At 42.9% G+C, this 115,343-nt stretch carries 104 protein-coding genes, 4 tRNA genes and 1 other RNA gene (2 of these 109 cut by a window edge); 59 read left to right on the top strand and 50 right to left on the bottom strand.

Annotated features, from left to right (window positions below; translation table 11 throughout):
- Positions 1–651 carry the beginning of a tetratricopeptide repeat protein gene (locus FOC32_RS15670; protein WP_034170204.1) on the bottom strand. Its footprint begins 1,053 nt before the window's first position, so only the first 651 of its 1,704 coding nucleotides appear in the window; the start codon lies at positions 649–651; the stop codon falls past the left edge of the window.
- Positions 652–729: 78 nt separating this feature from the next.
- On the opposite strand from FOC32_RS15670, the gene hemA reads away from it, so the two are divergent.
- Entirely contained in the window at positions 730–2,013 is a 1,284-nt protein-coding gene (hemA, locus tag FOC32_RS15665) for a glutamyl-tRNA reductase (RefSeq protein WP_004784832.1), read from the top strand.
- 70 nt (positions 2,014–2,083) lie between these two features.
- Here the strand turns inward: hemA and FOC32_RS15660 are convergent, their stop codons facing one another.
- Together FOC32_RS15660 and FOC32_RS15655 are read right to left on the bottom strand one after the other, a co-directional pair.
- The gene (locus FOC32_RS15660) at positions 2,084–3,988 is read right to left on the bottom strand and encodes a DNA primase (protein ID WP_004784830.1); all 1,905 of its coding nucleotides are present in this window, start codon (positions 3,986–3,988) and stop codon (positions 2,084–2,086) included.
- A gap of 196 nt (positions 3,989–4,184) precedes the next feature.
- The gene (locus tag FOC32_RS15655; protein WP_104425871.1) at positions 4,185–5,177 is read right to left on the bottom strand and encodes an outer membrane protein assembly factor BamD; all 993 of its coding nucleotides are present in this window, start codon (positions 5,175–5,177) and stop codon (positions 4,185–4,187) included.
- A gap of 71 nt (positions 5,178–5,248) precedes the next feature.
- On the opposite strand from FOC32_RS15655, the gene rluD reads away from it, so the two are divergent.
- The 3 genes from rluD to FOC32_RS15640 are packed head-to-tail and all read left to right on the top strand — an operon-like array spanning position 5,249 to position 7,681.
- Positions 5,249–6,301 (top strand): 23S rRNA pseudouridine(1911/1915/1917) synthase RluD, encoded by a 1,053-nt coding sequence (gene rluD, locus FOC32_RS15650; protein WP_004784827.1) that lies wholly within the window; start codon positions 5,249–5,251, stop codon positions 6,299–6,301.
- Between the two features lie 38 nt (positions 6,302–6,339).
- Positions 6,340–7,080, top strand: a complete 741-nt coding sequence (gene pgeF, locus FOC32_RS15645) for a peptidoglycan editing factor PgeF (protein WP_004784825.1) — start codon at positions 6,340–6,342, stop codon at positions 7,078–7,080.
- Positions 7,081–7,120: 40 nt separating this feature from the next.
- Positions 7,121–7,681, top strand: coding sequence for a flavodoxin family protein (locus tag FOC32_RS15640; protein WP_004784824.1), 561 nt, complete (start codon positions 7,121–7,123; stop codon positions 7,679–7,681).
- A 51-nt stretch (positions 7,682–7,732) separates the two neighbouring features.
- Here the strand turns inward: FOC32_RS15640 and smpB are convergent, their stop codons facing one another.
- Entirely contained in the window at positions 7,733–8,209 is a 477-nt protein-coding gene (gene smpB, locus FOC32_RS15635; protein WP_004784822.1) for an SsrA-binding protein SmpB, read from the bottom strand.
- A gap of 138 nt (positions 8,210–8,347) precedes the next feature.
- Between smpB and coaD the strand changes: the two genes are divergently transcribed.
- The 5 genes from coaD to FOC32_RS17080 all read left to right on the top strand — a co-directional run bounded on the left by coaD (position 8,348) and on the right by FOC32_RS17080 (position 10,577).
- Positions 8,348–8,839, top strand: coding sequence for a pantetheine-phosphate adenylyltransferase (gene coaD / locus FOC32_RS15630; protein WP_004784820.1), 492 nt, complete (start codon positions 8,348–8,350; stop codon positions 8,837–8,839).
- Position 8,840: 1 nt separating this feature from the next.
- The gene (locus tag FOC32_RS15625) at positions 8,841–9,104 is read left to right on the top strand and encodes a YfhL family 4Fe-4S dicluster ferredoxin (RefSeq protein ID WP_034590121.1); all 264 of its coding nucleotides are present in this window, start codon (positions 8,841–8,843) and stop codon (positions 9,102–9,104) included.
- Positions 9,105–9,130: 26 nt separating this feature from the next.
- An RNA gene (gene rnpB / locus FOC32_RS15620) (RNase P RNA component class A) lies at positions 9,131–9,508 on the top strand.
- A 72-nt stretch (positions 9,509–9,580) separates the two neighbouring features.
- Positions 9,581–9,657, top strand: a tRNA-Met gene (locus FOC32_RS15615).
- A 104-nt stretch (positions 9,658–9,761) separates the two neighbouring features.
- Positions 9,762–10,577: a hypothetical protein gene (locus tag FOC32_RS17080; protein ID WP_004784817.1), complete on the top strand. Its 816-nt coding sequence runs from the start codon at positions 9,762–9,764 to the stop codon at positions 10,575–10,577.
- Between the two features lie 19 nt (positions 10,578–10,596).
- On the opposite strand, the gene FOC32_RS15605 is transcribed toward FOC32_RS17080, so the two are convergent.
- Both FOC32_RS15605 and FOC32_RS15600 read right to left on the bottom strand, forming a co-directional pair.
- A complete protein-coding gene (locus FOC32_RS15605) occupies positions 10,597–11,211 on the bottom strand; it encodes a CatB-related O-acetyltransferase (RefSeq protein ID WP_004784815.1) in 615 nt (204 codons plus the stop codon).
- 106 nt (positions 11,212–11,317) lie between these two features.
- On the bottom strand, positions 11,318–11,722 hold the full coding sequence (locus FOC32_RS15600; RefSeq protein ID WP_175968002.1) for a RidA family protein: 405 nt from the start codon (positions 11,720–11,722) through the stop codon (positions 11,318–11,320).
- A gap of 138 nt (positions 11,723–11,860) precedes the next feature.
- Between FOC32_RS15600 and FOC32_RS15595 the strand changes: the two genes are divergently transcribed.
- Positions 11,861–12,442, top strand: coding sequence for a TetR/AcrR family transcriptional regulator (locus FOC32_RS15595; RefSeq protein ID WP_175968000.1), 582 nt, complete (start codon positions 11,861–11,863; stop codon positions 12,440–12,442).
- Positions 12,443–12,518: 76 nt separating this feature from the next.
- On the opposite strand, the gene greA is transcribed toward FOC32_RS15595, so the two are convergent.
- The 3 genes from greA to carA all read right to left on the bottom strand — a co-directional run bounded on the left by greA (position 12,519) and on the right by carA (position 17,464).
- On the bottom strand, positions 12,519–12,995 hold the full coding sequence (greA, locus tag FOC32_RS15590) for a transcription elongation factor GreA (protein WP_005236827.1): 477 nt from the start codon (positions 12,993–12,995) through the stop codon (positions 12,519–12,521).
- Between the two features lie 85 nt (positions 12,996–13,080).
- Complete coding sequence (gene carB / locus FOC32_RS15585) at positions 13,081–16,311, bottom strand: carbamoyl-phosphate synthase large subunit (RefSeq protein WP_034170174.1); 3,231 nt, start codon at positions 16,309–16,311, stop codon at positions 13,081–13,083.
- Between the two features lie 13 nt (positions 16,312–16,324).
- The gene (gene carA / locus FOC32_RS15580; RefSeq protein WP_005236823.1) at positions 16,325–17,464 is read right to left on the bottom strand and encodes a glutamine-hydrolyzing carbamoyl-phosphate synthase small subunit; all 1,140 of its coding nucleotides are present in this window, start codon (positions 17,462–17,464) and stop codon (positions 16,325–16,327) included.
- Positions 17,465–17,774: 310 nt separating this feature from the next.
- Between carA and FOC32_RS15575 the strand changes: the two genes are divergently transcribed.
- Together FOC32_RS15575 and FOC32_RS15570 are read left to right on the top strand one after the other, a co-directional pair.
- Positions 17,775–18,263, top strand: a complete 489-nt coding sequence (locus FOC32_RS15575) for a hypothetical protein (RefSeq protein WP_175967998.1) — start codon at positions 17,775–17,777, stop codon at positions 18,261–18,263.
- A gap of 101 nt (positions 18,264–18,364) precedes the next feature.
- Entirely contained in the window at positions 18,365–18,589 is a 225-nt protein-coding gene (locus tag FOC32_RS15570; protein WP_175967996.1) for a hypothetical protein, read from the top strand.
- A 280-nt stretch (positions 18,590–18,869) separates the two neighbouring features.
- Here FOC32_RS15570 and FOC32_RS15565 read toward each other — a convergent pair whose 3' ends face one another.
- Both FOC32_RS15565 and yhbY read right to left on the bottom strand, forming a co-directional pair.
- Positions 18,870–19,409 (bottom strand): DOMON-like domain-containing protein, encoded by a 540-nt coding sequence (locus tag FOC32_RS15565; protein ID WP_034170177.1) that lies wholly within the window; start codon positions 19,407–19,409, stop codon positions 18,870–18,872.
- An 11-nt stretch (positions 19,410–19,420) separates the two neighbouring features.
- Positions 19,421–19,744, bottom strand: coding sequence for a ribosome assembly RNA-binding protein YhbY (yhbY, locus tag FOC32_RS15560; protein WP_004784797.1), 324 nt, complete (start codon positions 19,742–19,744; stop codon positions 19,421–19,423).
- A gap of 196 nt (positions 19,745–19,940) precedes the next feature.
- On the opposite strand from yhbY, the gene rlmE reads away from it, so the two are divergent.
- From rlmE to FOC32_RS15535, 5 genes are all read left to right on the top strand, one after another.
- Entirely contained in the window at positions 19,941–20,591 is a 651-nt protein-coding gene (rlmE, locus tag FOC32_RS15555; RefSeq protein ID WP_004784794.1) for a 23S rRNA (uridine(2552)-2'-O)-methyltransferase RlmE, read from the top strand.
- A 133-nt stretch (positions 20,592–20,724) separates the two neighbouring features.
- Entirely contained in the window at positions 20,725–22,614 is a 1,890-nt protein-coding gene (gene ftsH / locus FOC32_RS15550; RefSeq protein WP_034170205.1) for an ATP-dependent zinc metalloprotease FtsH, read from the top strand.
- A 106-nt stretch (positions 22,615–22,720) separates the two neighbouring features.
- Entirely contained in the window at positions 22,721–23,335 is a 615-nt protein-coding gene (locus FOC32_RS15545; protein WP_175967995.1) for a GNAT family N-acetyltransferase, read from the top strand.
- Between the two features lie 78 nt (positions 23,336–23,413).
- Positions 23,414–24,265: a dihydropteroate synthase gene (gene folP, locus FOC32_RS15540; protein ID WP_175967994.1), complete on the top strand. Its 852-nt coding sequence runs from the start codon at positions 23,414–23,416 to the stop codon at positions 24,263–24,265.
- Positions 24,266–24,371: 106 nt separating this feature from the next.
- Positions 24,372–24,686 carry a DUF5713 family protein gene (locus FOC32_RS15535; protein ID WP_175967993.1) on the top strand — a complete coding sequence of 105 codons (315 nt, stop codon included), beginning with the start codon at positions 24,372–24,374 and terminating at the stop codon, positions 24,684–24,686.
- A gap of 27 nt (positions 24,687–24,713) precedes the next feature.
- Here the strand turns inward: FOC32_RS15535 and FOC32_RS15530 are convergent, their stop codons facing one another.
- The 3 genes from FOC32_RS15530 to FOC32_RS15520 form a co-directional block, all read right to left on the bottom strand.
- Positions 24,714–25,403 (bottom strand): hypothetical protein, encoded by a 690-nt coding sequence (locus FOC32_RS15530; protein WP_175967992.1) that lies wholly within the window; start codon positions 25,401–25,403, stop codon positions 24,714–24,716.
- A 93-nt stretch (positions 25,404–25,496) separates the two neighbouring features.
- A tRNA-Leu gene (locus FOC32_RS15525) sits at positions 25,497–25,582 on the bottom strand.
- 171 nt (positions 25,583–25,753) lie between these two features.
- A complete protein-coding gene (locus FOC32_RS15520) occupies positions 25,754–26,482 on the bottom strand; it encodes a hypothetical protein (RefSeq protein WP_034170183.1) in 729 nt (242 codons plus the stop codon).
- Positions 26,483–26,651: 169 nt separating this feature from the next.
- On the opposite strand from FOC32_RS15520, the gene FOC32_RS15515 reads away from it, so the two are divergent.
- Positions 26,652–27,158, top strand: coding sequence for a hypothetical protein (locus FOC32_RS15515; protein ID WP_004784781.1), 507 nt, complete (start codon positions 26,652–26,654; stop codon positions 27,156–27,158).
- 38 nt (positions 27,159–27,196) lie between these two features.
- Here FOC32_RS15515 and FOC32_RS15510 read toward each other — a convergent pair whose 3' ends face one another.
- The 3 genes from FOC32_RS15510 to FOC32_RS15500 all read right to left on the bottom strand — a co-directional run bounded on the left by FOC32_RS15510 (position 27,197) and on the right by FOC32_RS15500 (position 29,974).
- Complete coding sequence (locus FOC32_RS15510; protein WP_175967991.1) at positions 27,197–27,475, bottom strand: hypothetical protein; 279 nt, start codon at positions 27,473–27,475, stop codon at positions 27,197–27,199.
- A gap of 55 nt (positions 27,476–27,530) precedes the next feature.
- Positions 27,531–28,853, bottom strand: coding sequence for a hemolysin family protein (locus FOC32_RS15505; RefSeq protein WP_004784777.1), 1,323 nt, complete (start codon positions 28,851–28,853; stop codon positions 27,531–27,533).
- Between the two features lie 131 nt (positions 28,854–28,984).
- Positions 28,985–29,974, bottom strand: coding sequence for a LysR family transcriptional regulator (locus FOC32_RS15500; RefSeq protein ID WP_004784775.1), 990 nt, complete (start codon positions 29,972–29,974; stop codon positions 28,985–28,987).
- Between the two features lie 682 nt (positions 29,975–30,656).
- Here FOC32_RS15500 and FOC32_RS15490 point away from each other — a divergent pair.
- From FOC32_RS15490 to FOC32_RS15470, 5 genes are all read left to right on the top strand, one after another.
- Positions 30,657–32,258, top strand: coding sequence for an isocitrate lyase (locus tag FOC32_RS15490; protein WP_004784773.1), 1,602 nt, complete (start codon positions 30,657–30,659; stop codon positions 32,256–32,258).
- A 256-nt stretch (positions 32,259–32,514) separates the two neighbouring features.
- Positions 32,515–35,610 (top strand): multidrug efflux RND transporter permease subunit, encoded by a 3,096-nt coding sequence (locus FOC32_RS15485; protein WP_175967990.1) that lies wholly within the window; start codon positions 32,515–32,517, stop codon positions 35,608–35,610.
- Between the two features lie 172 nt (positions 35,611–35,782).
- On the top strand, positions 35,783–38,908 hold the full coding sequence (locus tag FOC32_RS15480) for an efflux RND transporter permease subunit (RefSeq protein WP_175967989.1): 3,126 nt from the start codon (positions 35,783–35,785) through the stop codon (positions 38,906–38,908).
- Positions 38,909–38,949: 41 nt separating this feature from the next.
- Entirely contained in the window at positions 38,950–40,284 is a 1,335-nt protein-coding gene (mgtE, locus tag FOC32_RS15475; protein ID WP_034170188.1) for a magnesium transporter, read from the top strand.
- Between the two features lie 75 nt (positions 40,285–40,359).
- On the top strand, positions 40,360–40,941 hold the full coding sequence (locus FOC32_RS15470) for a DUF4112 domain-containing protein (RefSeq protein WP_175967988.1): 582 nt from the start codon (positions 40,360–40,362) through the stop codon (positions 40,939–40,941).
- 74 nt (positions 40,942–41,015) lie between these two features.
- On the opposite strand, the gene htpX is transcribed toward FOC32_RS15470, so the two are convergent.
- Both htpX and FOC32_RS15460 read right to left on the bottom strand, forming a co-directional pair.
- Complete coding sequence (gene htpX / locus FOC32_RS15465) at positions 41,016–41,921, bottom strand: protease HtpX (RefSeq protein ID WP_034170190.1); 906 nt, start codon at positions 41,919–41,921, stop codon at positions 41,016–41,018.
- Positions 41,922–42,097: 176 nt separating this feature from the next.
- Positions 42,098–42,970: a lytic transglycosylase domain-containing protein gene (locus tag FOC32_RS15460; protein WP_034170191.1), complete on the bottom strand. Its 873-nt coding sequence runs from the start codon at positions 42,968–42,970 to the stop codon at positions 42,098–42,100.
- 501 nt (positions 42,971–43,471) lie between these two features.
- Between FOC32_RS15460 and ttcA the strand changes: the two genes are divergently transcribed.
- Together ttcA and FOC32_RS15450 are read left to right on the top strand one after the other, a co-directional pair.
- A complete protein-coding gene (gene ttcA, locus FOC32_RS15455) occupies positions 43,472–44,398 on the top strand; it encodes a tRNA 2-thiocytidine(32) synthetase TtcA (RefSeq protein WP_005236792.1) in 927 nt (308 codons plus the stop codon).
- A gap of 218 nt (positions 44,399–44,616) precedes the next feature.
- Positions 44,617–45,003, top strand: coding sequence for an SCP2 sterol-binding domain-containing protein (locus tag FOC32_RS15450; protein WP_004784757.1), 387 nt, complete (start codon positions 44,617–44,619; stop codon positions 45,001–45,003).
- A 92-nt stretch (positions 45,004–45,095) separates the two neighbouring features.
- Here FOC32_RS15450 and FOC32_RS15445 read toward each other — a convergent pair whose 3' ends face one another.
- Positions 45,096–46,211, bottom strand: coding sequence for a transglycosylase SLT domain-containing protein (locus tag FOC32_RS15445; RefSeq protein ID WP_175967987.1), 1,116 nt, complete (start codon positions 46,209–46,211; stop codon positions 45,096–45,098).
- Positions 46,212–46,574: 363 nt separating this feature from the next.
- Between FOC32_RS15445 and greB the strand changes: the two genes are divergently transcribed.
- The 4 genes from greB (at position 46,575) to FOC32_RS15425 (ending at position 48,473) form a co-directional block, all read left to right on the top strand.
- Positions 46,575–47,069: a transcription elongation factor GreB gene (greB, locus tag FOC32_RS15440; protein ID WP_175967986.1), complete on the top strand. Its 495-nt coding sequence runs from the start codon at positions 46,575–46,577 to the stop codon at positions 47,067–47,069.
- Positions 47,070–47,157: 88 nt separating this feature from the next.
- A tRNA-Ser gene (locus FOC32_RS15435) sits at positions 47,158–47,248 on the top strand.
- A 61-nt stretch (positions 47,249–47,309) separates the two neighbouring features.
- Positions 47,310–48,123 (top strand): IS5 family transposase gene (locus FOC32_RS15430; RefSeq protein WP_104426291.1). Its coding sequence is split into 2 segments (ribosomal slippage): positions 47,310–47,696 and positions 47,698–48,123, totalling 813 coding nucleotides; the frame shifts between segments, so codons are not numbered across the junction.
- Between the two features lie 259 nt (positions 48,124–48,382).
- Positions 48,383–48,473 (top strand) — tRNA-Ser (locus tag FOC32_RS15425).
- A gap of 55 nt (positions 48,474–48,528) precedes the next feature.
- On the opposite strand, the gene FOC32_RS15420 is transcribed toward FOC32_RS15425, so the two are convergent.
- Positions 48,529–49,482 carry a LysR substrate-binding domain-containing protein gene (locus FOC32_RS15420; protein ID WP_175967985.1) on the bottom strand — a complete coding sequence of 318 codons (954 nt, stop codon included), beginning with the start codon at positions 49,480–49,482 and terminating at the stop codon, positions 48,529–48,531.
- Between the two features lie 254 nt (positions 49,483–49,736).
- Here FOC32_RS15420 and FOC32_RS15415 point away from each other — a divergent pair, with 254 nt between their 5' ends.
- The 3 genes from FOC32_RS15415 to epmA all read left to right on the top strand — a co-directional run bounded on the left by FOC32_RS15415 (position 49,737) and on the right by epmA (position 53,216).
- On the top strand, positions 49,737–50,960 hold the full coding sequence (locus tag FOC32_RS15415) for an acyl-CoA dehydrogenase (protein ID WP_175967984.1): 1,224 nt from the start codon (positions 49,737–49,739) through the stop codon (positions 50,958–50,960).
- Positions 50,961–51,171: 211 nt separating this feature from the next.
- Entirely contained in the window at positions 51,172–52,239 is a 1,068-nt protein-coding gene (locus FOC32_RS15410; RefSeq protein WP_175967983.1) for a 4-phosphoerythronate dehydrogenase, read from the top strand.
- Positions 52,236–53,216, top strand: coding sequence for an EF-P lysine aminoacylase EpmA (gene epmA / locus FOC32_RS15405; protein ID WP_175967982.1), 981 nt, complete (start codon positions 52,236–52,238; stop codon positions 53,214–53,216). The genes FOC32_RS15410 and epmA overlap by 4 nt, the downstream gene beginning before the upstream one ends.
- Before the next feature lie 25 nt (positions 53,217–53,241).
- On the opposite strand, the gene FOC32_RS15400 is transcribed toward epmA, so the two are convergent.
- From FOC32_RS15400 to radA, 10 genes are all read right to left on the bottom strand, one after another.
- A complete protein-coding gene (locus FOC32_RS15400) occupies positions 53,242–53,694 on the bottom strand; it encodes a GNAT family N-acetyltransferase (protein WP_175967980.1) in 453 nt (150 codons plus the stop codon).
- Positions 53,695–53,855: 161 nt separating this feature from the next.
- Positions 53,856–55,088, bottom strand: coding sequence for a multifunctional CCA addition/repair protein (locus FOC32_RS15395; protein ID WP_175967979.1), 1,233 nt, complete (start codon positions 55,086–55,088; stop codon positions 53,856–53,858).
- 83 nt (positions 55,089–55,171) lie between these two features.
- Entirely contained in the window at positions 55,172–57,451 is a 2,280-nt protein-coding gene (locus FOC32_RS15390) for an NADP-dependent malic enzyme (RefSeq protein ID WP_175967977.1), read from the bottom strand.
- Positions 57,452–57,592: 141 nt separating this feature from the next.
- Positions 57,593–60,469, bottom strand: coding sequence for a putative bifunctional diguanylate cyclase/phosphodiesterase (locus FOC32_RS15385; RefSeq protein WP_175967976.1), 2,877 nt, complete (start codon positions 60,467–60,469; stop codon positions 57,593–57,595).
- A 177-nt stretch (positions 60,470–60,646) separates the two neighbouring features.
- The gene (locus FOC32_RS15380) at positions 60,647–61,357 is read right to left on the bottom strand and encodes a 16S rRNA (uracil(1498)-N(3))-methyltransferase (RefSeq protein WP_175967975.1); all 711 of its coding nucleotides are present in this window, start codon (positions 61,355–61,357) and stop codon (positions 60,647–60,649) included.
- Between the two features lie 31 nt (positions 61,358–61,388).
- Entirely contained in the window at positions 61,389–62,225 is an 837-nt protein-coding gene (gene metF / locus FOC32_RS15375) for a methylenetetrahydrofolate reductase [NAD(P)H] (protein WP_175967974.1), read from the bottom strand.
- Positions 62,226–62,408: 183 nt separating this feature from the next.
- Positions 62,409–63,791 (bottom strand): adenosylhomocysteinase, encoded by a 1,383-nt coding sequence (gene ahcY / locus FOC32_RS15370; RefSeq protein WP_175967973.1) that lies wholly within the window; start codon positions 63,789–63,791, stop codon positions 62,409–62,411.
- A 305-nt stretch (positions 63,792–64,096) separates the two neighbouring features.
- Positions 64,097–64,621 (bottom strand): tetratricopeptide repeat protein, encoded by a 525-nt coding sequence (locus tag FOC32_RS15365; RefSeq protein WP_175967972.1) that lies wholly within the window; start codon positions 64,619–64,621, stop codon positions 64,097–64,099.
- A gap of 249 nt (positions 64,622–64,870) precedes the next feature.
- The gene (locus FOC32_RS15360) at positions 64,871–65,875 is read right to left on the bottom strand and encodes a Tim44 domain-containing protein (protein ID WP_175967971.1); all 1,005 of its coding nucleotides are present in this window, start codon (positions 65,873–65,875) and stop codon (positions 64,871–64,873) included.
- Between the two features lie 117 nt (positions 65,876–65,992).
- Positions 65,993–67,381, bottom strand: coding sequence for a DNA repair protein RadA (radA, locus tag FOC32_RS15355; RefSeq protein WP_175967970.1), 1,389 nt, complete (start codon positions 67,379–67,381; stop codon positions 65,993–65,995).
- A gap of 188 nt (positions 67,382–67,569) precedes the next feature.
- Between radA and FOC32_RS15350 the strand changes: the two genes are divergently transcribed.
- Positions 67,570–67,992, top strand: a complete 423-nt coding sequence (locus FOC32_RS15350; protein WP_175967969.1) for a hypothetical protein — start codon at positions 67,570–67,572, stop codon at positions 67,990–67,992.
- A gap of 73 nt (positions 67,993–68,065) precedes the next feature.
- Here FOC32_RS15350 and FOC32_RS15345 read toward each other — a convergent pair whose 3' ends face one another.
- Positions 68,066–69,412, bottom strand: a complete 1,347-nt coding sequence (locus tag FOC32_RS15345; protein ID WP_175967968.1) for an alanine/glycine:cation symporter family protein — start codon at positions 69,410–69,412, stop codon at positions 68,066–68,068.
- Positions 69,413–69,733: 321 nt separating this feature from the next.
- Here FOC32_RS15345 and FOC32_RS15340 point away from each other — a divergent pair, with 321 nt between their 5' ends.
- The 7 genes from FOC32_RS15340 (at position 69,734) to FOC32_RS15310 (ending at position 75,845) form a co-directional block, all read left to right on the top strand.
- Entirely contained in the window at positions 69,734–71,137 is a 1,404-nt protein-coding gene (locus FOC32_RS15340) for an amino acid permease (RefSeq protein WP_034170961.1), read from the top strand.
- A 131-nt stretch (positions 71,138–71,268) separates the two neighbouring features.
- Entirely contained in the window at positions 71,269–71,502 is a 234-nt protein-coding gene (gene lptM / locus FOC32_RS15335; protein ID WP_005236736.1) for an LPS translocon maturation chaperone LptM, read from the top strand.
- A gap of 24 nt (positions 71,503–71,526) precedes the next feature.
- Complete coding sequence (gene lysA / locus FOC32_RS15330; RefSeq protein WP_175967966.1) at positions 71,527–72,771, top strand: diaminopimelate decarboxylase; 1,245 nt, start codon at positions 71,527–71,529, stop codon at positions 72,769–72,771.
- A 12-nt stretch (positions 72,772–72,783) separates the two neighbouring features.
- A complete protein-coding gene (gene dapF, locus FOC32_RS15325; RefSeq protein ID WP_004784684.1) occupies positions 72,784–73,629 on the top strand; it encodes a diaminopimelate epimerase in 846 nt (281 codons plus the stop codon).
- A gap of 96 nt (positions 73,630–73,725) precedes the next feature.
- Positions 73,726–74,343: an alpha/beta fold hydrolase gene (locus FOC32_RS15320; RefSeq protein WP_175967964.1), complete on the top strand. Its 618-nt coding sequence runs from the start codon at positions 73,726–73,728 to the stop codon at positions 74,341–74,343.
- A gap of 29 nt (positions 74,344–74,372) precedes the next feature.
- A complete protein-coding gene (gene xerA / locus FOC32_RS15315; protein WP_175968222.1) occupies positions 74,373–75,263 on the top strand; it encodes a site-specific tyrosine recombinase/integron integrase in 891 nt (296 codons plus the stop codon).
- 207 nt (positions 75,264–75,470) lie between these two features.
- Positions 75,471–75,845, top strand: a complete 375-nt coding sequence (locus FOC32_RS15310; RefSeq protein WP_175967962.1) for a hypothetical protein — start codon at positions 75,471–75,473, stop codon at positions 75,843–75,845.
- Positions 75,846–75,893: 48 nt separating this feature from the next.
- Here FOC32_RS15310 and FOC32_RS15305 read toward each other — a convergent pair whose 3' ends face one another.
- Positions 75,894–76,388 (bottom strand): Lrp/AsnC family transcriptional regulator, encoded by a 495-nt coding sequence (locus FOC32_RS15305; protein WP_004784677.1) that lies wholly within the window; start codon positions 76,386–76,388, stop codon positions 75,894–75,896.
- 112 nt (positions 76,389–76,500) lie between these two features.
- On the opposite strand from FOC32_RS15305, the gene FOC32_RS15300 reads away from it, so the two are divergent.
- Entirely contained in the window at positions 76,501–77,106 is a 606-nt protein-coding gene (locus tag FOC32_RS15300) for a LysE family translocator (RefSeq protein WP_004784676.1), read from the top strand.
- A 51-nt stretch (positions 77,107–77,157) separates the two neighbouring features.
- Here FOC32_RS15300 and FOC32_RS15295 read toward each other — a convergent pair.
- A protein-coding gene (locus FOC32_RS15295) for an IS3 family transposase (RefSeq protein WP_175966018.1) occupies positions 77,158–78,380 on the bottom strand; the annotation gives its coding sequence in 2 pieces (ribosomal slippage) (positions 77,158–78,044 and positions 78,044–78,380; 1,224 coding nt in all).
- A gap of 553 nt (positions 78,381–78,933) precedes the next feature.
- On the opposite strand from FOC32_RS15295, the gene FOC32_RS15290 reads away from it, so the two are divergent.
- The 5 genes from FOC32_RS15290 to FOC32_RS15270 all read left to right on the top strand — a co-directional run bounded on the left by FOC32_RS15290 (position 78,934) and on the right by FOC32_RS15270 (position 85,181).
- The gene (locus FOC32_RS15290) at positions 78,934–79,686 is read left to right on the top strand and encodes an electron transfer flavoprotein subunit beta/FixA family protein (RefSeq protein ID WP_004784673.1); all 753 of its coding nucleotides are present in this window, start codon (positions 78,934–78,936) and stop codon (positions 79,684–79,686) included.
- Positions 79,687–79,704: 18 nt separating this feature from the next.
- Positions 79,705–80,637 carry an electron transfer flavoprotein subunit alpha/FixB family protein gene (locus tag FOC32_RS15285; protein WP_175967961.1) on the top strand — a complete coding sequence of 311 codons (933 nt, stop codon included), beginning with the start codon at positions 79,705–79,707 and terminating at the stop codon, positions 80,635–80,637.
- 169 nt (positions 80,638–80,806) lie between these two features.
- On the top strand, positions 80,807–81,472 hold the full coding sequence (locus FOC32_RS15280; protein WP_004784669.1) for a hypothetical protein: 666 nt from the start codon (positions 80,807–80,809) through the stop codon (positions 81,470–81,472).
- Between the two features lie 256 nt (positions 81,473–81,728).
- Positions 81,729–84,692 (top strand): DNA gyrase subunit A, encoded by a 2,964-nt coding sequence (gyrA, locus tag FOC32_RS15275; protein WP_004784667.1) that lies wholly within the window; start codon positions 81,729–81,731, stop codon positions 84,690–84,692.
- Positions 84,693–84,761: 69 nt separating this feature from the next.
- The gene (locus FOC32_RS15270) at positions 84,762–85,181 is read left to right on the top strand and encodes a hypothetical protein (protein ID WP_004784665.1); all 420 of its coding nucleotides are present in this window, start codon (positions 84,762–84,764) and stop codon (positions 85,179–85,181) included.
- A gap of 33 nt (positions 85,182–85,214) precedes the next feature.
- Here the strand turns inward: FOC32_RS15270 and FOC32_RS15265 are convergent, their stop codons facing one another.
- Genes FOC32_RS15265 through FOC32_RS15250 form a run of 4 tightly spaced genes read right to left on the bottom strand, consistent with a single transcriptional unit; the run spans position 85,215 to position 90,018 of the window.
- A complete protein-coding gene (locus FOC32_RS15265; protein WP_004784662.1) occupies positions 85,215–86,306 on the bottom strand; it encodes an ABC transporter permease in 1,092 nt (363 codons plus the stop codon).
- Positions 86,303–87,445: an ABC transporter permease gene (locus FOC32_RS15260; RefSeq protein ID WP_175967959.1), complete on the bottom strand. Its 1,143-nt coding sequence runs from the start codon at positions 87,443–87,445 to the stop codon at positions 86,303–86,305. The genes FOC32_RS15265 and FOC32_RS15260 overlap by 4 nt, the downstream gene beginning before the upstream one ends.
- Positions 87,446–88,525: an HlyD family secretion protein gene (locus tag FOC32_RS15255; RefSeq protein WP_004784656.1), complete on the bottom strand. Its 1,080-nt coding sequence runs from the start codon at positions 88,523–88,525 to the stop codon at positions 87,446–87,448.
- Between the two features lie 11 nt (positions 88,526–88,536).
- Positions 88,537–90,018 (bottom strand): TolC family protein, encoded by a 1,482-nt coding sequence (locus FOC32_RS15250; RefSeq protein ID WP_175967957.1) that lies wholly within the window; start codon positions 90,016–90,018, stop codon positions 88,537–88,539.
- Positions 90,019–90,376: 358 nt separating this feature from the next.
- Between FOC32_RS15250 and serC the strand changes: the two genes are divergently transcribed.
- Complete coding sequence (gene serC / locus FOC32_RS15245) at positions 90,377–91,459, top strand: 3-phosphoserine/phosphohydroxythreonine transaminase (protein ID WP_175967955.1); 1,083 nt, start codon at positions 90,377–90,379, stop codon at positions 91,457–91,459.
- A 599-nt stretch (positions 91,460–92,058) separates the two neighbouring features.
- Here the strand turns inward: serC and FOC32_RS15240 are convergent.
- On the bottom strand, positions 92,059–92,991 hold the full coding sequence (locus FOC32_RS15240) for a hypothetical protein (protein WP_004784650.1): 933 nt from the start codon (positions 92,989–92,991) through the stop codon (positions 92,059–92,061).
- 248 nt (positions 92,992–93,239) lie between these two features.
- On the opposite strand from FOC32_RS15240, the gene FOC32_RS15235 reads away from it, so the two are divergent.
- Positions 93,240–93,725: a YaiI/YqxD family protein gene (locus FOC32_RS15235; RefSeq protein WP_005236716.1), complete on the top strand. Its 486-nt coding sequence runs from the start codon at positions 93,240–93,242 to the stop codon at positions 93,723–93,725.
- Positions 93,726–93,740: 15 nt separating this feature from the next.
- On the top strand, positions 93,741–94,634 hold the full coding sequence (locus FOC32_RS15230; protein ID WP_004784646.1) for a DMT family transporter: 894 nt from the start codon (positions 93,741–93,743) through the stop codon (positions 94,632–94,634).
- Positions 94,635–94,654: 20 nt separating this feature from the next.
- Here FOC32_RS15230 and FOC32_RS15225 read toward each other — a convergent pair whose 3' ends face one another.
- The gene (locus FOC32_RS15225) at positions 94,655–95,218 is read right to left on the bottom strand and encodes a PilZ domain-containing protein (RefSeq protein WP_175967953.1); all 564 of its coding nucleotides are present in this window, start codon (positions 95,216–95,218) and stop codon (positions 94,655–94,657) included.
- A gap of 26 nt (positions 95,219–95,244) precedes the next feature.
- Between FOC32_RS15225 and FOC32_RS15220 the strand changes: the two genes are divergently transcribed.
- The 3 genes from FOC32_RS15220 to FOC32_RS15210 all read left to right on the top strand — a co-directional run bounded on the left by FOC32_RS15220 (position 95,245) and on the right by FOC32_RS15210 (position 99,703).
- Positions 95,245–96,480: a lipoprotein-releasing ABC transporter permease subunit gene (locus FOC32_RS15220; protein ID WP_034170943.1), complete on the top strand. Its 1,236-nt coding sequence runs from the start codon at positions 95,245–95,247 to the stop codon at positions 96,478–96,480.
- Positions 96,473–97,156, top strand: a complete 684-nt coding sequence (lolD, locus tag FOC32_RS15215; RefSeq protein ID WP_034170942.1) for a lipoprotein-releasing ABC transporter ATP-binding protein LolD — start codon at positions 96,473–96,475, stop codon at positions 97,154–97,156. Before FOC32_RS15220 ends, lolD begins: the two co-directional genes overlap by 8 nt.
- Positions 97,157–97,240: 84 nt before the next feature.
- Positions 97,241–99,703 carry a DNA internalization-related competence protein ComEC/Rec2 gene (locus FOC32_RS15210; RefSeq protein WP_175967951.1) on the top strand — a complete coding sequence of 821 codons (2,463 nt, stop codon included), beginning with the start codon at positions 97,241–97,243 and terminating at the stop codon, positions 99,701–99,703.
- On the opposite strand, the gene FOC32_RS15205 is transcribed toward FOC32_RS15210, so the two are convergent.
- Positions 99,692–100,666: a lysophospholipid acyltransferase family protein gene (locus FOC32_RS15205; protein WP_175967949.1), complete on the bottom strand. Its 975-nt coding sequence runs from the start codon at positions 100,664–100,666 to the stop codon at positions 99,692–99,694. The two genes, FOC32_RS15210 and FOC32_RS15205, sit on opposite strands and share 12 nt — an antisense overlap.
- 127 nt (positions 100,667–100,793) lie before the next feature.
- On the opposite strand from FOC32_RS15205, the gene sppA reads away from it, so the two are divergent.
- Together sppA and FOC32_RS15195 are read left to right on the top strand one after the other, a co-directional pair.
- Complete coding sequence (sppA, locus tag FOC32_RS15200; RefSeq protein ID WP_005236706.1) at positions 100,794–101,816, top strand: signal peptide peptidase SppA; 1,023 nt, start codon at positions 100,794–100,796, stop codon at positions 101,814–101,816.
- Complete coding sequence (locus FOC32_RS15195) at positions 101,813–102,616, top strand: alpha/beta fold hydrolase (protein WP_005236704.1); 804 nt, start codon at positions 101,813–101,815, stop codon at positions 102,614–102,616. The genes sppA and FOC32_RS15195 overlap by 4 nt, the downstream gene beginning before the upstream one ends.
- A gap of 64 nt (positions 102,617–102,680) precedes the next feature.
- Here FOC32_RS15195 and purN read toward each other — a convergent pair whose 3' ends face one another.
- Together purN and purM are read right to left on the bottom strand one after the other, a co-directional pair.
- Positions 102,681–103,310 carry a phosphoribosylglycinamide formyltransferase gene (gene purN / locus FOC32_RS15190; protein ID WP_005236703.1) on the bottom strand — a complete coding sequence of 210 codons (630 nt, stop codon included), beginning with the start codon at positions 103,308–103,310 and terminating at the stop codon, positions 102,681–102,683.
- A gap of 6 nt (positions 103,311–103,316) precedes the next feature.
- Positions 103,317–104,387, bottom strand: coding sequence for a phosphoribosylformylglycinamidine cyclo-ligase (purM, locus tag FOC32_RS15185; protein WP_175967947.1), 1,071 nt, complete (start codon positions 104,385–104,387; stop codon positions 103,317–103,319).
- Positions 104,388–104,521: 134 nt separating this feature from the next.
- Between purM and cxpE the strand changes: the two genes are divergently transcribed.
- From cxpE to FOC32_RS15165, 4 genes are all read left to right on the top strand, one after another.
- A complete protein-coding gene (cxpE, locus tag FOC32_RS15180) occupies positions 104,522–105,742 on the top strand; it encodes a chloramphenicol efflux transporter CxpE (protein WP_175967945.1) in 1,221 nt (406 codons plus the stop codon).
- Between the two features lie 15 nt (positions 105,743–105,757).
- Complete coding sequence (hda, locus tag FOC32_RS15175) at positions 105,758–106,462, top strand: DnaA regulatory inactivator Hda (protein ID WP_159124042.1); 705 nt, start codon at positions 105,758–105,760, stop codon at positions 106,460–106,462.
- 121 nt (positions 106,463–106,583) lie between these two features.
- Positions 106,584–108,383: a rhombotarget A gene (gene rbtA / locus FOC32_RS15170; RefSeq protein ID WP_004784622.1), complete on the top strand. Its 1,800-nt coding sequence runs from the start codon at positions 106,584–106,586 to the stop codon at positions 108,381–108,383.
- A 9-nt stretch (positions 108,384–108,392) separates the two neighbouring features.
- The gene (locus tag FOC32_RS15165; protein WP_175967943.1) at positions 108,393–110,804 is read left to right on the top strand and encodes a CSLREA domain-containing protein; all 2,412 of its coding nucleotides are present in this window, start codon (positions 108,393–108,395) and stop codon (positions 110,802–110,804) included.
- A gap of 51 nt (positions 110,805–110,855) precedes the next feature.
- On the opposite strand, the gene FOC32_RS15160 is transcribed toward FOC32_RS15165, so the two are convergent.
- The 5 genes from FOC32_RS15160 to FOC32_RS15140 form a co-directional block, all read right to left on the bottom strand.
- Positions 110,856–111,263: a DUF3106 domain-containing protein gene (locus FOC32_RS15160; RefSeq protein WP_175967941.1), complete on the bottom strand. Its 408-nt coding sequence runs from the start codon at positions 111,261–111,263 to the stop codon at positions 110,856–110,858.
- Positions 111,253–111,570, bottom strand: coding sequence for a hypothetical protein (locus FOC32_RS15155; RefSeq protein WP_034702803.1), 318 nt, complete (start codon positions 111,568–111,570; stop codon positions 111,253–111,255). The genes FOC32_RS15160 and FOC32_RS15155 overlap by 11 nt, the downstream gene beginning before the upstream one ends.
- Positions 111,567–112,181: an RNA polymerase sigma factor gene (locus tag FOC32_RS15150; RefSeq protein WP_034170930.1), complete on the bottom strand. Its 615-nt coding sequence runs from the start codon at positions 112,179–112,181 to the stop codon at positions 111,567–111,569. The genes FOC32_RS15155 and FOC32_RS15150 overlap by 4 nt, the downstream gene beginning before the upstream one ends.
- A 167-nt stretch (positions 112,182–112,348) precedes the next feature.
- On the bottom strand, positions 112,349–113,125 hold the full coding sequence (locus tag FOC32_RS15145) for a TrmH family RNA methyltransferase (RefSeq protein WP_034170929.1): 777 nt from the start codon (positions 113,123–113,125) through the stop codon (positions 112,349–112,351).
- Positions 113,126–113,174: 49 nt separating this feature from the next.
- On the bottom strand, positions 113,175–114,149 hold the full coding sequence (locus FOC32_RS15140; RefSeq protein ID WP_175967939.1) for a class 1 fructose-bisphosphatase: 975 nt from the start codon (positions 114,147–114,149) through the stop codon (positions 113,175–113,177).
- Positions 114,150–114,331: 182 nt separating this feature from the next.
- Here FOC32_RS15140 and FOC32_RS15135 point away from each other — a divergent pair, with 182 nt between their 5' ends.
- Positions 114,332–114,517, top strand: a complete 186-nt coding sequence (locus tag FOC32_RS15135) for an NF038105 family protein (RefSeq protein ID WP_004784609.1) — start codon at positions 114,332–114,334, stop codon at positions 114,515–114,517.
- Positions 114,518–114,607: 90 nt separating this feature from the next.
- Here the strand turns inward: FOC32_RS15135 and pal are convergent, their stop codons facing one another.
- Positions 114,608–115,180, bottom strand: coding sequence for a peptidoglycan-associated lipoprotein Pal (gene pal, locus FOC32_RS15130; RefSeq protein ID WP_034702801.1), 573 nt, complete (start codon positions 115,178–115,180; stop codon positions 114,608–114,610).
- Between the two features lie 55 nt (positions 115,181–115,235).
- A protein-coding gene (tolB, locus tag FOC32_RS15125) for a Tol-Pal system beta propeller repeat protein TolB (RefSeq protein ID WP_175968221.1) crosses the window boundary here: on the bottom strand, positions 115,236–115,343 show its final stretch. Its footprint extends 1,176 nt past the window's final position; only the last 108 of its 1,284 coding nucleotides appear in the window; its start codon lies beyond the right edge, outside the window; it ends in the stop codon at positions 115,236–115,238.

Here is a 115,343-nt window from a genome sequence, read left to right as displayed (position 1 = left end):
GATATAGCCAGTCGACTTTGGACGTTTTTTTAAGGCGCGGTTGATGGTATTGAGAGCCTGTTCTAGCTGACCTTTTTGTGCTTCCAGACCGGCGACCAGCACCAGAATCGAAGGATTGTCTTTGGCTTTGCTAGTACTTAGAGCCTGAATTAAATATTCACGGTCATCTGGCTCATCCGGGGCAATCCCGGCCAGAATTTCTTCCAGATCGGCGTTATCATCAATTTTCAGGATCTTCTCTAGCGTTTCTGCCGCCAGTTCGTACTCATGCGCTTTTAAAGCAATATGTGCCAGATAGAATAATGCCGGAACATCTTGCGGTTCTTGGACGACCCAGTGGGTAGAAATATCCAGCGCTGCATTCAGGTCTTCATGTTCGAGGGCGATATTGAGTGCGCGCTGTTTAACCGCGGTGGAATTGCTTTTAATGGCCAGCACAGTATAGTTGTGTAAAGCGTTTGGAATATCGCGATAGGCGAGTGCGAACTCGGCTATCATACTTTGTTTTATCGCATCATAATTTTGATTTGCATGGTAAACTGCTTCTGCTGCATAAAGATGAGCAGTTGAAGCCATGCTAACCACCAGCAAGAATGTGGTAGAATATTGCTTAATGGTAGGGCCGTTTATACGGCTAGTTGTTAGACGCAATTTTTCTTTATCCAAGTAATGCTTTTTATGACACCGATGTTGCACAATAGCATAAATTTAGTGAAATGATGACCTGATATGTCTTTCTTTGCATTGGGTGTCAACCATCAAACTGCCTCTGTAGAGCTGCGCGAAAAGATTGCTTTTAACCCTGAAAAGTTAAGCATTTTACTTGCCGAGCAAAGCCAGCACCCTGTACTGAATGATATGGTGGTGGTGTCTACATGTAACCGGACTGAAGTTTACGCTATGTCGGACAATGTCGACATGGTGCTGAACTGGCTCGCCCAGACCAATGGTATTGATTCCAAGCAATTGCAGAATCACGTTTATCGCTATGAGAATGCGCAAGCCGTCACTCATCTGATGCGTGTCGCCAGTGGTCTCGACTCCCTGATGCTTGGTGAACCGCAGATTCTGGGACAGGTCAAAACTGCACTTTCCCTTGCCAAAGAATCCAAGACCGTTTCGCAAAACCTGAATCGTATCTTTGAATATGCCTTTTATGCGGCCAAGCGTGTGCGCTCGGAAACAGCGGTCGGTAGTCATGCAGTATCAATGGGTTATGCAGTCGCACAATTAGCATTGCAAGTATTTAGCCGACCTGAGCAATTGACTGTGATGGTGGTAGCCGCCGGGGAAATGAACACTCTGGTGGCCAAACATCTGGCAGAAATGGGCGTCGGAAAAATCATTATCTGTAACCGCACTCGTGCTCGTGCAGAGAATTTGGCGCAGGAAATTGCGCATCGTGCAGATGTAGAAATTATTGATTTTGATCAGCTGGCAGCAAACCTGCATCGTGCAGATGTGATTTCTAGTTGTACCGGCAGTTTGCATCAAGTTATTCACTATCCGGATGTTAAAGCCGCTTTAAAGAAGCGCCGTTACCAGCAAATGCTGTTGGTCGATCTGGCTGTCCCACGTGATATTGATCCAAAAGTTGAAAAGCTGGATGGAGTTTATCTCTACGGCGTAGACGATCTGCAAAGCGTGATCGATGAAAACCTGGCGCAGCGTCGTCAGGCAGCGGTCGAAGCGGAAGTCATGGTTAATCAACTGGCGACCGAGTTGATCACTCAGCAGAAGCTGCGTAAGGCGGGTAGTACGATTCATGCTTATCGGGATTATGGGGAAAGCCTGTGTCAGGAAGAACTGGCAACTGCTATGCAACGTATTGCCAAAGGTGAAAGTGCTGAAACAGTATTGGCCGAATTTTCGCATCGTTTGACCCAAAAACTTCTGCATCCCACCTCAATCATGCTGCGTGAAGCTGCCAAAGCTGAAGATCCAAGCTATTTTGAAATGCTACAGAATAGTTTACAGGACGTGGTACAGCATCGCCGTAAGGTTAAACATTAAGATGATATTGAGTTAACTTCCCGATATTTAAAGGGCGTTTAAAATAAACGCCTTTTTTATTTCTTGGTTTTTAATCTTCGAGCAAGGTCATGGAACGTTTTTTATCAATTTCATAAATCCGCATCTTGAGATTTTTCATCTCCGCAATACTACTAAACTTTTTCGATTTTAATTTGTGTTGTAGACACTGATATTGCAGCTTGATCGAGAAGTCTGCCGCCAGTTTGTCTGCCTGCTCAGGAGAAGAGGTGTAATCGCTGACATTGGCGTGTTGCAAGATATGCTGTAACTCATGATGATGTGCAGCACAGGCACCGAGTACATAATAGGTCGACAGTTCCGGATCATCCGGCAATTCATCGAAAATCACATTAAATATATTCAGGATCTTGAATAGCAATTGATCTTCACTGACTAATGCGCGTAATGGTTCAAAATGGATATACAGATATGGATGATTCAACAGAATTGCAATGACATATTCTTCGGCATCAATTTTAGTACTGAAGCTTAGAGATGCATCATTATTAACTTTGGGTTGCCATTTGCGGCTAAAACCGAGTTTTTCCCGAAAGAACTGTTGCAGCAGATAACGGAATGAGCCAGCTTTGGGTAACAATTCGGTTAGCTGACGTAGTTCTCCCATCACCTGACTTTTACCTTCAGGCGTTGCAATATCATGATTCTGAGTGAGATGGGCAAAGACAAAGTCAGAGAGTAGCGGTGCCTGATCCAGCAGGCGGCGGAAATTTTCAATGCCTTCACGACGAATCAGGGAGTCTGGGTCATGGTCATTCGGCAAGACAAAGAATTTTAGCTCACGCCCATCATTGAGCAGGGGTAGGGCAATTTCCAGAGTACGGCGTGCCGCTTTTTGTCCAGCCGCATCACCATCAAAAGCAATGGTAATCCGGTTATTCTGCTTGAACAGAATATTTAGGTGATCAGTATTACTTGCTGTTCCCAAAGTAGCTACTGCACCATGAATGCCATATTGCTGCAAGGCAATGACATCCATATAGCCTTCTACCATTAACCAGTCTTGGGCTTTCTGCTTGCGACCTTCATACAGGCCATACAATAACTGGTTTTTATGGAAAACTTCTGAATCGGGTGAGTTGATATATTTCGGTTTGATCTCGTCATTCAGCGCACGACCACCAAAACCAACCACGCGACCTTTGCTATCACGAATCGGGAAGATGACCCGATCACGGAGCAGGTCAAAATCCCGGCCACTATCGCTAGTACGAATCAGACCTAAAAGTTTGAGACCTTCAATATCCTGCGGAAAGGCTTTTTCCAGATGTTGCCAGTCTTCCGGTGCATACCCGAGTCGCCAGTAGGCAATCGTTTCTGCGGTCAGACCACGCTGTTTAAAATACTGCTGGGCACTTGGACTATTGGGTAATTGGCGCTCATAAAACTGCGCGATATTCTCCAGCAGGTCGTATAAGTTGCCATCTGCTTGTGCTTCTGCTGCAGGCATTTGCTCAAAAGCAGCAAAAGGGTCATCTGTATAAAATTCAGCTTCAGGTGCCTGAATTTCAGCAAATGGATCAAAATAAGCAGACTGTTCAGGCGCTGGATTTGTAGATGTATCCGCAGTTTTTGCTGGTGGTGCTGCAATCGGTTTCGGTTTGGCTTCGCGTTTGTATTTTAAGCGGTTGGAATCTTTATTATCTTTAGGCAGTTCAATCCCGGTCTGGCTAGACAGGTCTTTCATCACTTCAATGAAATTACGGCTGCCAATATCCATTAAAAAACGGATGGCATTACCATTGGCCTGACAGCCAAAGCAGTGGAAATACTGCTTATCACGATACACGTGGAAAGAAGGCGATTTTTCCTGATGGAAAGGGCAACAGCCGGAATAAGTACGGCCAGTTTTTTTTAGTTTCACGTATTGACCAATCACATCGACAATATCGGTGCGATCGAGAATCTGATCAATCGTATGTTGAGGAATGGCCATGGTTTGCTAAGCTTCTCGTGCTGCGTTATTTAGGTGTTAAATCATTGAAAATTAAGAGTAGGATGATTCATCCAACGCTATAGATGAATTAATTGGTATAACCTGTTTGTACAATTTGTTCAAGCATTGCTCAGAAAATGCAAAAGGGCAAGTATGATAACTTGCCCTTCGCAAAAATGCACCTGTAACAGTTGGCTTATTCAGCAGTCGGTTCAGGTAGCTCAGTTTCATTAGTTTTAGGACGATCGAGTAGGCCAAACGTCATACGATTGGTCAGACTGCGTTTTTCTGCCTGGACTTCAGACGACTGGCTAGACGTATCGGTCACGGTTTTGGCTTCTTTACCGAAAATACCCAAAGTCGCACGGTTGAAGAAACTGCCTTCACTACGTGCTGCACGCAGGTTCACAGTACCATCAGCATTCACCAGACCTGGATAGTTCAGTTTCAGTACTTCGATATATTGCTGTGCTGTGGCTTTGTCACCTACCTTGTCATAGCCGTAAGCAACGGTTGCCAGCGCTTCTGGAATCTGTGGAGTTTGTGGATAGTGTTCAATTACCCATAAACCACGTTCAACAGCAGCCAGATATGCTTTACGCTTAATATTGAAACGGGCTGCATTCATTTCGCTTTCTGCCAGTTCCTGACCGATAAACTTCATGCGCTGTGCAGCGTCTACAGCATAGGTACTTGATGGATAGCGACGAATGAAATCGACAAAATTCTGGTAAGCCACTTTCAGGTAGCTCACATCAAGGTGCGACTGTTTTAGTGAGGTATAACGCAGCAGGCCATTATAGTTCTGCTCCATATTCGCTACACCACGAACATAGTAAGCATAGTCGACATTTGGATGTTGCGGATTCAGACGGATAAAGCGTTCTGCCAGTGCGACTGCACCTTCATAATCTTTTTGTTGGAATTTGACATAGAGCAGTTCCAGTTGCGCCTGCGGTGCATACTGGCTGGTTGGATAATAGGTTTCCAGTGCTTCGAGCTGTTTTGCTGCATCAGTATATTGTTTGCGATCTAGCGCGTTCTGCGCTTTTTGGATATAAACCTGTTCGCTAGATTCTGGACCTTTGTCCACGACTTCTTTTTTTGGATTACTGCTACAGCCTACCATTGCCGATGCAATGCCTAACGTCACAGCAAGCATTGTCATTTTATAATGTGGTAGCGACATAAAAATTCCTCTGTTAATACGGGCAATGAGCTACAATTGCACTATTAAACCACTTTTGTCTGAATGAGCAAATGAGTCAAGCACAATCTTCCAATTCTAATATCCCTGATACTGATTTCAATTTACTTGAAGATTCTGAGGATGCAGATAACCATACTTCAGACGCAACTGCAACACGTTTATCGTTGCAATTTCAATTGGATGAAAGTTATATCGGGCAACGTATCGACCAGATTGCAGCCATGGTCTGGAGCGATTTTTCTCGAGAAAAGCTCAAGCAATGGATCAAAGACGGCAATTTATTAGTGAATGGTCAACCAGTTAAGCCAAAATTTAAAAGTGACGGTTTTGAAACCCTGACTTTAAACGTTGAACTGGAGGCACAAACCCGTAGTCTGCCTGAAGATATTCCACTGGATATCGTCTATGAAGATGATGACATCATTGTCATTAACAAACCAGTAGGCATGGTGGTGCATCCGGGTGCAGGTAATATGACTGGTACACTGGTCAATGCTTTGCTGCATCATTATCCGAAATCTTCTGAACTGGCGCGTGCAGGTTTAGTGCACCGGATCGATAAAGACACTAGTGGCCTATTGGTTGTCGCAAAAAATCTGGAAGCGCAGTTTGCGCTTAGTAAGCAGCTTGAGAAAAAGACCGTTTACCGTGTGTATGACCTGATTGTCTATGGCAACATCATTGCCGGCGGTACCATTGATGAACCGATTAAACGTCATCCGGTTGATCGTGTGAAAATGGCAGTCCTGCCAGGCGGTAAGGAAGCGGTGACGCACTACAATGTGAAAGAACGCTTCCAGCATTTCACCCGTATTCAGGCACGTCTGGAAACCGGTCGTACGCACCAGATTCGTGTGCACTTTAGCTACCTGGGCTATGGTCTGGTGGGTGATCAGGTCTATATGCCACGTGTGCGTATGCCAGCCGGTGCTTCGCAATTGCTAGATGACACCTTGCGTGGTTTTAAACGTCAGGCACTGCATGCAGCGACTCTAGGTCTGAAGCATCCACGCACTAAAGAAGAAATGACCTTTAATGCGCCATGGCCAGAAGACTTCGCCAATCTGGTTGAAGTGCTGCGTAGCGAAAACAAGGCCTATTAATTTTTCATTCTATTAGCAGTCATTAAAAGGGAAGCGACATGCAATTTGTACAAGGTTTGCCTCAAGGCGTTTATGTGGGTCAGACCCGTGTTCATCATGAACAGGTACAGCCTTCAGCCCAGCCAGAACTGGCCGGCTTTAACCTGGCTTTGCATGTCAAGGACGATCCGGTGCGAGTGCAGAAGCACCGCATCCAGCTGTTGAAAGACTTCCAGCCTTTTGGTGTGGACAAAATTACCTGGATGACACAGACGCATAGCACCATTTGTCATACCATCAATGAGCAGATGCCTTTCGATGCGCTGATCGGTGATGGTCTGGTCACACAGCGCAAGGCCCATGCCTTGATGATGATGACGGCAGACTGCTTGCCAGTGGTGCTGGGTAATACCGAAGGCACTGAAGTGGCCAATCTGCATGCGGGTTGGCGTGGGCTGGCAGGCGGTATCGTTGAAAACACTATTGCCGCGATGCAAACCAAGCCTACCTGGGCGTGGCTTGGTGCGGCCATCAGCCAGCCTTGTTTTGAAATTGGCGCAGAAGTAAGAGAAGCTTTCTGTTCCAAATATCCTGAACTGGACAGTGCATTTCAGGCAGGGGAACAGGCCGGAAAATACTATGCGGATCTGTATGCGATAGCGCGTTACATCTTGCAGCAGCAGGGCGTTGAGACTGTTTTAGGTGGCGATCAGTGTTCATATCGTCAGGCGAATGAATACTTTTCTTATCGCCGTGAAGCCAAAACCGGACGTATGGCAACATTCGTGTTTATAGCATGAAAATGTTAAACTTGATTGAAATTCTTGGTTTTTGATTGTTATGTCCCTATCTTCCCAATCTGTTGCGATTGTTTATCACAGTCCTTATGGACACACGGCTAAAGTGGCAAACTTCATTGCCGAAGGCGCACAAAAAACTGGTGTCCAGGTGTATATGATGAATGTGGAACAGGTGGATTGGGAGGTGCTGGACGCTGCCGATGCGATTGTATTTGGCTGTCCAACCTATATGGGTAGTCTAACCTCTGCCATGAAGTTGTTTATGGAGCAGTCTTCCAAGCGCTGGCTGGCACGTAGCTGGCAAGGCAAGCTGGCAGCAGCCTTCACCAATGGTGGTGGTTTAAGTGGGGACAAGCTGGCTGTCTTGCAGCAGATTAATCTGTTTGCGATGCAACATGGCATGTTGTGGTCAGGTCTACCGTTAATGCCGACAGGTCGTTCCACTACCGATCTGAATCGTATGTCGAGCTTTCTGGGCCTTATGACCCAATCTGACAATGCACCTGTTGAAGTAACACCACCGGAAGGGGATTTACAAACCGCGATCTGGTTTGGTGAATATATTGCCTTGACACTAGCTCGTCTGAATCTAAAAGCCTAATTCGATCTGTAAAAAAAACCTCCATTCATTGGAGGTTTTTTATTGCTGGCATTATTTATGGAAAATACGCGCTTTATCACGTTGCCAGTCACGGTCTTTTTCAGATGCACGCTTGTCGTGTAACTGTTTACCTTTTACCAACGCAATTTCCAGCTTGGCATGCGGGCCTTTCCAGTAACAGGCCAGTGGTACACAGGAATAACCTTTCTGGTTGATCGCGCCCATGAGTTTTTCAATTTCACGGCGTTTCAGCAGCAGTTTACGGGTACGCGTCGCTTCAGGGACAACATGGGTAGATGCACTCAGTAAAGGCTGAATCTGTGCGCCGAACAGGAAGGCTTCACCATTTTTAAAGGTGATATAGCTCTCCACAATACTCATACGACCGGCACGCAGGGATTTTACTTCCCAGCCTTGCAAGGAAAGTCCAGCTTCAAATTTTTCTTCAATAAAATAATCGTGACGGGCACGTTTGTTCAGAGCAATCGTTCCGCCGTTATTTTTTTTAACTACAGTTGCTTTCGCCATAATCAGACACTTCCAAAGTTACAGCTATTGTACCGTAACTTTTATTGAGTTGAAGTGTTTAAATTGATGGAGTTTCTTCACTAAAAAATGAAGATTTTGTTAAAATGGAAACTTACACAATAAACAGAGTACAAATGGATGACTAAAACTCGTGTAATTTATCCGGGAACTTTTGATCCGATCACCAATGGCCATATTGATTTGGTGACCCGCGCAGCAAAGATGTTTGATGAAGTTGTAGTTGCGATTGCCATCGGACATCACAAAAACCCGGTATTTAGTCTGGAAGAACGAGTTGAACTGGCCCAAACGTCATTAAGCCATTTGAACAATGTTGAATTTGTAGGATTTGATGGCCTGCTGGTGAACTTCTTCCGCGAGCAGAATGCGACAGCGGTGTTGCGTGGTTTACGTGCAGTGTCCGATTTTGAGTATGAATTCCAGCTGGCCAACATGAACCGTCAACTGGATTCTCATTTTGAAGCGGTATTTTTAACCCCTTCAGAGCAATATTCTTTTATTTCATCCACATTGGTGCGTGAAATTGCTCGTTTAAGAGGTGATGTGACCAAGTTTGTTCCGCCAAACGTGGTTGAAGCCTTCGAGCGTAAACTTCAACAAGGTTGGTAGAGTGTCTTTATATATCACCGATGAATGTATCAATTGTGATGTCTGTGAACCTGTCTGTCCGAATGAGGCAATTTTCATGGGTGACGTCATCTATGAAATTAACCCAAACCTGTGTACAGAATGCGTCGGACATCACGACAAACCACAGTGCCAGTTATTTTGTCCTGTGGACTGTATCCCGCTTGATCCGAACCATGCCGAGACCCGTGAGGAGCTTCAGGCCAAGTATGAAAAACTGACTGCTCAAAAAACATCAAGCAATTAGTCGCCAGATTTGGTACTATGCGGCTCGAAGTGAGCCAGACGATCGCTGCTGTGGAGATCTCCGTGATTGAAGCAGGGGAGGAAAGTCCGGGCTTCATAGGGCAAGGTGCCAGGTAACGCCTGGGCGGCGTGAGCCGACGGAAAGTGCAGCAGAGAGTAGACCGCCTTCATTATGGTTTCGAGCAATCGGAATCGGAGGTAAGGGTGAAAGGGTGCGGTAAGAGCGCACCGCATGACTGGTAACAGTTCATGGCATGGTAAACCCCACCGGAAGCAAGACCAAATAGGGATCCTTTAGGCATGGCCCATGCTGGATCCGGGTAGGTCGCTTGAGCGTATGAGTGATTGTACGCCTAGAGGAATGATCGTTCTCGACAGAACCCGGCTTATCGGCTCACTTCACCAAATTTTGATCAATCAGCACAATATGGGCTTGACGTTCTAAACAGAAAAACCCATAATGCGCCCACAGTTTAAGGCTATGTAGCTCAGTTGGTTAGAGCACCGCACTCATAATGCGGGGGTCACAAGTTCAAGTCTCGTCATAGCCACCATATTCTGAAAAACCCACTCCGATTGAGTGGGTTTTTTTATGCCTGTTAAATTATTAAGCTAATAGATATACTTTTTAGATTGATAAAAGATTTATAAATTTCATATGGATAAAATTTTCTCTAAAAATATTGTTGGTAGTATTTCTATTTTATGGATCGTATTTATTTTTTGCCTATTGATCATAAAAAGAGGAACTTTAACGGGTCTTGAGCTAAATGCGATAGGGGATTTTATTGCTGGAACATTTGCACCACTTGGATTTTTTTGGCTTGTCGCAGGTTTTTACCAACAAGGCGAAGGTTTAAGGCAAAATTCTGAAGCTTTAAAAATGCAAGCGAAAGAATTAAATACTAGTAGTAAAGCATTGCTAGCTCAAGTAAAGGAAATGCAAGCTTCTGTAGAGCAACAAACACGTCTAGCTGCAGTATATGAAGAAGAGTTGAAACAAAAGCATTTTGAGGTTCAACCATATTTTGAATATGATTTTAATATGTCTAACAACTATGAAGTTGATGAACCTATTTATGATGAAAATGATAATATTATCGATACTTACATAGATAAAAGAATAGAGTTTCAATTAAAAATTACTAATTTGGGAGAACTTGCTAGGAATTTGATAGTTAGATCACGAAAAGGACAACCCGATATTCAAAAAAGACTTTATAAGTTTGAAAACTCACAGACATGCAATATTACTTTTGAAATTGATGGTCAGTGCGCATATGAGTTTTTAGAAGGGAAATTCGATTTTTCGAGACTTTTTAAAGTCGTATATCAAGATATATACGGTAGGTCATATGAGCAATATATATCTTGTAATGTTTATAGCAATATTGACTGTGAAACAGAGCAAGTATATATAGATACAAAATGTGAAATCATCAATAAAGAAGAAGCTTTAGCTCGTAAAGTTTAATAAATACGATTATTTGCATTTAAAAAAAACTGACAATTTTATTCACATCATCCGTCTGCAACTGCTCACGCATTTTTAAAAACTGCTTTTCATCAATATCGTAGATTTTAAGGGAAAGCAGTTTTTCAATATCTTCTTGTGGGAAGCGGTATTTAATAATTTTTGCAGGTACACCACCTACAACAGCATAAGGCGGTACGTCTTTAGTGACTACTGCACCTGTAGCGACTACAGCACCTTCACCAAGCTTCACCCCTTGCATAATCATGGCACGAGAGCCAATCCAACACCCATCACCAATGACTGTGTCCCCAGCAGGCACAAAACTACGTGTATCGAACGGAAATGCTGAAATCCAATCGGTACGGTGTAACTGGTTGCCACCCATCATAATCACACATTCTGCGCCGAAACAGACGAAATTGCCGATATAGAGCTGATCAATCGGCTTCTCAGGCGTTGCAGGCTTATCATGTAAATAACGCACTACACAACGCTCAAAACCCTGATCCCAATAAGCTGAATAGTAGGAATAATTCCCTTTGATATGAATATTTGGGTTCTTCACCGTTTTAGAAATGAACTCGAATTCACACCAATGATTTACCGGAGAATTAATTAACTTTTCAGCCATAAGGGGGATACAAAAAATAGTGAATAAGAAATTATACCTAATCGGTGTTTAAACTTGCTGAATAATATCTAAAAGACGCTCAAGCGACTGCGAATAACGCAAATGATTAGACTGGTGGGGATGCTGTAGGAATACGAGCAATCACTTTAATTTCAAAATCAAAACCTGCTAACCACGTGACACCTACTGCTGTCCAGTTAGGATAAGGCTTCTCTGTAAATATCCGACTTTTCACTTTCATGATGCTTTCGAACTGCCGTTCCGGATCAGTATGAAAAGTTGTGACATCGACAATATCATCGAAAGTACAGCCAGCTGCATCTAATGTAGCAGCCAAGTTTTCAAAGGCTCGTTCTACCTGTTTCTCAAAGTCAGGTTCGGGGCTGCCATCTTCACGGCTACCAACCTGACCGGATACAAATAATAAATCTTCTGATTTGATGGCAGCAGAATAACCATGCTGTTCATACAAAGCATGGCGATCTTGGGGAAATATTGCAGTTCTAGTCATGATAATTCTCGCTCAATTTTAATTTATACGTATTTTAGAAAGCTGTTTAGATCTTCACATACGTATCGTATGTAAACATAATTGACATACGAGACGTATGTCAATTAAAATTTTTCACAATGCTGATGGAAACAACATATGTCTGTACGTGAACAAAAAATGGCGGAAACCCGCAAAAAACTCATAGAAGTCGCACGTCGTGCATTTGCTGAATATGGTTATGCGGATACTTCAATGGATAAGCTCACGGCAGAAGCAGGGCTGACCCGGGGTGCGCTATACCATCATTTTGGAGATAAAAAAGGCTTGTTTGCCGCCGTGGTCGATCAGATTGATTCAGAAATGGCTGAATATGCCGGGCAACATCTGGAGCAGCCTGATGATCTATGGGAAGGATTGATGTTGGAAGGGCGTACTTATATTGAAAATGCTTTGAATGCTGAGTTTCAACAGATTGTGCTACGTGATGGTCCGGCAGTATTAGGAGATCCCGCACATTGGCCAAGTCAAAGTAAATGCCTGCAGTCGACACGTGAATGCGTAGAACAGTTACTGGCTGAAGATAGATTGAAACCAGTCGATGCACTTGCTGCGGCAGTCTTGCTAAATGGTGCAGCAATGAATGCAGCACTGTGGGTTGCTTCTAGTGAGGAACCTGCACAGGTCTTACCTCAGGCTTTACAGGCATTTGAAGCATTGGCGTCTGGATTTTTAAAATAAAGCCGATAGAAATTTCTAGGTTCAATAAAAAACCCCTCATCTGAGGGGTCTTACAGCCTAAAATATCTATTTAAAATTAGATATATTCAACGCTTACGATTTCGTATTCAACTTCACCTTGTGGAGTTACGATTTTCACATCGTCGCCTTCGTTTTTACCCAGCAGACCACGCGCAATCGGAGAGTTTACAGAGATCTTGTTGATCTTAAAGTCTGCTTCGTCATCGCCTACGATTTTGTAAGTTTTGCGTTCTTCAGTGTCCAGATTCTCAATAGTCACAGTGACGCCAAAAACTACACGACCGTTTTGCTCCAGTTCTTTAACATCAATGACTTGGCAAGCACCCAGTTTACCTTCGATGTCCTGAATGCGGCCTTCACAGAAACCTTGCTGCTCACGTGCTGCATGATATTCTGCGTTTTCTTTTAAATCCCCATGCTCACGTGCCTCTGCAATCGCTGCAGTAATACGTGGACGATCCACAGTTTTCAGTTGGTGTAATTCTTTCTCTAAGGCAAGCTTGCCTTCGGGAGTCATAGGATAACGTTGCATAGTTGTCCCTCAGTAATAAAAATGAAAGTCTATAAATGAAAAAAAGCCCGCCACCGAGAAGGTGACGGGACTTCTCAGTAACGAATTAACCTACTGTTAAATCTTGCAAACGATATACATCCATTGGCAATTTAATTGCTAAAGCTTGGCATACAGCATCAGCACCATTCAAGGTAGTTGTGTTATACACTTTACCTTGTAGCGCTGAACGACGGATCGAGAATGAATCTTCCTGCGCTTTTTTACCTTCAGTCGTATTGATTACAAGGTGGATTTCGCCGTTTTTAATACGGTCCACAATATTTGGACGACCTTCAGTTACTTTGTTTACGCGTTCACATTCAAGACCAGCTTCGCTAATCACTTTAAATGTACCATCAGTTGCAAGAATCTTGAAGCCTAGGTCAATCAATTGTTTCGCAATGCCTGCTGCACGAGGTTTATCTGAGTCACGTACAGAAATGAATGCGTGTTTCACTTCACCTTCTGTCGGAAGACCAGGTAGACGTTCGTTCGCACCTAGAACAGCTTTATAAAATGCTTCACCGAATGTTTTACCAACACCCATCACTTCGCCAGTCGATTTCATCTCAGGGCCAAGGATCGGATCAACACCAGGGAATTTGTTGAATGGGAACACTGCTTCTTTTACAGAGAAGTGTTCAGGGATAATCTCTGAAGTGAATCCTTGAGATTCTAGAGATTGACCCGCCATACAACGTGCAGCCACTTTCGCTAAAGATTCGCCGATACACTTAGAAACGAACGGCACAGTACGTGATGCACGTGGGTTCACTTCCAGGATGTAAACGTCTTTGCCTTTAACCGCAAACTGAACGTTCATCAAACCGATTACGCCAAGTTCTTTTGCCATTGCAATTGTCTGACGACGCATTTCGTCCTGAATCTCTTTAGACAAAGAATAAGGAGGAATCGAACATGCTGAGTCACCTGAGTGAATACCTGCTTGTTCAATGTGCTGCATGATGCCGCCAATTACTACGTCTTTACCGTCAGATACGCAGTCTACGTCAACTTCAATTGCATCATCCAGGAAGCGGTCAAGCAGAACAGGTGCTTCGTTTGATGCTTGAACCGCATCACGTAAGTAACGTTTGAGTTCTTCGTCGTTGTACACGATTTCCATCGCACGACCACCAAGGACGTAAGAAGGACGTACAACAAGTGGATAGCCTACTTTAGATGCTTCAGCCATACCTTCTTCAGCAGATTTTACGATGCTGTTATTTGGTTGACGAAGTTGCAGACGTTGAATCATTTGCTGGAAACGTTCACGGTCTTCTGCGCGGTCAATCGCATCAGGAGATGTACCAATGATCGGCGCACCCGCTTCTTCTAAAGCACGAGCCAGTTTCAAAGGTGTTTGACCACCGTACTGCACGATAATGCCTTTTGGCTTCTCGATACGTACGATTTCAAGCACATCTTCAAGTGTAATTGGTTCGAAGTACAAACGGTCAGATGTGTCGTAATCCGTAGAAACAGTTTCAGGGTTACAGTTCACCATGATGGTTTCATAGCCGTCTTCACGCATTGCAAGGGCAGCGTGTACACAGCAGTAATCGAATTCGATCCCTTGACCGATACGGTTAGGGCCGCCACCAATCACCATGATCTTGTCGCGGTTAGATGGATTAGATTCACACTCTTCATCATAAGTTGAGTACATATAAGCAGTATCAGATTCGAATTCTGCAGCACATGTATCCACACGTTTGTAAACTGGAGTGACGCCCAGGTTCCAACGGTGTTTACGGAATTGTTTTTGTGAAATGCCCATCAAGTCCGCAATGCGAAGATCTGATAAACCTTTACGTTTGAATGCACGGATGTTGTCTGCGTTCAAGTCGCCAAAACCTAAAGTTTTGATCTGGTTTTCAGTTTTGATGATGTCTTCGATTTGAATCAAGAACCAGCGGTCAATGTTCGTTGCAGCGAATACTTCGTCTAAAGTAAAGCCGTGACGGAATGCGTCGCCCACGTACCAAATACGCTCAGGACCTGGCACTTTAAGCTCTTGCAAGATTTTGTCGCGCGCGCCTTCAGCACCCACTTCAATTTTTTCGTCAAAACCAGAAGCGCCCACTTCAAGACCACGAAGCGCTTTTTGCATAGACTCCTGGAAGTTACGACCAATGGCCATCACTTCACCCACAGATTTCATCTGTGTTGTCAAAGTTGCATCAGCTTGTGGGAATTTTTCAAAGTTGAAACGAGGAATTTTGGTTACAACGTAGTCGATTGCAGGTTCGAATGATGCAGGTGTTGTACCGCCAGTGATGTCGTTTTTCAACTCATCAAGCGTATAACCCACAGCCAGTTTCGCTGCGATTTTCGCAATCGGGAAACCTGTTGCTTTAGATGCAAGAGCAGATGAACGAGAAACACGCGGGTTCATCTCGATCACAACCATACGGCCGTCTTTCGGGTTAATACCGAACTGAACGTTAGAACCACCTGTTTCTACGCCAATTTCACGAAGTACAGCTAGAGAAGCGTTACGTAGTAACTGGAATTCTTTATCTGTAAGCGTTTGCGCAGGCGCAACAGTGATCGAGTCACCTGTGTGCACGCCCATTGGGTCGAAGTTTTCAATGGTACATACAATGATACAGTTGTCGTTTTTGTCACGAACAACTTCCATCTCGTACTCTTTCCAGCCAATCAGTGATTCATCGATCAATAACTGGTGAGTAGGAGAGAGGTCGAAACCACGTTCACAGATTTCCAGGAATTCTTCACGGTTGTAAGCAATACCACCGCCTGAACCACCCATAGTGAATGATGGACGGATAATCACAGGGAAGCCGAAGCGCGCTTGAATCTCAAGTGCTTCTTCCATAGATTCAGCAATTGCAGCTTTTGGACACTCGAGACCAATTTTACGCATTGCTTCGTCAAACAGTTTACGGTCTTCTGCTTTTTCGATCGCTTCTTTGGTCGCGCCAATCAGTTCAACGTTGTATTTTTCAAGAATACCATTGGCATCCAGTGCAAGGGCACAGTTCAGTGCAGTCTGGCCACCCATCGTTGGAAGGACAGCATCTGGACGCTCTTTTTCAATGATTGCTGCAACAGTCTGCCAGGTAATCGGTTCGATATACGTCGCATCTGCCATTGCAGGGTCGGTCATAATGGTCGCTGGGTTAGAGTTCACCAGAATAACGCGGTAGCCTTCTTCACGAAGCGCTTTACATGCTTGAGCACCTGAGTAGTCAAACTCACATGCTTGACCGATGACGATCGGACCAGCACCAATGATCAAGATGCTTTTAATGTCAGTACGTTTAGCCATGATGCTTCCTTAATTACTTCTTAGATGCTTCGATAAGTTCGATGAAATGATCGAACAATGGTGCGCAGTCATGTGGACCAGGGCTTGCTTCAGGGTGACCCTGGAAGCTGAACGCAGGTTTGTCTGTACGATGGATACCTTGGTTTGTACCATCAAACAGTGAGCGATGAGTCACACGCAATACCGCAGGCAAGGTGCTTTCATCCACTGCGAAGCCGTGGTTTTGAGAAGTAATCATCACTGTACCAGTTTCGATGTTCTGTACAGGATGGTTAGCGCCATGGTGACCGTGCGGCATTTTTACCGTTTTAGCACCCGATGCAAGAGCAAGAATCTGGTGACCCAAGCAGATACCAAATACTGGAATTTCAGTTGTTTCAACAATTGTTTTTACAGCTTCAATTGCGTAGTCACATGCAGCTGGATCGCCAGGACCATTTGACAGGAATACGCCATCTGGATTTAACGCAAGTACTTTTTCAGCAGGAGTTTGTGCAGGCACCACAGTCAATTTACAGCCGCGGTCTGCGAGCATACGCAAGATGTTGGTTTTGACACCGTAGTCGTATGCAACTACATGGAATTTAAGTTCAGGTTGAGTAAAGCCTTTGCCAAGTGCCCATGAGCCTTCAGTCCATTCGAAACCGGTCGGATCACAGCATTCTTTCGCAAGGTCTAAACCACTTAAACCACCGAATGCACGTGCTTTTTCGACTGCTTCTTCTTCAGTGATGTTTTCACCCGCAAGGATACAACCGTTTTGTGCACCTTTATCACGCAAAATTCGAGTTAATCGTCGCGTGTCGATGTCAGCAATGGCAACTACATTGTGCTGTTTTAAATAATCACCAAGTGATTGATTCGCACGGAAGTTACTATGTAGTAAAGGAAGGTCACGGATAATTAAACCGTTTGCCCATACTTTATGAATACGACCTGATTCAGCGTCTTCTTCGTTGCAACCTGTGTTACCGATATGTGGGTAAGTCAGCGTTACAAGCTGCTGTGCATAACTAGGATCAGTCAAAATTTCTTGATAGCCAGTCATGGCAGTGTTGAAAACGACTTCACCAGTCGTACAACCCGATGCGCCAATTGAAGTACCTTTAAAGATAGTTCCGTCGGCAAGGGCTAAAATTGCTGGGGTGCTCAAACCAAAGCTCCTGAAATTTAGGCTGTAAAAAAGCGAGTAGACGAAAAAAAAGGAAGGTTAATTTTTAAACCTACCCTCCTATGTCTGCTCGCTTGAACTTAACACGGCATTATACGCAGAACCACCCCCCAAGTCCAATAGCTTTACAGCAAAAGTATGAGATAAATGGCTTGCTTTTTGCTTGAAAGTCTGTTTTACGAACAACGTAAAAAAATGTAAGCAATTAAGAATTGTCTAACAAATCAAATCTTAATTTTTATCAAAACTACTAATATGAATGAGTCGTAATATAACTATAGGAATAAGACACATGACTACAGCAGCGAAATCTTCCCAATCCAAGAAAAAGATCAATACCGTGGTTTCAGAAACGACTGAACAGCTTGAAAAAGTAGCAGCTGAAGCCAAAGAACAGGTGGTAGAAACTATCGAAGAAAGCAAAGAGAAACTTGAAGTCGAAGCGAAACAGCTGGGTGATACTGTGCAGGAACAGTTACGCCAGTTAAAACAGGATCTGTTACAACGGATAGATACTCTGAAAGAGCAGTTATTTGGTTCGCAAAAAGAACTGACTGAATTAACCAGTTTTATCAAAACCGAATTTACCGCAGTGATTGAAGACTTATCCAATATGGGTAAAGAACTGAAAGAAGATGTCAGCCAGATCTCGACCAAACATAAAGAGCATCTGACTGGTACATTCAAGCGCTCAAAAGACAGCACCATTGAGGTCCTGAAAAAGGTCAAACCCATGGTAAAAGCTGAAAGTTCAGAAAAAAGCCCTGAGCTGAAGAATTAAGGGAATACGCTGACTTAAATTGCATGAAAGGAGAACTGGATACGTTCTCCTTTGTCTTTTTGAGGCAAACGGACTCACAATAATAATGAAAGGGGGTCACGATGCAGCAGCATTATTTTGCAGGTGTACTTGGTTTACTGACGCTGATTATGATGCTTAATCTGGAAAGTTGGTTGATGCGTGCACTTTATCTGGGTGTGATGATGTTATGCTTGGGATTCTTTGGACTAACTTTTGGAACGATTATTCTGATCATCTTCACGTTAACTGTAATTTTTTATGCCGCGGTAAAATCAGTGCAGGACAATCACCGCTTACATCACTAAAATGTCGAAAACAATTAAAACGAACTCTTAGTCTATCAGCTTAAATATCATTTAAATTATTATTAAAGTAGCCAGCCCTAAGTATAGAGAGCAGGCTAGTTGTATCAATTTAATGCTAATTGACCTGAATCCATGTAATGAAAATACAGGTAAATATTTTCCTCAAGCTATAACAGCCAGCTTTGAACGCATGAACTGGAAAAGCCCATAAAAAAACGTGAGACTTTAATGCTCACGTTTTTTAATATCTTTTTTATCCAGCAAATGCTTTTAATCTGCATTAAAAGACATGCAGCCAATCCCGTTTATTGTGGAAGTCTGCTTCTGGACTGCTGTGCTGCATTGCAAAGTATTGATCACCTTGTGAGGTTTTTAATACTGCTGTCAGACCAATAAACAGGTCTGCCCATTTAAGTTTGTGCTCAACCATAAACTCGGTCAGATCCAGACTGACATTCAGACCATAATGGGTGCGTTTAAGCTGATTCAGTTCGATATCGTATGCAGCAGGTGGCGGCATATCTTCCGGATAGCGATATTCCTCAAACTGATAGGCTTGCCAGGCCTGAGAAGGGGAGAGATTGATTTCGCGATAATAATCTTCACCCTGAACCCCGATAAAGATTTCAAAGCAGGTCTGTTCCCACAAAAAATCACGACGGGGATGTGCAGTAACCATTTCTGGCCACAGCACGTACTGGTTGGGATCGCGCAACCAAAATCCGACATTCAAGCTGCATGGATTTTGCTGTTCGATGGCACCGACCAATGAGATTGCCTGAAAACGGCGATCAAATGCGCTGAGTTCGTAACTGGCCATAAATCCTGTACTTAGTTAGAAAGATGGGCAAAACGGACAAGATTGGATAACTTCTGGTTTTGCTTTGGAGCTTTCTTGTAAAGCAGCGCAATTTTACCAATAGTTTGTACCACTTCAGCACCTGTAGTTTCTGAAAGTTCAGCAATGAGTGCTGCACGTGCTTCACGGTCTTCAGCCACCACTTTTACTTTAATGAGTTCGTGATCATTAAGGGCACGATTTAGCTCTTCAACTACAGATTCAGTTAAGCCTTTGTCACCAAGCATTACAACCGGGTTTAATGCATGTCCAATTTGACGTAAACGCTTACGTTCCTGAATAGATAAAGACGCCATGAGAGATAACCTGATTTTTAAAACGGCTTAGTATAGCAAAAGCGAAAAATAAACGCTGTAAATTCTCAGGAAATAATCACTTGTAAATAATCGCAAATCACACCGGAATACTCAGATTTAGATACACATGTATACTGCAAAAAATGTGTTTTTCACGTACAATGAATCATTAGAAGTTTTTTTTATTTAGAGAGTTATGGCAACACGCATTACCAACCAAAAGTTATCTAAAAGTAGTCGTGCGTGGATGAGAGAGCATCTTGATGACTTTTATGTGAAAAAAGCACAAAAAGAAGGTTATCGTGCCCGTGCTGCGTACAAGTTGCTAGAAATTCAGGAAAAATACGGCATTATTAAACCCGGCATGACTGTAGTGGACTTGGGTGCTGCCCCAGGAAGCTGGTCCCAGATTGCCGGAAAACTGGTCGGTGACAAAGGTCTGGTGATTGCATCAGACATCTTGGAAATGGATGCGCTACCTGATGTGACTTTCTTGCAGGGCGATTTCCGTGAACAAGAAGTATTCGATAAATTGTTAAATATTTTAAACGGACGCACAGTAGACGTTGTAATTTCAGATATGGCCCCCAATACATCAGGTAATAGAGCTGTAGATCAACCACGTCAGATTTATTTATGTGAACTTGCTCTGGATTTTGCCAACAAGGTACTCGGTCCGAAAGGACAGTTTGTAGTGAAAGTATTCCAGGGTTCAGGTTTTGATGAATTTCGTAAAGAAGTCGTTAACAGTTTTGATGTATTGAAGACGATTAAACCTGCTGCATCACGTGCCCGTTCGAAAGAAGTGTTTTTGGTCGGACAGGGACGCAAGAAGGCTTTGAAATAAAGTTTACTTGCCAACACGTTAAAAATTGTGCATTTTGTAGGTTTTTACATTATTGCAAATTGATTTGCAGCTTATTGATTAAGGTCACCCTTCGAGGGCATGATCAAATTAGATTGGAATGGGAAATAAAGCTTTGAGCGATCTTTTTAAGAATGCCGTATTGTGGCTCGTGATACTGGGTGTGCTGGTGTTAATCTTCAGCAACGTCAGTGACCGCAATCAACCGACTACAATGAACTATTCGGAGTTTGTTGCCGCGGTCAATGCTGGCCAAATTAAACAAGTTACAATTGATGGCGAAAGAATTCGCGGTGAAAAATCAAACGGTTCAGAGTTTGAAAGCATTCGCCCGGCAGTTCAAGACCCAGAACTGATGCCAAGCCTGATTAAAAATAATGTAGTCGTTGAAGGTGAAGCGCCTCAACGTCAAGGCTTGCTCATGCAATTGCTGATTGCAAGTTTTCCTGTGCTTCTAATCATTTTGTTATTCATGTTCTTTATGCGCAACATGGGTGGCGGTGCAGGCGGCAAGAATGGCCCAATGAGCTTTGGTAAATCTAAAGCGAAAATGCTATCTGAAGACCAGATCAAAGTAACATTTACTGATGTGGCGGGTTGTGATGAAGCAAAACAGGAAGTGGTCGAAATCGTTGACTTCCTGAAAGATCCTGCAAAATTCAAACGTCTGGGTGCGACTATTCCTAAAGGCGTCCTGATGGTGGGTCCTCCAGGTACAGGTAAAACCCTGCTGGCTAAAGCCATTGCGGGTGAAGCAAAAGTTCCATTCTTTAGTATCTCAGGTTCTGACTTCGTTGAAATGTTTGTCGGTGTCGGTGCATCTCGTGTACGTGACATGTTCGAACAGGCAAAACGCCATGCACCATGTATCATCTTCATTGATGAGATTGATGCAGTCGGTCGTCATCGTGGTTCAGGTACAGGTGGCGGTCATGATGAACGTGAACAGACTCTGAACCAGATGCTGGTAGAGATGGACGGTTTTGAAGGCAATGAAGGCATTATCGTGATCGCTGCAACTAACCGTGCTGATGTACTGGATAAAGCTTTACTTCGTCCAGGCCGTTTCGACCGTCAAGTCATGGTAGGTCTGCCAGATATTAAAGGTCGTGAGCAAATCCTGAATGTACATTTGAAGAAATTGCCTTCTACTACGGGTGTAGATGTCAAAGTGCTTGCTCGTGGTACACCAGGCTTCTCAGGTGCACAGTTGGCGAACCTTGTAAACGAAGCGGCATTATTTGCTGCACGCCGTAACAAGAACACCGTCGATATGCATGACTTTGAAGATGCGAAAGACAAACTGTACATGGGCCCTGAACGTAAATCGATGGTACTTCGTGAAGAAGAGCGTCGTGCTACGGCTTACCATGAAGCAGGTCATGCGATTGTGGCAGAAATGCTTCCAGGTACAGATCCTGTGCATAAAGTCACCATCATGCCGCGTGGCTGGGCATTGGGTGTCACCTGGCAGTTGCCTGAGTTTGACCAGACTAGCCATTATAAAGACAAGATGTTGAATGAACTTTCAATCCTGTTTGGTGGTCGTATCGCAGAAGAAGTATTTATTAACCAGATGTCGACTGGTGCTTCGAATGACTTTGAACGTGCAACTAAAATGGCACGTGCGATGGTGACCAAATATGGTATGTCGGACAAGTTAGGCGTCATGGTCTATGAAGATGACTCTCAACAGTCATTTATGGGTAGCATTGGTACCCGTACGATTTCTGAGGCCACCCAACAACAGGTAGATGCGGAAGTTCGTCGTATCATCGATGAGCAATACAAGGTTGCACGCGATATCCTTGAAAATAATAAAGATATTGCCCATGCCATGGTGAAAGCGCTACTTGAGTGGGAAACAATTGATCGTGAACAGATTCGTGACATTATGGAAGGTCGTGAGCCAAAACCACCTAAAGTTTATGTTTCAGACAATCCAGTGATTGATGTAACACCGACTGATGGTCCAATGACTCCTCCGCCATTACCAGCGAACTAAGTTAACAATTAAAACCACCTTCGGGTGGTTTTTTTATGGCTATTATTTTGTCATATCTAGTTGAATGCTATAGTCAACTCATAAAAATCAATGAGTAAAAATAAGAATGAATTTACCTGTTCTGGAATCCGATATTTATCAGCTACGTTTGGAGCCACTGAGCTGGGAACATTTTGCAGACTTAGAAACTGCATGTGCCGAAGGGGACTTAGGGGAAGTGTTATATAACTCGGTGCCTTACCTACATAAACTTAAACACTACTTTATCCAAGCTTTTGAACAGCAGTCCAAAGGTGAAAGAATGGCTTTTGCCGTGATTGATTTGAATTCGGGCCGCGCCATTGGCACCACCAGTTATCATGATATCAAGCCAGAAATTCCACGCGTTGAAATTGGCTTTACCTGGTATGCCAAACCTTATCAACGAACCTATGTAAACCGGGTCTGTAAATATCTTTTGTTGCAGCATGCATTTGAAGAGCTGAATGCTCAAGTGGTAGGCTTTCGGACTGATCATCTGAATCTCAAAAGTCAAAAAGCTATTGAAGCTCTGGGTGCCAAACAGGATGGCATCATTAGATGTCATATGCTGCTTAAAGATGGCGTGACACTCAGAGATAGTTATATCTATAGTATTTTAAAAAGCGAATGGGTTGATGTAAAAGCGTTACTGCAAGCCAAGCTGATGCAATATTCCAATAAGAACCACTTTGAAATCTAAGCCTTGATTAGATTGAGCTTTGCTTTATTGACCTTTCCATAAGACAATACCGGGGTTATTGTGAACTAGGAGTGAACCATGCAGCTGAAGCCATTACGACCACAGATCTGGACTTTCGGTCATTTGAAACTGGATTTGTCTCAGCCGCATGTGATGGGAATTTTAAATGTGACTCCGGATTCCTTTAGCGATGGAGGGCTACACAATCAGAAAGATCAGGCAGTAGTAAAAGCCGTAGAAATGATGGCTGATGGCGCTACTGTAATTGATGTCGGTGGTGAATCTACACGTCCGGGTGCATCAGCCGTGGAAGTTGAAGAAGAAATTCGTCGTGTTGTGCCTGTAGTTGAAGAACTGGCCAAGTATGATGTGATCATCTCGATTGATACTTCACAGCCAGAAGTGATTAAAGCAGCCGTGAAAGCGGGTGCACATATCTGGAATGATGTACGCGCGCTCACTCGTCCACAAGCGTTAGAGACGGCAGCAGAACTGAATATTCCTGTGATCATCATGCATATGCGTGGTGAGCCGACTACGATGAATAATCTGGATCAGTATGATGATGTGACTCAGGATGTGATTCGGGAACTGTCACAACGGGTTCAAGATGCTCTAGATGTGGGTGTTAAAGCTGAACATATCATGATTGATCCTGGTTTTGGATTTGCAAAAAATGCCCAGCAAAATCTCAAGTTGCTTCAGGAATTTTATAAACTGACTGAAATGGGCTATCCAGTTCTTTCTGCCTTATCCCGCAAACGTTTTATTGGGACTGCTCTGGATGGTGCAGAACCTCAAGCACGTGCAGTAGGTTCGGCTGCGGCGCATTTGCTGAGCATTCAGCAAGGTGCCTGTATGGTTCGTGCACATGATGTCAAGGCAACAGCAGACGCCATAAAAATCTGGAAAGCTATGCAAAATGCCTAAATCTGGGCTGAAAAACATATAGGGGGCACAAGCTGTTTGGCTTTTAAACAGCAATGTGCTATACAGGCACGCTTAAGTTAGATTGTCATCATTTAGAGTGCCTGTAATGTTTGCAGATTTACTTCTCCCCATGTTCGATGATGAATATTATCCCGATATTCTGGTTGCGGAAATCAAGCAACACATCGAACGCTTTGCTTCAAATGTATCTAAATCCGATCTGTCAGATCAGGACGTGTACCAGCTAGCGCATGAGACTGTGGTAGACATCAATGCTATGAAACCGCAGTTTGAAGATCTGGACTCTTCTCTGGATGATACTGCCGCAGACTATATTGCCGAGGCCATGATGATGGTCGTGCAAGAACAGGGTCTGTTTGATATTGAAATGGAAGAACTGGTCGTTAATCGCGAATGGTAAAAAAAGCCCTGTTAAACAGGGCTTTTTTTAATGATCTGAAAATACGTCTTTTAAATTTTTATAATGAATTTCTTCCAGTAATTTCTGCTCTTCCCGCATGCAGCTGTGATGCAAATCCAGATAATACTGCTTTAAATCTTTTTGATAAGGCACTGGTTCCGGCTCTTTGCTTTGCGACTGCTGATAAGACCAGTAAGCCAGTTGACGGATTTTCTGCAAACGTACCAGAAGGGTGCTGCGAGTCGAAACTCTAAAACAAGGCTCGACTAAAACCGGTACAAGGCTACTGAAAGCAAGCAGGGCCAAGCAAGGCAAGGTAATAAATGCTGAGTGAAAATACTGATAATTTATAAATGACAGAATCGCAATCAGGGTTTGCATATACAGGCAGAGTTGTAAACGTTTGGCATAGCGAGCAGAACTGTATTTCGCCTGAAACTGGGCGCGCCAGATATAAGGATAGAGCATGCCGATCATGACAACGGTACCAGCACTGAGCGCCTGATATTTTGAAGTGACAAAATCAGGATAAAACGGCAGCGAAAAGCACAGGCAGCAAAAACCTGTGATCATGATCAGAATACCGATACGTAAATACAGATATAGATCAGTGGTCTGGTTCAAATATTTATAACGGCCATAGCTGAGGCTGCAAAAGAATGCATCAGGATGGCGTAATTGCAATCTGGCTAGATCAAAAGAACGGGATGCAGACATGGGGAGGGCACATTCTATTGGTGATAATCACGCATAAAAAAACCAGCTGAATGCTGGAGATTTTTCATTGCACCATTCTAATCAGAATTAAAATGGTGCCCGAGGCCAGACTCGAACTGGCACGCTTTGTGGGCGGGGGATTTTAAATCCCCTGTGTCTACCGATTTCACCACTCGGGCATGTGCGCAATAATAGAGGACGAAATAAAGCTTGGCAAGTAAATTTCAATACGTTTGCTTTATTTTCAAGCAATTCAGTAGCTTAAATTTAGAAATTAATTCTATAGTGCTGGATGATAAGCGTGAGAAGTCATGTAATTTTCTATTTCAGGACGTGTTTAAAAAAACTTTTTACAGGTGCTCATCCAGATAAGTATCGATATCGATGTATTTAATCTTCTTGCACTGCTCATGTTCCAGTTTAAACAAACGGGTATGCAAATCCGCATAGTGCTGAAGCTGATTTTTCAATTCTTCATTTGGGGAGGTCGGCTTGGAATGAAAAAATAATTTCAGACGCAGTTTCCAAGTTTGTTGATAAGCCCAGAAACAGATGCGGCGTAACTGCTGCAGTTGATATTGTTCAGTTGTATTGGTAGTAGGGCGGAACATATTTTCTTTATAGAACCGTACAAAACCAAAACTGATCCCGAAAAAGAATAGAATCCACATGACCGTACTGCTTTGTAGAAAAACCAGATTCAGCGCTTCCAGCACAATGACTACAGTGAGTTTAATCGGTGTATGTCTTAAAAACTGATAGAGGGAATGGGAAGAATGCCGGATCTGCTTGATCACCAGTGGAACTACCAGCATCAGAAATAACAGAATAGTCAGAATCGCATAACTTTGCGCCTGAAAGTTTTGGGCAGTTGACAGCTTAGAGGAATAAACATCTTTGAGAGCCAGGCTAATCGGTACAAAGATCATGGCAGCCAGCACCCAGGGAATCAGTTCCTTGAGATCACTTAAAATACCTTTAGTCTTGATCTGACCATAAAACAGATAATTTCTTTTAAAGGCAGCTGGATAAAGCAGTTTAAGTTGCTGCAATAAAAGATCAATCTGTTTGGTTTGCATAATAAAAAAGTAAATCAGAAACTTGCCGCCTACTATAGCCAATTTACGCCAGAATGATAGAGATGATCCGGATTTTGCAATTATTAGAGTTGAAGCTAAAGATTTTAATTTTTTAGTAAGGATTTATGCGAAAATAGTCCATTGCATATTTATTTTTTAGGGACAGTTTATGACTGATCAATCTCCTGCGACGCTAAGCGACATCGAAATTTTAGACATCCTTCAAACCATGAAGAATGATGAGCTAGATACAGAAGCAAAAGAAGTCATTCGTCAGGGTGGTAAAGCGGGTCGTCAGGAAGCGCATAAGCAGGCGTTGGTTGTATTGAATCAGTCATTTGAAGAAAAATTTGTTGAAGCGGTTTCTCTGGCCCTGAATTTGAATGAAGCACAAATCAAAAAAATCCGCTATAAGAAAGACCGTATCCGTATTTTAAAAGCGCGTGGTATTGATTACCTGGCAATTGATGGCGCGGAAACTGCCTTTGTACTGGCGCAGATTGCACAGGCGATTCTGCGTGAAGATGCGGTCGTCACTCATGACCTCCACAATATTTTCCCATTCTGGAAAGAAGGCTGGCCAATGGTGCAATTTGATAATGCCTACAAAATTTTGCAGGAAGATATCCAGATCCATTATCAGGCAGTCCTTGAAGCACTTTTATCAAAAATCTAAATCGAATTGAATGTAAAAAAGCACCTTCGGGTGCTTTTTTAATGAGAATAAAATAGGGAAAGCAGCCAACGCACAGGAAAGATAAACAGCCGCCACCAGGTGATGAGTGGATAATAAAAATATTCGCCTATTCTTAAAGTCGAATCAAATCCTTGCCGACGCCGCTCATAAGGATAGGGAGTCAGCCAGATTGAAAGTAAAATGAGTACAATTGCTAGAATCAGAAATATAGGCTGTTGATCTTGCATAAAGAAGAAATAGATTAAATATAAGGCCGAATAAAAACTTAGACAGGCGAGTAGCGCAGTAATATTCATAAAAGCCTCATTATTATTGTTTTTGGAATTTTAAAAAAATTGAAGAAGAACCAGATTATTCTGATTCTTCTGTCGGTGGCTTTTTCACTTCTAGCATACGTGTAACCAGTAACTGGTCAATCTTGAAATGATCAACATCGACAACTTCAAACTTATAACCCGCATGTAGCACAATATCTGCTGGACGTGGAATTTTACGCAGCTTGAACATCATAAAACCAGCCAGAGTTTCATAATTCTCTTCATCTGGCATTTCATCAATTTCCAGCGCATGTTTAATGTCTTCAATAGGCGTACTGCCATCAATCAGCCATGAATTGCTGTCACGCTTAATGATCTGCTGGTCTTCTTCCAAGGGAGTAACCCAGTCGCCCATCACGGTAATCATGATGTCGGAAAGGGTAATGACACCTACGACCAAGGCATATTCATTAATAACGACTGCAAACTTTTCCTTGGTTGAACGGAAGCGATCCAGTAATTCAGATAGAGTCAGTGTATCTGGAATGGTCAGAACCGTACGGATGGTATTTTCATTCAACTGAAGTAAAGACTGATTATTCAGAATACGAACCAGAATATCTTTGGAGTCGACATATCCAATCACATCATCGATATTTTCATTACAGACCAGGAACTTGGAGTAAGGAAATTCAGCCAATTTCTGGCGAATACTGGCTTCAGATTCTTTCAAGGTAAAGAACACCACATTTTCACGAGTCGTCATACTGGAAGGAACATTACGTTCTTCAAGCTCAAACACGTTCTCAATAAAGTGATGTTCCTGTTTCTGTAACACTCCTGCCTGAGCACCCGCATCCATTACCGCAGAAATATCAGCAAAGGTAATATTGTCATCTCGAATGGTATTCACTTTAAATAAACGGAATAACAGGTTCGCAATGGCATTGATGAACCAGGCCAATGGTTTACAGATTTTGATAAATACCTGAATCGGATTAATCACCGAGACAGAAATTTTTTCTGGAGCGATCATGGCCAGACGTTTTGGCATCAAGTCCGCAAACAGAATAAATAATGAAGTAACTGCAGTGAAGGACAAGCTGAACGCAATCGTTTCAGTCCAGGGACCTTGATAAAATCTGGAAAGTAAATTGATGATATAAGGGCGGAAGGCGCCTTCACCTAAAATACCGCCTAAAATGGCAACGGCGTTTAAGCCGATTTGGGAAGCTGCAAAAAAGTCAGCAGAGTTTTCTTGTAAATCTAAAACTTTTTGAGCGCGAATATCTCCCGATTCGGCCAAAATTTTTAATTTGACCTTACGAGCACCTGCAAGCGCGATTTCTGTTAATGATAAAAAACCGGCCCCCGCGATGAGTAATAAGATAATCACGATGTTTTGAAAGAGGCTCACGAATCCACCTGTGGATTAATATGATCTAGCTAAAAATATTTTTAACACAAAAAAAGACTTGAGGTACAAATAAAGCAACTCAAGTCTCTAGAGTATAAGCTTAAAAATGAGCAATTTAGCTAATATTCAATTTAATAATGAGAAAATTGCGAATTATTCATTAAAAATTCACGATTTTCTTCTTCGATCATCTGACGCGCTACATATAGAATCAGCTGACGTAACCAGCGATGGGCGGGATGATGATGCAATAAAGGACACCACGCCATCTTCAATTCAAACTCAGGAATATAAAATGGTGGGTCTTTAATGAGTAAGTTCTGGTTTTTGGCTTGCAGACGTGCAATACGGGTCGGTAATGTTGCTACAAGATCTACATTGGCCGCCAAAAGACCGGGCATTTGATAGTGACGGGTAAATACCGAAATCTTACGTTTTTGGCCAATACGTTCAAGAGCCTGATCAATCCAGCCGAGACCCGCTTGTTTCTCAGGATTTACCCCAAAGCCGACGCCCATGCCAGTTTTTGATACCCAGATATGCTGTGCATCCAGATAACTTTTCAGATTCAGGTTACCTGCAGCCGGATGCTTGTTATTTAACAGGCAAGAAAAGCTGTCACGCCAAACCAGTACCTGATGGAAGCTTTGTGGAATTTCATTAAAACGGTTAATTGCCAGATCAACTTTACCTTGTTCCATGTCACGATAGGACACATCACTTGGCGTTAAGAAGTCGAGAACCACATTCGGTGCTTCTGAACGTAATGCTTTTACCAAGCGTGGTACCAGTGTGGCTTCAGCATAATCTGAAGTCATGATACGGAAGACACGATTTGAGGTATAAGGACGGAACTCGGTACGCGGTTCCAGAATCATGGAAAGATCCGCTAAGGCGTCGCGGATACGAGGTTGGAGTTCTAGCGCACGTTCTGTTGGGGTCATACCTTCAGAAGAGCGAATCAGGAGGGGATCATTAAATAAATTTCGTAAGCGACGTAAAATGTTACTCATCGCAGGTTGGGTTACCCCAAGTTGTTCTGCTGCACGCGTGACATTTTTTTCACGTAAAAGTACGTCAAGATAAATGAGGAGATTAAGATCGACCCGCTCCAGATTCATAAAAAAAATACCGAAAATAAAATTATGAAATTATATGGATTATGCCATAACTACTATAGCTTGTGTACGCACCTGATGAAAAAAAAGCCCAGCTGATTGTACTGAAATACCTTTTTAGAGTCTCTTTCACTGTAGATTTTGCCAGCCTGAACCCTTTTCTATTTTTAAGAGCAGAAAGCAAATCTGGCTGCATCCAAAAACGAAAGAAAGGTATTTCTGAAAAACAGAGGGAATTAGCAAATAATGTGTCAGATTTGACTAAAAATATTTCCACAAATAAATGAAAAATAATTCCTTTGAAATAAGTGTTCCAAGTTTTAAGGCTTAGAAAATAGACAAAAATTGCTGAAATTAAGCGCTGCTAAAGTCCTGCAAGACTTAAGTCTAATGAATATTTTTTACCCATATTGCTGATATTTAAGACAAAATATAATTTTAAAAATTCAAAAATAAAATATTAAATACAATAACTTATAAAAAATTGATCAATATATAATTAGACTTTCATCTACATATTTTTTAAATAAATAATGATAATTCTTGCAGAATATTGGATTAATTTTTCGAAGCCCACTAATCTTTAGTTATCCCAACGGATCGTCGAAAATCTGAACAAGTCATTGAGGGTGTGATTTGAGCGGTTCGTTGCAGAAAAATCCTAATATTAATACAGGAATATATCATGACTACATACCAAACAGCGATTGATGCAATCCGCGAATTAAAAGCGAAATTCGGTAACACTTGGGCAGACATCAGTCCTGAAGATGCTGCGCGTATGCAAATGCAAAACCGTTTCAAAACTGGTTTAGACATTGCTAAATATACAGCGGCGATTATGCGTCGTGATATGGCTGCTTATGATGCAGACTCTAGCAAATACACTCAATCACTAGGCTGCTGGCACGGTTTCATCGCTCAGCAAAAAATGATTGCGAACAAAAAATACTTCGGTACAACTGAACGTCGCTATATCTACCTTTCTGGCTGGATGGTTGCTGCACTTCGTTCAGAATTCGGTCCTCTTCCTGACCAATCTATGCACGAAAAAACTTCTGTTCCTGCATTGATCGAAGAAATCTACACATTCTTACGTCAAGCTGATGCGAAAGAACTGAACGACCTGTTCCGCGCACTTAAAAAAGCTCAAGACGCTGGTGATACAGCTAAAGCTGCTGAAATCACTTCACAAATCGACAACTTCCAAACTCACGTTGTGCCAATCATTGCGGACATCGACGCTGGTTTCGGTAACGAAGAAGCAACTTACTTATTAGCTAAGAAAATGATCGAAGCGGGTGCTTGTGCACTTCAAATCGAAAACCAGGTTTCTGACGCGAAACAATGTGGTCACCAAGCTGGTAAAGTAACAGTTCCACACGAAGACTTCATCGCGAAAATCCATGCTCTTCGCTATGCATTCCTTGAAATGGGTCTTGACGACGGTATTATCGTTGCACGTACTGACTCTGAAGGCGCTGACTTGACTCAAAAAATCCCAGTGGTTAAAGAGCCAGGCGACATCGCTTCTCAATACATCAGCTACTTAGACACTCAAGAAATTGACATCTCTGAAGCACAAGAAGATGAAATTCTGATCAAACGTGATGGTAAACTTCACCGTCCTAAACGTCTTGCTTCTGGTCTATACCAGTTCCGTGAAGGCACGCAAATCGACCGCGTTGTACTTGACTGCGTAACTAGCTTACAAAACGGTGCTGACCTACTTTGGATCGAAACTGCGACTCCAAACGTTGCTGAAATCGCTCACATGGTTAACCGTGTACGTGAAGTTGTGCCAAATGCGAAACTTGTTTACAACAACTCTCCATCATTCAACTGGACACTGAACTTCCGTCAACAAGCGTACGACCGTTGGGTTGCTGAAGGTAAAGACGTATCTGCATACGACCGCGCTAAATTGATGAGCGCTGAGTACGACGATTCTGAATTGGCTGCTGAAGCTGACGAAAAAGTACGTACATTCCAAGCAGACGCTTCTCGTGAAGCAGGCGTGTTCCACCACTTGATCACTCTGCCTACTTACCACACAGCTGCTCTTTCTACTCACGAGCTTGCTCAAGGTTACTTCGGTTCTGAAGGTATGTTGGCTTATGTTGCTGGCGTACAACGTAAAGAAATCCGCGGTGGTATCGCTTGTGTGAAACACCAAGCAATGGCTGGTTCTGACATCGGTGACGACCACAAAGAAATCTTCGCTGGTGACAACGCGCTTAAAGCGGGTGACGATGCGAAAAACACAATGAACCAATTCTCTGCTTAATCAGCTCTGAATCGATTCTAAAAAAACCCTGCGCAAGCAGGGTTTTTTTATACCTAACATAAAATGAATAACCCTATAAATTGTTGAAACAGCTAGATGAAAGGCAAAATCTTCATATTTTCTTCATGATTCAATTTTATACATATTTTTCTGTGATCAAGCCTTGCATTCCCTAGGCCACTGCCTGAATATCCTTAAGCTGACTCAATAATGCAACGCTTTCCATAATTCATTAAATTCAAAGTGATTCAGACTTATGCTGTCTAAGTTTTTCATTCATCGTCCTATTTTTGCAGGTGTACTGGCCATTGTGGTCATGGCCATTGGACTTTTTGCGGTGATGAATTTACCTGTCGAACGTTATCCGGATATTGCACCGCCTCGCATTACCGTGGCAACAACCTATACCGGGGCATCGGCAGAAACAGTAGAAGAGAGCGTGACCCAGGTGCTGGAACAGCAAATTAAAGGTATCGACCGCTTGCTGTATTTCAGCTCCAGCAGTGATTCTTCAGGTCGAAGCCGGATTAGCATCAGTTTTGAAAATGGTACCGATCCAGATACAGCACAAGTACAGGTTCAAAATGCGATTAACGGGGTTCTCAATCGTTTGCCTGACGATGTCCAGCGACAGGGCGTGAATGTCTTCAAATCTCTTGGCGATACCCATATGGTCATCGGTCTGTATGATGAATCACGGCGTAGTAGCAATATTGAACTATCTGATTATTTGACCACGCATCTGGAACAGGATATTTCCCGAATTGATGGCATTGGGGAAGTGGATGTTTTTGGTTCACAGTTCGCGATGCGCATCTGGCTGAATCCAGCAAAATTAAAACAATATAACCTAATGCCAAGTGATGTGCGGGCAGCGATTGAATCCCAGAATACTCAGGTGGCAGCCGGCGCAATTGGGGACTTGCCGACAGTCGATGATCAGTATCTGAATGCCAAAGTCACATCAGGCAGCCGTTTAAAAACAGTCGAAGAATTTGAAAATATTATTGTGAAGTCTGCCCGGGACGGGAGCTTTATCTATTTAAAAGATGTTGCACGGGTAGAATTGGGTGCGGAAAATTATCAGTCATATAGCACTACCAATGGCTATCCTTCTGCCGGTCTGGGCATTTCACTGGCCTCCGGTGCCAATGCAATTGCGACGTCGAGTCTGATCAAGGCTGAAATCGAGAGACTTTCCCAGCAGTTGCCGGAAGGCTATAAAATTGCTTATCCGCGTGACAATACTCCGTTTGTCAAAGAATCGATTAAAGAAGTCGTTAAAACTTTATTCGAGGCGGTCATTCTGGTCGTCATCGTGATGTTTATCTTCCTGCAAAACTGGCGTGCGACCTTAATTCCGACTGTAACTGTGCCTGTAGTTTTACTCGGAACCATGGCGGTACTTTATGTTTTGGGACTGAGTATTAATACGCTGACTTTGTTTGCCTTAGTACTGGCGATTGGCTTGCTAGTTGATGATGCTATTGTGGTGGTAGAGAACGTTGAACGTCTGATGCATGAGCAGCAACTTACAGCCAAAGAAGCAGCACTGGAATCCATGCAGGAAATCAGCGGAGCACTGATCGGGATTACCCTGGTTTTAACCGCGGTCTTTATTCCCATGGCGTTCTTTGGTGGCTCAACCGGGGTGATATATCGTCAGTTCTCGATTACGCTCGTGGCAGCGATGTCTCTGTCGCTGATGGTCGCACTGATTCTGACACCTGCACTTTGTGCACTGATTTTGAAACCGAATCCAAAACCTGCCAAGTGGGCGAGTTGGTTTAACCAGAAACTGGATGGTTTGAAGCATCGTTATCTGAAAGTTTCTAATGTCACTCTACAACATAAAGCCATTAGTCTGGTGCTTTTTGCCGGGTTGATCTGTGTATTTGCTTTATTCTACCGTGCCTTACCTACCAGCTTCTTGCCGAGCGAAGATCAGGGTATTCTGAATCTGCAGATCCGGCTACAGGAAGGTGCTCCAATGAAAAACACCATTCAGGTCGGTGAACAGATTCGTCAGTATTTTCTGGAAGAAGAAAAGGACAATATCGACTTGGTCATGTTACGTTATGGCCGTAACTTCTCAGGTACCGGTCAGAACCTGGCGACCGGTTTTGTAGCCTTGAAGCATTGGGATGACCGTTCAGGAGAAGAAAATACTGCGCAGGCGATTCGTGAACGTGCCATGAAGCATTTCCGTAGTAACCGCGATGCCCAAGTCAATATCAGTATGCCGGCTTCAGTGAATGGTTTAGGTCAAACCGACGGCCTGGATTTCTGGATTCGTGATATTAACGGTAATGGCCGTGAGTATCTGGAAGAACAGTTCCAGAATATGCAGGCTGGCGCAGCTCAATATAGTAGCTTTGAAAATCTGAATAAGCGCTCTAATCCGGAAAAAGCCGAACTGAAAGTCAATATTGACCAGAAACAGGCCATGGCCAATGGTCTGAGTCAATCCGCAATTAACAGTACGCTTTCAGCGGCTTGGGGCGGTAATTATATTAATGACTTTATTGATCGTGGCCGGATTAAACGGGTGATTATGCAGGGTGATGCAGAATTCCGTTCCAAACCTGAAGATCTGACACAATGGCATGTACGTAATGACCTGAACGAGATGGTGCCTTTTAGTAATTTCGCTCAGGTGGACTGGAGTGGTGGTCCCGAGGTAGTCAACCGTTTTATGGGCTATACCTCGCTACAAATGCAAGCGGATATGGTCAAAGGTTCCAGTTCTGGTGAAGCGATGCAAGATGTTGAAAATCTGGTGGCAGAACAGGATGGCATTGACGTGGTCTGGAGCGGTTTATCCTTTGAGGAAAAACAATCCAGTAATCAGGCAATCTGGCTTTATCTGGTGTCGATCGGTTTTATTTTCCTGTGTTTGGCTGCTTTATATGAAAGCTGGACGATTCCGACTGCGGTCATGTCCGCTATTCCTCTAGGGATTGGTGGGAATATCATTTTCAGTTTTCTGGCAGATTTTCCGAATGATATTTACTTCCAGATTGCTTTGCTGACCACGATTGGTCTGTCCTGTAAGAATGCAATTTTAATTGTAGAGTTTGCGGCATTGGCTCAGGAAAAAGGTAAATCGGTAGTTGAAGCTGCACTTGAGGGTGCGTCATTACGCTTGCGTCCAATCTTAATGACCTCTCTGGCCTTTGGTGCTGGTATTTTGCCACTGGTCTTTGCTTTTGGTGCAGGTGCAGCCAGTCGTCGTGAGATTGGAATCAGTGTTTTTGGTGGAGTGATCTTCGGAACGATACTGGTACTGTTTTTTATTCCATTTATGTACGTTTTAATTCGCCAAATGATGACGAAGAAATCAAGTACCTAATATCAATACAAAATATTGAGCTCAAAAATCCCCGTTATGACGGGGATTTTTTTGTCGAAATTAAAGAGCTAAAGATTGGCTTATATTTAAGCATGGTGTAAAAATTGCTATAGAAATCATCTATTCATGGCGTGTGCATTCTAAAGATGCATTTGATGGGGATTTCTAATTTATGTTGTCGCGCTTTTTTATTTACCGTCCCAAGTTTGCAGCAGTCATTACAATTTTAATAATGGCCCTTGGGGTATTTGCACTTCAAAAAATTCCCATTGAACATATGCCAAATATGGATACGCCAGCTTTAGGTGTTTCCGCTGGTTATCGTGGTGCATCGGCTGAAACAGTTGAGCAATCGGTAACCCAGATTCTGGAACAGGCGGTAAAAGGCATTGAAGGTCTGGAAACCTTTCATTCCAGCAGTTCGGTTGGACGGGCCCAACTTACACTGCAATTTGAGCAAGGGGCCGATCTTGATCAAGCTCAGTTACAGGTTCAAAACACCGTGAATGGCGTATTGAGCCGCTTACCTGAAGAGACGCAACAAGGCGGAGTCAATGTTTATAAATCAGGGTATGACCAGTTTGCACTGTTAAGCTTATATGATGAGAGTGGGCAAAGTAGCGTCACCGAACTTTCAGATTATTTAATGGTGCATGTCGAACCGCGTTTGTCACGTATTGAAGGTGTAGGGGAAATTGACCTGTACGGTGCAGGTTATGCCATGCGGATCTGGCTAAATCCGCATAAGTTGCATCAGTTTAACCTGATGCCAAATGATATTCGTAATGCTATTGAAACCCAGAACGCACCATTGGCTTCAGGCGCAATTGGCGGTTTGCCAACCATGCAGGATCAATATCTCAATGCCAAAGTCAGTGCGGGTTCACGTTTAAGCAGCGTGAAAGAATTTGAGAATATTATTGTTAAAACTACGGATTCTGGTTCATTGCTGTACTTAAAAGATGTGGCACGGGTAGAACTAGGTGCAGAAAGTTATAACCACATTAACTATACCAACGGACAGCTCTCTTCAGCTTTATCGATTACTTTGGCACCACGTAGTAATGCCATTGCAGTTTCCAAACAGATTCAAGACGTATTAAAAAACGCTCAGGCCAATTTGCCACCGCACTATCAGTTGCAAATGACCATGGACAAAACTCCATTTATCACCAGCTCAATTGAACAGGTAGCTAAAACTCTAGTTGAAGCCATTATTCTGGTCATTGTGGTGATGTTTATCTTCCTGCAAAACTGGCGTGCCACGATTATTCCGGCCGTTACGATTCCGATTGTGGTTTTGGCAACCTTTGCGGTGCTGTATGTCTTGGGTATGACTCTGAATAGCTTTACCTTGTTTGCCCTGATCTTAGCCATCGGTCTGCTAGTCGATGATGCCATTGTAGTGGTGGAAAACATTGAACGCCTGATGCAGGACGAACATCTGGATGCCAAAGCGGCTGCCTTAAAATCTATGCAGGAAATGAGCGGGGCACTGGTCGGTATTACGCTGGTACTTACTGCAGTATTTATCCCGATGGCTTTCTTTGGCAGTATCACTGGAGTGATTTATCGTCAATTTTCTATCACTTTGGTAGTGGCCATGTTGCTGTCTTTATTCGTGGCTTTGGTAATTACCCCGACATTTGCGGCACAGTTATTGAAACGCAAACATCATCAGGCTCGCTGGGCACAGCGCTTTAACCATGGCATGGATCAGCTCAATGCCAGTTACCAAAAAGTTTCAGCTCGAAGCATGCAATTGAAATTCACGATGTTGGCACTGTTTGGTGTGTGCATAATGGGCTTCGGCTGGGTATATAAGTATTTGCCGGAAGGATTGATGCCCACTGAAGACATGGGCTTTGTTATGGGGCAGATTGTCATGCCTGGCAATGCACCGCGTACAGAAGTCGAAAAAGTCGGGCGTGAAGTACAAGATTATTTGATGAAACATGAATCGGGACGCATTCAGAGTGTAGGTGTTTGGTATAGTGGCAACAACGTCGGTGTAGGTCCGTATCGTGGGCAGCTTTTTGTAGTATTAAAAGACTGGGCTGAGCGCAAAAATCCTGAAGATTCGGTCTTTGCTATTGTCGATCGAGCACAGAAACATTTTGCCAATCATGCCAATGCCCAAATTTTCTTTATGGCACCTTCCATGTCAAGTAATGGTCGTGTAGTCGATTTCTGGTTGCAAGACTTGGATTATAAAGGGGCTGAATTTTTACAGGAGGCATTTGGCCAGATTGAAGCGCGTGCCCAAGGCAAATCATCGATTGAATTTTTACAACTGGATCAACCTAAAGAAAGTGCTGAGCTGAATATCAAACTTGATGCAGAGCGTGTGTTGAAGCATTCCATTCCTCAGCAAAATGTAAACAGTACTTTGGCTGCAGCGTGGGGTGGAACTTACATCAATGACTTTATTGATCGCGGGCAGATTAAACGTGTGATTATGCAGGGTGAAGCAGAATACCGTTCCAAACCTGAAGATCTGGCCTTCTGGCATGTACGCAATCAAAAAGGTGAAATGCTGTCATTTAACCAGTTCAGCAGTCTGAATTGGCAGGGCGGACCGAACAGTATTAACCGTTATATGGGCTATAACGCTGTTCCAGTCTATGCAGGGATTCCGAAGGACAAGTTTTCCAGCCAGACCATGCAGGATGTTGAAGCATTGGTAGATGCCCAGGAAGGTGTGAATCTGGCTTGGAGCGGAGCCGCACTGGAAGAAAAGCGCAGCAGCGGTCAGGCGATTTTTCTTTATGTGATTTCGATTGCCTTTATTTTCCTGTGCTTAACCGCTTTATATGAAAGTTGGACCATTCCTGCGGCCGTGATCAGTGCCATTCCATTGGGGGTAGGCGGCAGTATCTTATTTTGCTGGGTCTTTGGTTTCGCCAATGATATCTTTTTTCATATTGCCTTGCTGACGACGATTGGTCTGTCCTGTAAAAATGCCATTCTGATTGTGGAGTTTGCTGCACAGGCAGAGAAAGCAGGAAAAACAGCTATAGCTGCAGCTTTAGAGGGAGCAAGTTTACGCTTGCGGCCTATTCTCATGACTTCTATTGCTTTTGCTGCGGGAGTAATCCCTTTGATTTTCGCTTCTGGGGTCAGTGCGATCAGCCGTCAGGAAATTGGTGCCAGCGTTTTGGGCGGGGTCATTTTTGCGACTATTCTGGTGTTATTCTTTATCCCGTTTATGTATGTGTTAATCCGAAACCTGTTTCGTGTCAAAGCAACAAATAAAGTTATACAAATCAATCAGGAAAATGAGGAATACTCACTCTAGGGCGGGTATGTTTCATACCTGCATGGAATGATGGTAGGGAAATGCAGCACCAAGAAAAAATACAGCAACTACATGAGACTCTGCTGACAGGGGAAAATAATATTCATCAGCTTCTGCAAAAGTTGAATATTGCCGATCAGGCCAGAATTTTGTCTGAGCTTGGACCAGCAGAACGCTGTCACTATTTCAAGCAGCTGGAACGTCAGGCAGAAGTACTGGAGTACTTGCCACTGGCCATGCAAATCCAGCTGGCCTATCAATTTCCTCTGGAGCAACTGGCCAGTCTGATGGATGCCATGCATTCCGATGACTTCATTGATTTATACAAGCAGATGCCCTGTGAAGTGCAGCAGCAGTTACTTGGCAAATTATCCACGCAGTCGCTACAAACCTTGCGAGAGCTGCATGCTTATCCGGAAGAAACAGCCGGTGCATTAATGAGTTCGGACTTCGTCACACTTGCTCCCGAGCTTAGCATGACTGAGGCGATTGAAACGCTACGTGATATTGCGGGGAATCATGACACTTTATATCTGATCTATATCGTGGATGAGAAACAGCATCTGCTCGGTGTGATTTCCTTGCGACAAATTATTCAGGCACGGCCGGATGCCACTATTAATGAGGTCATGACCACAGATGTAGTCTATGCCACGGTGGATGAGGATCAGGAGCAGGTCGCCCGTACCTTGGCCTATTATGATTTTATCGCCTTGCCTGTGGTCGACGCGACCCAGAAGCTGGTCGGGATTATTACCTATGATGATGCCATGGATATTGCTGAGGCAGAAAGCACCGAGGATATTTTAAAATCCGGTGCAGTGACACCTTTGAATGAATTGAGTCTGAAAACTGCACCGATTCTCAGACTATATCAGAAACGGGTATTCTGGCTGGTCATCCTGGTGTTTGGCAGTCTGCTCTCCGGAATTGGGATTGCCCATTTTGAAGATATTATTTCCACCCATATTGTGCTGGTATTTTTCTTGCCATTATTGGTGGGTAGTGGCGGGAATGCTGGTTCACAATCTGCCACCTTGATGGTGCGTGCCTTGGCAACAGGTGATGTACAGTTTAAGGACTGGTTCAGCCTGCTGGGTCGTGAGTCCCTGGTTGCTTTATGTCTGGGTGGAACGATGGCCATTGCAGTATCAATTCTGGGTTATATACGAGGCGACTGGATGGTCGCCGTTGTACTCGCTTTAAGTATGTTAGGTATTGTGCTGATGGGATGTCTGATTGGCATGAGTTTACCTTTTATTCTCAACAAGCTGAAAATGGACCCAGCCAGTGCATCAGCACCTCTGGTGACTTCAATTTGTGATGCCACAGGGGTGATTATTTACTTATTTATTGCCTCTCAATTATTGTTTTAAATACTTAGCAATTACAGCTTAAATAGAAAAAATACTTTATGCTCAATTACATCAGCCTCATTTCTGGAAGAACCCATGCCTGATCCCGGACAAAAAAATAAACTGAGCCAACAGGATGTCATCCGGCTGGAGCGGGATCTGGCCAAGTTCGCCAATATGATGGATTCGGTGGTACGTATTCCATTTACCAAGCAGGGCGTTGGGGCAGATGCCGCCTTAAGTACCATTCCGGTAGCAGGAGATATCGCAGGTTTTGTATTGACCAGTTATGCAATTTATAAAGCCCGTCAGATCGGGGTATCGAATGAAAAATTAAAGCCAGTGCTGAAAATGGCCCTCATGGATGCTGTGGTCGGCTTTATTCCTGTAGCGGGAACAATATTTGATATTTTTATTCGTCCTAGCCGTAAGGCACTGGATATTGTGCATCAGCATATCCAGGACGAATACCAGATTCGTACCGATCATCATGTGGTGCATCCATTTCTGCATGAAAGTCTGGAACGCAGACAACAGCAATCCGCTTTCTGGCGTAATCCTGTGGTGGCCTGGATCTGGATTCATCTGCCAGATCTTTTAGGAACTTTCTTTTTGATTCTGTTAATTATGGCTATTGGCTGGGGCACAATGCAGCTCTTTCAATGGTTTAAAGCCTGAAGGTTTATCAATATAAACTTAATAAAAAAGCCTGCATTCGCAGGCTTTTTTCTATCAAGCAATTAATATATTGTTTAAGGGCAATCGAGTTGTTGCAAAGCAGCAACACGTTGTTCAATCGTTGGGTGAGTCTGGAACAGAGCCGCCAGACTAAAACCTTGTTCCTGACCAGCCGAAATCGCAAAGGCTTTCATTTCTTTCGGCATAGCATCCGGCATTTCTGATTCAGCCTGTAAACGTAATAACGCTGAAATCATGGCCTGTTTGCCTGCCAAACGTGCACCTGCCTCATCAGCACGGTATTCACGGTAGCGTGAGAACCACATCACGATCGCTGAAGCCATAATACCAAATACGATATCCAGCACAATGGTAATCACAAAATAGCCAATACCCGGTGCTTCACCTTCTTCACGGCCGAAGATCGTACGGTCTACGAAGTCACCAACTACACGGGCAAAGAACATGACAAATGCGTTGACTACACCTTGAATCAAGGCCAGTGTCACCATATCGCCATTGGCAACGTGACCGATCTCGTGTGCCAGTACCGCGCGAAGTTCGTCTTTGTTCATGCGTTCAAGCAGACCCGTGGACACAGACACGAGCGCATCGTTCTTGTTCCAGCCTGTTGCAAAGGCATTTGACTGATAAGATGGGAAAATACCCACTTCCGGCATTTTAATGCCAGCGCGCTGAGAAAGTTGCGCAACTTCTTGTAATAACCATGCTTCTGCCTGGTTACGAGGGGCATTTGGGTCAATCAGTTCAGTACCGGTTGTTTTTTTCGCCATCCATTTAGACATGAACAGGGAAATCAGTGATCCCACCATACCGAACACAAAACAGATCACCAACAGGTTGCCTAGATTCAAGCCACCCGCGCCATGGTAACTACCGACACCGAAGAGTGACAGGATAATGCCAGCTACAACCAGTACCGCGAGGTTGGTTAGCAAGAACAAACCAATCCGCATCATTGAGAAATCCTCTTATTATAAAAAATAATCTGATTAGCAAATGAAAATCATTGAAATCAATATGGGGTGAAATGACTAAAAATTCAAGAAAAAAATGGCCCTAGATCACAAAACACAGCTTTATTTTTTGCTACATTTTCGCTAAGGCCATTCAGAATCAAATGATTTTGATTTTTTTATTCACTTAAATAAATTTTAGCTGCTGCTGTTGCATTCGCCGTTGCATAAGAACCCATCGGTGCATCGGTATAACTGCCATCAGCATTCATAATAATCTGACGCTGATACTTGGCTGCCTGGATGTGCGAAGTGCTGCTGCTATCATTGGAGTAATTTGCTGAACTGGCAATGATGCGGCCTTCACTGGATGGTGTGTTAGACGTGGTTGTACTTGCACTCAGGCCATGAGTATACAGGTTTTGAAAACGGCTGGTCACACGGCGCACATAATCTTGGGTTTCCCGGAAAGGCGGGATTCCACCGTATTTGCTGACATTACCTTCACCGGCATTGTAGCCCGCCAGTGCCAGGCTGGTATTGCCATTAAAACGCTTTAATAACCAGGCCAGATATTTAGCACCCGCCATAATATTCTGATGCGGATCATAAGCATTACTGACATTAAAGCGACGTGCTGTGGCTGGCATCAGCTGCATCAAACCTTGTGCACCCACAGGGGAGCGGGCATGGGTATTAAAACCGGATTCAGTATGCATGACTGCTTTAATTAAACCTTCAGACACACCATAAGTCTGGGCGGCCTGACGAATGATCGAATCAAAAGCATTCTTATTCTTGCTATAGCTAGGCAAAACCGACGACTCGCTGCTGCCCCAGTTACTATAGCTATGAATGTTGCTATCCGGATAATAAGTCTTCTTTTCGACCTGAAGATGATTATAACGGCTCTTCTTATTGGTCAATAAGGTACTGCCGTTTTTATCACGCAACTGATAGATGGTTTCACCGGCATACACCAAATGACTACAGCTCAGCATAACCAAGCTACCCATCAGTTGACACCCCAAGAAATACGTCTTTATTTTCATTGTTTATATTTGATAAATAATAAGCTAGAAAAATTCATGGATGAGTTTAACAAAAAATTACGTAATGCACAGCCTTATACGCTGCATTTATAAACGAGTATGTAAACGGGAACGGCTGTCAATATTTTGAACACTAAAATATTTTTTTTATTTAATTTAAAACCTTAGGGTTGACAGGTTTAAGCCATTGATTTTAATAATAAAATAAATTGATCAAAAAATGATCAATTTAAAGAAAAGCCTTAAATTTTGAGGTGAACAAGTTGTCAAGTCCATTTCAATCCACAAAGTTATCCACAGCTTTTGTGGACAACTGTGGAAAAGTCCAAAAGATAAGCATCTCGCCTAAAAATTGAACTAAATCGTTCAATATATCAATCAAAATAAAACATGAAAATGAAACTAATATGGCATTTGTATGAAAATAAATTCTTTTGATGCGATACGGAACCGAATCAGCTAAAATTGCGCGGTATTTTTATTTATGGGTTATTCTCGTCTATGTACTCGCCAGTTGAATCCGAGCAAGGATTTAATTTCAAACCTGAACTGCCAACAAGCTCTGCCTACTACCGTTTGTTGAAGAAGCTTCGCCGCCAGGTCGGACATGCCATTCGCGACTTCAAGATGATTGAAGATGGCGACAAGGTCATGGTGTGTATTTCTGGTGGTAAAGACAGTTATACCTTGCTTGATATCCTGCTTCAGTTTAAACGCATTGCACCGATCAATTTTGATGTAGTGGCAGTTAACCTGGACCAGAAACAGCCCGGTTTCCCGGAAGATGTATTACCGCGTTATTTAGAAGAAAATAACATTCCGTATTACATCTTGGAAAAAGATACCTACAGCATTACTAAAAAACTGACACCAGAAGGTAAGACTTACTGTGCAGTATGTTCACGTCTGCGCCGTGGTTCTTTGTACGGTTTTGCTCAGGAAATTGGGGCGACTAAAGTGGCACTGGGTCATCACCGTGATGATATTCTGGCAACATTCTTTCTGAACCTATTCCATGGGGGCAGCCTGAAAGCCATGCCGCCAAAACTGCTGTCTTCTGACAAAAAGAACATTCTGATTCGTCCATTGGCCTATGTGGAAGAAAAAGACATCATCAAATATGCACAGATGCGTCAATTTCCAATTATTCCATGTAATCTATGTGGCTCTCAGGAAAATCTTCAACGTGCTATTATCAATGACATGTTACGTGAATGGGACAATGCGCATCCAAAACGTCTGCACAGCATCTTTGGTGCCTTGCAAAATGTTTCACCATCTCAGTTAGTTGACCGCGAATTATTTGACTTTGAAATTCTGGATAGCCAGCGCGAATTCGATTTCAAAGGCAGCTGTTCAACTGAAGAGGCGGTAGAAGGCGAGAACCGCCGTATCAATATGGTCAATCTGGGCTTTGCAGCAGACTAATTGACCTATATAAAGTTAAGCCGATACAGGCATGGGCTACGGCCGATGCCTGAATCAAAAATAACGCATGATAAGAACTACAAAAATTGAACGGTGCGTACAAAATTCGTTAGCCTTTGCCATAATGATCATGTTATAACAAGTCACAAGCATAATAGCTTCAACCTGATGTCGTCTGGATAGTCGACACAAATGAATAAATAAATTGAGGAAAGATCATGCCTGCTTTTTTAACTGATGATTGGTTTTCGACTGTAGACACGCTCACTGCACAAGCTGGTGATTTGGATTTGCCACCTGCTTTGGCAAATCTAGCAATTAATTTGGTCGTTGCAGACACTACAGGTAATACAGAATTATCTTTGGAAGGTGGCGCGATTAAAAAAGGTTTGTCTCCAAATGCAAAAACAACATTGAACATGGATGGCGAAACCTTACGTAAAGTTTTCCTTGAGTTTGATATGGCGGCTGCAATGCAAGCTTTCATGACAGGTAAGATCAAGGTGCAAGGTGATATGTCTCAATTGATGGCATTGCAAACAGCGAAGCCAAGCCAAGCTCAAAAAGACCTATTCAAGAAAGTTCTTGAAAATACCACAGCTTAATAGTTTTAATCTAAAAAGCTGTAGTAACAAAAAAGCTTACCCTGAGGTAAGCTTTTTTTATGGCTGAATAACTAGATTTAAATTGATCAGGCTTAAATATTCACCAGCTGTGGAGTAGTCTTGATGTGTTCCAGATAGGCACGGATACGGGTCACGTATTGAAGTGCCTGACGATAACGACCATTGTTAGCTTTATTCTGTTCTAGATAAGCATACAGGTTTACCCAGTTGTTCGGATTCTTGCCTTGGGCCTGAATACGTTTTTGCAGCTGATTCACAGCACCTGGACCCATGTTATAAGCAACCAGAGCAAACCAGTTACGATCCGGATAAGGGATATGTTCATAACGGCTCAGCATCTGGTCATAGTATTTGGCACCCCCATCAATACTTTCGCCTGGATCTGTCCGGTTACTAACCCCCATCGCTTTTGCGGTAGAGCTTGTGAGCATCATCAGACCGCGGACACCGGTGGGAGATACGGAGTTTGGCTTTAGATAGGATTCCTGGTAACCGATCGCGGCGAGCAGGTGCCAGTCCAGATCGTACTGCTGAGCAGATTTCTGAAAGCTCGCCTTGTATGTGGGGAGGCGCTGGTTAAGGTCCTGTTGAATTTCATCCCAAGAATGCTCTTCTACTACATTCTGATTGTAGAAGGAAGCAAGTTGCTTGATCGCACCGCTTTGTTTGCCTTGACAAACAAAAGCACTGGCGGTTTGACTCAAGGGATCACTAGCTGATTTAAATACCAGATTCAGATTGACATTCAGTCCATTACTGGCCAGTGAAGACTCATCACCACAAGTGGCAGAAAAAGCCGTTAAACGCTGTTGTTCAATCGTACCCAGATCAGTGGTGGTCATGGCCAGATTGGCTTTGCCCTGCGCTACCCATTTCAGGGCCGTGGCATTATCCGGAACAGTTTTAAAATCCAGCTTAACATTCAGGCTGTTGGCATAGTTGCGAACCAGGTCGTAACCAAAACCATGCTGATGTTGTCCATCCTGAAACACAGTCGTTGGACTTTGAACTGCGACGACGGTGAGTTTGTTGCTATTGACCACATGATCATATTGAAGTGTGGTTTTAGTGGCATTGATACTATGAAAGGGGATAAGTGCCGTACTCAGTACCAGTGCTTTTACAGGGAGAGAAGAGATAAAAGAGCTAAGGCAAAGCCTCGACCCAGTGGTTGAACTACTGTGCATGTTGTCTCCGCTACAAGTAATTTATGCCCTAAAAATCACAGCCAATACTAGCCAGAAACTTTTAAAAGTTTGATAAATTCAATAAGTGTTGGGCAGTCATGACGTCATTCAAAAATGACTAAATTGATCGGGAAATATGTAGAAAAACTACATAGATTAAAAAATAAGCGATTTCAAAAGTAGGGTGCATATTAAAGATCAAAAAATTAATTGTCAAATTTTGTATATAATTTATTTTTTAAATGTAATTTAAGTTGTTAAATTTATTGAAGAAAAAATTGCATATTCTGGCTTGTCGTAAAACTCCGAATAAAATAAGCTCTTAATGTCTAAAAACTGGTTCAAAATTGGCAATTAAAACACATGAAATCTAACCTGATTACCCGTGGTGGACACGACAAATTGGTGGCAGAACTTAAAAATCTCTGGCATGAAGAACGTCCTGAAATTACCAAAAAAGTGAACTGGGCAGCCAGTCTAGGCGACCGTTCGGAAAACGCAGATTACCAGTATAACAAACAGCTTTTACGTAAAATTGATCGTCGGGTTCGTTATCTGGGCAAGCGGCTGGAAGAGCTGAGAATTGTTGATTTTTCTCCTGAACAGGAAGGTAAAGTTTATTTTGGTGCCTGGGTTGAAATTGAAAATGAACAGGGTGAGCAGAAGAGCCTTCGGATCGTAGGCGTCGATGAAATTTATGATCATTATCTGCAGCATATTTCGATTGATTCCCCAATGGCGCGTGCCCTGTTAGGCAAGTCAGTGGATGATGAAGCTGAGGTGATAACACCATCCGGCAAGAAACTCTGGTTTATCAATTCAATTCGCTATGAAAAGCCAGAAAATTCAGAAGATTAATGAAATTGATTTTATTTTGTGCAGTTGATGTAGAGAAATTGGAAAAATATTTGCCAAGCGCAATTTTTATTTATATGATGGCGGCCATGGAAGCGTGGCAGAGCGGTTTAATGCACCGGTCTTGAAAACCGACGAGGGCTTATACCCCTCCGTGAGTTCGAATCTCACCGCTTCCGCCAGATACGAAAACCCTGATCATTAGACCTCTTGCGAAAGTAAAAAAACGTTTATACTCGTCCCATGAAATATGAAAATTTGACTAAATTTAATGATGGGGAATTTAAACGGCTTGTTGGAGTCCCTCGCCCATTATTCTTAAAAATGGTATCAGTGTTACAACACGCTGAGCTTGCCAAGAAAAAATCTGGAAGACCTCATTCGTTGTGTTTAGAGGATCAATTGTTGTTAACTTTAAATTACTTACGCTGTTATAGAACCCAAATTGAGTTATCCGCCGACTATAACCTAGCTGAAAGTAATGTGAATCGTACGATTCAGAAAGTTGAAAATGCTCTGATTCAATCACGGATTTTCGCATTGCCGAAAAGGAATCAAAAGTTTAATGAGAAGGATGATGTAATCGTTGATGTTACTGAGTCACAGATTGAGCGTCCCAAAAAAACAAAGAAAATTCTATAGCGGTAAAAAGAAGAAACATACCTTTAAAACACAGGTGATTTTTAATCCAAAGTTAAATCAGATCGTGAGTATCCAGGTAAGAAGTGGAAGGGTTCATGATCTAAGCATTGCCCGTAAATATGCTAAAGAATTTGCTAATTTTACATGTGTCATGGCAGATTTAGCATATAAAGGCTTTAAAGAAATTAAGAGTAAGCTACTCATACCAATAAAGAAACCTAAAAATATGAAATTATCCAAAGAAGCCAAGCGGATCAATAAGGAGATAAGTCGTCGTAGGATTCCAATTGAGCATATTAATTCAAAACTCAAAGCATTTCGTATTCTAGGGGAGCGTTATAGAAATAGGCGTAAACGATTTGGTTTAAGAATGAATTTAATAGCGGGAATGGTGAATTGGATGCTCATAAATTAACTTTCGCAAGAGATCTATTGATCGGGGTTTTTATTTTTAAATTATTAAAATGATTTTAAATTTTCATTGTTCAAAATGGTGTGAATATTAAGGCTAAACTTCATTCTGAAAATAAAAATATCAGTATCGAAAGCCTGTGTATAAAATTTTATCTACTCTAAAATTTTCGTCTGATTTTTGACTGAATGGACTGATTTTTACAGAAGTTTTGCGAAAATTTATTGCCAAGAAACAGAAATATTTATATGATGGCGGCCATGGAAGCGTGGCAGAGCGGTTTAATGCACCGGTCTTGAAAACCGACGAGGGCTTATACCCCTCCGTGAGTTCGAATCTCACCGCTTCCGCCAGATACGAAAAACCCCGATCATTGATCGGGGTTTTTTATTGTCTATTCATTGAGGTTTATAGCGCAGACTCAGATGGAAGGCTACCTTGAATTTCCTGTTGTATCCAGGCAACAAATTTTTCAATCAGCGGTGAGCTTTCCTGACTGGAATGAACCAGATAATAGCCTCGTTTCCTTTCTAAGGTCTTGCTGGACACCAGTACCAATTCCTGTCGCTTTAATTCTTTTTCAATCAGCATTTGTGGGATCAAGGCCATTCCCATGCCATGACTAGCCACTACAGCGAGCATGAAAAAAAGTTCATGTCGTTGCCCCTGAAAAGGATTCGGATGCTGGATCTGATGCAGCTTGAACCAGTCTTCCCAGATGTGCGGCCGGGTAGTTTGCTGTAATAAAGGGAGTTGAACCAGTTGTTCAGCACTTAAGTCATAGCTGTAGTCATTAATCTTCTGTGCATCGGGAAAATACTGTTGAATCAGGTTAGGCGCACAGACAGCAACTACATCTTCATGCATTAGAAAATGGCTATGCGTACCAGGCCATTGTTCGACCTGTTGAGGTGTTCCTGCATAAATAGCAGCATCGAAAATCTGTTCCTGAAACAGAAAAGGGCGGGTGCTGGTTTCCAGATGTACCGTAATTTCAGGATAGAGTCGATTAAAGCTCTGGAGTTTAGGTAATAGCCAGCGAGTCGCAAACGTAGGCACTACGCCCAGTTTTAAAGTACCGCCGCGCCCTTGATGCGTAATGACGTCTAGGGTTGACTGTTCCAGTCCTTTGAGATGCGGAGTGATACTCTTTAAATATTGTTGTCCAGCATGATTGAGTTCTACACCATACCGCGTACGAGTAAATAAAGCTGTACCTAAATACTCTTCCAGTTGCTGGATCTGACGTGAAACTGCACTTTGGGTTAAAAACAGTTCCTGCGCAGCATAGGTGTAACTGGCATGACGTGCAGCAGATTCGAAACAGATCAGCGCTTGCAGGGAGGGTATTTTTCTACGCACCTGTTCATCCTTGAACTTAAAATGGTCAGATATCAATAAATGGTATATCACTCTTATACTACTATACAACTTTGGTATAAAAAACAGGCAAATTAGCTAAGAAGATAATTTCTAAAAATACCAACTTATATAAGGTATGCGTAAATTGCATAGCTGCATGCAAATTTATTGTTTGAACAAGTCATGATTCATGCCTAGAGTCAATCTGAAGGATAAAACAACATCTAATAGAAAAAGGATTGGCAGGGAATACTATGAATCAAATGGTCGATACGAAAAAAACCAGCAAAGTCTATTTTAACTGGCAGGATCCGTTCTTACTGGAGCAACAGCTGACTGAAGAAGAACGCATGATCATGGAATCTGCGCGTGTATATTGTCAGGGGCAATTACAGCCGCGTGTATTAGAGCAGTTCCGTCATGAGAAAACAGATCCAACCATTTTCCGTGAAATGGGTGAACTCGGTCTGCTGGGTCCAACCATTCCTGAGCAATACGGCGGTGCCGGCTTAAATTATGTCAGCTATGGTCTGATTGCCCGTGAAGTAGAACGTGTGGATTCAGGTTATCGTTCTATGGCCAGTGTGCAAAGCTCGCTGGTGATGGTGCCAATCAATGAATTTGGTTCTGAAGAACAGAAACAGAAATATTTGCCAAAACTGGCGACCGGTGAATACATCGGTTGTTTCGGTCTGACTGAACCAGATCATGGTTCAGATCCAGGCAGCATGATTACCCGTGCCAAAAAAGTCGATGGTGGTTACCGTTTGACTGGCGCCAAAATGTGGATTACCAACAGTCCGATTGCTGATGTCTTTGTGGTTTGGGCAAAAGAAGTGTCTCCTGAAGGCAATGTGGGTGACATTCGCGGCTTTATCTTAGAAAAAGGCTGGGAAGGGCTTTCTGCACCAGCGATTCACGGTAAAGTTGGCCTGCGTGCTTCGATCACTGGTGAAATCGTGATGGACAATGTTTTTGTTCCAGAAGAAAACGCATTCCCGGAAATTCGTGGTCTAAAAGGTCCGTTTACGTGTCTGAACAGTGCCCGCTATGGCATTGCCTGGGGTGCAATGGGTGCAGCTGAATTCTGCTGGCACACGGCTCATCAGTACACCATGGACCGTAAACAGTTCGGTCGTCCATTGGCTGCCAATCAGTTAATTCAGAAAAAACTGGCAGACATGCAAACTGAAATTGCGCTGGGTCTGCAAGTGGCATTACGTTTTGGCCGTATGAAAGATGAAGGCATTGCTTCAGTAGAAGGTACTTCACTGATCAAACGTAATAACTGTGGTAAAGCTCTAGACATTGCCCGCTTAGCGCGTGACATGATGGGCGGAAACGGGATCTCTGATGAATTCGGTGTAGCACGTCATCTGGTGAACCTAGAAGTGGTGAACACTTATGAAGGTACGCACGATGTACATGCCTTGATTCTAGGTCGTGCTCAAACGGGTATTGCTGCATTCTCTAATTAAAAGAGGAAACTTTTTAGTGCAGGGTATGGCTTTCAATAGCCTAACCCTGCGTCATTTTCTTACTCCAATTACACTCCTTTGCCGAAGTGATGTTTGACTTCGGCATTTTTTATATCTCTATGTTTGCAAGAATTCATCTAAAGCTTGAGTGAAAATAGTCACATCCCGGTTGACGCGGTATGATAGACAGATTCAGTCATTGGAACAGATTATGAAAATTGTCGCAGATGAAAATCTGGCATTTACCGATTATTTCTTTGCAGAATTTGGCGATATTCAGCATCGTGCAGGAAGAACTCTCACTGCGGAAGATGTAAAAGATGCAGAGGCTTTATTGGTCCGTTCCGTGACCAAAGTCAATGCAGCACTTGTACAGGGCAGTCAGATTAAATTTGTCGGCAGTGCTACCATTGGTACAGATCATTTGGACATTGCTGCACTAGAACAACAGAACATCCGCTGGAGCAATGCACCTGGCTGTAATGCACAGGCGGTGGCTGAATATGTGATTACAGCTTTATTATATTTACAACCCCAATTGATCAATGCAAATAAAGAATTCACCTTGGGTATTGTGGGTTTAGGAAATGTCGGTTCACGTTTGGCAACAATGGCCAAATTGCTGGGTTGGAATGTGATTGTCTACGATCCCTTTGTGCAGCGTGATCAAGTTCATCAGGTTGAATTTGAAGAACTGCTAAAAGCAGCAGATGCCATTTCCATTCATGTGCCTTTAACCAAAACAGGTCAGCATCCGACTTATCATTTAATTAATGCTAATGCTCTTGGACAAATGAAACCAGAAGCCATTTTAATTAATTCAGCGCGTGGGCCAGTTATTGAAGAAGCGGCACTAATTGCCGATATTCAGGTAACTCAACGTCAGGTTGTACTGGATGTCTTTGAGCATGAACCGGAAATTTCTGAACAGCTGCTGAATCTGATTACTTTGGTGACGCCGCATATTGCAGGTTATAGTCTGGAAGGTAAGGCACGCGGTACTCAAATGATTTACGAGGCATTTTGCCAGACTTTTGGCTTTGAGATTAATAAGCTGTTTGAAAGCCAATTGCCTGTCTGTGAGCAGCTTTTCCAGAATCAGGATTTAAAACTGGCGCTACAACAGCATTTAAACCAGATCTATGATATCGCCCGTGATGATGCCAATCTGCGTGCTTGTTTAAAAGATGGCAAAGTCGATCAGAAAGCATTTGATCATTTACGCAAGACTTATCCTTTACGCCGTGAATGGGCCGCTCATGGAGGGCCAAAGGCATGAGTCAAACAGTATCTTATCAACCGACCTGCGACTTAAAAGCCATTAAAGCACGTGCCCACATGTATGCCCAGCTCCGTCAATTTTTTGCTGAACGTGACGTGCTGGAAGTGGAAACCCCGATTTTATCTCAGGCTGGTGTGACCGATGTGCATCTGGCTTCGATTCAGGCCCAGCGTCATGTCATGGGTAAGCTCAGCACACATTATCTACAGACCTCACCTGAATTTGCCATGAAACGTTTATTGGCCAGTGGCAGTGGGCCGATTTACCAGATATGTAAAGTATTTCGGGATGATGAACACGGCCGCAAGCACAATAGTGAATTCAGCATGCTGGAATGGTATCGACCAGGCTTTAGTCTGAAAGATCTGATGTTTGAAGTGACGGATCTGTTAAATGTGACACTTAAGGCCCGTTTTGGGGAAATCCGTCCCACTGTGCTCAGCTATAAACATGCCTTTATGGATCGCCTGGATCTCAATCCTTTACAGGCCACTTTGCAGCAACTCAAAGATTGCTGTCGCCGGGTAGGTCTCAATCTGGACTTGGGTGATGACCGTTTAGGGTATATCGACCTGTTATTTTCGCATATGGTCGAGCCAAGCCTGGGGTTCGATACGGCTGTATTTCTGACAGATTTTCCACCGGAACTGGCATCATTGGCTAAAACCAGAATCGATGAAGATGGGGAGCTGGTTGCAGCCCGTTTTGAGCTGTATATCGAAGGGCTGGAACTGGCCAATGCTTATGATGAGCTGATTGATGCAGAAGTTTTACGTTCCCGCTTTGAAGCAGATAATGCAGAACGGGCAGCGCTTGGCTTGCATGTCATGCCGATTGATGAGTATTTGCTGGCGGCATTGCCACAAATGCCGGAATGTTCAGGTATTGCCCTAGGTCTTGATCGCTTGCTGATGATTGCAACCAATCAGATGAAATTGGAAAAAGTGATTACTTTCCCTGCTGAAATTTCATAAATTAAATCCACGATTGATCAGCTGGTCACATGACTGGCTGATCCAGATGCTTACGAAATCCAATACTATAACTGTCAAATCCCAGTCCTTGATAAAAGGCATGCGCAGGATGGCGTTCTTCGCGTTTTCCGCTGTTGAGCTGAATCATCTTGAAGCCTTGCTCTTTTGCAATCTGTTCAATAGCAGCCATCAGTTGCTTGCCAATACCTTTTCCACGATGGGCCTGATCAATTACAAAAGCCTGAATCCTTAAATATCCACCGTCAAATTCCCAAGTGTATTCCTGAATAAAATCGGCATAGCCGATCACATGTGAATTCTGTTCTACAACCAGTGTCTGATAATGGCTGTCTTGATGGAGATACTCCCAACGCTGTTTGATTTTTTCCAGCGTAGAGGGATAGCCAAGCTGAATCGTGAGTTGATGAACGTCATGCAGGTCTTTTTCAAGATCCAGTTGACCAATGTGATAAGTCATTAGAGATGTTCTTAGCTAAGAATAATATCAATCATAATCAATATTTACTTTGCTTAAATGTTGAAAATACAGGGTAACTTCAAAGAATTATTGCTATCTATATAGAAAATCGAGATGAGTGCGATTCGAGATATTAAAAGGCTCCCGAAGGAGCCTGATGTTTAAAGTATGGCACTATGCTGTTCTTTCAGTTCTGCCAGAGCGGCAATCCGTCGTTCAATTAGCATCTCACCAATATCCGGACCTTGAATTTCTGGTGGCAAATCTTGAGCTTTAATACTGCGAACCACCTGCATGGCATCCAGCACGTATTGAGCCTGAGGATAAGCACGATTTTCCAACCCCAAGCGGCCGCGAGAGTCACATTCACAGGCCTGTACAAAATCTTCAACACGTTCAGGACGACGCAATACATCTAGACGCTGTAATAAACGCCATAAAGTGCCAGGTTTTAAGTTAAAAGCCTGATGGCATTTTAAGTGTTCTTTACAAACTGCCAATGCCAGTTGTTTGGTATGAGTCGGAACTCTTAAACGTTCACACAGCTCATTTACCGGTTTAATCCCACGTTCTTCATGCATGATATGGCGTGGCAATTCTTCCACAGGGGTTAATGCCTTACCCAGGTCATGAACCAGAACCGCAAAACGCACCTCTAAGCTATAATTTTGACGACAGGCTTGCTGTAAAGACATCATGGTATGAATACCACAGTCAATTTCCGGATGATATTCAGGACGTTGCGGAATGCCGTATAAGGCATCCAGTTCCGGGAACAGTACTTTTAAAGCACCACAACTACGTAATACTTCAAAATACACATCTGCATCTTGTTCCATCAGTGCGCGTGTGGTTTCTTTCCAGACCCGCTCAGGTGTCAATGCATTAAGCTCGCCCGATTCCGCCAGCTGCTTCATCAGCACCAACGTTTCTTCTGCAATGCTAAAACCCTGATGTTGATAACGCGCAGCAAAGCGGGCAATCCTTAAAACACGTAAAGGATCTTCGACAAAAGCTTCTGATACATGACGCAGTACACGATCAGCCAGATCTTTTTGACCGCCATAAGGATCATAAATCTTGCCTGAATCATCCATGGCCATGGCGTTGATGGTCAGGTCACGGCGGATCAGATCCTCTTCCAAGGTAACATTAATATCGGTATAAAATTCGAAACCATGATAACCATAGCCAGACTTGCGTTCGGTACGTGCCAGAGCATATTCGTCTTTGGTTTCAGGGTGAAGAAAAACAGGGAAGTCCTTGCCAACAGGTTGAAAACCTTCAGCAAGCAATTGTTCCGGCGTCGCGCCGACAACCACATAATCTTTTTCGTGATAGGGGTGTCCAAGTAAATGATCCCGAACTGCACCGCCTACTAAATAAACTTGCATGAAAAAACCTCTATTCTTACAAGCATCATGCTACAGAATAGAGGTTTTCTCAAGTCAAGAAGTTACGCTAATGCGTACATTCCTTAGAGCGCGTTTTTTTCTGCTTCCTGAATTTCAGCGACAGTTAACGCAGTCATATTCACTACGCGACGAGTCGTTGCAGTTGGTGTCAAGATATGAACAGGTTTCGCAGCACCAAGCAGGATAGGACCAATGGTCACGTTGTTACCTGAAGTTGCTTTTAACAGGTTAAACGAAATATTGGCTGCATCCAGATTTGGCATGATCAGCAAGTTTGCAGAACCTTTGAAACGAGAGTTCGGGAATGCAAACTGACGGATATTTTCGTCCAGTGCTGCATCACCATGCATTTCACCTTCAACTTCAAGCTCAGGTGCAGTTTCAGAAAGGATTTCATATACACGGCGCATTTTTTGTGCGCTGGCATCGTGCTGGTCTGAACCGAAGCTAGAGTGAGAAAGTAGGGCAACACGCGGTGTAATACCGAAACGACGTACTTCTTCAGCAGCCAGAATCGTCATCTCAGCAAGCTGTTCAGCCGTTGGATTACGGTTGATGTAGGTATCCGCGATGAACAGGTTACGCTCTTCCAGCATTAATGCGTTTAAGGTGAAGAAGGTATTATGGCCATCCTGTTTGCCGATGACATTGCTGACAAAGTCCAGATGGATGTCGTAGCTTGAGTACGTACCACATAACATACCGTCCGCCATGCCATGACGTACCAGCATCGCAGCGATCAGGGTAGAACGGCGACGCGCTTCACGGTGTGCATATTCAGGCGTTACACCTTTACGTTGCATCAGGTTATAATAGTCGTCTGCAAATTTTTCGTAATCCGGGTTCTTTTCCTGATCCACGATGGTGATGTTGACACCATCTTCAAGACGTAAGCCCAATTTCTTGATATTGGCTTCGATGACTGCTGGACGACCCACCAGAATCGGTTTTGCCAAGCCTTCATCCACTGCAATTTGTGCAGCACGAAGTACGCGCAGGTCTTCACCTTCTGCATAAGCGATACGTTTAGGATCTGTTTTAGCTTGTGCAAAGATTGGTTTCATCATGAAGGCTGAGTTATACACAAACTCAGACAAACGTTGACGATATGCCGAGAAATCCTGAATCGGACGAGTCGCCACGCCAGAATCCATTGCAGCTTGTGCAACTGCAGGCGCAATTTCCAGAATCAGGCGTTGATCCAGTGGACCAGGAATCAGGTAATCACGGCCGAAAGAAGCTGATTTTTCACCATAAGATGCAGCATCTGCTTCTACGTGTGCCATACGTGCAATCGCGTGTACGCAGGCAATTTTCATCTCTTCATTAATGGTGGTTGCACCAACGTCTAATGCACCACGGAAGATATAAGGGAAGCACAGTGCATTGTTTACCTGGTTTGGATAGTCAGAACGGCCAGTTGCCATGATCACGTCATCACGAACTTCGTGTGCATGTTCAGGCAGAATTTCTGGATCTGGGTTCGCCAAGGCAAAGATAATTGGATCTTTGGCCATCAGTTTCACCATTTCTTTGGTGAGAATACCGGCTGCAGAAAGACCCAGGAACATATCTGCACCTGCAATCACGTCACCGATCTGAGAGGCATCAATGTCTTGTACATATGCTTTTTTAGATTCGTCCAGACCTTCACGTTTAGTTGTCAATAAACCACGTGAGTCAGCAACGATGATATTTTCTTTTTTCACGCCAAGGGCACAAAGCAAGTTCAAGCAAGACAGGGCAGCAGCACCGGCACCTGAAGCAATGATCTTGATTTCATTAATTTTTTTGCCGTTTAATTGCAAAGCATTAAGAAGAGCAGAACCTACAATGATTGAAGTACCATGTTGGTCATCGTGGAACACAGGAATTTTCATGCGTTCACGAAGTTTCTGTTCAATGTAGAAACATTCTGGAGCCTTGATATCTTCCAGGTTGATCCCGCCAAAAGTGGGTTCTAGAGAAGCGACAATATCAACAATCTTGTCTGGATCATTTTCAGCAATTTCGATATCGAATACATCAACACCCGCAAATTTTTTGAACAGTACGCCTTTACCTTCCATGACCGGTTTAGACGCCAGTGGGCCAATATTACCCAAACCAAGAACTGCTGTACCGTTACTGACCACTGCAACCAGATTACCGCGTGCGGTATACAGTGCAGCTGTTGAAGGATCGCGTTCAATCTCAAGACATGGTGCGGCAACGCCAGGCGAGTAAGCAAGGGCTAAGTCACGTTGGTTGACCAATTGTTTGCTTGGTGTAACGCTGATTTTTCCTGGAGTAGGGAATTCGTGATAGTAAAGAGCCTGCTGCTTTAAAGATTGTTCGTCCATCTGTATCTCTATCGTTGTAAAGATTACCCAGAAAGCGGGTAAAAAATTGCATTTATACCTCTGAATATAACATTTGTTAAGCACTTAGCCCAGTCAAAGTCGACCATTTTTGCGACAATCTTATTCGAGGTAGATATAGACTTAGACTTGATATATATAAGTTTCAGCGACGCGATTCTGTTCTAAATATGCAGTTGCTTCCAGTTCAGGCAATGGTTTGGAGAAGAAGTAACCTTGGGCAATATCACAATCTAAATCACGTAGATATTGCAGCTGTTCTTCAGTTTCAATACCTTCAGCGACGACAGTCATGCCCATAGCTTTACCCATCGCGACCATGGCACTGACAATCGCTTCCTGTTTATGTTCGCCAATTTTAGAGACAAAACTGCGGTCAATTTTGAGAATGTCAATAGGAAAATCGGCAAGATAGGATAAAGAAGAATAACCAGTTCCGAAGTCATCTAGCGAGATATTAATCTGGCGCTGCTTGATCTGGTTCAGCAGATTTTTGACAGATTCAGAGTTTTCAATCAGTGAAGATTCAGTAATTTCCAGTTCCAGACTGGTGCCAGAAATCTGGTTTTCGGTAATGGCCTGATCCAGATCATCAAGTAACTGACCACGACGCAGTTGCTGCGCCACGATATTCACAGAGACACAGATATTATGAAAGCCAAGATCATTCCATTCACGAATCTGTTTAGCAGTTTGCTGAATCACCAAACGACCGATCTCGGAAATCAGGCTGGTCTGTTCCGCTAAAGGAATAAACAGGTCAGGTGGGATAATACCTTTCTCTGGATGTTTCCAGCGCACTAAAGCTTCAAAGCCATAAATGTGCTGGTCATTGAAATTAATTTTTGGTTGATAGTAGACTACCAGTTCACCATTCTGGATGGCTTTACGCAGATCGCGTTCAATGAAAATTCCTTGCTCTAGCAAAGCTGTATTTTCATTGGAGTAGAAATGGATAGTATTCCCGCCGAGATTTTTGGCTTCACTCAGCGCCTGTTCAGCACAGTTATTCAAATAATCTAGCTGACGGCCATGATCCGGATAGAAAGCCACGCCCATCGATAGGGTAATCACATAATCTTGTCCAAAAATATGGAAAGGAGCTTGGAAGGCTTCAGCAATTCGTTGACAGTGTTCCTGTACAGACGTGCGAATATGCGAGATTTCATACAGAATCGCAAAATCGTCACCATTTAGATGGGCCACAAACAGGGCTTCAGCATTGGTCAGACGTAAGCGTTGTGCCACCTGACGCAACAGCTCATCACCACCATTATTAGACAGGTATTCATTCAATGGACGGAAACGGTCGATATTGAGTCGGATCACCGCCATTTTCTTGATGGAATCTTTTTGTGTCATCAGATACTGATGCAACTGGTAGTTATAGTAAAAACGGTTTGGCAAATCAGTTAGCGTGTCATAATTTTCCAGATAAGACAGGCGCTGTTCCTGTAATTTACGCTCAGTCAGATCAGAAACAATGCCGATATAGTGGGTGATACGACCTTCATCATCAGTAATCGCATTGATATGTAACCAGAGTGGCATCTCTTTGCCAGACAGGAATTTTTCACTCAGTTCGCCATCAAAGGAACCGATTTTCACGACTTGCTTGATGATGTTGGAATGAATGCTGCGCTGCTGTGATTTATGACTCGCGGTGATATCAAATAGATATTTACCCAAGATGTCATTACGTTCAAAACCGGACAAATTTTCGAAATAAGGATTTACTTCGATATAACGTAATTCATCATTTAGGATGAAGATTCCTTCAGCCGCCTGCTCGATCACACTGGCTGCCAGTTTCAGGCGTTCTTGAGAACTACGTTCCTGCTGAATATCACGCAAAATTCCGACCATGCGTAAAGGGCGGTGAGTTTCAGGATCGCGACTGATCACCCGGCCTACATCATGTACCCAGCTCCAGACTCCCGGTGCTTGCTGAATCCGGTAAGTTACTTCATAGCGCTCAGTTTTCCCACGCAAATGCTGTTTCATATTGCTTTTGAACGCAGCCAGATCATCAGGATGAATCATATGCTGTAACTGTAAATGATGTTCGCTGGATTTCCGTTGTACTTTCTCATCTTTATGATTGGTCAGCAAAATACTGCGGTCTTTGATATTCCAGTCCCATGGACGAATGCCGGCAATTTCATGAGTCAGCTCAAGGTTTTGTTGCTGGTTTTTCAGATCAATATTAATCTGTTCAATATCATAGGTACGTTCACGAACTTTCTGTTCCAGTAGCTGGTTGCTGAGTTGTAGCTCCAGTTTAATATCTTTGGATTTATTGACTTCAGTTTGTAGCTGTTTGCATAGCTCATCAGTCCAGGCGACCTGCTGTTCGGCATTACTCACCAGCAATTCATTTTCTGCATAAAGGCGGGAAGTACGGGTATGAATACGATAGGTACTATTGGCACAGAGCAGGATCACAATGACTGCAAAATTTAGTGCCAGACCAAAGACCGGATTGGCACCCGAGATATGAAAAAACTGAAAGAGTAAAAAGGGTACCAATGAAGGTAAAAATACCAGTGAAAAGTAACTGAGCTTCTGGGTTAAATAAGTCAGACCAAAAGCTTGAGTCACGATTAATAGCAAAGCCGAAAGGGTGAGTGCTTCTATTTCATCAAAATTGATATTGGCCTGTGGTAGGTAATAATAAGTCAGAGAAATACCGGAAGCGATACAGCAACCTACCGCAAGGCTCTGAATCTGTAACCAGTAATGTGCATTTTTCAGTTGATATTGTTCAGGCTTAAAATACAAGGTATTGATGAGCCAGCACATACTAACGGTAATTTCAGTCAGGATAAACCAGAGATTAAAGTAACTATTCGATGAGCTATATTGAATGTGATAAACACAGAAAATATAGAGGCAAATAATCATGATACTTAACAGAAAATATCGGCTATGTCGAAGCGTGTTCGCAATCTGAGCACGATGCAAGTGCTCTTTGATATAAGCCTCTTGATTATCAATCATATAATTAAGTGCCTTGTATTCGTCCTGAACGGTTTTTATCCTAGATTTTAATTTTTATTCAAGCCTGAATGATTCTTAAATCCATCAATATATGTTTCATTATTATTGACTCAAGAGTAGAGTGCTTATAAATAAAAATCAATAAAATTAATAACCAAATTTTACAATTTTGATCGCTTAAATAGTGTAATTCAAAATTGCGAGAGCAACGACAGGAGCAGTTTCGGTACGCAGGACACGTTCACCAATACACCAATTGACAAAGCCTTGAGCATTCGCCGCTAGGATTTCTGCTTCACTCAAGCCGCCTTCAGGGCCAATCAGCAAAGTAATATCCGGCGTGGCATTCGCCAGTACATCAATTTCTTCTTTATTTGGCGCTAGCACTAGTTTGGTAGTAGGAAGATCGGTTTCCAGCCATTTTTCAAGTGACATTGGCGCTAAAATTTTAGGAACAATATTCATTCCACACTGTTCACAGGCGGCAATGGCTACACCTTGCCAGTGATCCAGTTTCTTTTGATCACGATCGTATTTCAGTCGCATCTCACAGCGTTCAGAGGTTAAAAGCTGAATTTCAGATACACCCAGTTCGACCGCTTTTTGAATCGCATAATCCATGCGGTCACCTTTACTCATGACTTGGCCAAGCAAGGCTTTAAATTTTGGTGTGCGATCAGTAGGGTTATAGCTATTGACCTGTACAGCAGCCGATTTTTTGGAAACTTCGACCAGTTCAACTTCATATTCACCACCTTGTCCATTAAACAGGGTGGCTTTTTCGCTGACTTGAGCACGTAAAACTTTAACCCAATGATGAAACACTGTTTCAGTCAGTTCTACAGTGGTATCTACTGCTAAATCAGCTTCAATAAAAAAACGCGGCATTAAAGTTTTACTCTCAAATCAGGTATTTTACTTATGCAAGACCGAGGTCTTTAACAAGTTGACGGGTTGGATCAGTGGTATTCATGGTATAGAAGTGCAAGCTTGGTGCACCGCCAGCAATCAGGCGTTCGCAGAATTTCACCACGACTTCATGACCAAAGGCTTTAATGCTTGCAGTGTCATCCCCATAAGTTGCCAGTTGCTTGCGAATCCAGCGTGGAATTTCTGCGCCTGTACCATCTGCGAAGCGAATCAGGTTGCTGGCATTGGTAATCGGCATAATACCCGGCGCAACCGGAATATCGATTCCAGCTTTTTGGATACGGTCTACAAAGTAGAAGTATGCATCTGGATTAAAGAAGAACTGGGTCAATGCAGCATTAGCGCCAGCATTTACTTTATCCGCAAAGTGCTGAATGTCTTTATCAAAGCTGTCTGCTTGTGGATGCATTTCAGGATAAGCGGCAACTTCAATATGGAAATGGTCACCTGAATGTTCACGGATAAAGCGAACCAGATCCTGTGCATAAGGCAATTCACCTAGGCCCACCTGACCAGATGGCAAGTCACCACGCAGCGCGACAATACGATCAATCCCTTGAGATTTATACAAATCAAGCAATTCAGCAATACGCGCTTTATCATCGCCGATACAAGACAGGTGAGGAGCAACAGGTGTGCCTTTACCGTTAAAATCATTGATCGTAGATAAAGTGCGTTCGCGTGTTGAACCACCCGCGCCATACGTCACAGAAAAGAATTCTGGATTCAGCAGTTGTAGTTCTTGATGTACGGTTTTAAGTTTTTCTGCACCCGCATCGGTTTTGGTCGGGAAAAACTCAAAAGAAATTGGAATCTGTTTAAACATGTTCAAATCCTTTTTATAAATACTTATATTTTATAGATTACCCTCATCCTAACCTTCTCCCAGAGGGAGAAGGGACTACCATTGTGATAGTTAAAGTCTTTAAGATTTACCCTATAACAATTTTCACAATGGAAATCTCCCTCTCCTTATAGGAGAGGGCCGGGGTGAGGTGGAAATCAAAAATTAGTATTTATAAGCATCAGACTTGAATGGACCTTCAACAGGTACGCCTAGGTAATCTGCCTGTTCTGGAGTCAATTGAGTCAGCACACCACCGAAACCGGCAACCATTGCAGCAGCAACTTCTTCGTCCAATTTCTTAGGAAGTAGTTCTACACGAATCGCTGCTTGTTTTTGGTCTTCTGGAAGATCCGCAAATTTTTCAGCGAACAGGTGCATTTGACCTAGAACCTGGTTTGCAAAAGAACCGTCCATCACACGTGATGGGTGACCAGTTGCGTTACCCAGGTTCACCAGACGACCTTCAGAAAGCAGGATCAGGTAATCGTTTTCATTTTCTGAACGATATACTTGGTGTACTTGAGGTTTCACTTCAACCCATTTGTAACCACGTAAGTAGTTAGTATCGATTTCAGTGTCGAAGTGACCAATGTTACAAACCACTGCGCCAGCTTTCAGTGTATCTAGCATCGCAGCGTCACATACGTGGTAGTTACCAGTTGTAGTCACGATCAGGTCGGTATTTTGAAGAAGATCAACATTTATATCTTCTTTTTTGCCAGTTTGAACGCCGTTTTTGTATGGAGAAACCACTTCATAACCGTCCATGCATGCTTGCATCGCACAGATTGGATCGATTTCAGATACACGTACGATCATACCCTCTTGACGAAGAGACTGAGCAGAACCTTTACCTACGTCACCATAGCCGATCACTAATGCACGACGGCCAGAAAGCAGCATGTCAGTTGCACGTTTGATCGCATCATTTAGAGAGTGACGGCAACCGTATTTATTGTCGTTTTTAGACTTGGTTACTGAATCGTTGACGTTGATCGCAGGAACTTTCAGAGAGCCGTCTTTCCACATTTCTAGAAGACGTGCTACACCTGTAGTTGTTTCTTCAGTAATACCGTGGATTTTTGCAATCAGTTCAGGATATTTTTCGTGAACAACAGCAGTTAAGTCACCACCATCATCCAGAATCATGTTGGCATCCCAAGGTTTGCCGTTCACATTGATCTGTTGCTCAAGACACCACATGTATTCTTCTTCTGTTTCGCCTTTCCATGCAAATACAGGAATACCAAGAGCAGCGATTGCAGCAGCAGCGTGGTCTTGAGTAGAGAAAATGTTACAAGAAGTCCAACGAACTTCAGCGCCTAATTCAACTAGAGTTTCAATTAAAACCGCAGTTTGAATAGTCATGTGGATACAGCCAAGAATTTTGGCACCAGCAAGTGGTTTAGCAGCTGAGTAGCGTTTACGCAGACCCATTAGGGCTGGCATTTCAGCTTCTGCAAGTTTGATTTCTTTACGACCGTAGTCAGCTAGGGAAATATCAGCAACTTTATAATCTGTAAATGAAGCATTAACCGCGTTCATCACGATCTCCTTATAAAAAACAATAATTGATCATTCAGTTCGCGGATGCCGTTGTTGGTCTGTCTAGAAAAAGTTGGACCGATCGTCGAGCCTGGCGCTTTTACATTTCGTACCTGTAAAACGTCGCAGCATCCCTCGACTAGCGGGGTATTGTACTTGGAAATTAATTTGGTTCCAATCCGAAATTGTTTAATATCTGACTAATAAGAAAATTTTGAAAATATTTTGAGAAATAACCTGGTATTTGAAAACTGAAATAAAGTTTTATTCTCGTAAAAAAGCCCATCATCTAATGGGCTTGTTATTTATTCTATGTCCTGCTCAATTTCATCTGCTTTCTTAGTCCAGTAATCTGCCTGTATGTCATCAACGACCACACCAAGACCATTGGCATAAATAAAGGCAAGATCACGCATGGCTTGAACTTCGCCCCATTCAGCTGCTTGCTTTACAAGAGCAATGGATTTTTCGATATCTTTTTCGACCACATCACCACGTCGGTAAAAGCCAGCCAGCTCCAAAGTTGCTGCAGAGTGTTTTTCGAAATTGGCTTTGCTCAACCAGTAATAGGCTAACTCAAAGTGAGCTTTAGAATCTTCTAGGTCTTCCTCAGCAATCTCTTTGGCATAAACCGTATAACCCTCACCGAGCCAGTACATGGCTTCAACCCAGCCACCATTGGCTGCTTTCAATGCCCACTCTTCGGCCAGCATGATGTCTTCGTCATGCTCGCTCTGCATATATAGTTCGGCAAGCTCAAATTGGGCTTCAGCATTGCCTGCCAGTGCGCGGTTTGCCAGCGTGGCAGGGGGAGAAACACGCTCAGTCATGTCAGTATCTCAAATATCTTTGTATCTAGATTAAAAGGTTCAAAATAAAAAAGCCAATCTGAAAACTGGCTTTTGTATAAAAGTCGACTGATAGCGCTTAAAACACACAAACTAAGCTATTTGTTTAGAGGAATAACAATAAAATGAATAGAAAAAGAACAAGAATAAATTTAAATAATTTTCAATGATTCAGAAAGCAAAACAGCGGCCTGAAAGCCGCTGTTGATATACGATTAATGAGATAAAAACTTAGTCTTGCTGGATTCCTGCAACCACCCAATCTTGCTGAGAGCCGGCAGGCTTGACAAAGTGCCAGATTTCAGCAAACGGTTGAGGTTGGCTATTCAGGTCTTCACTTACAGTACCAGTGAAGCGTACGCTTACTACGTATTGACCATTCTCAGTTGATGAATCCACAACCATTGCATTCAGGTTAGAGAACTCAGCTACGTCCTGATCCTGATTTGCCATAATATCGTTATACATTGACTGGTAAAGATCAGGGGTCAGGTAACGTTTAATTTCTGAAATGTTGCTCGCCGTATTCATTGACTGAATGTGGTTGAAACGTTGACGTGCCACACGTAAGAAAGTCGCAGGTTCTGTACCATCTGGAAGCTGGTTGCCGCTATTGGTATAGGCTGCACCAAATGGCGCGTTATTTACCGGAGCTGAACCAAACGGAGCATTTGTGCTTGGCGTGCTACCACCTACGTTCTGATCAAAAATATTGGTGTTGTCACCACCGCGAGGAGGTGTCTGACCAAATGGTGCTGAATGACCAGCACCACTATTTGGAGCGTATGGATTAGAAGCTACTTTTTTTTTTGCGCCCATCTTACGGAAAATGAAGAAGGCAACAGCGGCAGCAAGTAAAATCCAGATCCAGCCAGGAATACCACCTTTTTCCTCTTGTTGCTGTTGAGCTGCTTGAGCTTCAGAAGCCGCTTGTACTTCTTTGTCATCAGCCAGCGCATTGGCAGCAACTGCACCCACGGCAGCACCGGCTACACCGGCAGCAACCATACTACCTACGCCTGGGCCAGATCTTTGCTGAGTTGCAGCACCAGCGGCTGGAGCCTGTTGTGCTGGCGCAGCTTGACGAGGTTGTTGATAAGATTGAGTAGGCGCAGCAGAACGTTGCATACCATGGCTTTTACCGCCACCGGCACGTTTTGCTTCAGCAGTTAAAGGAGCAACCAGTAATGCTGCTGTTAAAAGACCTGCAATCAAACCACGCTGTCGAACTTCCATTCAATTTTCCTATGTGAAAAAAACTTATTTGAATACTCTATTTATATAGGCTTTATAGGGGATTTCAATCAAAAATGTGTATTTTTTTAGGCTTTTCGCAAGATTTATCGATTAAAACTAATTGAGTTCGTCACTTAGGCTCATGGCTTCACTCAAAGCCTCATGCAATCGGGCTACAGCAATGACCTGCACGCCGGGAATTGGTTTTTGCGGTGCATTGGCACGCGGCAAAATAATATATTTAAAACCGTGTTTTACTGCCTCTTTCAGACGTTCCTGACCATTCGGGACCGGACGAATTTCGCCAGAAAGACCAACTTCACCAAAAACAGCCAGTTGCTGAGGCAGCGCTTTGGTCCGGATACTGGAGGCACAGGCTAAAAGTACAGCCAGGTCAGAACCGGTCTCAGTAATCTTTAAGCCACCGACGATATTGACATAGACATCCTGACCAGAAGTTTGTACGCCACCATGACGATGCATTACGGCCAGCAGCATATTCAGACGGTTTTGTTCTAGACCCAAAGCTACACGGCGTGGCTGGCCGTGGGCATCATCGACCAACGCCTGAACTTCAACCAGGAGTGGACGAGTCCCTTCGCGGCTAATCATGACGATGGAGCCTGGAATCGCTTCATCATAACGACTGAGGAAAATAGCAGATGGATTGGCCACTTCACGCAGACCTTTATCGGTCATGCCAAAGACGCCAAGTTCATTGACTGCACCGAAACGGTTTTTGACTGCGCGGATCATACGATAACGTGAATCCGACTGGCCTTCAAAATACAGCACACAGTCCACCATATGTTCCAGTACACGTGGACCTGCTAAGGCACCTTCTTTAGTCACATGACCGACAATAAACAGAGCAGTGCCGCTATTTTTGGCGAAACGGGTCAATAGGGCGGCAGACTCACGGATCTGTGATACACCACCTGGCGCAGACTGCAAGGTTTCGGTATATAAAGTCTGAATCGAGTCCAGAATCGCAACAGCAGGACGTTCCTGTGCAAGCACCTCGCAAATGCGTTCCACACAGGTTTCTGCCATGACTTTCAACTGGTCGGTTGGCAAGTCCAGACGCTGGGCGCGTAATGCCACCTGAGACAGAGATTCTTCACCTGTGACATACAGGGCTGAGCTATTACCCGCTGCCATGTGAGTTGCGGTTTGCAATAAGATAGTTGACTTACCAATCCCCGGGTCACCACCAATCAGCACCACAGAACCTGTGACCAGACCACCGCCTAAGACTCGGTCAAACTCACCAATCCCTGTTTGCAACCGGGTTTCATGTGAAACGGAGACTTTATTTAAAGTGGTAATCGCAGCTGCCTGGCCGGCATAGCCCCCAATTTTTGGCTGAGCACGATGTGTCGTTGCTGGCATAATACTGACTTCTACCAGACTGTTCCATTCTCCACATTCAGAACACTGACCCGCCCATTTGGGATGGTCTGCTCCACATTGTTCACAACGGTACACACTTTTTACTTTAGCCATAATTTCCGAAAATAAATATTGGGAATGGGGGCTACAGCATAGCGGTGAATGAGACTGAAAACCAAGACCTTTAGCTGAAAAAGTCAGTGATTTACGTCAGCATATGACGCATATGAATTTACCTTTCTACATGAAAGTGAAATACCTTCTATAATGAGAAAATTCATCGCGGGTACAGGAAACCTGACATGCCACAACTTTTAAAACATATCGATGCGATCGCACGTGAAAAAGACCGTGATGTATTATTTGTACATTTTGAAAATTACGAACATGAAAATGCAGATGCCGAGTCCTATCATTTACGTCAGAACCTGATGGAATGGCTGAAGCAACGCCAAATTAACTTTGCACCCTGTATGGGCATAGAACAGCCTGGTGTGATTGAAAGTTATTCAGGTGATCTTTATATCGATGTACCATTTGATGAAGCTCATCCGATTTACCAAATGGTCAGTGAGCATCTGGAAGATGCCGAAGAGGAAATGAAGATTCCGGGAGTGCTGTTCTTTGTATTGTCTTTAGAAACAGCGCTTGAGATTGAAGCAGACCGTGAGGAATTTCTGAGTCTAAATCATGATGAGGATGAATTTTCTGGACGTTTAAACTGATTCTGTCTAGAAGTTTAAGGCCATAAAAAAGCCACTTTTACAGTGGCTTTTTTCTTTAGGGCTTTAGATTAAATTAATAAAGCTCACCAGACTTGCGTCGGGCAATAAAGTCTTTCGATTCTTTGGCAATCACACCTGAAAGCAATAACAAGCCGATCAAGTTTGGAATCGCCATCAAACCGTTGAAGGTATCGGCAAACAGCCAGACCAGATCCAGTGTCGCGACACAGCCAATAAATACTGACAGGATATAGATGATGCGATAAGGGAATACAAATTTCTCACCGAGCAAATAGGTTGCACATTTTTCGCCGTAGTAGCTCCAGCCCAGAATAGTGGAGTAGGCAAAGAAGATAATACCGAAAGTCACGACCCATCCACCAACACCTGGTAGCAATTTGTCGAATACCCCGATAGTCAATACTGCACCAGTCTGACCACCAAAGTCATTGCCGGCCATGATGAAGCCCATTACCAGGACAATACCGGTAATCGAACAAACAATAATCGTGTCAATAAAAGTACCGGTCATAGACACCAGACCCTGACGAGCAGGGTGATCTGTTTTAGCCGCAGCAGCGGCAATCGGTGCAGAGCCCATACCAGCTTCATTTGAGAATACACCACGTGCCACACCGTAACGGATCGCGGCACCAATTGCACCACCAACCGCTGCTTCACCAGTAAAGGCATAGGTGAAGATCATTTTCAGTGCAGGACCCACTAAATCCAGATGGGTGAAAATAATGATCAGACCGCCCGCTACATAGCCAATCGCCATGATCGGTACGATGAAAGAGGCAGCCCTAGAAATCCACTTAATCCCGCCCAGAATTACTAGTGCAGAAAACGCAGTAATCACGATACCTGTAACCCAGGTTTCTAGACCAAAACCATTTTCTACCGCGAGTGCAACGGTGTTGGACTGAACTGAACTACCAATTCCGAAAGACGCCACAGCACCAAAGAACGCAAAGATTAGTGCCAGCCATTTCCATTTCAGGCCACGCTCAATGTAATACATTGGACCGCCAGACATTTCACCGCGTTCATTTTTAACCCGGTATTTGACGGCCAGTACACCTTCGCCATATTTGGTTGCCATTCCGAACAGGGCAGTCATCCACATCCAGAACACGGCCCCTGGGCCGCCCAGTACACAAGCGGTTGCCACACCGGCAATATTACCGGTACCGATGGTAGCTGACAGTGCGGTCATGAGTGAGCCAAATTGGGAAATATCGCCTTCATGCGAAGGGTGTTTGCCAAAAACCTGTTTAAAGGCCAGTGGTAACATGCGGAACTGCCAGAACAGCAGGCGGAAGGTCAGGAATATACCGGTCCCGACAATGAGGACCAGCATATAAGGGCCCCAGACCCAGCCACTGACGGTTTCCATGATACTTTGTAAATTTTGCATAAATTTCTTCTTATTTATCCGTGTCAGCTTTATTTGAGATGTTGATTGAAAAGCAATTGCTATGCCATGCGCGCTCATCCTAAACGCGAATATTGGCGGATTTGTATTCTATTTTTTACATAGTTTCAGCGCTTTGACAAGAAAAATCCTGTATTCATTGCGCCTTAAAACCAAGACTAAAGATAAATGAATATTGATATAAGAAAAATAAATTAACTTGCAAGATTAGTTGGAAAATACAAATGATGCGAATTTTCTTTTTGTATTCCAGGTTTTTTACGTTAATTTGTCGCGATTAAAACTCAAAGTTGAAATGAAATAATGTCAGAAAAATATAGTCACTCATCATCGGAAGATGGTGAGCTACAGCGTAGTTTGTCCAACCGGCACCTGCAGTTAATTGCCATTGGGGGTGCGATTGGCACCGGCCTGTTTATGGGTTCAGGGAAAACCATTAGCCTGGCAGGACCATCTATTCTGGTGATTTATATGATCATCGGTTTTATGGTGTTTCTGGTCATGCGCGCGTTGGGTGAATTATTATTATCCAATCTGCAATATAAATCTTTTATCGATTTTGCCACCGATCTGATCGGGCCATGGGCAGGTTATTTTGTCGGCTGGACGTACTGGTTATGCTGGATCACGATTGGTATCGCGGATTTGTCTGCCATTATCTATTACTTGCAATTCTTCAATAACGGCCTGCCATTTACTCCGGGCGAAGGCGTACTGATCAGTATTGCCTCTATTGTCTTCATTATGGGCTTGAACCTGGCAACCGTGAAACTGTTTGGTGAAATGGAATTCTGGTTTGCTTTGATCAAGATTATCGCCATTATTGTACTGATCGCTGTAGGTTTATGGATGATCTTTACTGGTTTTACTAGTGATGCAGGTACGGTCGCTTCATTTGCCCATATCTGGGATCATGGCGGTTTGTTCCCGACTGGGACTATGGGCTTCCTAGCCGGTTTCCAAATTGCGATTTTTGCCTTTGTGGGTGTAGAGCTGGTTGGTACTACGGCTGCTGAAACCAAAGATCCAGAGCGTAACCTGCCTAAAGCGGTGAACTCGATTCCGATCCGTATCATTATTTTCTATGTGCTGGCTTTGATCATTGTGATGTCAGTGACACCATGGGATCAGATCAATCCAAATGTTTCTCCGTTCGTGAATCTGTTTAGTCAGGCAGGTATTGCGGCGGCTGCAATCATCATGAACCTGGTGGTGCTGTCATCAGTAATGTCATCAATGAACAGTGGGGTGTTCTCGACCAGTCGTATGCTGTTCGGTTTATCTCGTGAAGAACAGGCACCTAAAGCCTTTGGTCGTTTGAATTCGCGCGCCGTTCCAGCGAATGCTTTGTATTTCTCTGCGATTTGTTTATTGCTCGGTGCAGCATTACAATACTTCGTGCCGAATACGGTTGAAGCATTTACCTTAGCAACGACTCTATCGACCATTCTGTTTATCTGTGTATGGCTGATCATTATCTGGAGCTACATGATCTATTACCGTACTCGTCCAGAATTGCATGCTAAATCCATATTCAAGCTGCCTGGTGGATTGGTGACTTGCTGGATCGTGATTATTTTCTTTGTCGGCATGATTGGTGTGTTATCGTTGGAAGATGATACCCGTCGTGCCTTGATGGTCAGCCCGGTCTGGTTCATTTTACTGATTATTGGATATTTAGGCTTCTATAAACAGAAACATAAATAATCCATATCAATAAAAACGTCAGCGATCTGCTGGCGTTTTTTTATGTCTGAATATACTCTCTAGCGTTTAGCGCTTTGGTCATGCGGATGATCGCGTTATACTTCATCGAAAATACTCATATAGGTGGTCAGATGCGTCAGGTCATTTGCTACATCAGTTTAATTACAGTCGGTTTTGCCTTGGTCGGTTGTGGTCAGTCGGGAGCTTTACATCTTCCAAATGATCCAAACTACGATAAACGTGCCAAGTATTTACTCTATAAAAATACTGAATCTGCACCGCAAGTATCAGATGAACAACAGGATGCGCCGGTCAAACAGCAGTTTGAAGCACCCGCTGAATCCGATTCAACACCATCTCCTTAAGACTTTCAGAGAAAGGATACATTCATGAGTTTCACCCGCATTAATGGGGTATTGCATGCTGAGCAATGTTCACTGCAACAGCTCGCAGAGCAATTTGGCACACCACTTTATGTTTATTCAAAAGCAACTTTTGAAAAGCATTATCTGGATATGGACCGTGCTTTTAGCTTTATCGATCATCAAATCTGTTTTGCGGTAAAGTCAAACTCTAATCTTGCGGTATTGAATGTATTGGCCAAGCAGGGTGCTGGTTTCGATATCGTGACTGGCGGTGAACTGGCTCGTGTATTGAAAGCCGGTGGTGAACCTTCAAAAATCGTATTCTCAGGTCTGGGTAAATCAGAAGCAGATATTAAAAAGGCATTGGAAGTAGGCATCGCCTGTTTTAATGTCGAGTCATATGCCGAACTGGACCGTATTCAGAAAGTAGCGGCTGAACTTAATGTTAAAGCGCCAATTTCACTACGTGTGAATCCGGATGTCGATGCCAAAACCCATCCATATATTTCAACAGGCTTAAAAGAAAACAAATTTGGTATTCCATCAGATAGCGTATTTGAAACTTATCAATATGCAGCGTCATTGCCAAATCTTGAAGTTGTAGGTATTGACTGCCATATTGGTTCACAGTTGACTGAAACCCAGCCTTTTGTTGATGCGCTGGAGCGTGTCATTGTCATGATCGATAAGCTGAAAGACATGGGAATTAACTTGAAACACATCGATATCGGTGGTGGTCTGGGTGTGACATATAAAGATGAAACACCGCCATCGGTTGAAGAATATGCCAATGCCATGCGTCCTGCTTTAGAAAAACTGGGTCTGAAAGTTTATATGGAGCCGGGTCGTAGTATCTCTGCCAATGCAGGCGTGTTACTGACCAAAGTGGATTTACTGAAACCAACCAATCACCGTAACTTTGCCATCATTGATGCCGCGATGAATGACCTGATTCGTCCAGCTTTATATGAAGCATGGATGGATATTCAATCCGTGACACCGCGTACGGATATGGAAACAAAAGAATGGGATGTGGTGGGCGCAATCTGTGAAACTGGCGATTTTCTGGGTAAGGAACGTGAGCTTGCCATTAAAGAAAATGATGTGCTGGCAGTACTGGGAGCTGGTGCATATGGTTTCGTAATGAGTTCAAACTATAACAGTCGTGGCCGTGCTGCTGAAGTGATGGTCAATGGTGATCAGGCGCATCTGATTCGTGAGCGTGAAACGGTTGAATCACTTTGGGAACGTGAGCGTTTATTGCCTTAAGGAGACTGAGTAATGTTGCTTGAATTTACCAAGATGCATGGCCTGGGCAATGATTTTATGGTGGTAGACCTGATTAGCCAGCGTGCTTATCTGGATACTCTCACTATTCAGCGCTTGGCAAATCGTAACTTTGGTGTGGGTTTTGACCAGCTCTTGATTGTTGAACCGCCTGATATTCCAAGTGCAGATTTTAAATACCGTATTTTTAATGCGGATGGTTCTGAGGTTGAGCAGTGCGGCAATGGTGTACGCTGTTTTGCCCGTTTCGTGCATGAGCGTCAATTGACCACTAAAACCAAAATCAAGGTACAGACCAAAGCTGGAATCGTGGAACCTGAACTCGGTGCCAATGGCTGGGTGCGAGTGAATATGGGTTATCCAAAATTCCTGCCTCAGGAAATTCCATTTGTGGCAGAAGAACCGGAAAATCTGTATGACATCGATCTGGCGGGTGGAGAAAAGCTGACAATTGATGTGGTCAATATGGGTAATCCACATGCAGTGACGATTGTTCCGGATGTATTGACTGCCGATGTGGCTAAGATTGGTCCACAGGTGGAATCCCATGTGCGTTTCCCGGCACGCGTTAATGCTGGATTTATGCAGATCATTGATGAAAAGCATGCCCGTTTGCGTGTTTATGAGCGTGGTGTAGGCGAAACACTAGCTTGTGGTACAGGTGCCTGTGCTGCAGCAGTGTCTGGTATGCGCCGTGGTTTGTTATCTAGCAAGGTCGAAATTGAACTTGCGGGTGGTAAATTGCAGATTGAATGGAAAGAAGGTGATGTGGTCTGGATGACAGGTCCAACCGCCAATGTTTATGAAGGTCGACTGGACTTGCGCTACTTCCAAGGTTAATCCCAACATTTATTTCTCTAAAAAGCACCGCACATAGTACGGTGCTTTTTTTATGATAGGATAAATTCCATATTTAATTAATATCACAACAGCCTTATGAATCAGCTTGTGTTTTTACCGGGTGCATCAGGCAGCCAAGGCTTTTGGCAGCCCTTGTTGGCTCATTTAAAAACAGATCAATCTACAAAAATATTGGCATATCCGGGCTTCGATGGGGTAGAACCAGATTCGACTATTCAAAATCTTCATGATCTGCAGGAATTCATCACAAGGCAGATTGAAGATGATTCAATTCTGGTTGCTCAATCTATGGGGGGAGTATTGGCAGTTGCAATTGCACTGCATCATCCACAGAAAGTCAAAGGACTGGTTTTATTGGCAACTTCAGGTGGTCTGGATCTATCCCAGTTCGGTTGTGGTGACTGGCGGATAGATTATCGCGAGCAGTTTAAAGATGTTCCTGACTGGTTTTTACAAGATCAAACCATATTTAGCCTGAAACAGTTAAGCAATCTTGAGATTCCTGTTCTACTGATCTGGGGTGATCAAGACACTTTAAGCACCGTTCAGGTGGGGCAATGCTTAAAGCAAAATTTTAAACATGCAAACCTGCATGTAATTCAAGGCGGGGATCATTTCTTTGCGGCGACTCATCCAGTACAGACCGCAGAACTGATTGAAGCCTGGCTGGAGCCAATTGAATGGAGCAAGTAATAAACCTTTCTGCAAAAGACTTGCTCGAAATCTGGCTCAAAGAACGTGAGATCCAGAACCAGTCTAAACATACCTTACAGGCCTATGAACGTGATGTGGCTGATTTTCTGGAATTCTGCACCATACAACAATTGGCGCTCAATAATGTGGAAGCCACAGATTTACGTCAATTTCTGGCTGAAAAAGTCGAGCAGCACGGATTAAGTTCGAGTAGCTTGCAGCGGATGCTCTCTTCGATTCGCCAGTTCATGAAATGGGCAGAGCAGGCGCAGTATCTGGCGTTTAATCCGGCTGATGATTTTCAGTTGAAACGTCAGTCACGTCCTTTACCGGGTATGGTCGATATTGAAACTGTGAACCAGATTCTGGACCAGCCTGCTCCAGAAACCGAAGCGCAGCAACAAATGTGGTTGAGAGATAAGGCAATTCTGGAATTACTCTATTCCAGTGGTTTACGTTTGGCAGAAATTCAGAGCTTAAGAATCAAGGATGTTGATTTTAATCGTCAGCTCCTCCGTATTACCGGTAAAGGCAATAAAACCCGGGTGGTGCCTTTTGGTTCAAGAGCCAAAGATAGTCTGATGGAATGGCTAAAAATTTATCCGCTCTGGAATGGCGATTTTGTACCTGACGCGAATGTATTTATCACCCAAAAAGGCAATCCGCTCGGTGCACGGCAAATTGAAAACCGGGTCAAGTTTCAGGCACAGCGTGCAGGGGTTAATGTTGACCTGCATCCGCATTTGTTACGGCATTGTTTTGCCAGCCATATGCTGTCGAATAGTGGTGATCTTCGTGCCGTTCAGGAAATGTTGGGGCATAGCAATTTGAGTACTACACAAATTTATACTCATATTGATTTTGATCGACTTGCGCAGATTTATGATCAGGCGCATCCGCGGGCACAGCATAAAGAATAGGAAAAATTTAAAGTTTTCTTCCGCTTGTCGGATGATTAGGATTCATGGCATAAAACTGTCATGTATCATGCTTAAAATATGACCTGAACAGAATGTTTGAAAGATATTTCACTATTGTCTTATTTTTCAAATGGCTGTTTTTGGATATAAGTATAAATAGTAATCAATTTTTAAAAGAAAATCAGCGATCTCGATACTGGAATTTTTATGGACACAGCAATTATCCCGGATATACAACAAAAGCATGCGCAGTTAAGCCCAGCCCAAAAAGATATGTTTGCGGGTTATGGTTTACGCCAGATTAAACATTTTGTTGAGATTAGCTTGCCCACTATTGAAGCCGTTCTCCCTAAAGGAGCAATCGTGCAAGGGATTAATGCAGAAGGGAAAATGCAGGCTTATAATCCTGAGGCAGACCAGTATTATCTATGGATTTCTGATCTGCAATGGCAGACCACGCAGCGAGCCAGTCAAGCTGTTGACCTGAAAGAAGATGCGCTCGAAATCTGGAATATTTTCGATCTGAAGTCTTATGAACTGATTGAACTGAGTCATGTACATCGTGACTTTTTGCAAGTTTAATAAATATGAAGGATGACCAAGGTCATCCTTTTTTATTGCTAAAATATTTTATAAGTCATCCAGCGGTAACTGAAAACTTTGCTTGATGATCTGGCTGGGTAAATCTGTTTTGACACTGGTAATGCCATTTTTCTTGGTCAAATGTGTGGACTGAAATTGGCGGTAACTTTCCAGATCAGGCACTACAACTTTTAACATCGCATCACATTCGCCTAGAATGATATAACACTCCATCACTTGCGGTAGTTCCTTCATTGCTTCAATAAAGGTATCAATCGTCTCTGCATCCTGACCCACCAGCCAAATCCGTGAAAACAGAATCAACTGAAAACCGATTTTCTGTGAATCGACAATGGTGGTGTAATTCTGGATCACGCCCGCATCTTCAAGCAACTTTACCCGGCGCAGACAGGAAGAAGGGGATAGTCCAATTTCACGTGCCAGATCGTTGTTCTGAATACGACCATTGGCTTGCAAGTGATGAATGATATTTTTATCAATTCGATCAAGTTTTACTCGCACAGACTTGGAAGATATTTTCATAAATTAGAATATAATTCGAAAAATAATACTTATTATAAAATAAATTGAAAGCCTATTTTGTAAAAATTCGCAGATACTAATTCCACTTTCCGAAGATTTAAAGGAAAAGGAAATGTCTGTATTTGCACTTTTTGCACTAACCGTGCTTCCCCTGATTTTTACACCTGGACCAGATATGCTGTTTATCCTGTCTCAAGTGATGGGTAAAGATGCAAAAGCAGGCATGATGGCAACCATCGGGATCTGTTCAGGCTATCTGGTACATTCCATTTTCGTAGCAATAGGAATCGCAGCGATTATCGTGTCTTTTCCGGTATTGTTTGAAGCGATTCGCTGGTTGGGTATTGCTTATTTGCTCTATCTGGCTTGTAGTCTGTTGAAATCAGTATTTAGTAAAAACTCAATGAAAATTGAGAAAAAATCTGCTGCTAATCCAGTGAAAAAAGGCTTCTTTACGGCCTTACTCAATCCTAAAGGCATGCTGATCTATTTTGCGATCTTGCCGCAGTTTATTGATAAAAGCGGAAATACAGTGAGCCAAGGCTTAATTCTCTCTTTTATTTTTATCGGCATGATTTTCATTGTTTATTGTGCTCTCAGCATTCTGTTCAGCAGAATTACCCGCAATACACAAATTGATGAACGTAAACAGAAATGGGTTGATGGCACCTCAGGTGGTTTACTTGCCCTTGCTGCAAGCTGGTTAATTATTAATTAAGCAATGTGTCTTGTCCTGAAATAGATTGACAGTATTCCACTTCAAACCGAGTTAAGCAATTAGCTCGGTTTTAGTTTGCTCATACGTCTGATTCGGGGTGTTCATATTTAAACTTAAATGTGGTCTATAGCAATTATAAATCATGATAGATTCCGCAATTAAGTGATCTAACTCTTTCATGGTTTGACATCGTGTAGTTAAAAACTCCTGCTTTAATATTCCATTAATCCGCTCTGCTAATGCATTCTGGTAACAGTCTCCTCCATCTGTCATAGAAGGACATACCCCATAATGGCGTAATGCCGATTGATATAGTTCAGAGCAATACTGAGAGCCTCTGTCTGAATGGTGAATCATCCTGGCTGCCCGATCTGTCACATGCTGCATCGCCATATGTAGTGCCTGCACAACATTCTCTGCACGCATATCATTCGATAACTTATAACCTTTAATCTGGCGGGTATAAGCATCTGTCACTAAGGATAAATAATGTACGCCTTCAGCACTCTCAACATAGGTAATATCACTGACAAAGACTTCATTGGCTTGCACCGCTGAATAATCCTTTAATAAATTTGGATGCTTCTTCATCCAATGCTTGCTATCCGTAGTTTTTGTATAACGACGCTTGGGGCGAATCAATAAATTATTTTCTTTCAATATTTTAAATAACTGATCCCGTCCACACTTTAAACCACGCTGCAACAATTTGCCTTTAATAAGCCAATACAGCTTACGTGTTCCGATACTTGGCATGAGACAGCGATACTCCATAACCAACTCGAGTATTTGTTCTGTTACTTGTGCAGTCATTTGAGCACGTTTTTCTGCTTGATAATAAGCTTGTCGAGTGATTCCTAACCACTGACAATAACGTGAAACGCTTAGTCTTCTTTGGCTTTGCCAATCTTTGAAACGTGCTCGGTATACTTTTTTCCAAGATCAGTCCCACACTCTTTATCAATGTGATAAATCACATCCTGTATAAATTCAGTTTTGAGCTTTTCTGCGGCTAACTGTTTTTCTAATTGGCGGATTCGTTGTTGGGGTGTCAATTGGCGTTTAGAAGAAGTCGGCATATTCGAAGTCCAATCCTGTTGTCCGTGCTTGCGTAACCATACCAGCACAGTTGATCTTCCTTGAATACCATATTTTGCCTGAGCTTGTTTATAAGTAATTTGCCCTTTTTCTACTTCATGTACAACCATCATTTTAAAGGCGAAGCTATAATCACGTTGTGTGCGTTTAACTCGTTGTTCTTGTGCATGTTCCATAAAATAAGTCTCTTAAGGTGTAAACTTATTTCAGGACGGGACAATGGTGTATTTTAAAAAAGCATACTGCTCCCAGTATGCTTTTTTTATATTTATAGATTGATGACAACCCAATTTTTAGACTTGCCCAGCAAAATAAAGCGGAGTAAATTGAGCAGATATGCAGAATAAATCCTGACTAATTTCGCTTTATGTCCAAACTGACCAAAGCGGTCATTTTTAAATATAAGTCATTTTCCACAAATCTAAGGACAGATTTGTACATTTAATAAGCAGAAATCAAAAGTTCTGATGTGTTTCATCAAATAAAAACATAATAAAAATCAAAGGTTAAATTTTATTAAATATTAATAAAATTCATTGTAATAAATCGATACGGATTAATTGTGAACGCATCGTTCAAGGAAAATTACGCATTTTTACAGCTCTTTGTTGAATTGTGACTTGACCGAAATGCCGTGCACATTGCAAGATAGGGCACCTAAAAAATTTAAGTGAAGAGTTATTATAACTTTTCTCAACATTTACATTTGCTAAAACAGCCGAGGATTACATGAAGGCTCTTGTTGCTGTAAAACGTGTGGTTGATGCCAACGTTAAGGTTCGCGTTAAGCCGGACAACAGTGGTGTTGACTTAACAAACGTTAAAATGTCAATTAACCCATTCTGTGAAATCGCGGTGGAAGAAGCGGTTCGTTTAAAAGAAAAAGGAACTGTTTCAGAAATCGTTGTTGTTTCTATTGGTCCTAAAGAAGCTCAAGAACAAATCCGTTCTGCAATGGCGCTTGGTGCTGACCGCGGTATTCTGGTTGAAGCTGATGACAGCCAATTAGGTGCGCTAGAAGTTGCTAAAATTCTAAAAGGTGTTGTTGAAGCTGAACAACCACAATTGATCCTTCTTGGTAAACAAGCAATTGATGACGACTCTAACCAGGTTGGCCAGATGCTTGGTGCACTTCTAGGTGCAGGTCAAGGTACATTCGCTTCAGAAGTTAAAGTTGAAGGCGACAAAGTACAAGTGACTCGTGAAGTCGACGGTGGTCTACAAACTGTTGAATTATCACTTCCAGCGATCGTAACTACTGACTTACGTTTGAACGAGCCACGTTATGCAGCTCTTCCAAACATCATGAAAGCGCGTAAAAAACCGCTTGATACTAAGTCACCTGCAGATTTCGGTGTAACTACTACAACTAAACTGAAAACAGTAAAAGTTGAATCTCCTGCAGAGCGTAAAGCTGGCGTACAAGTGAAGTCTGTAGACGAACTTGTAGAAAAATTGAAAAACGAAGCGAAAGTGATCTAATACAGAAGGATAAAAATCATGAGTATTTTAGTAATCGCTGAGCACGACAACAAAGCACTTAACGCTGCTACTTTAAACGTTGTTGCTGCGGCGCAAAAAATCGGTGGTGATATCACTGTATTGGTTGCTGGTTCTGGCGCTCAAGCAGTTGCTGATCAGGCAGCTAAAGTTGCGGGTGTAAGCAAAGTTTCACTTGCTGACGACGCTGCTTATGCAAACCAACTGGCTGAAAACGTAGCAAAACTGGTTGCAGAATTAGGTAAAGGCTACAACCATATCCTTGCTGCTTCTACTACAACTGGCAAAAACATTCTGCCACGCGCTGCTGCACTTCTTGATGTCAGCATGATCACAGACATCATCGCTGTTGATTCTGCAAATACATTCAAGCGTCCGATCTATGCAGGTAACGCGATTGCAACTGTTGAGTCTTCTGAATCAGTAATCGTTGCAACTGTTCGTGGTACTGCATTTGATGCGGTTGCTGCTGAAGGTGGTTCTGCTGCGGTTGAAGCTGCTGCTTCTACTGGTGATGCTGGTATTTCTAAGTTCATTAATGAAGAAATCGTTAAATCTGAACGTCCTGAATTGACAGCTGCTCGTATCGTGGTTTCTGGTGGTCGTGGTGTAGGTTCTGGTGAGAACTACCACAAAATCCTTGATCCACTAGCTGACAAACTTGGCGCTGCTCAAGGTGCTTCACGTGCTGCAGTTGATGCTGGTTTCGTTCCTAACGATATGCAGGTTGGTCAAACTGGTAAGATCGTTGCACCTGACCTGTACATCGCTGTAGGTATCTCTGGTGCGATCCAGCACTTGGCAGGTATGAAAGAATCTAAAGTGATCGTTGCGATCAACAAAGATGAAGAAGCTCCAATTAATGCAGTAGCAGACTACTGGTTAGTAGGTGACCTGAACACTGTAATTCCTGAATTGGTTTCTAAAATCTAATTTCTGAATCAGTTTCAAAAAAACGCTCCTTTAGGAGCGTTTTTCTTTTTTTTAATCTAAATAATTAATCTAACTAACAAGTCGTCCATTTCTGACTCGAAATTTTGGCTATTGTATATTTTGTGTTAATATTAAGCTTTTATTAAGCTTGCCATTTGGCGGAGTGTTCGTGAAATTTGATTTTCAGTTACCAGTCAGTATTTTGGTAATGATGATCTGCTGTTTGATTTTCCCTTTTCTCCCGAGTCTGCACCTTCCTTTGTTAGGAGGTATGACGGTTACAGCAGTTGAGTCAATTCAAGCATTAATGTTGTTTGGTTTTGCCGTATTTAGTTTTTTCTATATCCGTCCATTTGAATTAAGTAAAGGTCAAAAACAATTTTGGCTCTGGTCAGTTGCATGGTGGATTATGCTGTTTGGTAGAAGTACCAGCTGGGGACGTGACTATTTCCCGGAAGTGCCAAAAATCTATTTCCGTGGTATTTCGGTTCTTGTGATTGCACCCGTGGTGTTTATGCTGTTTTTAGCACCTTTGCGTCAAGAAATTGCTTATAAGTTTAAGCATGTATCACTTCCAATTTGGGCACTCATATTAGCTTTCATTGGCTTGCTGATGTCTGATGGCATTGAACATAATCGGTTTTTTATTCATTTTATTTTTACAGATTTTATCTATAAAGATTTGATGGAAGAACTATACGAATTTCCGCTTATTATCGGCTTATTCCTGGTCGCTTATCCATTAATGAAGCAAGATTGTACTGTGACAAAATCAACTAGTCAGGTCATAGCTGAAGATGATTTGTCCGATATAGATTCTAAACTTCATATTTAAGTAACTTGCTTTTTTAAAGAAAAAAATGAACCTCTGCAAGCAGAGGTTTTTTAATATCAAAATATTGTGAAGTGATTAAAATTTCTACTAAAAATCCTGTGGATAGTTGGGGCTGAAACAGGTAAATTTAACCTAGATTATGCTATACTGTACGACTAAATTTTAATATTGGTTCAGCTTTTTTTGAGCCGATTTATAGCTGGATTTACGACATATAAATGCAAGCCAAATTTGGCTTGTAGAATAAGGAGTATGCATGAGCGTATCGGAAATTAGACCGATTGCCATTGAGGATGAACTCAAGCACTCGTATTTAGACTATGCAATGAGCGTGATTGTTTCACGTGCCTTGCCGGATGTACGAGATGGTCTAAAACCTGTTCATCGTCGTGTGCTTTTCGCAATGCACGAATTGGGCAATGACTACAACAAAGCTTACAAGAAGTCTGCCCGTGTTGTAGGTGATGTCATCGGTAAATATCACCCACATGGTGATTCTGCTGTTTATGAAACCATTGTCCGTATGGCTCAGGACTTTAGTCTGCGCTACCAATTGGTTGATGGTCAAGGGAACTTTGGTTCGATCGATGGCGATAGCGCTGCGGCAATGCGTTATACCGAAGTTCGTATGCGTAAGCTGACCCATGAATTATTGGCTGATCTGGAAAAAGATACAGTTGACTGGGAAGATAACTACGACGGTTCTGAGCGTATTCCGCAAGTCATGCCAACCCGTATTCCAAACCTGTTGGTGAATGGTGCGGCTGGTATTGCAGTCGGTATGGCGACCAATATGGCGCCACACAACATGACTGAAGTAGTGAATGCATGTCTGGCTTATGCAGATAATCCGAATATCAGCATCGAAGGATTGATGGAATATATTTCCGGTCCAGATTTCCCGACAGGTGGCATTATTTACGGTAAGTCAGGCATCGTGGATGCCTATCGCACCGGTAAAGGCCGTTTACATATTCGTGGTAAATATCACTTTGAAGAAGATGCTAAATCTGGCCGTACTACGATTGTCTTCACGGAAATTCCTTATCAGGTTAACAAAGCGAAAACGATTGAACGTATTGCCGAGCTGGTCAAAGAGAAAAAACTTGAAGGTATTTCTGAACTCCGTGATGAATCGGACAAGGAAGGGATGCGTATTGCGATTGACCTGAAGCGTGGTGAAAATGCTGAAGTCATCGTCAATAACCTGTTCCAGAATACACAGTTAGAAAATTCTTTCAGCATCAATATGGTGTGTCTGGACAACGGCCAGCCGAAGTTGATGAACCTGAAAGACATCATTGCGGCATTCATCCGTCATCGTCAAGAAGTCGTGACACGTCGTACCATGTACGAACTGCGCAAAGCACGTGAACGTGGTCATATTTTAGAAGGTTTAACCGTTGCTCTGGCAAATATTGATGCCATCATCGAAACCATCAAAACTTCTGCCAACCCGGCTGAAGCGCGTGAGCGTTTACAGGCAGGTGAGTGGGCAGCAGGCGGTGTGGCAGCCTTGCTCGAAAAAGCAGGTGCTGTTTCTGTACGTCCGGACGAAATTGAAGGTGAAGATCCAGAGCGTCCATTTGGTATTGATGGCGATGTGTATCGTTTATCTCCGACTCAAGTTAACGCGATCATGGAACTGCGTTTGCACCGCTTGACCGGTCTTGAGCAGGATAAACTGCAAGCTGAATACTCTGAAATCTTGGGTCAAATTGCTGAATACACAGCCATTTTAAATGACTTCAACTTATTGATGAACGTCATTAAAGAAGAGCTAGCATTGATTCTTCAGCAATATGGCGATGCACGTAAAACAGATATCGTTGAGTCTCGTATCGACTTCTCTCGTGAAGATCTGATTCCTGAAGAGCAAATGGTTCTTACGGTTTCAAAAACAGGCTATGCGAAAACTCAACCATTATCTGACTATGCTGCTCAGCGTCGTGGTGGTCGTGGTAAGTCTGCAACCAGCATGAAAGAAGATGATTACATTCAGCATATGGTGGTGACGTCGAATCATGCCACTGTGCTTTGCTTCACCAATGTCGGTAAGGTTTATCGTCTGAAAGTTTATGAAGTGCCACAAGCTTCGCGTGGTGCTAAAGGTCGCCCAATGGTGAACTTGTTGCCATTGGATGACAATGAAACCATTACTGCTATCTTGCCAGTAATTGATGCACCGAAGAAATTCAAAGAACGTCTGGCTGACTTCAAAGCATTCGTGAAGACCAATGCTGCTCAGCTTCAAACCAATGAAGTGATTAACAGTCACTTTGCTGCATTAGAATCTGCACTTGCTGAATCTGAAGATGGTGCAGATGATATTTCTGATGCACTGCGTGTTCAGTTGAAAGAATTGGGCTTAGCGCTTTCAACCACTGATCTTGATGATGACATCATCAATGACTTTGCTCAGCAGGCTGAAGCTGTTCGTAAGAACTTCTATGTGTTTATGGCGACTGAGTACGGCACGATTAAACGTGTAGAACTGGAACAATTCTCGAATGTTCGTTCAAACGGTTTACGTGCGATTGAACTGAATGGCGATGACACCTTAATTGGTGTTGCGATTACTGATGGTGAACAACAAATCATGTTGTTCTCGAACGAAGGTAAAGCAATTCGTTTCGCAGAGACTGACGTACGTTCAATGGGTCGTTCAGCCAAAGGTGTACGCGGTATGCGCGTGACCATCGGTGCTTCTCAAGTTGAAGATGTCGAAGATGTAGATGTTGAATCTGATGATGAAGATGCAACTGAAGCTAACTTCATTAGTCGTATCGTATCTCTAGTGGTTGTACCTGAAACCGGTGAAGTGCTGTGTGCTTCTGCAAATGGTTATGGTAAACGTACCCCAGTGGATGACTTCCCAACCAAGAAACGTGGCGGTAAGGGTGTGATTGCTATCAAGACCTCAGAGCGTAATGGCGAACTGGTCGGTGCAGTTGCGATTGACGCATCTAAAGAACTGATGCTAATTTCTGATGGTGGCACACTGGTTCGTACCCGTGCTTCTGAAGTGGCACAGACTGGTCGTAATGCACAAGGTGTTCGTCTGATCCGTCTGGCTGAAGATGAAAAACTGGTCGGTGTAGAAGCGATTGAAGCAGTTGAAGATGAGTTGGAAATATTGGAAAATACTGAATCTGCAGCTGATGATGTAACTGATGCACAAGAAGCTGAAAAAGATGATGACAATACAGTAGAGGAATAAGTTCTGCTACTGATGAAAAAGGGCGCTTCGGCGTCCTTTTTTACACATCGACTAAATGAGAGATAAATAATGAAGACCAGATTGATGCTTTTGACCGCAGCTATTGCACTTAGCGGCTGTAATAATGCAATGGACAGTATGCCCGATCCGAGCCCTGGGCAGGAAAAGGCTGCGCAAGTAGCTTATGAAGATTTGCGTGATGGAAAATATGACGAGTTTTTAGCTCAGCTTGAGCCGAAGTTGCAGGCAGAGTTTCAAAACAATGAAAAAATCATGAAGCGTTTTTCACGATCAATTCCGCAAGGTGAATATAAGTCCAAGACTATCATGAGAAAGAGCTTCGAGGAAAATAACGGCAAACCGAGTGAATACAAGGTCAGCTATGAAATTGCCTATCCAAAAAACCTGGTTCAGTATGATGTGAGTTTTGACCAGCCGAATGGCAGTACTAAAATCCGCAACTTTAATATTCAGGTATTTGGTGAATAATTTTCAATGCGAATAGCCTGAGTAAATCCGGATTTAAGAACGTGGGCGTAGCCGATAATAGCCTAAGCTCATACAGATGATGCCGATCACCAATAGATAAGCAAGCTTTCCTAGAACCATATAAGTAGGCACCCCCATCTGATTGAGTTGAATAAACATCTGCACGATTTGGGTCGAAGGTAAGGCTTGCCCAATGAGTTGGACCCAGACTGGCATGGCAGCATGCGGCCAGGCGACTCCTGAAAGCATAAAGAGCGGAATCGAAGTAAAAACAATGATATGACCGGCGCGTTCTGGCATGTCCAGAAAGCTGGCAAACAAGGTAGTAATCCCAATCATGCAGAATACAAAGATGGGTACAGCGAGCAGCATGCCCCAAAAATTTCCGCCACGGGGATAATCAAAATACCAGAAAGTAAAACCAAACAGGTAATAACAGCCCAAACATCCAATGGTCAGAATCGCCAAACTGATTCCGAATAAGGTGGTTAAATTAATCCTCTGTCTACTTTCCCGATACAGCGCAATCAGCATACTGAGGCCAAGAAAGATCGTCTGATGAATGATCAACGGTGCAACAGCGGGAAACACATAGCTACCATAGCCAGAGAGTGTATTAAATAATGGAATCTGGTGAATGGAGAGTGCAGGAGAGAAGTGTGAAATCTCGCTAAAGCGTTCCGCATATTCGCTTAAGGTATTTTCTACTGAAGAGACCAAGCCCAAACCAATCTGTTTGGTAATTAAAAAGTTAGCAGCACTTAAATACAGCCCAATCCCGCCATTTTCACCGTGCCGGATAGATTGTGAAAGATTATCTGGTAATAATAAAATCCCATCGGCTTTTTGAGTTTCCATCCAGTGTTTAGCTTCAGCAAAATTTCCAGTCACCGCCTTGATTTGTACATTAGGGCTTTGGCTGACATGACTGATAATGGTATTGGTTAAAGCACTTTGCTCTTCGTCAACAATAATAATCGGCAAGGCTTCTGCCTGTTCTGCCTTATATGCGGTCGGATAGAAAAAGCTGTAAAACAGAACTGATAAAATCAGCGTGGTAAAAATACTGGTATTGCTAATAATGTCTTTGAAAGTTTGGCAATAAGCTTTCCAAAGTGATTTCATGCTGACACTCCTTTGGCTGTTTTTTTGAGAAAGACATAGGCCAGTACAGCATAAAGCAAGACATAAATGATGAGTACGAATATCGGTTGCAGTGAAAGATAGAGCGGACTGCCAATCACCCACTGCTCCGCCTGTAATTTGGCATAGGGTGTATAAGGAATAATATTGGACCAGAACTGGGTGAATAGTGGAGCATTATTAAGAGGTAAAGTTACCCCAGCAAAACTGAGCGATGAACCACCATAAACTGCTAGTAGACCAAAAGATTTGGTTAGGTCCTGAGTAGCCAGAACCACAGCACTACTGATAAAGGCATAGGCACTATAGAACAGTATTTGAGCCAGAAGAATTAGCCATAATGACCCGGCAATAAACCAGCCGCGAATTTCGACCAGCCAAAACATCCAAGCCCAGGTCCATAAACAAAAGATTGCTACATAAACCAGATTTTTAGACAGCAGTGCCGACCACAAGTTTTGTTGGGCAATCCAATGACTAACAGTATGCCGTTTAATTTCCTGACCCACAGCAAAAGCCACACAGCAACATAACAGCAAGTGCAAAATTGCCGGCACCATATAAGGCTCCAGATAAAATTCATAATTCAGCTGTGGGTTATACAATGGGGAAATTTTAATATTCGGTGTAGGTGCATCCAGATAGGGGAGCGTGTTGCCTAGATACTGCTTACCGGTAAACTCAGCCAGAGCCTGCAAGGTGCTAAGTAGCATAGCCGAAGAAATGGTATTACCGATACTAAAATAACTCTGATTAAAAGCAATACTAATTTCAGCATCCTGAGCTTTGACCAGTCGTTGCTCGGCTCCGGTAGGAATATGAATATAGCCCCAGATTTTATTTTCGTTTAATAATTTTTCGATTTCGACCGTTTGATCAGAAACGGTATGCACGTGTAGGGTATGATTCAAAGATAAATGATCATAAATCTTGCTGCTCAGGCTACTTTGATCCTGATCAATAATGGCGATTGGTAGATGATCCGGTTTGCCTTTGGCAAACATGCTACTAAGTAAAATCAGAATACAGGCAGGGGCGAGCAGGACTAGAGCCAGATCCCATTTCTCTCTGCATAAATAGCGTATTTCACGCTGAATACCCGCCCAGAATCCAGAAGCCATTTATTTTGGCTCTTTCAATTTAAACAGCACGCTCATGCCGACTTTTAACTCAGGCATTTCAGTGACTGGCACAAGATGAAATTTAAAACTGCGGACATCATAACCGCCGGTTTGGCGCGTGGTTTTAATGGTGGCAAATTCACCTTCAGCACTAATATTTTTTACTTTAAAAGTGGCTGATTGATTCAGTGCTGGAATAAAACCTTCAAGCTGTTGCTGTTTACCTAAAGCGGCATATTGGTCTTCACGAATATTCAGGCTAATCCAGCGTTCTGCCGAGATCAGGCTGACCACTGGCACTGCGGTTGCCACCAGTTCAGTGGCATTGCCATAGGTTTTGGAGACGGTACCATCAATCGGTGCCAATAATTCAGTTTCTGCTTCTAGTGCATTGGCTTCAGCGACTGCTGCACGGGCTATATCGACCTGAGCATCTGCAGAACTTTTCTGTTCTGGTGTACTGCCGCGTTTAGCCCGGGCATATTGTTGATACGCAGCTTCTGTCATTTGCGACGCAGATTGTGAAGCTGCAAACAGTTCATCTCGGCGCTGGCGGGAAATAACGCCTTCCTTAAATAGATTGGCTCCACGTTGATAGGAAGTCTTAGCGAGTTGCTCCTGTGCTTTTAGTGACTGCCAGTTGGCATACAGAGAAGCGATATTTTCTTCCTGAGAACCACGTTCTGCGGTGGACTGAAGTGCTAATGCAGACTGTAAAGTAGCTAAAGCCTGCTGCTTTTTCGCCTCAATTTCAGGACTATGCAATTTCACCAGCGCCTGGCCTTTCTTGACGTCATCGCCTTCCTGCACATAAATCTTTTCAATCCGGCTTGGAACTTTAGTGGCCACTTGAACCGTCTCTGCCTCAACCCGGCCTTGTAGCTCGATTTCTTTGGGTTGATAGGTTTTCCATAGGCCAAACCCAATCAAAGCAAGAATCACTGGAATTAAAGCTAAAAGCAGATATTTTTTGCGCGATTTTTTTTCTGTGCTTGCAGGATTATCTGGCTCTGATTCACTGTAATTGATTTCTGAAGCCGGTTCATCAACAGGATGTTCTGGCTTTTGCTCATCTGTCATGTCTGGCTCCATTAACGAATATAGTGGGTGTTGGCGTGTTGCATATAGTTTGGAAATTCAACAATTGAGCCATGGCTCTGTAATAAGGTCGCGAGAGATACTACATATTTATAAGCGTTTAATGCCATTTCTGCCTTTAAACTGCTGAGCATGTTTTGGGCATCGATGACCTGAGTGGCTGTCCCGACATCTTCCTTAAAGGATAATTCCTGAATACGCAGATTTTCCTGAGCTGCTTTCAGATTCTGCTGAAGTAGAGCATCACTTTGCTGGGCGCTGACTGCTTCACTAAATGATTTATAAATCAGATTTTCAATTTCCTGCTGGGTGCGTGCAGTGAGCAGTTCTGTGGCAGAGCGTTTGAGTTCAGCAGCCTGAATATTCTTGTTTTTATCAATACCTGAGAACAGGTTATAACGTGCTGCAACCCCTACAATCCAGTTTTGATGTTGATCCAGACTATATTCACCAAACGCAAAAACATTTGGCCTTTTAGCGGCTTGCTGGGCTTTGACATTGGCTTTGGCCAGCTCGGTATCCATCTGCATTTTTTTGATCAGTGGGGAGTTCTGGCTAAAACTGCTGAGCAGAATATTCACATTTTGTGGTTCAGCACGATTCACAAACAAAGGTGTGCTTAGCTCGGTGATATTGCTATCCAGCAACAGGTTATTTAGCTGAAATAGGGCAGCATTCAGATTGGCTTGGGCATTTTGTTGTGCGCGTTCAGCATTATTGCGTGCTACTTCAAACTGCATGCGCTGGCCTTTGCTAATAAAACCCTGCTGTTCCAGTTTTAGGGCATTACGATAATGTTGTTGCATGGCATTTGAATTAAAAAGTGCCGAATCCAGTAACTGTTTTTGTAGTTGAACATTGAAGTAGGACTGAATCAGTTCAAAACGCTGCGTGTCCTGTTGCTGCTGATTGCTAAGTTTACTACGTCCTGACTGAATATTGGCAATTTCTTTGGCACTACGGGTGAGGCCTCCGGTATATAGTGGCATCATCACGGAAACAGTGGGACGAATTACCTGATCTTCAAGGACGACATTAGACGTATCCGGAATCAGACCTACTCCGCTATGAATAGTATTGTTGAGTCCCTCCCGCAGTGGATCGGTAATACCTGCGGTTAGATCCACACCATTACTGGCTTCCCACTCATTAAGCCGGCCATTTACACCTTGAGAGAGTGAATTTTCCAGATTATTTTTAAACTGCTTTAATGGAATATCGACTTCACTATGAAAGGCATAGGCACGAACATTCAGGTCAACACGAGGTAGGCCAATACCTTTAACCGCTTCTGCTTCAAGTTTTGACGCTTGCTCCAGACTTTGAAAAGCCTGGCTACTATAGGAACGTTGCAACAATTGTTGTTCTGCATCCTGAAAGCTGATGCTTTGTGCATAAGCAAAACTGCCATACATCATGGATGCAAGCACAGTCAGACCCCAGCAGACACATTGTTTATTTTTCTTCATATTCATAAAGTGGTAATGTAAAAGTCACATTAATTCAGTCTAAGCTGCATTATAAATCAAGTGCTTGCAGTGCAGGGATGGGTTAAGTTGTAGTATTGTTGTAATTCGAAGCGATTTACTTCTCCAGTTTCAAGTTGATAGTTCTAAGCATTGAATGAGACTGAATATTTTTACCTACGCAATTTCTCATAAATGAAATCACAAGGTTAGGGTAAAAAATCAAAGGTATTCAAATTATCCTCCGAATCTAGATTGGTTTTTTGACTCTATCTTCATTCTTGGATAGAAATAATTTTGTGCAAGCGGCGTCCAGATATGGTTAAATGCCATCATTTTATTGTGTTTCACTCTGAAAGGAAAAATCATGCGCGCGTACAACTTCTGTGCTGGTCCTGCTGCATTACCTACTGCCGTACTTAAAAAGGCTCAAGCTGAAATGCTTGACTGGCAGGGCAAAGGTCTTTCGATCATGGAAATGAGCCACCGTAGTGCAGACTATGTTGCAGTTGCGGAAAAGGCAGAAGCAGACCTTCGCAAGCTCATGAATATTCCTGAGAACTATAAAGTACTGTTCTTGCAGGGTGGCGCATCTTTGCAATTCTCGGCAATTCCATTGAACCTGCTGGGTAAAAACAACAAAGCTGACTATATCCGTACCGGTATCTGGTCTGAAAAAGCATTGAAAGAAGCTAAACGCTATGGCGACATCAATGTGGTTGAAGCAGGCATTAAAACTGAAGATGGTAAATTGGCGATTGCTGATCAAAGCACCTGGAATCTTTCTGATGATGCCGCTTATGTGCATTATGCAGATAATGAAACCATTGGCGGTCTGCAATTTGCCCATGTGCCAGAAACTGATAAGCCACTCGTATGTGATTTCTCTTCAAGCATTTTGTCTGCACCGATTGATGTTTCTAAATTCGGTCTGATCTATGCCGGTGCACAAAAGAATATTGGCCCTGCAGGTTTGACACTGGTTATTATCCGTGAAGATCTGCTTGATCAGGCAAAACCTGAAATTCCAAGCATCCTGAAATATGCAGATCAAGCGAAAAACGGTTCGATGGTCAACACACCATCAACTTACGCGTGGTATTTATCTGGTTTGGTATTCGAATGGTTACTGGAACAGGGCGGTGTAGAAGCGATTCACAAAGTGAACCTGCAAAAAGCTGAATTGCTCTATGGCTATATCGATTCTAGCGACTTCTATGCAAATCCGATTGCCAAAGAAAACCGTTCAATCATGAATGTTCCATTTACTCTGGCAAATCCTGAACTTGAAAAACAGTTCCTGCAAGAAGCAAAAGAAAACCATTTACTTAACCTTGCCGGCCACCGTTCAGTAGGTGGTATGCGTGCCAGCATTTACAATGCCGTACCGTTAGAAGGTGTACAGGCATTGGTAAACTTCATGGATGACTTTGCTAAACGCAATGCTTAATCCTTGAGAATTAAAAAACCCGGCAATTGGCCGGGTTTTTTTATCATTTAATTCGGGTTAAAAAACAAAGTTATGTAAGATATAGCCGCAAATGAGCATACCCAATACGAAAAATAGGCATGACATCATATCAAGCTGATAACGCGAGCCAAGATGATGCTCAACCTGCTGTAAATTTTCTTCTTGAACGATTTTCATAGATATTTATTATCCGATCTATTTATCGTAAATGATTATTTGTTGATCGTATTTTTACCATAAAAAATTGATTAAATAAAGTACATTCTTAACTAAACTTCATAAAGTATTAATTTTATTTAAATAACTGGCCTCAATATATTCAGAAAAATAGGACTATTATATTAAGTCATTATTTTTATGATGTTTTTAATATGATTATTCAGTTTAAGATAACATTGAAAATGAATTTGTTTGAATTTAAATCTGTGGATAAATCTATTTTTAATGAATTCGAAATCCATTAATTCTGATTTTAATTATGGATAAAAAATAATCAGAATTGAGAGAATATCGCAGTAAAATAAATAAAAAACAGGAGGCTCATATAAAAATATGAGCCTCCGATCTGGATATTCAGCTTAAGCTGCTTTTCGATAGATATTGGCCTGAATCCACAGATTGCCCCGAATATATTGACCAATCTGGAAATCTTTATGCTTGTCATTGCGGGTGGCTACACGGATCAAGGTAGCCGGCTGGCCTTCATCATGAATCAGGGTGACATCATACAGCGTGTAGTCTTGATCCATAAACTGCATTGAAGTTTTACCGACAATATTGCCCTGAAACCAGGCTTCATCTTCCTGACCCATGGTCTCACCATACAGATAAGCGACCATTTTGGAGAAATCGACCGTTACCGGTTCTTTGTCTTCTTCAGATTTCGGCTCCCAGGCATCGATCTGTTCCTGTAAGTTATCTGGTGCAACACCATTATTTTCCGCAAGAATTGCATTCAGGGCACGGTGATGTTTGATAGAGGCAGGATCATCCACGACTAAATGTTCATGATCAGTCACCACTTCCAGTTCATAAGCCCAGGCATTTAAGTTGACGATATAAGACTGGTCTTTTTCATAATGCGACCGGTTGACGCTGTACAGCGTATCAAAGGCATAGATGATATTGTTGGCACCCAGATTGAGACGCAACACAGCTTGGGTATCGGATTTACAAGAAATAATCCGGTCAATCGTGGCTTTTACCTGGTAAGGACTGTCAAAGCCTGGAAATGCGGTTTTCACAGCCTGTGGCTTGTTATTTTCTACGGCAATCACTTGGCTTAATTGTACCGCAGCTTTGCTCGGTCCCTGAATCAGCCAGGTGGTTTCATCCATATCGCATTCTTGTGTACACAAGCCCATCGGCATTACAGGTGCATCAAGGGCTTTGCCTAACCATTGGGGAACATCTGTGCCTGGGTTTTCAGTAAGTAAGGTCCAATGTTCGACATGACTACCGAAATTCTGATCATCAATAGTGATGATCTCTGGGCTATTCTGTTTTTTCATATGCACAATTGATCTTGGATGACTTATTTATAGTTAATCGAGGGTCATTGCGATTTTTCAAGTCACTCGAATGAATTTAAAAATTAAAATGCAAATCATGTGAAGTCAAATTTTTTTAGATTGTGGATAGCTGACTCATTTAATACGGCTGAGTTGAGTATTTAAATACCAGGATATTCAGAGAAAGAGCAGTTTTAAGCATCAACCTGCATCCTCTGATTTGCTACACTAGTCCAAATTTCTCCCTTATGGAAAGCTGTGTGTTGCCATTCAAACTTTGGGTCGATGCAGATGCATTACCTCGTATTCTGAAAGATGTGATTATTCGTGCCTCCGATCGTTATCAGCTTGAAGTCACTTTTGTGGCCAATCAACCGGTAGGAATTACCCCGTCGATTCGCATCAATTCTATTCAGGTCATGAGCGGGGCAGATGCGGCAGATCAGGAAATTATCGATCGTATGAAAGAGCATGACATTGTGGTGACGCAGGATATTCCTTTGGCTGCTCAAGTCATCGAGAAAGGCGGTATAGCGATTCACCCGCGTGGTGAAATCTATACAGTGGCCAATGTCAAAGCACGTCTGCATTTACGTGATTTTATGGATACCTTGCGTGGTGCTGGTGTACAAACCGGGGGTCCACCGCCGATTTCTGAACGTGATAAGCGTGAGTTTTCCAGCTCTCTAGATCAAACCATTCAAAAACAGAAACGTAAAACTGCGATTAAATAAAGAACGAGATCAAGTATGCCCCCAAAAAGTAACCTGATGTTGACCTATGCCTTGCTGGTTTTCATCTGGTCCACCACACCACTGGCGATTGTCTGGAGTGTGGAAGATTTGCATCCGATGTGGGCATTGGCGATCCGGTTTTTTCTAGCACTTCCTTTAGCCTTAGTATTGCTGTGGTTATTTAAAACCAGATTACCGCTTGATCGTGTTTCCCTACATAGTTACTTGGCGGGTGCATGCAGTTTTATCGGCTCGCAAATTTTTACTTACTGGTCTACGGATTATTTAAGTTCTGGCATCATTGCCTTAATGTTCGGCTTGGCACCCCTCATTTCAGGCCTGATTGGGCGTTTTGTTTTTCAGATGCAGCTTTCGCTGAATCAATGGCTGGGGATGGGAATCGCTTTAACTGGACTTTCGGTGATCTGTCTAGGCGATGCAGATCAGCATATACAGCCAATTGGAATCGTGATCGCTCTGGTTGGGGTGTTAGTTTATTGCGTATCCATGTTCTGGGTGAAGAAAATCAATGCACCTATTGATCCTATGGCACAGGCGGCCGGTTCGATTGGTTTGTCAGTCGTTTTCTCTATCGGTATGTTGCCATTTATCTGGCAATACGCACCCACTGCTATGCCACATGCCAAGTCCTTATTTGGTCTGGTGTATGCGGTAATTATGGCTTCGCTGATTGCGATGTTCTGTTATTTCAAACTGGTACAGAAAATTAAGCCAACCACCTTATCTTTAACTACAGTTCTGACACCGATGCTGGCCTTGCTGGTAGGCGTATTATTGAATAATGAAAAATTGCCGCTTATTGCTTTGGTGGGTGTAGTAATTTTATTGTTCGGCTTAGTGGTATATTTCGCTAAAGAAATTAAGGCGAGCTATAAAGCCCGCCTTTAATAAAAAGATAGATGCCAGTCTTAAGCAAAGCTGGCTTTCACACATTCGCCCAGTTTGACGCGATCCTGAGGGTGCAGGGTAATAAAATAAGCGCCCGTACGATATTTTCCGTTTTCTTCTGCACGACTGTAGGCCACCTGAGCGGTTGCAGCGATGTGGAAGAAGTTTTCTGGGTGACTTAAAGTCACATGCAGATAGGTTCCTTCACTAATCGGCTGATCACTCAAGAAGCTAAAACCAGTCTCTGAAAAATTCACATGTTCCGGTACAGGTAACATGCTTTGTACAATTGCGTCATACAAAGAACCGGTAATAAGGTTTAATTTTTGGTTGAATAAGGATAAGATTCGAGCAATTTGTTGATCTTTTTCAGATAATTGTTCTAATTCGTAGTTAACTGCATGATCAAATTGATCTAGCTCTGCAAGTAGTAGAAAATAGCGGGGCAATACGAAATTAGCATCGTAAGGGTCATTCAAGGCAACATCATCGGAAATAATCTGATAATTGATTCGTAAAGCAGCATCGATTCGAGACATGACTCGTCTTTCAGTGGATCCGTTTGGATGCTGTACATTTTCCATAATTTATTACCTCGGACTAGATGGTTATGTTCAAACCAATCTCGCTGTATATAGGGTTGAAATATACTCGCGCACGGCGTAGTAACCACTTCATTTCTTTTATCGCATTGGTCTCAATGATCGGTCTCACGCTCGGTGTAGCAGTCCTCATTACAGTTTTGTCTGTCATGAATGGTTTTGACCGAGAGTTGAAAAATCGCGTCTTGGGGATGGTTCCTCAAGCCACTGTTTCTTCGACGCAAATTCTAACAAATTGGCCTGAACTTGCAAAGCAGATTGAGCGGCATGAACACGTTCAAGGTGTGGCTCCGTTTACCCAGTTACAAGGGATGCTCACGGCTCAAGGGCAAGTTGCCGGAATTATGGTCAGCGGGATTGAACCAAAGTATGAGAAGAAAGTTTCGATCATCCAGAACCATATGGTCGAGGGTAGTATTGATAACCTGAAAAAAGGTGAATTTGGGATTGTTTTAGGCAAGCAAATGGCAGATGCCATGGGCGTAGGCTTGAATGATAACATTACCTTGGTTCTGCCTGAAGCGACGCCTTCACCAGCGGGTGTCGTACCCCGTTTTAAACGCTTTAAAGTGGTCGGGATCTTCAGCATTGGTGCAGAAGTTGATTCGATGATGGGCTATATTGCTCTGAATGATGCTTCAACCTTGTTACGTCTGCCAGATGGTGCACAAGGCGTACGTATGAAGCTGGATGACATTTTTGCTGCTCCTCAGGTTTCTCAGGAAATTGTGCGTGATTTACCGGGTAACTTCTATGCCTCTGACTGGACTTATACTCACGGTAATTTGTTCAGTGCAATCCAGATGGAAAAAGCGATGGTGAGCTTATTATTATTCCTGATTGTTCTGGTCGCAGCATTTAATATCGTGTCTTCACTGGTGATGGTGGTCACAGATAAAAAATCGGATATCGCAATTTTACGTACTTTGGGTGCTTCACCTGCCACGATTACCCGAATCTTTATGGTTCAAGGTACTGTGATTGGCGTGATCGGTACCTGTGCGGGCGCCATCCTCGGGATTATTGCCGCCACTAGCATCAGTAGTTTTATTGGCTGGTTAAACAATTCACTTGGCCTGAATATGTTTGATGCTTACTTCATCAACTACCTACCTTCTTATCTGCGCTGGCAGGATGTGGTCGTGATTGTAGGTCTGTCACTTGCTTTAAGTTTCTTAGCCACTATTTATCCAGCATTCCGTGCTGCTAAAATTCAACCGGCGGAGGCATTGCGTTATGAGTAATCTGGTTCTAGATGCCCAAAATATCGAGAAATCTTTTACAGATGGAAAATCTACGGTTGATGTGATCAAAGGGATTTCATTACAGGTAAAGGCCGGGGAATTTGTTTCTATTGTCGGTTCAAGTGGTTCCGGTAAAAGTACCTTATTGCATATTCTCGGAGGATTGGATCGTCCTTCTGCCGGACAGGTGATGGTCAATGGTCGCCGTTTTGACAATTTATCTGAAGCAGACCGTGGCTATGTCCGTAATGAAAATTTGGGCTTTGTATATCAATTCCACCATTTATTGCCAGAGTTTACTGCGCTAGAAAATGTCGCGATGCCATTGATGCTGCGTAAAAACGTCAAGTTTAAAGAAGCGAAACAGCAGGCAGAATACTTGCTGGAACGTGTTGGGTTAACCCATCGTTTAACCCATCAACCCGGTGAACTCTCCGGTGGTGAGCGTCAGCGTGTAGCGCTTGCACGTGCTGTAGTCACCAAGCCGAAGTTAATGATGGCAGATGAGCCAACAGGTAACTTGGACCGTAAAACAGCCGATAAAATCTTTGAGTTGCTGACGGAATTACGTAGCGAATTCAATATGGCCATGTTAATTGTGACCCATGATGAACAATTGGCACATTCGGCAGACCGGATTCTACATATGCGTGATGGTCTATGGATGAATGACTAATTGCAGGAATAATCCTCTTTAATTGAAGCTCACCTCGGTGGGCTTTATTATTGCCTGTACATAATAATAAAAAAGAAAATTTTCATGTTGCAATGGCTGTGTCTGGGCTGGATTTTAGGCCTGGCTTGTATGGGAAAATCTTTTCTGAGTATTGAGTTGAATTCAATCTCAGTGATATTTCTTGCTGTGCTCTGTTATTTCTGTAGTTCTAAGTTTAATGCGCTTCTAAAAAATTCCTTACATAAAGGAGTGCTGGTTGGCACTTGGATTCTAATCGGGATATTTCTGGGACATGGTTATGCCAATCAACAGCTCAGCCAACGGCTATTAAATGTCGAGCATGAAGTACAGCAAAAAGACATTATCGTTTATGTCAAACGCTTGAATAAACTCGGTGATCAATCTATACAGCAGCCTTTGGAAGTATTAAACCATGATGGACGCACGGTAACCTGGATGGGTTTTCTATCTGTAAAACCTCCGAATACTTCACAACTATCAGCGAATCATGAAAATTTAAATACGCTTGAACTGGGTCAGTATTACCGGCTGCAAGGTCAGGTACGTCCTAATCACAGTTATGCAACGCCCGGTGCTTTTGATGCTGAAAAATGGGCACTGCAACAGAATGTGATGGCCGGTTTCCGGATCAAGCAGATAGAGCAACTTGATTCAGCTACTGTTTCTACACTGGGGCATAGTCAGTATATTCGAGAGCAAAGAGCTTTAACTCAGCAATTTCTACTTTGGGTAGAACAAAAACGGCTGCAATTAAGAGAGTTCATAGCAAAGCAACCTGTACAAAATAAAGGTCTGCTTCTGGCTTTGCTCACCGGAGATGAAAGCCTTTTAAATCCTGCAACTGAGCAGCAATTTCGACGTATGGGGATGAGTCACTTGCTCGCGATTTCTGGCCCACATGTGCTGATCTTTGCCCTGATGGTCTGCTCCGTACTTCGATTATTCATTGCTCGAAGTATGCCTCAGCTTTATCTAAGATGGCCACGCCAGTATTTTCTGGCTTTGCCGTTTCTGTTTTGTGTGGTGCTGTACTGTGCCTTTGTGGGTTTTGAAATCCCGGCAATCCGCACTCTGCTGATCTGTATGATTGGCGTTCTTCTCATGCTGCTCCGACAAAATCTGCAGGCTTTAAAACTTCTGATTCTGAGCGCTGCCTTACTGTTATTCATTGATCCCTTTAGTATCTTGTCCGCGGCTTTCTGGCTGTCCTATGGGGCCTGTTTTGTATTGCTCAGAATTTATCAGACCATTCAACAGCGACCATCCGAGCAAAATCAGACAGCAATACAAAAACTGTATTTTGCAGCTAAAGTGCTGGTGGAATCACAGTGGAAAATCTTTCTCGCTTTATTTCCTTTAATGATGCTGTTTTTTAAGCAGATTGCTTGGATCACGCCGTTCAGCAATCTGGTCGCAATCCCTTGGATCGGTCTGCTGATTGTACCGATCGATATTCTGGCAGCGATGATATTTTTTATCGCTGAACCGGTGTCAAGCATGCTATTTCAGCTTAATGATCTGTTGCTGAATATCCTGTTGGGATTCTTAAACCTGCTGGATCACTGGTTTAAACCGCAGTTAATACCAGTTGCGATGAATCTCTGGATGATTGGTCTATGCATCCTGTCTTTGCTGATTTTATGCTTACCACGTGGAGTATTACCAAAATCCTGGATAGCTGTCGCGGCGGTACCAATTTGTATTCCTCAATTCTATCATCCACCATTTCAGCTTTCAGTGCTGGACGTCGGTCAAGGACAGGCGATATTCCTTCGTCATGAAATCCATAACATGATGATCGATATGGGCGGTTATTATGATGAGGAAAAATTTAGTATTGGAAAGCAGGTAATCATGCCATTTCTGTCGGTACAGGGTGTTTCTCAACTGGATCAACTAATTTTAACGCATCTGGATCAGGACCATAGTGGTGCTTATCACAGCATTAAAGACCAGCTCAAGATTCAGAATATCTATGCCAATGAAGTGACCGACACTGCAACCGCTTCAAACTTTCAATTATGTTATCAGGGACAGCAGTGGCAATGGCAGAATGATCTGCAGATTAGGGTCATTGCACCAAAACTAGAACAATTAAATACCGCTAATTTCAATAAAAATGACCTGTCTTGTGTGGTCTATTTGCAGCTCAAAAATGCCTGGCCTTATCAAAGTTTTCTGCTAATGGGAGATGCAGGTTGGCAGACTGAATATCAGTTACTCAAAGACTATCCAGATTTAAAAGTGGATGTTTTGGTATTAGGCCATCATGGCAGTCAGCACAGTTCAGCTTATCAATTCTTGCAGCATTATCGTCCTAAACTGGCGATTGCGTCTGCAGGAAGATTTAACCGTTATGGTCATCCAAGTCAGTTGACTCAACAGCGTCTCAAAGAATTGGATATTCCTTTATTGACTACAGCCGAGCATGGTAGTTTGCATTTCTCTCAGCAAGGAACTCAAATCATTCTAGAAACTGAAAGAAGTCGCTGGAAATGGTTACAAAAACAAAATCTAACTGACTGATTCTACAGATAGTTTAACAGGAGCCGGATTAGAAGTTCTTAACTGGTTCACTTTGGACAAAGCTTGGTCATGATCAAGCTTATAAATATTTCCCAGATCTTCGTGAGCTCTAAAGCGTTTATAGCTCCAGTGGTAATGTTCAGGATGACGCTGAATCAGGTTTTCAATCGTGTTGATGATGATGCCTGTACCCTGATTAGCATCTCCCTGATAAATTTCTTCATCTATGGCTTCGATATGAATATCAAAGCCAGCATCCTCATTACGCAGGGCATAAAGGAACAGGGCACGAGCTTTAGTTTTCTGGATTAGCTTGGCGCTCAGATTACTGGTAGCTAGAGGAACACCAAAGTAAGGAATATATTCACCGCCAACGTTGGGTGTATGATCCGGCAGAATGACAGTAGTGCCACCTTGCTTCAATGCCTTGAAAATCTGTCGTACACCAGACTCATCTGTCGGCACCAGATTGGCCTGTTCGCGGCTACGAGCTGCACGTACAAACTGATCCGCTGCCTGATTTTTTACAGGCTTATACATGATGGTCATTGAAGTGAATTGTGCAATATAGGCATTCATGATTTCCCAAGTGCCAAAGTGCGGCACAATCAATACCAGACCTTTATTTTGTGCCAAGGCATCATGCAGTAAATCTTCGCCTATAACTTTATGCACTCTCTCAATATTTTTCTGATTACTCGAACCCCAAATACTAAAAAATTCAAAATAAGACATCAGTTCATTGCGAATCGCAGCACGGGTAATCCGTTCTCTTTCCTGGTTCGACAGTTCAGACAAACTGATCTCAAGGTTCAGGCGAATTACATCAGAAGTTTTAGAAACCTTAAAAATATTAACGATTAAGGCAAGAATCCGCGCAATCCATCGGGAAACTGAAAGCGGTTGGCGGCTAATATATTTGAGTAAACCGTAAGCTGAATTCTTTGAGCTGCGTTCAGTCATTGAGTTGTAATATTGATAAAATAAAAAAGAATAGCATTTATTATAGGCGAAAACGGTTTCTTTAGACAGAATTACCCTTTTCGGTGTATATAATGGGTTCAATATAAATTAATTTATTGGATTATTTATGTCCGATTGGCCACCAAAACCTGAAAATCAAATACAAAATACGCAACAACCAGTTCAACCGACTGGCCCCGAATGGAAACTGCTGGAAAAAGCAGTTTTAGCTTCAGTAGAAGAGCAACGACGGGCACGTCGCTGGGGGATCTTCTTTAAATTTTTAACCTTTGCTTATCTGCTGGTTGTCATTCTTGCGCTGGGTAAAGGCTGTAGCATGAGTGCTTCTGATCCGAGTGCAGGCGCAGGTGCACACATTGCTGTGGTTGATATTATTGGTACGATTGCCGCAGACAAGCAAAGCGTAAACAGTAGCAATACCATCAAATCACTCAAAAAAGCCTTTGAAAACAAGCAGAGTAAGGCTGTTGTTCTAAATATTAATTCACCGGGTGGTTCACCAGTCCAGTCAGATGAAATCTGGCAGGAAATCCAGTATCTGAAAAAACAGTATCCTGAGAAAAAACTCTATGCCGTAATTGGTGATACCGGAGCTTCTGGTGCTTACTATATTGCATCTGCTGCAGATGAAATCATTGTCAATCCATCGAGTCTGGTCGGTTCAATTGGTGTGATCATGCCGAACTATGGTGTGAATAACCTGCTGCAAAAACTTGGAGTTGAAGACCGCACCATGACTTCAGGTGAAAATAAAGCTTTACTGTCAATGACACAGCCGGTTGATCCTGCGCAAAAAGCGCATGTACAAGGCGTACTGGATAATGTGCATGGTCACTTTATTAATGCTGTAAAGCAGGGGCGTGGAGCGAAATTAAAATCGACTGATCCTGCTATTTTCTCAGGTCTGTTCTGGACTGGTGAACAGGCGGTAAAATTGGGTATTGCAGACCGTATTGGCAGTTTAAATACTTTGAAGCGCGAACTAAAAACTGAAAAAGCACTTAACTACACCATTGAATATAGCCCATTTGAGTCAGTACTGGGTCGTATGGGCTCATCGATTGGTGAAGGAATTGCAACTTCAGTGTCACAGAAACTTCAGTCAGAAAATAAAACGACATTACAATGAAACCATTGATTCATTTTGCGCACGCCAATGGTGTGCCATCTAAAGTCTATCAAAAGCTGTTTGAAGGACTGCAAGATGATTACGATATTATCTATGTGCCGCCATTAGGGCCTGATAAGCGTTATCCGATTGATAATCACTGGAAAAGTCTGACTCAGCAGGTGATTGACAGTATTGTACGTCAGTCTCATGGACGTCCAGTGATTGGTTTGGGGCATTCATTAGGTTCAGTCCTGAGTTTTCAGGCCTCCTTACAGCGTCCGGAACTTTTTTCGCAAATGATTATGCTTGATCCACCGATGATCATGGGTAAAGAAGCCTTGGCGTTGCATATTGCAAAAACTTTCCGCTTAAAAGCACTGGACCAGATGTCACCTGCAGGTTTGTCGAAACGCCGTCGTGATCATTGGGAGTCTCGGGAACAGGCAGCTGAACTGTTACGTCCAAAAGGCTTTTATCAGGATTTTGATGCAGATTGCTTCCAGGCTTATATTGACTATGCCTTAAAGGATGATCCGGTTCGAGGTGGAGTTGAACTCACCATTCCTAAAATGGATGAAGTAAATATCTTTAGAACTAATCCATCGCTATGGTGGTTACCTCAGGCTAAACCAAAAGTACCAGTGCATCTGGTGGTTGCCAAGAAAGGTCCATTTTTGGCGCGCAGATTTCCGCAGCAAGTGCAAAAGAAATTTGGCATTCCATTTACAGTGGTAGATGGTGGGCATATGTTCCCATTGGAGCAGCCTGAGCAAGTCGCAAGTCTGGTCAAACAACTGATTCAGCAACAGTCTGCTTAAAGTTCATCTCATCTAAAGAAATAAAAAAACGCATCCGAGGATGCGTTTTTTTATATTTGGACTTTTAGAATTTGCAGAATTGAACGGGTTCCTGCATTTTTGCATTACGGTACAACACACCTTGTTCAGTATGCTGAATTGTCCCATTACAGATCCATTCTACCACTTGTGGGTAAATCAGATGTTCCAGTACATGTACACGCTGAGCTAAAGTGTGAGTCGTATCTTGATGCGATATTATTAACACACCCTGTGCTAAGGCTTGCCCAGCATCCAGTTCGGGAGTGACATAATGCACTGTACAACCATGCAGAACATCACCGGTATTCAGGACGCGCTGATGGGTATGCATGCCTTTGTAATATGGCAAAAGGGAAGGGTGAATATTCAGCATTTTCCCTTCCCAGGCTTTCACAAATTTTTCACTTAAAATTCGCATAAAGCCCGCAAGTACCACTAGATCAACATTCCAGTCCAGAAGCTGCTGATGCATGACATCATCAAAAGCTTCCCGGCTTGGATACTGCTTATGTTCAATGACTGCAGTCGGAATTCCTGCTTTATGAGCGCGCTCTAAAGCAAATGCTTCAGGCTTGTTGGAAAGCACCCCGACAATTTCTCCTGACAGATTGGCATCAATCAGGGCTTGCAGGTTCGATCCACTGCCTGAAACAAGTACAGCAATTTTAATCATGCGAAATTACGCGAAGATCACACGGATTTTTTCGTCAGCGCCTTCTACAGACTCGGCATTATCTGCAATGTGACCCATTGCCCATGCTTTCTCGCCCAAACCGTTGAGTAACTCTACAGTTTTGTCTGCTTCTGCTGCATCAACAACAAGAACCATACCTACGCCACAGTTAAAGGTACGATACATTTCGAACTGCTCTACACCGCCTTCACGTTGAAGAAGTTTGAACAGCTCAGGCCACTCCCAAGAAGATTCATTTACGACTGCTTGAGCACCGTTTGGTAATACGCGAGGCAGGTTGCCTGGTAAACCGCCACCAGTGATGTGTGCCATTGCATGTACATCAACCTGTTTTAGCAGTCCAAGAATCGATTTCACATAAATGCGTGTTGGCTCCATTGCAACATCAGCAAGTGGACGACCATCAACGATTTGATTCAGGTCAACATTTTTAACTTCAAGAATTTTACGAAGCAAAGAATAACCGTTTGAATGTGCACCCGAAGATGCAACACCAATGAGTACATCACCCGCTTTTACTTTAGAGCCATCAATAATTTTGCTTTGCTCAACTACACCGACACAGAAGCCTGCAAGATCGTAATCTTCACCTTCGTACATGCCTGGCATTTCAGCAGTTTCACCACCAACCAGTGCACAGCCTGCAAGTTCACAGCCAGCACCGATTCCTGTTACGACATTTGCAGCCACATCCACATTTAGGTGACCAGTCGCATAATAGTCCAGGAAGAAGAGTGGTTCAGCACCACAAACGAGAAGGTCGTTCACACACATTGCAACCAGATCCTGACCAATGGTGTCATGACGGTTCAAATTCAGTGCCAGACGTAATTTTGTACCAACACCATCTGTGCCTGATACGAGAACAGGTTCTTCATAACCTTTAGGGATTTTACAAAGGGCGCCGAAACCGCCTAATCCGCCCATTACTTCAGGACGTTTAGTACGCTTAGCGACGGACTTGATTCGGTCGACTAACGCGTCTCCCGCTTCAATATCGACACCTGCATCTTTGTAGCTTAAACCAGTGTTTTGGGTAGAAGTTGAGTTGCTCATAATGAAGTCTCCGCATTCGCGCGGGGATTATAACCTGAATATGCAAAACTCTTATGGTATTTATGCCCTAAAATGCTATCTTTATTAAAATATTTTACTTTTTATAACGATTAATAGAGAGAAGGCGAAACTTTATGGTAGATCGCACATTGCGTCGCGTGTTTATCCTAGCTGGGATAGCTTTGTTGTTGTGGATTCTATATTTACTAAAACCCGTTGTAATTCCATTTGTTGCAGCGTTTTTAATGGCTTATCTGTTCAGCCCGCTGGTAGATAAACTGCACGATATCGGTCTGCCACGTTGGCTCTCTATTAGTATCGTTTTTACTGGAATCGGGATCGTTATGATTCTGGCGATCTGGTATCTGGTGCCGCTGATCTGGCAGCAGCTGATTTATGCGCGTGACAATATACCTGCGGTCATTGGCTGGATTAATTCAACCTTTTTGCCGTGGCTGTCGAATACCTTCAATGTCGTTGAAATGGAAATTGATACCACACAGATTTCTGATGTGGTCATGGACTATGTGCAAACCAATTATAGTGCCGACAGCATTCAGGCCTTCCTGCTACGCCTTGCACAATCTGGAATTAACTTTCTGCAGATTGGCGGTACGATTGTCCTGATTCCAATTATTGCATTCTATTTTCTGCTGGATTGGGATCGTATGCTGGAAAGCTTACACCGCCTGATTCCACGTCCTTATGAACAAAGTACATTAAGAATCGTCGGTGAATGTCACAGTGTACTTGGAGCTTTTGTGAAAGGGCAGTTTCTGGTGATGATTCTGCTGGGGATCGTTTATGCGATTGGTTTGCAATTGATTGGTCTTGAAGTTGGTCTGATTATTGGCATGGTGGCAGGTCTGGCCAGTATTATTCCTTATCTGGGATTTGCAGTCGGGATTATTGCAGCTGTCATTGCGACCTTTCTGCAATTCGGGATTGACTGGTGGCAACTGGTTCTGGTGGGTATCGTATTTATGGTCGGTCAGGCAGTAGAAGGCTATGTATTACAGCCATTCCTGCTCGGCGATAAAATAGGTTTATCTCCAGTTGCTGTGGTTTTTGCGGTATTGGCGGGCGCACAACTGGCTGGCTTCCTGGGAATGCTGATTGCTCTACCAGTTGCAGCGGTAATTGTGGTTCTGCTGAGACATGCACGTGAATATTATGAATGCACATCATTTTATGGAAATCAGGCAGTCGTCATGAATGATCCGGCTACAGGTTCCATAAGCGTAGAAACTTCAGACTTAGATGTTGATATTGAAATGAAAAAGTCAGAAGCAAAACCACTGCAAGAGGGAGAGAAATCAAGTAAGATGGATGTACCTCTTCATAAAGACTCATAAGGCCATCAGAATCATATGCGTCAATTGCAGCTAGATATAGAACCTCAACTCGATGCCCGAATTAGTGATTTTTCGGGCCCGGGATGGGGTCATGTAATTGATGCAGTCCGACAGCTGCATGCAGGCCTAATCAGCCGCTTTTACGTGTATGGCGGAGCTGGAACAGGGAAAAGTCACTTACTCTCTGCCATCTGTGATTCTTATCTGGAAATCGGCAAAACCGCTATACAGGTGTCTTTGCTGGAACTTCTGGATGCACCCACTGAAGCGATTACTTCACTGGACCGGTTTGACCTGATCGCACTGGATGATATTGAAGCCATTAGTGGGGTTCCACACTGGCAACGCGCCGTTTTTCACTTGATTAATTATAATGATGAAGGCGGTGGTCAGTTGGTATTTTCTTCCCGTTTTGCGCCCATTGAATTAAAACTTGAATTGCCTGATTTGCAGTCCCGACTCACGCAGGCAGTCAGTGTTCGTGTCCCAAATGGCAGTCTTTATGCTGACCGATTTGCCTTGGTATCCTCGGTATTGGACCGACGTGGTATTCATCTTGACCCACAGATTTTTGATTATTTGCTGAATCACGGACCACATCAAACTTCCGTACTTTTGCAAACATTAGAACAGATTATTCAATTACTTAAAGGCGAAAAGCTGAAAGTCAGCAATGCTAACCTGCGGCAGATTTATGCATTAATTGATGAATATCGTTAAATTATAAAACATCTTGAGTAATTACTCAGTCTATGCGAAAGTAAGGCAAAATAATTCGCTGTTGCAAGGAAGATGCAACTTTAGAAGAAAAAGAAAGAAATAAAAAATTAAGGAGAAGGGTATGCTCAAGAAGAGCATAGGCATGGCTTTGCTATGTATGGCGGGGCAGGCATATAGTGCAGAAATTATTGTAACTACCACAGAAGACATTGAAAAAGATGACAAGGAATGTTCACTTCGAGAAGCTGTTGAATATGTGAATCGTGGCCTGGCTAAAGAAGGTTATATGGGCTGTGGTGGCGAAAATGCTATTGGCACCATTATCTTAAAAGAAAAAACGACCTATGTACTGAATAAGCATATCCCGATCAAGAAATCAGTAACGATTAAATCTATTGCAGAAGTAGATGGTGAATTTAGTAGTACCGATAAGGTAATGGGGTTATATAACGCTCATATTCAAATGAAAGGGACAGATAATCTCTTTCGTATTAGCAATGATGAAGAGTTGATTCAAGTCAATTTAAAAGAACTCGACCTTGAAGGTTGCGGTAAAAGCAGCTGTGCCGAACAAGGTGGCCTAATTCATAATAAAGGTAAATTGATAATTGATTACAGCCGCTTATACAAGGGGGCTGCGAGTCAAGGTGGTGCCATTTATAATGTGGGGAAATTTGGCCAGAATCTGATTGCTTTTGCCGAAATAAAAACCAGCCTGATTGAAAATAATCAGGCGCAACAGGGTGGCATACTCTATAGCCAGCTTCCATACTTTCTGGTCTATCAAAGCGTTTTAAAGAATAACCAGACGCTTAATAATAATACTAGCAATATTTATACAGCGGGCCAAGTCGATAATCCTGCCGATATTCAATCCATTAATGCTGAAGTCCTAAGCAGTACCCTGTTAAAAAATAAGGGAGCACTGATCAATGTGATTGATGGGGTGGGAATCAATAACCTGACAATAGTGGATAATACGGGTACAGCACTACGTATGAATGCCCCGAATGGTAAAGCCTATGTGGCGAATAGTATTATTTTAAGAAATGGTACGCAGGATTGTCAGATTGAAACTACGGATAAAAGTACGATTCACAATAATCTAGTGACAGCATCTTGTGGTACAGGTGATGCTGCGTATCCAAACCAGATCTGGACAGGTACTCGCTTGTTTGCAGAGGCTTCAGATCAAAGTGAAGGTGTCTGTCTAAATTTAAAACAAAATAATGATGCTATTCTATGTCCTTATAGCGTTCCTAAAGATCAGTTCTTGGGCTATCTACGTCCTCGTATCCTGTTGAATTATAATCAGGTCAGTGATTCACCGATTGTAAATAGAGGGACTAGCTACAATAGCAGCAATCCTTCAGTAAGCTGTGAGGCGGCAGACCAACGCGGTGTAGACCGTTTACTGGATAACTTATTTTGTGATCGTGGTGCGATTGAAATTACAGTTCCAACATCTACCAGTCTGGTTGGGCAGGATCTTCTAAAAGGAGAGACTGCAAAGTTTTCAATTGAATCTGCTTTAGGAGATAGTGATTTAATCCCTAAAGAACAATGCAATAATATTATTGGAGAGAATCCAAAGGGTGAGCCTTGGCAAGATGGCTGCTTACAGGTTATCCAAACCAAAACTGTTTCCAAGGGCAAAACAGTCATTGATATTGATGGGAATGTGGTTTATACCCCAGATTCACAATGGCATGGTGCTGACATTTTTGAAATTCAGGTAGTTACTTCATCTACACGATTTAATAAGTCCAAACCGTATCTGGTTTTAAGTACCCAGATTGTACAGGAACCTAAAAATGAAATGAAAGACAAGTCTGTGAAGACCTCTGGTGGGGCATGGGGGATCGCTGGCTTAATGGGCTTGATAGGGTTGATCGGCCTACGTCGCAGATTAAAAGATTAAGGAAAAATCATGAAAAATTATAAAAAAGGACTGCTTGCAGCCATGATTTTATCTGCCATGAGTTTAATGGCAGCCGAAGATAAAACCATATATGTCACTACATTTGCTGACGAGGATGGGGAAAATACCAGTGCCTGTTCCCTGCGTGAAGCCATTAAGACAGCCAAGCTGGATAAATCCTATGGAGGGTGTAATGTTGGCCGTACATTGCGTAATGACGGTTCCGCTCCAGATGTCATCCAACTCGAAGCTGGGGAATACAAAGTCAATAGTGAAATTATTGTTGAATCCCATGTCAATATTTTGGGAAAATCACCCTTCAATTATACTCAAAGAAGTCCTATTACCTTTTTATATCCAATACGTGAGGCTTTAACAACCACCATTTCAGGCCAAGGGAAAACCCGCTTATTTAATACGGTCGCTAGCCAAGCCAGCATGGTGGTAAATGGTATCATCCTCAAAAATGGTTATGCTGCAAAAACTAGTCTGGATAAAGGTAATGGTGGAACATTTTATGTCGCCGGTCCTCTAAGCCTCGTGAATAGTGAAATTGTAAATTCACGAGCGGCTGCAGAAGGGGGAGCAATTTATGCAGTGGCAATGAATAATGAAAAAATTATCAGGATTCAGGATTCCTTAATTCATCAGAATAAAGCAGCTACATATGGCAGTGTTTTGGCCATGGATTGTGTGGGGAATTTGGGCAGTACAGAGACCAAGCTAGAAATTAGTGCAAGCAGCATTGTCAAAAATGGTTCTACTGATACGGCCAGTATTCTGGACTTTTGTGGTTATGCTAAAGCTGATATTAGTAACTCTACAATTGCAAAAAATACGACCAGTGTCACAGGTCATATTTTCCGAATGGCCAATGAAATCAGCCGTCCATTAAGTTCTTTCTTCACTTTTAGTGCCATTAATAACACGATTGTCGAAAATACTGCTCGCTCTATCATCTTTTATGACAATACTGGTAATTCGAGTCTGGCTTATAACGTGTTGGCCTTTAACCAGGGCTTGTCTTGTGAATATGCCTTGAATGGTGGAAACCCAAGTAAAGAACAGGATGCAGATTTATTTACTGCTTATAATGCGATCCATACAAGTGGTTCCTCGCGCTGTGTGTTGCCTGAACTGGCTGAAAACAGTGTTTCAACGAATATTGATGTATCTACTAATAAGATCACAGATCTATTAACTGCTTATATCGAACCTTCTATAAACAACCGTTATTTAGGCATGTATTATCCAATTGATCGACAATCGAATACGGATCTGGTCAATATTGGTACAGAAAGTTGTGAAGAAACTGATCAGCGTGGAATTGAGCGGTTGACTAAGGCAACATTGTTATTTAATCCGGACGCAAAAAATTCCTGTGAAATTGGGTCGGTCGAAATCCGGCGCTTAACTGCAGCGGATATTTCTGGTCTAAAAAATAGTTCTTTAACTGAGTTGCTGGATTATTATCAGGATAATATTGATGATATTAATTCTATTCTGGCAGATAAGAATACAAAACCTGAAGAAATACAGGGCTTAAAGGAAGAGCTAAAAGAATATGAGGATCTTTTAAAATATACCAAGCAATACCAGAAATATCGTGCCATATACGTTAATCCATTTAGTTTGGTCATGCCTCAAGAAACTTTAAATACTACTCAAGTACAAGCTAAAGCATTAAATTCACAAAATTATGAAATTACAGTGCAATCTTTAGGTGTAGGGTCTTTATCTGGATTAGGCAGTTCATTAATTGTTCAAGGTGCGCCTAATGACCCAAATTTAAAATGTGAATGGAAGCCTGATTTAAACCGTATCATGATGTATCGTACTGATGGCAAAGTAACCAGTCTCTCGGATACGGAGTATTGCCGTTATACAATTAAAGACAAGCAGACAGGTGCCAGCAGTACAGGTATTTTGCAGGGCGCATTTGTAAATATTAAACCGATTGTAAAAAATGACGAATATAGAATTAGCGCAGAAAACAATCTGACCGTAACTGTGAATCCCTTAGAGAATGACAGTGATGATGGCGATGGTCCACGGATGAATGGCAAGGCTGCTTTCTATCGTGATAAAGATGGTCGTGAGATTCCAATTCGTATTGTCAAGCTTCCTGCTGGAGTAAGCCTTTCTGCAGAGCGAGAAGGACCATGTCCAGGGAATTTTGCAGGTGAAACCTGTTATGGTGGAAAATTGACCTTTAGTGTGAAAAATACTTTTAGTCAGTCAGATTATGATATGCAGTATCATGTTTTTGATGCAGATGAATTGATGTCAGATACAGCTAGAATTAACTTAAAAAATACGGCTAAAAATACCAATACATCATCAAGTGGTGGTGGTTCATTTGGAATTTGGGGAATGTTCGGATTATTAGGTCTGGCAGGATATCGCCGAGTTAGAAAATAATTGCAGTATGAAAAAAAGCCTCCAGATGGAGGCTTTTTTATTTAACTAAAATCAATGAGTTTTAGGTTGAGTGAGTTGCTGGTATTTCTGGATATATTCTTCACGGATCGCCAGTCGTTCTTCTGGCGATGCTTTTTGCATCCGCGCACCTAACTCCTTACGTTCCTGACTGCTCATCATTTGCCAGGTTTCACGCATACGCTGCTTTTCAGCTTCAGGAAGCTGAGTGAACCAGTCCATGCGTTGCTGTAAATTAATACGTTGCTGTTCAGGTATTTCTTTTAAGGACTGATAACGTTTGATTAATGCCAGTTGTTCGGAATCAGAAAGAGTATCCCAGGTTTCATTGACCTGCGTATTGGCATCTTTGGAAAAAATCCAAAAACGTTCAAATCCCGCAAAGCTGGTTTGCAGGAAGCTGAATGCACAAAATGCAATTGCTAATCTTTTAGCTGCCATGTGGAACTTTGTCCTCACCTAAAACCATTAACATTTCCAGATCTTCAAGCATCTGTGGGGAGAGTTTGGGGGTAGATACTACCTGAGTCTGAGGTTCGTTATGGCTGACAATATTCGGTAGCACTACCACGCCAGCAATCGCAGCAGCCAAAGCAAAGCCAGACATTTTTAGAAATGCAAAGCGTGAATGTTGTGCGTCATGAATATGCTCCAGCACATGATTCATCACCACCGGTTTATCTTTGTGGTGCTGTGCCAGTCCATCAAGTTTGGAAGTTACTTGCTTTAAGAAATCATCTTGCTTCATTCGGATGATCCTCCCAGATATGGATTTAAGTGTGCTAGAGAGGCACGTAGACCTTGAATAGCACGGTGATAATGGGTTTTCACACTGCCTTCTGTACAGTTCATAATTTGCGCTGTAGTTTGAGTATCAAAGCCTTCCCAGGCTCTGAGCATAAATGCTTGCTGCTGACGCACAGGTAATTTGGCAACCGCCTCCTGAATTTCTTCAGCAGTTACTGCCTGATCCAGAAATTCTAAAGGTGAGGGCGTAGATTCATCTACCAGATTGTCAAATTCGACTTCGTCGTCATCGAAGCTGACTTTTTTGAAAAAGGAAAATGGCTGGTTGCGACGTGCTTCTTTACGACGCCAATCCTGTAATTTGTTATTCAGAATCGTATAGAACAGGGGATACCACTCTTCAGTGCTTTTCTCTGCATAAGATTTATGCAAAGAAATAAAAGCTTCCTGAACCAGATCCATTGCGATTCCATGTTGTCCTTGAGTCGCACTTTCCATCATCACCAAAGCACGCCCAGTCACGTCCTGCATGAAATTTTTCAGGCGAGACTCTGCCGTACTCTTTAGAATACTCGCATCTTGTGACTGCAACGGTTTCGGTGCTAAATCCATAGAGATGGAAAATCCTGTCATTGGATACCCACCATTATTCCCAAGTTCATGTGCATATAACGTTGGGAATAACGATTTGGTTGACAATAAAACTTATTATTTTTGTAGTGTAATCTATTTTATAAATACACTGACTGGAATTAAAACAATGTAACCTAAATACCGTATTAGATACGTTGACGTACCATCTCAAAGAAACAGATAGAGCCTGCAATCGCAACATTCAGGGATTCCTGTCCACCTGGCTGTGGAATAGTCACCGCTTCGGCATGTTGCAGGGCATAGTCAGATACACCTTGGCCTTCATTGCCCAGAATCCAGACGCAGGCTTTATGCAAGTCCTTGCTATACAGGCTGCTAGAACGATGTGAGCTGGTGACATATACCGGAATCTTGAATTGCGGTAAAAGGTCTTCTAGTGCAATATTTTCAAAAGTTTGCAAAGAAAAATGTGCGCCCATACCTGCACGTAATACCCGTGGTGACCAAAGAGATGCTGAACCCTTGGTACAAATGACCTGATCAATACCGGCAGCTGCTGCTGAACGTAGCAGGGTACCGACATTGCCGGGATCCTGCACATTTTCAAGGATCAGGGTGTCAGCCGTAAAATCAAGTGCCTGGTTTGAGCTTGGAATATCCACAATCGCCATACAGGCAATTGAAGTGCCTAAGGTACTCAGGTCTTTATAAAGCGATTCACCAATGACAAAGACCACACCAGTATATTTGTTTAAAATAATGTCGAAATCAGGATGCTCTAAAGCATGTTCAGTCGTGAAGATCGAATTGATTTTCTTGTTTTCATGTAACCATGCAAGACACAGGTGCGTGCCTTCAAGCACAGTCTGTCCTTGTTTTTTTCGATAAGAATTCTGTTCAATTAAACCGCGTAAGTTTTTGATTTTAGGATTGTCTTTGGATTCAAGGAAGATGGTTGGCATAAGAAGAAAGTCCACGGCAGTCAATCAAGGATCAACTGCCGTTTAAAAATTAGTGGTGGTAGCTGGTCACAAGCTCAACTTCATTTTTTGAGCCAATGATGACAGGAACACGTTGATGCAGATTTGTAGGTTCGATTTCAAGAATGCGGACACGACCAGTCGTTGATGCACCGCCAGCCTGTTCAATTAGCATACTCATTGGATTGGCTTCATACATTAAACGTAAACGACCTGCTTTAGTTGGGTCTTTTAAGTCGTATGGGTACATGAAGATCCCGCTACGGCACAGAATACGGTGAATATCGCCGACCATACAAGCAACCCAGCGCATATTGAAATCTTTGGCGCGAGGACCTGTTTTACCTGCCAGCAATTCATCGATATAACGCTGTACAGGCGCTTCCCAGTGACGCTGATTCGATGCATTGATTGCATATTCTTTAGTATCAGCAGCCACCTGAATCGCTTCAGAAGTCAGCAGAAACTCTTGAGTTTCAGGATCGAAAGTGAAGAATACCACACCAGCACCCACAGTAAGTGCCATCATGGTTGATGGGCCATACAGGACATAACCAGCAGCAACCTGATTGACACCAGCCTGCATGAAGTCTTCTGCCTGGGTTACACTATTTTTTGCAGGAAGAATCGAAAAAATGGTACCCACACACATGTTGATATCAATATTGCTTGAACCATCAAGTGGATCGAACAATACTAGATATTGACCATTTTCCTGAGCTGAAGTGAATTCATCCAGTTCTTCAGAAGCTAAACCGCCTACATGTGGATGTACTTTTAATGCATCAATCAGATAATCATTGGAAATCACATCCAGTTTCTTTTGCTCTTCGCCTTGAACATTTTCATGCTGAGCACTACCTAATACACCCGCTAGAGCACCTTTTTGCAGGAGTTGGTCAATACGCTTGCAGGTATTTCCAATTGTTTCAATTACTTGTGCAAGTTCAGGTGTGAGGTTCCCGTTTTGTTGTTGTAGAAATTGGGATAAGGTGCGGTATGACATAAGGGAAAAACTCCAAGACTTATAATCGGGGAAAAAGATCAAAACGATATACGGCTATATTTTAGATGAGAACGTTCGAAAAGGACAATTAAACTGAATTATTTGTTGTGATTTTGCCCTTGCAACTCCTGTGGAAAGTGCTATGTTGAATCAAAGGAAAAAATGATCATAGGAGCACAGAGATGACAACATTAAAGTTTGATGCGACTCCAACGCCGAGCGAAGCGATTAATCTCGATGAAATTTCTGAAGACAAAATGAAAGAAGCGTGGAAGGATTACGAAGCAAAACCTGAATATAAAAAATTCAATAAACACGACATGATTGAATCCATGCAAACTGCCGAAGAAGTTGAAGGCAAAGAGTAATTTTATTCTTTGATCTTTCAAATATCTTCCTAATAAAAAAGCACTCAATTGAGTGCTTTTTTATTAATGATGCATTATTTAAATGATCACTTATTTTAGTAGTGGTGGAACAGCTTCGTAGTTGATTTCTACACGGCGGTTTTCTTTCCATGCACTTTCATCATGACCAGGATTAACTGGCATTTCTTTACCATAGCTCACTGCTTCAAGTTGGCCTGCATTTACACCAGAGGTGATCAGGAAACTTTCTACTGCTTTGGCACGACGTTCACCAAGCGCCATGTTGTATTCACGTGTACCACGTTCATCTGTATGGCCTGTCAGAGCTACACGAGAGTTTGCATTTGCCATCAGGAACTGGGCATGTGCTTGCAGAGTGCGGATATCGTCATTGCTCAGTTCACTGCTGTCATAGTCAAAGTGAACTACACGTTTAGCTAAATAAGCCTTATTTTCCGCAGTTACACCTTTAGCAGATGCACCAGCCATATTTTGAGCGCTTAAAGCTGCATCTTCACTTAGACCTTCAGTGCTTACAGTGGTGGTGCCACTCGTATCTAGGTTGCCAGTTTGAACTTCAGCTGCTGGTTTACGGCTGGCACAACCAGTCATTACGATTGCGGCTGCAAGTAAAGGAAGTGCAAATAATTTTACTTTGTTCATTCTTCATCTCCATGAAGGTTGATTATGGGGTAAAGCATTTGTAAATATTGAACTATTATTTTGGTGCCCAAGCAGGTTCGCGGACTTCACCTGTTTCACTTGGTAAATTCATGCGGAACCGACCATCAAGAGACATGATGGATAACAATCCACGGTTACCTTC

Origin of the sequence: Acinetobacter sp. FDAARGOS_724 (assembly GCF_013364475.1) — a bacterium.
Taxonomy (GTDB): Bacteria; Pseudomonadota; Gammaproteobacteria; order Pseudomonadales; family Moraxellaceae; genus Acinetobacter; species Acinetobacter variabilis.
Note: the sequence above shows the minus strand (reverse complement) of the source record. Positions and strands in the feature narration are given on the sequence as shown.

What these genes read in the sequence shown, in the direction of transcription:
- hemA (WP_004784832.1), top strand. Translation starts at nt 730, where the DNA reads ATGTCTTTCTTTGCATTGGGTGTCAACCATCAAACTGCCTCTGTAGAG.
- FOC32_RS15660 (WP_004784830.1), bottom strand. Translation starts at nt 3,988, where the DNA reads ATGGCCATTCCTCAACATACGATTGATCAGATTCTCGATCGCACCGAT.
- FOC32_RS15655 (WP_104425871.1), bottom strand. Translation starts at nt 5,177, where the DNA reads ATGTCGCTACCACATTATAAAATGACAATGCTTGCTGTGACGTTAGGC.
- rluD (WP_004784827.1), top strand. Translation starts at nt 5,249, where the DNA reads ATGAGTCAAGCACAATCTTCCAATTCTAATATCCCTGATACTGATTTC.
- pgeF (WP_004784825.1), top strand. Translation starts at nt 6,340, where the DNA reads ATGCAATTTGTACAAGGTTTGCCTCAAGGCGTTTATGTGGGTCAGACC.
- FOC32_RS15640 (WP_004784824.1), top strand. Translation starts at nt 7,121, where the DNA reads ATGTCCCTATCTTCCCAATCTGTTGCGATTGTTTATCACAGTCCTTAT.
- smpB (WP_004784822.1), bottom strand. Translation starts at nt 8,209, where the DNA reads ATGGCGAAAGCAACTGTAGTTAAAAAAAATAACGGCGGAACGATTGCT.
- coaD (WP_004784820.1), top strand. Translation starts at nt 8,348, where the DNA reads ATGACTAAAACTCGTGTAATTTATCCGGGAACTTTTGATCCGATCACC.
- FOC32_RS17080 (WP_004784817.1), top strand. Translation starts at nt 9,762, where the DNA reads ATGGATAAAATTTTCTCTAAAAATATTGTTGGTAGTATTTCTATTTTA.
- FOC32_RS15605 (WP_004784815.1), bottom strand. Translation starts at nt 11,211, where the DNA reads ATGGCTGAAAAGTTAATTAATTCTCCGGTAAATCATTGGTGTGAATTC.
- FOC32_RS15600 (WP_175968002.1), bottom strand. Translation starts at nt 11,722, where the DNA reads ATGACTAGAACTGCAATATTTCCCCAAGATCGCCATGCTTTGTATGAA.
- FOC32_RS15595 (WP_175968000.1), top strand. Translation starts at nt 11,861, where the DNA reads ATGTCTGTACGTGAACAAAAAATGGCGGAAACCCGCAAAAAACTCATA.
- greA (WP_005236827.1), bottom strand. Translation starts at nt 12,995, where the DNA reads ATGCAACGTTATCCTATGACTCCCGAAGGCAAGCTTGCCTTAGAGAAA.
- carB (WP_034170174.1), bottom strand. Translation starts at nt 16,311, where the DNA reads ATGGCTAAACGTACTGACATTAAAAGCATCTTGATCATTGGTGCTGGT.
- FOC32_RS15575 (WP_175967998.1), top strand. Translation starts at nt 17,775, where the DNA reads ATGACTACAGCAGCGAAATCTTCCCAATCCAAGAAAAAGATCAATACC.
- FOC32_RS15570 (WP_175967996.1), top strand. Translation starts at nt 18,365, where the DNA reads ATGCAGCAGCATTATTTTGCAGGTGTACTTGGTTTACTGACGCTGATT.
- FOC32_RS15565 (WP_034170177.1), bottom strand. Translation starts at nt 19,409, where the DNA reads ATGGCCAGTTACGAACTCAGCGCATTTGATCGCCGTTTTCAGGCAATC.
- yhbY (WP_004784797.1), bottom strand. Translation starts at nt 19,744, where the DNA reads ATGGCGTCTTTATCTATTCAGGAACGTAAGCGTTTACGTCAAATTGGA.
- rlmE (WP_004784794.1), top strand. Translation starts at nt 19,941, where the DNA reads ATGGCAACACGCATTACCAACCAAAAGTTATCTAAAAGTAGTCGTGCG.
- FOC32_RS15545 (WP_175967995.1), top strand. Translation starts at nt 22,721, where the DNA reads ATGAATTTACCTGTTCTGGAATCCGATATTTATCAGCTACGTTTGGAG.
- folP (WP_175967994.1), top strand. Translation starts at nt 23,414, where the DNA reads ATGCAGCTGAAGCCATTACGACCACAGATCTGGACTTTCGGTCATTTG.
- FOC32_RS15535 (WP_175967993.1), top strand. Translation starts at nt 24,372, where the DNA reads ATGTTTGCAGATTTACTTCTCCCCATGTTCGATGATGAATATTATCCC.
- FOC32_RS15530 (WP_175967992.1), bottom strand. Translation starts at nt 25,403, where the DNA reads ATGTCTGCATCCCGTTCTTTTGATCTAGCCAGATTGCAATTACGCCAT.
- FOC32_RS15520 (WP_034170183.1), bottom strand. Translation starts at nt 26,482, where the DNA reads ATGCAAACCAAACAGATTGATCTTTTATTGCAGCAACTTAAACTGCTT.
- FOC32_RS15515 (WP_004784781.1), top strand. Translation starts at nt 26,652, where the DNA reads ATGACTGATCAATCTCCTGCGACGCTAAGCGACATCGAAATTTTAGAC.
- FOC32_RS15510 (WP_175967991.1), bottom strand. Translation starts at nt 27,475, where the DNA reads ATGAATATTACTGCGCTACTCGCCTGTCTAAGTTTTTATTCGGCCTTA.
- FOC32_RS15500 (WP_004784775.1), bottom strand. Translation starts at nt 29,974, where the DNA reads ATGAATCTGGAGCGGGTCGATCTTAATCTCCTCATTTATCTTGACGTA.
- FOC32_RS15490 (WP_004784773.1), top strand. Translation starts at nt 30,657, where the DNA reads ATGACTACATACCAAACAGCGATTGATGCAATCCGCGAATTAAAAGCG.
- FOC32_RS15485 (WP_175967990.1), top strand. Translation starts at nt 32,515, where the DNA reads ATGCTGTCTAAGTTTTTCATTCATCGTCCTATTTTTGCAGGTGTACTG.
- FOC32_RS15480 (WP_175967989.1), top strand. Translation starts at nt 35,783, where the DNA reads ATGTTGTCGCGCTTTTTTATTTACCGTCCCAAGTTTGCAGCAGTCATT.
- mgtE (WP_034170188.1), top strand. Translation starts at nt 38,950, where the DNA reads ATGCAGCACCAAGAAAAAATACAGCAACTACATGAGACTCTGCTGACA.
- FOC32_RS15470 (WP_175967988.1), top strand. Translation starts at nt 40,360, where the DNA reads ATGCCTGATCCCGGACAAAAAAATAAACTGAGCCAACAGGATGTCATC.
- htpX (WP_034170190.1), bottom strand. Translation starts at nt 41,921, where the DNA reads ATGATGCGGATTGGTTTGTTCTTGCTAACCAACCTCGCGGTACTGGTT.
- FOC32_RS15460 (WP_034170191.1), bottom strand. Translation starts at nt 42,970, where the DNA reads ATGAAAATAAAGACGTATTTCTTGGGGTGTCAACTGATGGGTAGCTTG.
- ttcA (WP_005236792.1), top strand. Translation starts at nt 43,472, where the DNA reads ATGTACTCGCCAGTTGAATCCGAGCAAGGATTTAATTTCAAACCTGAA.
- FOC32_RS15450 (WP_004784757.1), top strand. Translation starts at nt 44,617, where the DNA reads ATGCCTGCTTTTTTAACTGATGATTGGTTTTCGACTGTAGACACGCTC.
- FOC32_RS15445 (WP_175967987.1), bottom strand. Translation starts at nt 46,211, where the DNA reads ATGCACAGTAGTTCAACCACTGGGTCGAGGCTTTGCCTTAGCTCTTTT.
- greB (WP_175967986.1), top strand. Translation starts at nt 46,575, where the DNA reads ATGAAATCTAACCTGATTACCCGTGGTGGACACGACAAATTGGTGGCA.
- FOC32_RS15415 (WP_175967984.1), top strand. Translation starts at nt 49,737, where the DNA reads ATGAATCAAATGGTCGATACGAAAAAAACCAGCAAAGTCTATTTTAAC.
- FOC32_RS15410 (WP_175967983.1), top strand. Translation starts at nt 51,172, where the DNA reads ATGAAAATTGTCGCAGATGAAAATCTGGCATTTACCGATTATTTCTTT.
- epmA (WP_175967982.1), top strand. Translation starts at nt 52,236, where the DNA reads ATGAGTCAAACAGTATCTTATCAACCGACCTGCGACTTAAAAGCCATT.
- FOC32_RS15400 (WP_175967980.1), bottom strand. Translation starts at nt 53,694, where the DNA reads ATGACTTATCACATTGGTCAACTGGATCTTGAAAAAGACCTGCATGAC.
- FOC32_RS15395 (WP_175967979.1), bottom strand. Translation starts at nt 55,088, where the DNA reads ATGCAAGTTTATTTAGTAGGCGGTGCAGTTCGGGATCATTTACTTGGA.
- FOC32_RS15390 (WP_175967977.1), bottom strand. Translation starts at nt 57,451, where the DNA reads ATGGACGAACAATCTTTAAAGCAGCAGGCTCTTTACTATCACGAATTC.
- FOC32_RS15385 (WP_175967976.1), bottom strand. Translation starts at nt 60,469, where the DNA reads ATGATTGATAATCAAGAGGCTTATATCAAAGAGCACTTGCATCGTGCT.
- FOC32_RS15380 (WP_175967975.1), bottom strand. Translation starts at nt 61,357, where the DNA reads ATGCCGCGTTTTTTTATTGAAGCTGATTTAGCAGTAGATACCACTGTA.
- metF (WP_175967974.1), bottom strand. Translation starts at nt 62,225, where the DNA reads ATGTTTAAACAGATTCCAATTTCTTTTGAGTTTTTCCCGACCAAAACC.
- ahcY (WP_175967973.1), bottom strand. Translation starts at nt 63,791, where the DNA reads ATGAACGCGGTTAATGCTTCATTTACAGATTATAAAGTTGCTGATATT.
- FOC32_RS15365 (WP_175967972.1), bottom strand. Translation starts at nt 64,621, where the DNA reads ATGACTGAGCGTGTTTCTCCCCCTGCCACGCTGGCAAACCGCGCACTG.
- FOC32_RS15360 (WP_175967971.1), bottom strand. Translation starts at nt 65,875, where the DNA reads ATGGAAGTTCGACAGCGTGGTTTGATTGCAGGTCTTTTAACAGCAGCA.
- radA (WP_175967970.1), bottom strand. Translation starts at nt 67,381, where the DNA reads ATGGCTAAAGTAAAAAGTGTGTACCGTTGTGAACAATGTGGAGCAGAC.
- FOC32_RS15350 (WP_175967969.1), top strand. Translation starts at nt 67,570, where the DNA reads ATGCCACAACTTTTAAAACATATCGATGCGATCGCACGTGAAAAAGAC.
- FOC32_RS15345 (WP_175967968.1), bottom strand. Translation starts at nt 69,412, where the DNA reads ATGCAAAATTTACAAAGTATCATGGAAACCGTCAGTGGCTGGGTCTGG.
- FOC32_RS15340 (WP_034170961.1), top strand. Translation starts at nt 69,734, where the DNA reads ATGTCAGAAAAATATAGTCACTCATCATCGGAAGATGGTGAGCTACAG.
- lptM (WP_005236736.1), top strand. Translation starts at nt 71,269, where the DNA reads ATGCGTCAGGTCATTTGCTACATCAGTTTAATTACAGTCGGTTTTGCC.
- lysA (WP_175967966.1), top strand. Translation starts at nt 71,527, where the DNA reads ATGAGTTTCACCCGCATTAATGGGGTATTGCATGCTGAGCAATGTTCA.
- dapF (WP_004784684.1), top strand. Translation starts at nt 72,784, where the DNA reads ATGTTGCTTGAATTTACCAAGATGCATGGCCTGGGCAATGATTTTATG.
- FOC32_RS15320 (WP_175967964.1), top strand. Translation starts at nt 73,726, where the DNA reads ATGAATCAGCTTGTGTTTTTACCGGGTGCATCAGGCAGCCAAGGCTTT.
- FOC32_RS15310 (WP_175967962.1), top strand. Translation starts at nt 75,471, where the DNA reads ATGGACACAGCAATTATCCCGGATATACAACAAAAGCATGCGCAGTTA.
- FOC32_RS15305 (WP_004784677.1), bottom strand. Translation starts at nt 76,388, where the DNA reads ATGAAAATATCTTCCAAGTCTGTGCGAGTAAAACTTGATCGAATTGAT.
- FOC32_RS15300 (WP_004784676.1), top strand. Translation starts at nt 76,501, where the DNA reads ATGTCTGTATTTGCACTTTTTGCACTAACCGTGCTTCCCCTGATTTTT.
- FOC32_RS15290 (WP_004784673.1), top strand. Translation starts at nt 78,934, where the DNA reads ATGAAGGCTCTTGTTGCTGTAAAACGTGTGGTTGATGCCAACGTTAAG.
- FOC32_RS15285 (WP_175967961.1), top strand. Translation starts at nt 79,705, where the DNA reads ATGAGTATTTTAGTAATCGCTGAGCACGACAACAAAGCACTTAACGCT.
- gyrA (WP_004784667.1), top strand. Translation starts at nt 81,729, where the DNA reads ATGAGCGTATCGGAAATTAGACCGATTGCCATTGAGGATGAACTCAAG.
- FOC32_RS15270 (WP_004784665.1), top strand. Translation starts at nt 84,762, where the DNA reads ATGAAGACCAGATTGATGCTTTTGACCGCAGCTATTGCACTTAGCGGC.
- FOC32_RS15265 (WP_004784662.1), bottom strand. Translation starts at nt 86,306, where the DNA reads ATGAAATCACTTTGGAAAGCTTATTGCCAAACTTTCAAAGACATTATT.
- FOC32_RS15260 (WP_175967959.1), bottom strand. Translation starts at nt 87,445, where the DNA reads ATGGCTTCTGGATTCTGGGCGGGTATTCAGCGTGAAATACGCTATTTA.
- FOC32_RS15255 (WP_004784656.1), bottom strand. Translation starts at nt 88,525, where the DNA reads ATGACAGATGAGCAAAAGCCAGAACATCCTGTTGATGAACCGGCTTCA.
- FOC32_RS15250 (WP_175967957.1), bottom strand. Translation starts at nt 90,018, where the DNA reads ATGAATATGAAGAAAAATAAACAATGTGTCTGCTGGGGTCTGACTGTG.
- serC (WP_175967955.1), top strand. Translation starts at nt 90,377, where the DNA reads ATGCGCGCGTACAACTTCTGTGCTGGTCCTGCTGCATTACCTACTGCC.
- FOC32_RS15240 (WP_004784650.1), bottom strand. Translation starts at nt 92,991, where the DNA reads ATGAAAAAACAGAATAGCCCAGAGATCATCACTATTGATGATCAGAAT.
- FOC32_RS15235 (WP_005236716.1), top strand. Translation starts at nt 93,240, where the DNA reads ATGGAAAGCTGTGTGTTGCCATTCAAACTTTGGGTCGATGCAGATGCA.
- FOC32_RS15230 (WP_004784646.1), top strand. Translation starts at nt 93,741, where the DNA reads ATGCCCCCAAAAAGTAACCTGATGTTGACCTATGCCTTGCTGGTTTTC.
- FOC32_RS15225 (WP_175967953.1), bottom strand. Translation starts at nt 95,218, where the DNA reads ATGGAAAATGTACAGCATCCAAACGGATCCACTGAAAGACGAGTCATG.
- FOC32_RS15220 (WP_034170943.1), top strand. Translation starts at nt 95,245, where the DNA reads ATGTTCAAACCAATCTCGCTGTATATAGGGTTGAAATATACTCGCGCA.
- lolD (WP_034170942.1), top strand. Translation starts at nt 96,473, where the DNA reads ATGAGTAATCTGGTTCTAGATGCCCAAAATATCGAGAAATCTTTTACA.
- FOC32_RS15210 (WP_175967951.1), top strand. Translation starts at nt 97,241, where the DNA reads ATGTTGCAATGGCTGTGTCTGGGCTGGATTTTAGGCCTGGCTTGTATG.
- FOC32_RS15205 (WP_175967949.1), bottom strand. Translation starts at nt 100,666, where the DNA reads ATGACTGAACGCAGCTCAAAGAATTCAGCTTACGGTTTACTCAAATAT.
- sppA (WP_005236706.1), top strand. Translation starts at nt 100,794, where the DNA reads ATGTCCGATTGGCCACCAAAACCTGAAAATCAAATACAAAATACGCAA.
- FOC32_RS15195 (WP_005236704.1), top strand. Translation starts at nt 101,813, where the DNA reads ATGAAACCATTGATTCATTTTGCGCACGCCAATGGTGTGCCATCTAAA.
- purN (WP_005236703.1), bottom strand. Translation starts at nt 103,310, where the DNA reads ATGATTAAAATTGCTGTACTTGTTTCAGGCAGTGGATCGAACCTGCAA.
- purM (WP_175967947.1), bottom strand. Translation starts at nt 104,387, where the DNA reads ATGAGCAACTCAACTTCTACCCAAAACACTGGTTTAAGCTACAAAGAT.
- cxpE (WP_175967945.1), top strand. Translation starts at nt 104,522, where the DNA reads ATGGTAGATCGCACATTGCGTCGCGTGTTTATCCTAGCTGGGATAGCT.
- hda (WP_159124042.1), top strand. Translation starts at nt 105,758, where the DNA reads ATGCGTCAATTGCAGCTAGATATAGAACCTCAACTCGATGCCCGAATT.
- rbtA (WP_004784622.1), top strand. Translation starts at nt 106,584, where the DNA reads ATGCTCAAGAAGAGCATAGGCATGGCTTTGCTATGTATGGCGGGGCAG.
- FOC32_RS15165 (WP_175967943.1), top strand. Translation starts at nt 108,393, where the DNA reads ATGAAAAATTATAAAAAAGGACTGCTTGCAGCCATGATTTTATCTGCC.
- FOC32_RS15160 (WP_175967941.1), bottom strand. Translation starts at nt 111,263, where the DNA reads ATGGCAGCTAAAAGATTAGCAATTGCATTTTGTGCATTCAGCTTCCTG.
- FOC32_RS15155 (WP_034702803.1), bottom strand. Translation starts at nt 111,570, where the DNA reads ATGAAGCAAGATGATTTCTTAAAGCAAGTAACTTCCAAACTTGATGGA.
- FOC32_RS15150 (WP_034170930.1), bottom strand. Translation starts at nt 112,181, where the DNA reads ATGGATTTAGCACCGAAACCGTTGCAGTCACAAGATGCGAGTATTCTA.
- FOC32_RS15145 (WP_034170929.1), bottom strand. Translation starts at nt 113,125, where the DNA reads ATGCCAACCATCTTCCTTGAATCCAAAGACAATCCTAAAATCAAAAAC.
- FOC32_RS15140 (WP_175967939.1), bottom strand. Translation starts at nt 114,149, where the DNA reads ATGTCATACCGCACCTTATCCCAATTTCTACAACAACAAAACGGGAAC.
- FOC32_RS15135 (WP_004784609.1), top strand. Translation starts at nt 114,332, where the DNA reads ATGACAACATTAAAGTTTGATGCGACTCCAACGCCGAGCGAAGCGATT.
- pal (WP_034702801.1), bottom strand. Translation starts at nt 115,180, where the DNA reads ATGAACAAAGTAAAATTATTTGCACTTCCTTTACTTGCAGCCGCAATC.